The organism is Bacillus sp. 103mf, from assembly GCF_900116295.1.
Lineage (GTDB): Bacteria > Bacillota > Bacilli > Bacillales > Bacillaceae_G > Bacillus_A > Bacillus_A bruguierae.
Genome location: NZ_FPAF01000001.1, coordinates 1,108,884 through 1,224,226, shown reverse-complemented (window position 1 = coordinate 1,224,226; position 115,343 = coordinate 1,108,884). Strand labels below are relative to the sequence as shown.

Below are 115,343 nucleotides of genomic sequence, written 5' to 3'. Positions count from 1 at the left end.
ACAAGGTTACAAACGAGCATTAGAAGAAGCAGGTATTGCTTACGATGAAGAACTTGTTGTGGATGGTGACTACACGTACGATTCTGGTATGGAAGCATTAGACAAACTATGGGAACTTGCTGAAAAACCAACAGCTGTATTCGTATCTTCTGATGAAATGGCACTAGGCGTAATTCATGCAGTACAAGATAAAGGTTTAAACGTACCAAATGATTTAGAAGTACTTGGTTTTGACAATACACGCCTTGCCATTATGGTACGCCCGCAGCTTTCAACAGTTGTACAACCAATGTATGACATCGGAGCGGTTGCAATGCGTTTATTAACAAAATATATGAACAAAGAAACGGTGGAAGATCATACAGTTATTTTACCGCACCGCATTCAGTTTAGAAATTCAACGAAGTAATAAGAAGAAAACTCGTGGGAATATAACCGCGAGTTTTTTATTTTGAAACGAGTATAGTTGCTTTGAAATGGAAGCTTCGCTTTAACATTATTTCTAATGTATAATGATACTAAAGGCTATGTGAGGGGGAGATGAAATGATCATTCTTTGGGGAATTACACTTTGCGCGACGGCTCTATTTGCTTATATGACATTAAAACAGAGTGGTATAAGACGATTTATTCCTGGCAGTACTTTGGCAGGAATAGCCCTAATCACATATGTTGCTTCCATTTTTTTAGAAAGCGCTGGAGAACAAGTACATGAGAAGTTTATATTTTTTTCTACTACATTATTTGTAGGCGCTATCATTATTTTACTTGTTGCAGGAATTATTTTGTTTATTCATACAAACTCAGAAACGTTATAGAAAAGAGAGCAGGCATACAGTACCTGCTCTCTTTATCTATTTGCTTATGCATTATCTCTTGATGCGTTTTGTTGTTTTAATAAATCGCGAATTTCTGTAAGAAGTACTTCTTCTTTTGTTGGTGCTGGTACTTCTTCTTTCTTTTCTGCTTCTTTTTTGAATGTTAGCTTATTAAATAACTTAATAAATAAGAAGATAGAGAACGCGATGATGAAGAAGTCAACAATAGTTTGAATGAATGCACCGTATTTTAATGTAGCTTTACCTACTGGATAAGCAAGATCTGTCAAATCAATACCACCTAGTAAAATTCCGATCAATGGCATAATAACATCATTTACTAATGAAGAAACAATTTTACCAAATGCGCCGCCAATTACAACCCCGACGGCTAAATCCATAACGTTCCCTTTTAAAGCGAATTTTTTAAACTCGTTCCACATTTATAATTCCACCCTTTCCACGATTCACTATGAATTTTATTATTCCTATCAACACATTCTAAATAAAGTTAAGATAGAAATAAAGAGTAGAGGAGAATAAAAATAAATTCAGAAAACTGAACGAGTTTTCCTTTTTTTGTTGCAAATTTCTAGTAAGGTATGAAGCAATTGATAATAAGTCTATCCAAGTTACTTTAGATAAAGATCCAAAAACAGAGTTATTTGCCGGACGTAAAGTAGAGCTACAAGCTGCAGACGGAAGCAAAATAGGAGCGCAGTACCGTTTTACATCTCGAAAAGGTGAAGTAGGCATTTTTGACTTGCAAAATGGTGCAACGTTACAACCGAATGTAACATATACAGTCGTACCTATGAATGGATGGGCAACTGCCAATCATATTACGTTTGCAGCAAAATAATGAGAAAAAGGGTGTGCTTTTAAAGAGCACATCCTTTTTGTATTTGTTAACGATACGACAAAGCTTGTTTTCCTAACGCATCCCAAGATTGAATAAATGTTTCTTTGTTTACTTTCAGTGCTTTTTTCTCAGTTAAAGGATCATTCATATAAATATAACCGTTCTCAAAACCTACGAGCACAATGGCGTGTAAATCTAGAGGAGCTGTAATTTTTTCGTTTCCGTGTTGCCAAGATGCCCATCTGTCAGGAATTTTGTAATCTCCTGTCGTCCAAACCACTACAGGTTTATTCATTTTGACTTGAGCTAGTACATCATCAAAAGATTTTCCAGTTAAATTTACTGTGCGATTTGGAAGATAACGCTCCATTAATTGTTGCAGTGGTTCAACGTAGACGGCATATCCCATCTTTTCTCCTGTTATATCTCCAACGAAACCTTCTTTAGGATCTCCCCATTGAAGAATATCTCCATTTTTACTCACAGACGGAGGATCATTGTCTTTTTTGATATTGTTGGCTAATTCCATTTTATCGACTTTTACGCCAGCGTGCTGCAGTACCATTGCTAAGCTCGTGACTTCACAGCCGAATTTCAGCTCGGGTTTTTGAGGTATGAGCGGCACATCTAAAATAACTTTTTCTTGTTTTGGAGGAGGTGAAGGTTGCAGGGGGGCGAGTTGTGACGGTGAATATTGCACATTTTTCGTTAATTCGGCTTCTTCATGTTTGGAATGAGATGTATGTTTTTCAGTGGAAGTCTGTTTAGTGGAATAGCCTGTTATAACTGCGAATAGGGCATACAAAATTAGAAATCTTTTCATAGCGTTCACCTTCTTTCTGTGGTGCCATACATGGTGTAGTGATAGCGTTTTTTATTAAGTTCTTTCATTTCTCATGAAAATATTCAAAAGATAATGGATTCAGTTTAATCAGAAGGAATACAATTTTTTCTTCTTTTCATATTAATGTTTTTAAAGAAAAACGATTTCTTATTTTTCAAAAGGGATTGATTCGCTTATATGGAGTGTTAAGAGGATACACATATAATATATAAACACAAATAAAAACGATATAGATTCATTCTTTTGAGAGAAGCGAGAGCGGGCCTCTTTTTTCTACATAGCAGTAATCTATACGTTGAAAAATAAAAATGCCCCCATATAGAAAAAGGAGGCTACAAATTTAGTTTTTCAAGATCATCGACTAGAATAGGGATCGAGTAATCTTCTTCGTTTTCGGGAGTATCAGAACGTCCGCACCCGCGTTGTTCATAGTAAATGACAGTCGTAAATTCCTCTAGTTTTGGACCAATTGTTCATTCAAATGCATAATGGTTTCCGCCTGGCCCGCCGTGAACAACGACAATGGGTATTGTCTGATGTTCTGCACCGGCAATTTTGCACCAATGGCGAACGTTGTTAATTGTTATATAAGTAATTCCATTTTGAAGCATTATAGATGTTCACTGCCTTCCTTCCAAGAATGATAGAATGCTGTAATCACAGATGAAAATTTCTCTTCCTCTTCTAAAAATGGATAATGATTGCTGTCTTCAAAAGGAGTAAAGGAGGAATTTCGTATTCCTTCATGTATTTGTAAAGAAGATGCAATCGGGCATTGCACATCATGTTTTCCGCAAATGATTAACGTTTTTGTTGTTATGCTAGCAAGCTGTTCTCGTAAATCAAAGCTGCGAAATTCTTTTGAAAAATAGTTCATACGGCTTACGGCCATCGTTTTATAAATTGGTTTTGAGAAATATGATTCGTATTGTTCTGGCTTGTATAAGGATAACTTTGTACGCTCGGTTGATAAAGTAGTTCTTTCTTCTTTCGTAAGATGCGGCAATTTCAAATCTTCAATGAGCTGCTGCGTATATGCAAACTGCGGGTGTTCTGGATGATAAATGCAGTCTTTCAATTTTGAATAGTCACTAGCAGCAGCGCCAACGACTACTAACGATTGTAAAGATCGTGGATAGTTTATAGCATACAAAAGTCCAAGCATGCCGCCGGTAGAATGCCCTGCAAAATGCCATGATGAAATGTGCAGTGCTTCTCGAATGGCTTCTAAATCTTCAATTGTTTCTTTCATACTTAATTCGTCTTCTTGAGAAGCAGTTACTGAATTGCCTGCATCTTTTAAGTTAATTAATATAACTTGATATAATGATGCGAAGCTATCAGCAAAATAGTCGCCCGTTTCATTGAATTGTGAGTAAAGGTGTGTAATACAGAGCGGCTCTCCGTGTCCTTTTGTAAATAGTTCAAAAGTTCCTCGGTCTGTATGGATAAGTTGTTGTTTCCACATAAGCGTATCTCCTTTTTATGTAAATCTATTTTAAATTTTCAATATATATATATATCCATTTTAATTTTTCGACATATAAGTCGCTGCTATGCAGAATACAACATGACTGCTACTTGCTTTCTCCTTTTGTTTTAAACCTTACATGTGGCAGAAAAAGGACCTGACCGCTTCTATGCATGGACAGATGCTCTCGCCCACCTAAAAAGAAAGACGGTTTTTATGTCGATTTTTTAATTTGTATTTATATAAGTTGCAACTATGCAGACAAAACATGCCCGCTACTTGCTCTCTCTCTTTGTTTAAAACTTCGCATGTGGCAGAAAAAAGCCCTGACCGCTACTATACGCGGCCAGATGCTCTCGTCCCCCCTTAAAAAGAAAAGGGTTTTTATATCGTTTTTTTAATACAATATCTTTTTCATATTATTCCGAATTATCTCAAGGCACTTTGCTACAGTTAATTCGTTTTTCTCTTCAATTTCTTGTTTGCGTGGAATCGGTTTATACATGTTGTCTGGGTCTTCCCAGGTGAGCGGGAGGTCTGTCTTAGCTTGTCCTTTCCAAGTTTCAATCCATTCTGGTGGGAGATGTCCTGAGATGTTTTGGATGTTGTTCATTTCGAGCCAAATGAGCGCCCAAGCTCTCGGAACGACGCGCCATATATCATAACCGCCGCCGCCGACTGCAATCCAGCGGCCATTGCAGTATTCGTGAGCAATTTCATGAGCAATCTTTGGGATTTCACGGTAAACTTGTATCGTTGAACAAAGATGTGTAAGAGGATCGTAATAATGAGCATCAGCTCCGTTTTGCGTTAAAATAATATCTGGTTTGAAATAGTCAGCGACTTCTCGAATAACAGTGCGATATGCATGAATAAATGAATCATCTTCTGTAAAAGCATCAAGAGGAACGTTAAAAGAATAGCTATATCCATTCCCTTGACCACGCTCATTTACAGCTCCTGTTCCTGGAAATAAGTAACGCCCTGTTTCATGCAATGAAATTGTGCATACGTTAGGATCGTCATAAAAGGACCACTGCACACCATCACCATGATGAGCGTCTGTATCGATGTATAAAACACGAAGACCATATTTTTGTTGTATATATTTAATGGCAATCGAGCTGTCATTATAAATACAAAATCCAGATGCTTTTCCGCGGAAGCCATGATGTAATCCACCGCCGAGATTTAGAGCATGCTCTGCCTTTCCCTCAAGAATTGCATCGACTGCAGTTAAGGTGCCGCCAACAAGAAGGGCGCTCGCTTCATGCATGTTTTGAAACATGGGTGTATCTTCTGTTCCAAGACCATAGGACATTGCAAGTGATTGTTCTATTGTTCCTTCTCCAGCACGTTTTACCGCATTTATGTACTCTTCTGTATGAATTAAAGCAATTTCTTCATCTGTTGCCATTCGTGGAGGAATGATCTGTGAAGGATGTATGAATCCACCTTTTTGCAGTAAATCATACGTTAGCTTTACCCGAAGCTGATTAAAAGGGTGATCAGGACTAAAGGAATAGCCCTGATAATTTTCTGAGTAAATGAATACATTTTTCATGTTCCCATCCCCGCAATATTTGGCCATAAAACATGGTAGCCTTTTTGTTCTAGCTCTTCAATTGCTTTAAGAGGATTCATTGTTTGAATGCGGAATACAAGAACTTTGTCGCGCTCTTCTTTTGCTGGATAGACGAGAACGCTCACTATGTTAATTTTCAGTTCACTGAAAACAGCAACGACCTTTCCGAGAATACCAGGTTCATTTTTTACTTGAATTTCAATTTGTGAACTTGGTTGATGAGCACCTGTTAATTTGACGAGTGTATGTAATACTGTTGATTCCGAAATAATGCCGACAAGTTTACCGCTCTTTGTAACAGGAAGACAGCCAATTTTATTTTCAAAAAATAACGTGGCAATTTCTTCAACAAAATCAAGAGGATGACATGTCATAACAGGATGCTTCATAATACGTTCAATCGGCTCTTTAAGAGAATCCTTTAAAACGTGTTCATCAAGAATGGACGGACTCGCATCGCGAACGTCACGGTCGGAAATAATGCCGACAACTTCATATTTTTCATTTACAACTGGAATGTGCCGAATACTATGTGCTGCTAATGTTCTCAAGGCTGTTTCAATCGTGTCAGTTGGGCGCAGCGTTGTTACATTTTGATTCATGATTTCTTCAACGATCATGATGTAATCCCCCTTTTAGTACATGAAACGATTTTTGAAGCGTAAGCGGTCAAATTGTTGAATGGATGCTGTATCAACGCGTTTTCCAATGCGAACCATTAAGCAGTTTGCTGGATGTGAACAAATTTCAGGATCATCTGTTGCCATCCATTCCAGTCCACCAGCATTCATCATCTTCTCCATTACTTTTCGATATTCCCAGACATTGAGTCCAGTTTGTTTTAAATCCCAGTGCCAATAATATTCAGTTGTTAAAATAATATAGTCTTCCATATGGTCATCCATCATAGAAACTTCTAATAAGTTCTTTCCAACAGCGCAGCCGCGAAAATCAGGAGCAACTTCAATTGCACCAAGCTCAATTAAATTTTTCATTTTTCCTTCAGACCATCGTTCAAGAGGGTCTGGGTATAAATATGTTACATAGCCAACAATTGTATGTTCATGACGAGCAATAATAATTCGAGCTTCTGGTAACTTAGAAATCTCGACAATTGCTTTATACTGCTGAGCCGCAGGTCGAAAGGCAATTAAATCAGGATGAAATTCATATGTTTCTAAATTATGTGTCTGGACAGGACCTTCAATAATTAAAGTTCCTTTTGGTGTTTTTAAATTTCTTGCATTGTAAACTTTGCTATGAATCAATTTTAGGCTCACCACCTTCAGGGCTTTGTGAATCTACTATCTATTTTCATACTACTGTACTCAGTATGCGATGTGAATCGAAATTTGTCAGTAAAAAAATGTCTAAAATTCTTAAAAAATACTGAAAATTATAAAATATATATTTATAATACACTTATACGGTACATAGAAGGGGGATGTAAAGAATGAAAGTAGAAACACTTCCAGTTATTCAAGGGGAAAACAATTTGTTAAATTATGATGAAGCATATCAAAACTTTAATTGGGAAGAAGTTAATCAAAATTTTTCTTGGCATGAAACTGGGCGAGTAAACATGGCTTATGAGGCCATTGATCGACATGCCAAATCCCACCGAAAAAATAAAGTAGCATTGTATTATCAAGATGGTGTGAGAAAAGAGAAATATACATTTAAAGAAATGAAGAAATTGTCGAATAAAGCAGGAAATGTTTTAAAAAATTATGGGGATGTTGAAAAAGGCGACCGTGTCTTTATTTTTATGCCTCGCTCGCCGGAATTGTATTTTACTTTACTTGGTGCAACAAAGCTTGGAGCAATCGTTGGCCCACTATTTGAAGCTTTCATGGAAGCGGCTGTATGTGACCGCCTGGTGGATAGTGAAGCAAAGGTGCTTGTAACAACACCAGAATTGTTAGAACGTATACCATTTAATGATTTACCAGCGTTAAAAACGGTATTCGTTGTTGGAGAAGGTGTAGAAGAAGGCGGTAAAATTGTAGCATTTAATCCGCTTTTTGAACAAGCTTCTAATAAGCTGAAAATTGAATGGCTTGGAAGAGAAGATGGGCTCATTTTACATTATACATCTGGCTCAACAGGGAAACCAAAAGGAGTGCTGCATGTTCAAAATGCAATGGTGCAGCATTATCAAACAGCAAAATGGGTGCTGGACTTAAAAGAAGATGATGTGTATTGGTGCACGGCAGATCCAGGCTGGGTAACAGGAACAGCCTATGGTATTTTTGCGCCTTGGCTAGTCGGAGCTTCTAACGTAGTTTTAGGGGGACGCTTTAGCCCGGACGCTTGGTATGAAACGCTTCAAGATTACGGTGTAACAGTTTGGTATAGCGCTCCGACAGCATTTCGCATGTTAATGGGTGCTGGTGACGATACGCTGAAGAAGTATGATTTATCAGATCTTCGTCATATTTTAAGTGTTGGGGAACCGTTAAACCCAGAAGTAATTCGCTGGGCGATGAAAGTGTTCCATCTTCGCATTCATGATACATGGTGGATGACGGAAACAGGAGGACAAGTTATTTGTAACTATCCATGCATGGAAATTCGCCCGGGTTCTATGGGAAAACCAGTTCCAGGCGTAAAGGCAGCAATTGTTGATAATGAAGGAAACGAATTGCCGCCATACACAATGGGGAACTTAGCGATTGGAAAAGGCTGGCCATCGATGATGCGTGCTGTTTGGAATAACCCGCAAAAATATGAGTCTTATTTTATGCCAGGAGACTGGTATGTGTCAGGTGACTCTGCGTATATGGATGAAGATGGCTACTTCTGGTTCCAAGGGCGTATTGATGATGTTATTATGACGTCAGGTGAGCGCGTTGGTCCATTTGAAGTAGAAAGTAAATTAATCGAGCACCCTGCTGTAGCTGAAGCTGGTGTAATTGGTATTCCGGATCCAGTTCGCGGAGAAATTATTAAAGCGTTTATCGCACTGCGCGCAGGTTACGAACCATCTGAAGAATTAAAAGAAGAAATTCGCCAATTTGTGAAAAAAGGTCTTGCAGCTCATGCGGCACCGAGACAAATTGAATTCCGAGATAAATTACCGAAAACGAGAAGCGGTAAAATTATGCGCCGTGTATTAAAGGCATGGGAGTTAAACTTACCAACAGGTGACTTGTCTACGATGGAAGATTAAACAAGAAAGGTCTGAACTACATCTGGTTCAGACCTTTCTTGTTTAGAGTATAGTAAAATTGTGTTCAAATTGTTCAGCGTTACATATAACTTATACGTAATATGTAAAATGCAACAGAGGATGCAAGAAGGTTAATACAATGGTATAAAGAAAAGGTTTAATTGTTTGGAGGGATGTTAGTGACGCAATATTATCTTTTTGTTGCTATGTCAATTTTTCTTATTATTTTGCCAGGACCTGATACGGGATTAGTAACTCAGAATACGATACTGCAGGGGAAACAAGGCGGAATGCAAACTGTTTTTGGTATTCTATGCGGTTTAAGTATTCATACGTTAGCAGCTGTACTTGGGATTTCTGCAATTCTTGTTAAATCGGCATTTTTATTTTCTATTTTTAAGTATATTGGTGCTATTTATCTTATTTATTTAGGATGCGTATCATTATGGTCTTTACAGAAGAAAGGAAAACAAACAGAGGATATTACAGTTAAAAATAAGTATCAAGGTGCTTCTTGCTTCCGACAAGGTTTTCTTACAAATTTGTTAAATCCAAAAGTAGCTATTTTCTTTCTAACGTTTTTACCGCAATTTATACAGCATGATGGAAATACATTTTTTCAACTTTTTATTATGGGAATGACATATACAGTTTTAACCTTTCTATGGTTTATACTCTATACTTATTTAATCAATGCAATTCGTACATGGATGAAAAAGCCGTCTACAGAGCGGGCTATTCAAGGGATAAGTGGTTTTGTACTTTTGGCATTTGGGATTAAATTAGCGCTGGAAAAACGACCATAGTCACTTTTAGTAACTACTCAGTCATTCTATGAAAAAAGGCAGAAAAGCATTTTTTTAAATGGGCGAGAGGTACTGGCTGTGCATAGGAGCGATCAGGGACTATTTCTGCCACGTGCAATGTTTAAAACAAAGAAAGGTAGCAAGGGGCATGGCCATTTGTTTCTCTATGGCAGCAATCTATATGCTGAAAAGTGAATTGTATGGCTGAGTAGTTACAAAAATGATATAACGAAATTACAACCGAGAAATTTTGGGCTGCATTTGACAGGCATATACAAATGATGTTATAAAAAGAAGTATATAAATAATCGAGCGTGGAAAGGGAACAGTAGTGATCATTTCCCTGTTTTAGAGAGCTGATGGCCGGTGAAAATCAGCACATAAATGATCGCGAATTACGACCCTGGAGCATCTTTCTTCGATTGGATTTCATCCGAAAGGGGAAAGACGGTGATGAGCCGTTATGTGAATGAAGTGGCAGGTTTTTTATCTGCAACTAGGGTGGTAACGCGATGATTAAAATCGTCCCTTATTGAAGGGGCGATTTTTTTATGTTTTTAAATTCCGCGCACAAATTATTTTTAAAGGAGTGAATATGATGAACATTTTACAAGATCTTGAGTTTCGTGGCCTAATTAACCAACAAACGGATGCAGAAGGTTTGCAAGAACTATTAGAGAAAGAAAGTGTGAAATTATACTGCGGTTTTGACCCAACAGCTGATAGCTTACATATTGGTCATATGCTACCAATTTTAATATTACGTCGTTTCCAACAAGCAGGGCATCAGCCAATCGCACTTGTTGGCGGAGCTACAGGTTTAATTGGTGACCCAAGTGGTAAGAAAGCAGAGCGTACATTAAATGAAAAAGAAACAGTTGCCTTTTTCAGTGAGCGTATTAAAGAGCAGCTTTCTAACTTCCTAGACTTCAATAAAGAAGGTAATCCAGCAACAATCGCAAACAACTACGATTGGATTGGTTCTTTAGATTTAATTACATTCTTACGCGATATCGGTAAAAACTTTGGCTTAAACTACATGTTAGCAAAAGATACAGTTGCATCTCGTTTAGAAACAGGTATCTCATTCACTGAGTTTAGTTACATGATTTTACAATCATACGATTTCTTAAACTTATACCAAACGCACGGTTGTAGATTACAAATTGGTGGTAGTGACCAATGGGGGAACATTACAGCTGGTTTAGAATTAATCCGTAAATCAGAAGAAGATGCGAAAGCATTCGGCTTAACTGTACCGCTTGTAACGAAATCTGATGGTACGAAGTTTGGAAAAACAGAAGGCGGCGCGGTTTGGTTAGACCCAGAAAAAACAACGCCGTACGAATTCTACCAATTCTGGATTAACACAGATGATCGTGATGTTGTGAAATACTTAAAATACTTTACATTCTTATCTCATGAAGAGATTCTTGAATTAGAAAAACAAGTTGCAGAAGCACCTGAAAAGCGTGAAGCACAAAAAGCATTAGCTTCTGAAATGACAAAACTTGTTCACGGCGCTCCAGCATTAGAGCAAGCAATTAAAATTTCAGCAGCATTATTTAGCGGTTCTGTTGCAGAATTAACAGCAGCGGAAATTGAGCAAGGATTTAAGGATGTACCATCTGTAGAGCGTAGTGTAGAAGATGCATTGTTAGTGGATGTACTTGTGGAAAGTAAAATTTCACCGTCAAAACGTCAAGCACGCGAAGATATTACAAATGGTGCGGTTTATGTAAATGGTGAACGTACACAAGAGTTAGACTACATGATAACAGAAAAAGACCGCATTGAAGGTAAATTTACAATCATTCGCCGCGGGAAGAAAAAATATTTCTTAATTCGTTACTAAAATGCAAAAAGCGTAAGAATTCTTACGCTTTTTGCATTTTAAAGGAGAGGAGTTAACATTTTGGATATTCAGAAAATTGTAGATGAGTATATTTTAAATCCGGACAAATTAATTAGCTTTGGGGAAACCATCCTGAAAATTATTGTTATTTTTATTGCGGCAAAAGTGATTATTCGCGTAGCTTCTGTAGGAATTGAACAAATATTTAAGATGAGCAGCAAAGCGCCTGTGCGTACAAATGAAAGACGTGAAGCGACATTAACGAAGCTTTGTCAAAATATTGTTCATTATGTTGTGTATTTCATGGTCATTATGACGGTTTTAGAAACAGTAGGAATCGATATTAAAGCGCTTCTTGCTGGGGTGAGTGTTGCCGGTTTAGCAATTGGGTTTGGAGCACAAAACTTAGTAAAAGACGTTGTAACAGGATTCTTTATTATTTTCGAAGATCAATTTTCAGTTGGCGATAAAGTGAAAATTAATGATATTGACGGTATCATCGAAGAAGTAGGGCTTCGTACGACGCAGCTCGTTGCAGAAACCGGCGAGATTTATTTCGTTGCGAACAGTTCAATTACAAAAGTTGCGAACTACTCTTTAGGTGAAAAACGTAAAGAAATAGCGTAAGGGAATATGATTGAAGAAGGACTTCGGTGATGCCGGAGTCTTACAAAATGTGTATGAGGACTTTCTTATACTAGAAGATACGGAAGAAATATTTTGTAAAAAAATATAGTGGAAAAACAAGACAAAATTGTCTTGTTTTTTTGTTTTTAGGTACTTAAAAAGGATGCATTTTAATTTATCAAAACAATTCTTATTTTTCTGTCACTTATAACGTATTCAAAATTTCTAAAAAACCCCCTTTTATTTATCTGGTGTCAATTACAAATTTAGGAATAAAAAATAAAAAAAGTAAAAAAAAATTCATTTTAATAATATTAGTGTCGATTTTTGTCTTGTTTTTAATATTTAAAATAAAATTTAATGCGTATAAACTTCTAACTGTAATATTTATGAAAAAAAGGTAAAAAATATTTCCGGATTAATATTGATGTTTTTCTGTGATTACATGATGCCAGTAAAGAGAAGGTGATTGTGAAAGAAGCTAATCATTTCTTTTATCATGAACAAAGGAGGAGATTTATTGTTTAGCACTTCAATATTTACAAATTTAGAGAAAACGACAGATTTTATCCCGAGGAAAGATAAACAAATAAAGCAATTAGGACAACTAAATAAAATTGTATCTTTTGCTAACGAACAATCGCGATTTTACCAGGAGTTATATCAAAATGTAAATGTGAATGTAAGCAATCTTAGAGAGTATGAAGAAATTCCTATGATTAGTTCTCGGGATATTATGAAAGAAATTCCGCCAAAGCATATGCTGACCAGTTCTCCTCACAATTCTTACGTATTTACAAGTGGGGGAACAACAGGAGAACCTAAACTGATTTATTTAACAGCAGATGAGCTAAAAGAAAATATATTTTTTCATGGTAAAGGTTATGCAATGGCCGGAATTAATAAAAGTGATACAGTTGCCACATTTGGAGTACCAGGATTTTTAACATCTGAGTTTACTGTTTATCTAGGACTTGAAAGAACTGGATGTACAATTGTTCCTATAGGGATGAGTTCGGATCTTGAAAGGTTATCTAGGTATATAAAAATGTTCAATGTTACAACCCTGTTAGTCATGCCTTCGGATGTCGTACCCTTAGCACAATATATAGAAAAAAACAAAAGTCAACTTTCAATAAATCGAATTGTTTATGGCGGAGAAAAAATGTATTCTTCTACCCAGAATTATTTAGAATCTGCTTTAGGAGTGAAAGATTTCAAATCAGTGTTTCAAAGTATGGATGTTGGGACTATTGGTTTTCAATGTGATTACTGTGAAGCAGGTACGTACCATATACATGATCAATTGCAGTATGTTGAGATCTTGAATGAACAAGGCCAACCTGTACAAGATGGAGAAGTTGGTGAACTTGTCATTACGAATTTAAAAAGAAAGTTGATGCCAGTTATTCGATACCAAACAAATGATTTGGTATTAAAAATAGATTCTTTATGCCCGTGTGGGAGAACGAATCAAAGGATTAAATTAATCGGAAGAAAAGGAGAAATCATTAAATTAGGTGGTGAACAAATCTTTCCGCAAATTTTCGCTCAGGCATGCAGTCATTTAGACGAGTTGACTGGAGAATTTCAATTAGTAGTAAAAAAACAGGCAAATAGAGATATGATTCATGTTTTTTTTGAAGTATCAGGAAAAGCTATGGATAAAGAAATTGAAGCAAATTTAATAAACAGAATTAGGGAGCGGATTTTAACTTATACACCGAAGCTTAAACAAATGATTCAATTACAGGTAATCGCCCCCTTAGTAATCAGTTTAGTAAGCAGAGAGAATCTTAAGGTTTCTGAAAGTTCAGGAAAAATCGTTCGAGTTATAGATCAAAGAAAATAAACGGAGGGATTTTATATGTTATTTAAACAAACTGGAGAAGAATTTCATAATTTAGCAGAAAAAAATGAAAGAGGCTTTAAAGAGACTTTAAAAGAAGTAGATCAAATCATTCAACAAGAAGGATTAATATTTAAAGAAAAGGCACTCCCTTTTTCTGTTCAGCCTTTAGCTATTACAGAAGAAGAAAACAAGTATTTTCAGAGAGCTTCTGAAACACTTTCTGATGCATTAGAAATAGTGTTAGAAGCATATGAGAAAGATGAAGAGATTAAGGAGTTTTTTTCATACTACAATAAATATACAAGATTAATTAACATTAATCCAAGGTATAAGCGCAAAATTAGAATCTCAAGATTTGATTGTATATGGAATGGAGGAGAAGGATTTAAAGTCGTTGAACCAAATGCATGCTGCCCAGGAGGGGTTGTTGTATTAGGTAAATTGAAAGAGCAATGGGCTAATCTATCATTTATTAAAGAAATTACAAGCTCTTATGAACAGGAACAATTTTTGTGTGATACACCTAATGGATTTATTAGTGAATTATTAAATGCTTATAAAGAAATGGGAGGTAATATTGATAGGCCTCAAATTGCTCTTGTAAATTATGCTGGTAACTATTCATACGAATTGGAGCACATAAAAAAATATGGTCGTGAAATGGGACATAACATTGTTATTTGTGATTTGCGAGATCTAAAATTAGATTCACAAAGGCAGCAACTTATGTATAACGAATGTCCGATCGATATTATTTATAATAAAGTTGATCAATTAGAACTAGGTAATAAAGATATGGAGGATGTAATTGAAGCATGTGAGAAAGGGCTAGTTTGTAATGTTAACTCATATCCTTCTATGTTTATCGGAGAGAGTAAAATGACATTAGCTTTACTTACGGATCCGAGATTTCAAGAAAAATATTTATCTTACGAACAAATCGAGATGGTTAATAAACATATTTTATGGACAAGAAAGTTAGAAGAAACTATAACTTCTTTTAAAGGGGAAATAATAAATTTAATTGAATATGTTATTGATAATAAAGATCGCTTTGTTTTAAAAGTTGATAATTCTACACGAGGGGAAAATGTATTTTTAGGTAAAGATACAGATGAAGAGGTATGGGCTAAAATCGTAAATGATAATAAAAATACAAATTGGATTATTCAGGAATATAACGAAATTCCAAGTGTAAGTATATTAGAATCCGAAGGTGAAAATATTGTGAAAAAAAGCAAGAAATTCGGAATTGATATATTTATGTTTGGTGGAAAATATGCTGGAGTCGTATCACGTATTTCGGATAAAGCTGTTATTAATCTTGGACAAGGTGGATATGAGCAACCTGTAATTGTATTAAAAGATGTGAAAGAAAAGGTAATGAGTGTATGAAGACACAGGTTGATGAATTTAATGTGAGTGTACGAGAGAATTCCCAATTAGCAATCAGCTCATTTAAACAATTACAAAATAAATTGGTTAAAGAGAGAGTTCTTCAGTATTATTCTGATAAAGAAACTATGATAATTCCAAAGCCTGGATTGTTAAGCGGAGAAAAATTGGACATCCTTAGTAGAGATACCAAGGCGTTATTAGATATTATTGTATCTTTACCAGAACGTATATTTTCAGGGGATATCCTAAAAATGTGTACAACTTTAGGTTTTTCAGAAAAACAATATCAATTAATGATGTCAACGTATCAAAATAAGAATTTGATAGCTCGCAGTGATATATATTTTACAAAATCTGGATATAAATTTTTGGAATTTAATGTAGATAGCAGTGTTGGAGGACTAGATATAGGATATTTAAATAAAAGCATGCGTTCTTTTGAGTTTTATAAAATGCTAAAGGATTCTGAAAAATGGGATTATGTTGATCCTATGGATATATTAATAGAAAATATAAATGAACTAGCTATAAAGATTGGGAGAAACTATAGTGACATAACTATAGCTGTTATGGATTGGGATGAATATCTTGATAGTTACTATGGTACCTTAAATTATATTAAATTAAGACTAAAAGAAGCTGGATATAATGCGATTATATGCTCTCAAAAAGAAGCGGAACTTAAGGATAATATGCTTACGGTAAATGGCCGGAAAATTGATATTTTGTATCGTGCATTTTTATGTGATGATGCGCTATATAATCCAGAAGAAGTACAAGCGATTGTCCAAGCTTCCCAAGCTGGTAATCTGGAGTTGTTAACAGGATTTCATACCGAACTTTATGGAAATAAAGGAAATCTTGTGTTCCTTTCAGATCCTTATTATAGTCATTTCTTTACAAATGAAGAATTAGATTTAGTAAAAAGATGCATTCCTTGGACTCGATTTTTAAAAGACATGGTAACGTCAGAAGATAATCTAGAGGTTGAGGGAATGGAGTATATTTTAAAAAATAAAGATAAACTTGTGATTAAGGCAACGATTGGTTATGGAGGAAATGAGGTATTTTTAGGCTGGAAGTACAATGAGAATGATTGGGAAAAAGCGGTTTTAAATTTATTAAATTCTGATATTGTGTATATTGTCCAGGAAAGGGTATATCCACTTGAAGAAGAAATTCCTTTTGTAATAGAGGAAACTATTGACTTAAAGAAAGCCATCATGTGTTGGGGGCTATACATTATTAATGGAGAATTCGCAGGAGCGATGTTAAGGGGATTACCTTGTGAGCAAAGTGATGTAGTGAATCTTAAAAATGGTGCAGCTGTAACATGTCTTTTTTATAGGAGTTAAACATGAATAGATATAAGAAAATTTTGAAAATGACTATTCCAACTATTATTGAGATGAGTTCCACTAACTTAATGGGAGTGGTAAATCTTATCATTATTGGACACTTAGGTTATGAAGCAATTGCTGCAGTGGGTATTACAAACGTAGTTATATTAAATTTGTTTGCTCTATTTAGTGGCATTGGCTTCGCTGTAAACTTTTTAGTATCACAATCTTATGGAGCTAGAGATTTAAAAAAATGTGTTACATACACGTATACAGGAATATATTCTGTTATAGCTCTAGTTCCTTTTTTCTTATTATTCGCATTATTTGCGCCTTCATGGTTTTTTGGAATTATGGGGGTTTCAAAAAGTATTGCATTGATTGGAGTAGGTTATTTAGGATTAAGAATTATTTCATTTACACTGAACATGTTTCGGGTAGTATTAAATGGATTTTTTAGAGGGATAGGAAATACAAAGACTCCAATGTATTTTTCAATTTTAGGTAATACTTTAAATGTAATATTAGCACTATTGTTGGTAAATGGATTTTTATTCTTTCCTAAATTAGGTGTATTAGGTGCAGGTTGGGCGTTTATTGTTTCAGAAATTGTTCAAGTTACAGGTTTGCTAGTTTGCTATTTTAGGGAAAATAATGTATTTCCAACAAGAAAGCTTATAAGTTTTAAAGAAGGAGAGTTTAAACTAGTTAATATAGAGGGATTAAAGATCGGCTTAGAAGAACTAGGAATGAGTGGTGCAATGCTTGTTTTTACCATATTCATTTCTAGAGTTGGTGATATAGAATTAGCTGCTACAGAAATTGTTTTAAATGTAATATCACTCGCATATTTGCCAGGGATTGGATTTGGAATTACAGCGACAATTTTACTTGGACAACAACTTGGAAAAAGGAGACCTCTCATTGCTAAAGAAATTGGATTTGATGTAATGAAAGTAGGACTTTACTTCATTGTTCCATTTACAATCATTTATTTTTTTGGTGCGGAATATGTAGCAAAATTATTTACTACAGAAGAAGTAGTACTTTCACTAACTGCTGAAGTTTTACGTTTTGCTTCATTGTTCGTTATTTTTGATGGACTTCAATTAATTTTAGCTGGTGGTTTAAGAGGTATTGGTGATAATTCTTATACAATGAAAGTAGCCTTATTATTAGGATGGTTCATGTTTATTCCAATATCTTTTATTTTCACCTTTGTGTGGAAATTAGGGGTTTATGGTCCATGGATTGGGTTTTACATTTATATTTTAGGATTATTTGCTGCATTTGGATATAGGTATTTGAAGCTAGATTGGTCTAGTGTAGAAATGAAAGATGTGGCAGCGAGTGAAGAGTGTGTTTAAATTAGAAAACATTTAAATTGAAATATCATATAAGTATGAATGAGCATGATACAATTTTTTTTGCTTATCACTTTTTCTGAAACAAATGAGAAAGGTGAAATAACAAATTTCATTATTATGTCATGTTGAATTTTTGTTCAAAACTTTTCCGTATGTTCACTCCAAGTTCATAACAAACATGTATGCTGTAAATATCAAAAGTGATAGAAAAGAGGGAGTTATCTATATGTCACTAGAAGCATTAATTATTTTTTCACTGCTAAATGCAGGACAGCTAGCAGAAAACGAAACAAGTCAATTGCAAAAAAAATGTAGTGAACAACATGTTTATGTGGAGAAACAAGCAGAGAATAAAACGATGAATATAAAACTGAAATAAAGTGAAACTTCGAGATAAATGTTTTTATACAACGAAAAAAGCCAATCCAAAAGGATTGGCTTTTCGTCATTAACGAGAGTAGAACTCTACGATTAACGCTTCGTTGATTTCAGCAGCTAACTCAGCGCGCTCTGGTAAGCGAGTGAAAGTAGCTTCTAATTTGTCAGCATCGAAAGTTAAGTACTCAGGTACGAAGTTGTTAACTTCGATAGCTTCTTTAACTACAGCTAGGTTTAGAGATTTTTCGCGAACGCTGATAGTTTGGCCTGGTTTAACGCGGTAAGATGGGATATCTACGCGAGCGCCATCTACCATGATGTGACCGTGGTTTACTAATTGACGAGCAGCGCGACGAGTGCGAGCTAAGCCCATGCGGTAAACTAGGTTGTCAAGGCGAGCTTCAAGAAGGATCATGAAGTTTTCACCGTGTTTACCCATCATTTTACCAGCTTGGTCAAATGTGCGACGGAATTGACGCTCAGTCATGCCGTACATGTGACGAAGTTTTTGTTTTTCTTGTAATTGTAAACCGTATTCAGAAAGTTTCTTACGTTGGTTAGGACCGTGTGGACCTGGTGCGTAAGGGCGTTTTTCTAATTCTTTACCTGTGCCGCTTAGAGAGATTCCAAGACGACGAGAAAGTTTCCAAGATGGACCTGTATAACGAGCCATGAATGACTCCTCCTTTAAAATGTTTTTATTTTTGTAAAATAAAAACAGACGTAATTGACATTTATGCGTATTTCATTTTCATGTATCCTCGCTCCAGCAGCAGGGAGTTACACGATACACCTCATTGTGAGGAACAAAATACAAACAATAAACTCACATTACAAGGCTGCCTTTTTATTTTACACAAAGGCTATTATATCTGCTTATTAGGAGGGAGTCAAGAACATCAAATTTCATTTTATACATTTAAATTTTGGAAAAGTGCAAGAAGGAATTTTATAAACACTCATGGAATGGATAGCAACAGAAAGAAAACGCTTTCAAAAGATGAGATATAAGGGGGATGTTTGTATGAAAAAGAAACATATCGAAACGACGTTAATTCATCATGGGTATGATGCAGCACAGCATAAAGGAAGTTTAACACCGCCGCTATTCCAAACATCTACGTATACATTTGAAACAGCGCAGCAAGGAGAAGAAAGCTTTGCTGGATATGATTCAGCTTATATTTATTCTAGACTTGGCAATCCGACAGTTGAGTTATTTGAGGAAAGAATGGCAGCATTAGAAGAAGGAGAAGCGGCACTTGCGTTTGGCTCCGGTATGGCAGCTATTTCAGGAACACTTTTGGCCTTTTTAAAAGCGGGAGATCATATTATTTGTTCGAATGGCTTATATGGTTGTACGTATGGCTTTTTAGAAGTGTTAGAAGAGAAATTTGCAATTACGCATACATTATGCGAAATGGAAACAGAAGAGGAGATTAAAAGTAGTATTGGGCCGAATACAAAAATCATTTTTGTAGAAACACCGATTAATCCAACGATGAAATTAATTGATTTAGAACTTGTCGTTAAAGTAGCAAAGCAGCATGGACTGCTCGTTATTGTTGATAATACATTTTGTTCACCGTACTTGCAAAGACCACTTACAGTAGGTTGTGATATCGTCTTGCACAGTGCGACAAAATATATTGGCGGTCATGGTGATGTTGTGGCCGGTGTTACAATTTGTAAAACGAAGGAGCTTGCCGAAAAAATTCGTCCTATTCGTAAAGATGTTGGCGGGATTATGGCACCGTTTGATGCATGGTTACTTTTACGAGGTTTAAAAACATTAGCAGTTCGAATGGATCGCCATTCTGACAATGCCGAAAAAATTGCTGCCTTTCTTCGAAATCATGAACTAGTAGAAGATGTTTGGTATCCAGAAGGAATGCTTGCAAATAAACAAATGAAGCGCGGAGGTGGTGTGCTGTCGTTTACAGTAAAGGGTGGAAAAATGGAAGCGCAAGCTGTAATGGACAACTTAAAATTAATTGCAATTGCAGTGAGTCTTGGTGATACAGAAACGTTAATTCAGCATCCAGCAACGATGACACATGCGGTGATTCCAAAACATGTTCGTGAGCAGATGGGGATTTCCGATAATTTATTACGCTTATCTGCAGGGCTTGAGTCCTGGGAAGATATTGTAAGGGACTTAGCGCACGCACTGCAAAAAGAAAAAACAGCTTTATCGTAAGAAAAATGCCGTCTATCCAATATATCGGCGATTCGACACGATATAAAGACCCTTCGACGATGTTCGACGCTCCAAACGCACTAAAAAGAGCTGACCCTAAGTCAGCTCCTTTGCATTATATATGTTTCAATAAAGTTGCGACAAATTTCTCTAAATATGTTTGATCTATTTCATCGAAGCGCCCTTTAGTTGGACTATCGATGTCTAGTACGCCGATGACTTCATCGTTTTTGATAAGCGGTATAACAATTTCTGAATTAGAGGCTGCATCGCAGGCGATATGTCCAGGGAACTTGTGAACATCAGCGACAAGTTGTGTTGTTTTCGTTTCTGCTGCTGTGCCGCATACACCGCGGCCAAATGGAATGCGAACACAAGCTGGTAATCCTTGAAATGGACCAAGTACAAGCTGATTTCCTTCTGTTACATAAAAACCTACCCAGTTAATATCTTGTAAAAACACATTGAGTAAAGCAGATGCATTTGCTAAGTTAGCTACTACATTTGATTCACCTGTTAATAAAGCATCGAGTTGTTTAATTACTGCCCTGTATTGCTCTTCACGTGTACCTGTATATCCTTCTGCTGTAAACATGGAAACGCCGCCCTTTCTGTAGGTAAATGTAAAGTTATTGCAAAATAAGCTATAATTCGCAAGACTTTGTCGATAGAAAATTAAAGGAATTTGTCTTAAAAGTCAAGAAATTTACATCAAGTTCAATTAATTGTGCCTTTTCTGCTTGTTAAAAGGGAGCTGTTCGATAAAGTAAAACTTCTATCAGTGGGGGTCTTACTGCCCGCGAATAGCAGGATGAAAGGGAGTGAGTGTGTGACACAGGCGAGACAGAAGATTATTGATGCGGCAATTTCACTGTTTTATGCGAAAGGCTATAATGGTACATCAGTGCGTGATATAGCGAAACAAGCAGATGTCAATGTTGCAAATATCTCGTATTATTTTGCCGGGAAACAAGGCTTACTGGAACAGTTGGTGTCAGACTTTTTAGAGGGCTACTTACGCACTATTGAAATGACATTTGAACAGCGGAATTTTTTGTCTTCAAAAGAAGTATTATTTCAGATGGTGAGAAATATTTTACAATATCAATTTGAGCGAAGAGAACTTACTCGTTTTTTCTACAGAGAACTTTCGTTAGATAGCACGCTAATCCGCGAAATTATGACGATTTACTTTTCAAAAGAGAGATACTATATAGAGCAACTCATTAGACAAGGGCAGGAAAACAAAGAATTTCAAAATGTATCATTCGCGATGTTTATGACGCAGTTAAAGGGAATGATTAGTATGCCGTATTTATATCCGCAATATATATCAGAAGTGCTACATTCCTTTCCGTCAGAAATCTTTTTTATCGAAATGTATATGAGGGAAGTAGAGAAGTGGATGGAGCAAGCACTTTGTACAGAGCATTTACAATATCCTCTGCCGAGGGCGGCGTATGTATGAAGAAAACAAAAAAACGTAAAACAGCTTGTTGCCAATATGTATGGGAATAAGCTGTTTTTATTTGCTTTTTATGAATGAGTATCTCATTTTTAAATCCTTATATAGTGGTTATTGTTTTTGAAAAAATACAGACTTTTCGTAATTATAATTTTGGGTTGGAGGTGTGTACGGGATCGACTTGGAAGTAGTAAATTCTTTCATGAAATTTTTCGAAAAACTAGGCCAAAAACATATAATTACATGGTATGATTAATACATTGCTAGTTGTTAAATATGGGGGATTTCCCTTTTCTTACATAACGCCTTCCATTTTAAAAAACGGAACGGACAAAAAACAGATAAATAGGAGGCTTTTGAATGGATTCAATCTTAACGATCGTTATCATCATCGTGAGTGCTATCTTGCTCTTCCTTATCGTAGAGCTTGTGATGAGAAATCGTTTATATAAAGATATCGAAGCACTAGAGCAATGGAAGAAAGAAATTAAGGATAAACCTGTAGCGGATGAACTGAAACGGGTGAAAGAGTTAAAGATGACCGGACAAACAGAAGAGCTGTTTGGAAAATGGCGCAACGAATGGGATGAAATTGTTGCTAATATTCTTCCGAAAGCAGAAAAAGAATTAGAAAGCGCTCAAAAATTTGCCGCGCAATTTTCCTTCCGAAAAGCAAAACATACAATTAATGAATCCAGAAGCAGTTTAGATGAAGCAGATTATCGGATTATGGATATTTTAAATGAACTACAAGAATTGTTGGAAAGTTATGAAAAAAACAATTTGGAAATTGAGCAGTTGCGTGATACATATCGCAATTTGAAAAAAAGTGTGCTTGCTCATCGCCATATGTTCGGTTCAGCCGAGAAGAAGATTGAAGGGCTGCTTGATGTAGAGTCAAAGAAATTTCAAACGTTTGAAGAAGCAACACAAAATGGAGATTACTTAAAAGCACGTGAAATTGTGGCGAGTTTAGAAGAAGGACTAACACATTTGGAAGTAATTGTGCATGAAGTACCAGAGCTATTAGTAGAATGTCAAGCGACATTACCAGTGCAATTAGAAGATTTATCACAAGGTCACGACGATATGAAAAAACAAGGCTATGTATTAAATCATTTAGAAATCCCCAAAGAAGTAAGAGAGATGAACAAACAACTGCAAACATGCCTTGCCGATTTAGAATCTTTACACGTAGTGGAAGCACAAGAAAAAGTGGAAGTCTTAAAAGGACATCTTGATACATTATATGAACAATTAGAATTAGAAGTAAGAGCCAAACATTATGTTGAACAGCAGACGGTAACTGTGTACGAAGATTTAGAAACAATTCGAGAGCAAGCGCTGGAAACGAAAGCAGAAACACAATTTGTGAAGCAAAGCTATCAATTACAGGAAAAAGATATTGAATCTCAAAAAGTGATTGAGAAACAGATGCACATCTTAATGAAGCGTTTTGAAGTGTTGCAACTTCGTATTGCAGAGCAAGATATCGCATTTTCTGTGATTAGAGAAGAGTTAGAAGAAATTTATGAGCAATGTGAAACATTAAAAGTACTTCATGCTGAGTACAAAGACATGTTGCAAACGATGCGTAAAGATGAGTTTGAAGCGCGTGAGGCGTTAAAGGAAATGCGTCATACGATGATGGAAGCAAAGCGCATGATGCAAAAGTCGAATTTACCTGGGTTGCCAAATCATGTTGTGGCTGACTTGCAAAATGGACAACATGCGATACAAAGTGTGTATGAGCACCTAGAATTAAAGCCGCTTGATATGGGTGCGGTGAATCGTACACTAGAAGAAACGGTAGCTATTGTAAATGGTGTTTACGAAGCAACACAAGAGTTAATTGAACAAGCATATTTAGTAGAAAAATTAATTCAGTATGGTAATCGTTACCGCAGCGATGATGAAATGTTGGCGAAAAGCTTAGATAACGCAGAGCAATTATTCCGTGAATATGAATATGATGCTGCTTTAGAACAAGCAGCTTCTGTATTAGAGCAAATTGAACCAGGTATTGTCCAAAAGATTGCTGAATTTGTTGACTTAGAACAAACTCCTTAATTGCTTAAGGGGTTTGTTTTTGTTCAAATAACTTTTATATGCATTATCATGTAATATTGCTATAATGAATAGCGGAATATGGGACGTTTTTTCGTTAAAAGTAGACATACTTCCGCTTTAATAACGGAAACTATGAGCAAGCTTAGCGGAAATACATGAATTTATGATATGATTATCCCGCTACGAGGATCTTTCTCGTAAAGCAAGGAAGTTTCACTTTATGGGATTTCGATATCGGTGAAAGGGGAATAACGATGATTTACTTTGATAATAGTGCGACGACAAAGCCGTACCCGGAAGCCTTGCAATCCTATGTGACAGTTGCAGGAAAATATTTTGGAAATCCTTCTTCTATTCATTCCCTTGGAGGAGAATCAGAGCATTTATTAACGCAATCACGTATGATTGCAGCTCAGCTTCTTCGTGTAAAGCCTTCAGAAATTGTCTTTACGTCTGGAGGAACAGAAGGAAATAACCTTGCAATTAAGGGGATTGCGATGAAAAATCGCTCCCGTGGTAAGCATATGATTACAACAAACATTGAACACGCTTCTGTGTTTGAAGCATATAAACAACTGGAAAATCTTGGTTTTGACGTTACATATTTGCCGGTAAATGAAAATGGTGTTGTATCAGTAGAAGATGTAAAACGTGCTCTTCGAGATGATACCATTCTTGTTTCCATGATTCACGTCAATAACGAAACAGGAGCGATTCAGCCTGTTGGTGAAGTTGGGAAGTTGTTAGCGAACTATCCGAAAGTACGATTTCATGTCGATCATGTGCAAGGAATTGGAAAGGTACCGCTTGATTTGTATGAAAATCATATTGACCTTTGCACGATTTCGGGACATAAGTTCCATAGTGTAAAAGGAACAGGACTTCTATATGTTCGTGATGGTGTAAGGCTCGACCCGGTTTTATCAGGTGGTGGACAAGAATTGCGTTACCGTTCTGGTACAGAAAACTTGCCAGGAATTGTTGCGATGATAAAAGCTTTGCGAATGACTTTAGAAAAACAGTCAGAAAATATGAGGCATCTTCGAACGTTAAAAGAAGAACTCATTCGTATGTTTAAGGGCATGAAGGATGTTACAATTAATACACCGAAAGAACATACGGCACCACATATTTTAAACGTATCATTTGTGGGATTAAAGCCAGAAGTTGTTGTGCATGCTTTGGAAGAACGTGGTGTGTATGTGTCAACAAAGTCTGCTTGTTCGTCAAGAGCAAACGAAGTAAGCCGCGTTTTACTAGCGATGGGTTTGCCGCATACAGTAGCAGAAAGTGCGATTCGTATCAGTTTAACTGCGGAAAATACGCTGGAAGAAGTAAAACAATTTGAAGGAATTATAAAAGAAACATTGCCAAAATTATATGAAGTGATGAGGTAAGGAAAGATGATGACATACGAATATATTTTAGTTCGCTACGGCGAAATGACAACAAAAGGAAAGAATCGTTCTAAGTTTGTGAGCACGTTAAAAGATAATGTGAAACATAAGTTGAAGAAATTTACAAACTTAAAAATTGATGCGACGCATGACCGCATGTATATTCAATTAAATGGTGAAGATCATGAAGCGGTTGCTGAAAAATTACAAGATGTGTTTGGGATTCACAAGTTTAACTTAGCAATGAAAGTACCAACAGATTTAGAAGAAATTAAAAAAGGTGCACTTGCTGCTTTTCTACAAGTAAAGCGTGATGTAAAAACATTTAAAATTACAGTTCACCGTTCTTACAAACACTTCCCGATGCAAACGATGGAGCTTCTTCCAGAAATCGGCGGGTATATTTTACAAAATACAGAGGATATTACAGTAGATGTTCATAATCCAGATGTAAATATCCGCGTTGAAATTCGAAGCGGTTATAGCTATATTATGTGTGATGAGCGCATGGGAGCTGGCGGTCTTCCAGTTGGTGTTGGCGGAAAAGTAATGCTTCTTCTTTCTGGTGGTATTGATAGCCCAGTTGCAGCTTACTTAACAATGAAGCGCGGCGTAGCTGTGGAAGCGATTCATTTTCATAGCCCTCCATTTACAAGTGAGCGTGCAAAGCAGAAAGTAATTGACTTAACACAGGAGCTAACGAAGTATTGTAAACGTGTGACACTTCATCTTGTACCGTTTACAGAAGTTCAAAAAACAATTAATAAAGAAATTCCATCTAGCTATTCAATGACAATTATGCGCCGTATGATGATGCGTATTGCAGAGCGTATTGCAGAAGAGCGTAACGCGCTTGCTCTTGCAACAGGTGAAAGTCTTGGCCAAGTAGCGAGTCAAACGTTAGATAGTATGCATACGATTAACGAAGTGACAAATTATCCAATTATCCGTCCGCTTATTGCGATGGATAAGCTAGAAATTATTAAAATTGCAAACGAAATCGGTACGTATGACATTTCAATTCGTCCGTATGAAGATTGCTGTACAGTCTTTACGCCAGCAAGTCCGACAACAAAACCGAAGCGTGAAAAAGCGAATAAATTTGAATCATACTATGATTTTACACCGCTTATTGAATCCGCTGTTGCAAATACAGAAAAGATGGTATTGCAAACAGTAGAAGTAGCAGAAGAAGAAAAATTCGAAGATTTATTTTAAAACCATAAATTACCATTAAAAGATATGTATGAAGCTGTATGGTTTATCACACTCTATACTCACAAGGAGGTGATACCATATGGCAAACACAAATAAATTAGCAGTTGCTGGTGCGCAAGCTGCTTTAGATCAAATGAAATACGAAATCGCTCAAGAGTTTGGTGTACAACTTGGACCAGATTCAACATCTCGTGCTAACGGATCTGTTGGTGGTGAAATCACAAAACGTTTAGTTGCAATGGCTGAACAACAATTAGGCGGTTTCCAACGATAACAACTATATACAATGGCTTAGAGAGAGTGGGATTCCCCACTCTTTCTTTTTGTTGTTTTATGTCAAAAAATAAGAGAAAACATCTACTATTGTAGCCAACTGGTCAAAATATAAAACAATTTGTCAAAAGAAGATAGTTTTAAATTTACAGAAAATTCTTTATTATTAAAAGGAGGATGGACATAATAAAGGGGGAAGAGTATGAACCGGGAAGAGCTATTAGCGCCGCCGATGTATAATTTAGTCGAAGAGATGGAGCGTTATGCATGTGAGCCAAATAGGCTTGCGCTTATTTGGCAAGATGATCAAGGGAATAAAAGGGAAGTTACATATGGGGAATTGTTAGAAGGAGCGAATAAAATTGGAAGCGCTTTTATAAAAAGTGGCCTGCAAAAAGGGGACAAGCTTCTTATTATGATGCCGCGTCTCATTGAAACATATATGACGTATATTGCTGCAATTAAAGTGGGATTTGTTGTCATTCCAAGTTCAGAAATGCTGCGAAAAAAAGATATTGAATACCGAATCGAGCACGGAGAGGTAAAAGCGATTGTGAGTTATGAACCGTATGTAGGACAATTCGACGGAATCGAAGCAGTGCATTCCCTTCATAAATTTGTATTAAGCGAAAAACCGTTAGAAGGCTGGAACAATATAGGGGAAGCGCTTAAAGCAGAGAGTGCTGTATTAGAAATGGCAGAGACAAAGTGTGATGATATGGTTTTCTTATCGTATACATCTGGAACGACGGGTAATCCAAAGGGCGTTGTACATACCCATGCTTGGGCATATGCTCATCTTCGTACGAGCGCTGCAAATTGGTTAGCAATTGAAGAGAATGACGTTGTATGGGCAACAGCAAGTCCAGGATGGCAAAAGTGGGTGTGGAGTCCATTTCTTGCAACGCTCGGTTCAGGTGCAACAGGATTTGTGTATCACGGGAAATTTGATCCAGAAACATATTTAGAATTATTAAGTGATAATAAAGTAAATGTACTGTGCTGCACACCGACCGAATATCGTTTAATGGCGAAAGTGGAGAACTTACAGCGATATGACCTCTCTTCCTTGCATAGTGCGGTTTCAGCAGGAGAGCCATTGAACAGAGAGGTTATTGATACATTTCGAAATTATTTTCATGTAACGGTTCGTGATGGATATGGTCAAACAGAAAATACATTACTTGTTGGCGTATTAAAAGGAATGGAAATAAAACCTGGTTCCATGGGGAAACCGACGCCAGGCAATCAAGTTGATATTGTGGATGAAGATGGTCAGCCAGTTCTTCCAGGAGAAGTAGGAGATATTGCAGTGCACGTGAAAACACCAGCATTATTTAAACAGTACTATAAAGACTCGGAGCGCACGGCTATGCAATTTCGCGGTGAGTATTACATTACAGGTGATCAAGCGAAAAAAGATGAAGATGGCTACTTCTGGTTTGAAGGGCGAGGCGACGATATTATTATTAGCTCGGGCTACACAATTGGACCGTTTGAGGTGGAGGACGCACTTGTTAAACATCCATACGTCAGAGAATGTGCGGTTGTGGCAAGTCCAGATGAAATACGAGGAAGCATCGTAAAAGCCTTTATCGTGTTAAAAGAAAATATCGATGAGCAAGACAGTACGTTAATTCTGCTCTTGCAAGAGCATGTGAAAGAATTAACGGCGCCTTATAAATACCCGCGTAAAATTGAATTTGTAAAAGAACTGCCAAAAACGATTTCCGGTAAAATTCGCCGCGTGGAGCTGCGAAAACGTGAAATGGAATTGGCTTCAAAGTAATGTTGTAAATTTCACTCTGCCCAATTCTATCCGGATAGAATTGGGTTTTTTTTGTTTAATGGGAGGGGTTGTTTTATAATAGTGTTATAAGAAAATTAAGATAATTAGGTTGTTATAAGGTTAAAGTTTAGGGGGAAAGAAAATGGGAGAACTTTGGCACGGCGGAAAAATTTATACGATGGAAGAAGAAGGAGGAGTCGTAGAAGCGGTTTATGTAGAAAACGGTACAATTGTTGAGGTTGGAGCGAAAGAAGAGTTAGAAGCTCGTTATCATCCGAAGCAGTTCGTTGATTTAGAAGAAAAAACAATGCTTCCTGGTTTTGTCGATAGCCATATGCATCTTATTGGACACGGAGAGCGATTACTTCGCTTAGATTTATCAGCATGCACATCTTATCAGGAAGTATTAAGCCTTGTTGCTGAGCGAGTGAAAACAACGAAGCAAGGAGAATGGATTATTGGCGAGGGCTGGAATGAAAATAATTTTACAGACCGAAAAGATGTACATAAACGGGATCTAGATGATTTGTCACGCCATCATCCTATTTTATTAAAACGCGTTTGCCGTCATGTAACGTTGGTGAACTCTTATATTTTTGAGAAAGCTGAAATTATGCAAGGTAGAAAAGACCCAAAAGGCGGAAAAATTGGACGCGATCAACATGGTGAATTCACAGGCTTATTGTATGAACAAGCGCAAGATTTAATCGCCCCTATTCTACCGGAAATCGATGCAGCTTATTTAACGAAGGCGCTGCAAACAGCAATTCAAGATTGTTGGGAATATGGACTAATTGGCGGTCATACAGAAGACTTAAACTACTATGGTGGTTTTCAAAAAACGTACAATGCCTTTACGGAAGTGATTCGAAATTTGCCGTTTAAAGCACATCTTCTTGTTCATCATGAAGTAGCGCACGAACGTGAGCAATATGAGAATACACATTATATTGAGTTTGGGGCAATGAAAATTTTTTCAGACGGTTCCTTTGGCGGACGAACAGCGCTGCTTAGTGAACCATATGAAGATGCAACGGAAACGAATGGCGTTGCTATTTTTTCTCATGAAGAACTTGCGGAACTCGTAAAACGAGCAAGAGAATTCCATATGCCCGTCGCAATTCATACAATTGGTGATTTATCGCTTGAATATGTAATTGATGCGCTTGAAATGCATCCGCCAAAAGCAGGGCAGCGTGATCGGATTATTCACTGTCAGCTTGTGCGTGAGGAATTAATCCGGCGCATGAAGAAGCTCCCGGCAATTTTAGATATTCAACCTGTCTTCGTTTCTTCTGACTTTCCATCTGTTATTGAAAAGCTAGGGGAGCGAAGGCTTCGATATGCATATGCATGGAAAACACTTCTTTCTGCTGATTTGCACTGCGCAGGTGGTTCGGATGCACCAATCGAGCAGGTTAACCCGCTTTTAGGTATATACAGCGCCGTAACAAGAAAGAGCTTTGTGGATGAAAACTGTTACGTGCCGGAAGAAAGGTTAACAGTATTTGAAGCTGTTTCACTGTTCACAACAGGAAGTGCATATGCGATTGGAAAAGAAGAGAGCTGCGGGAAAATTGCAGCGGGGTATGAGGCGGATTTTACTATATTAGATAGAGATATATTTCATGTGCAGGAAGAGGAAATAAAAGAGATAAACGTTATGATGACAGTTGTGGATGGTGAAGTTGTATACAAGAAATAAAGGCGGCACATGCCGCCTTTATTTCTTATCCCGCTATTTGTGGGCAGTAAAGGCTGGAGAAGAGCAGGGAAGAAAACTGTCCGTAAAAGCCCAATTGGTTCAACTAACCTTTTGGAGAAGAACACTCCAAAAGGAAGTTTCACTTTATAAAAATGTTCTTTGTACTTTTTCCCAGAACGAATTGTTTTTTAGTTTCACTGTTTTGATTTGCTTATCGCTTAAACGTACAACTGCTTTTTCCACTTGTTTAATGCTAAGTGCTTCGTTATCCATACCCATGACAGGATAATCTTTGTCATTATGAGTTAATTTTAATGTTAGCGTACGATCGTTGCTTAAGATGAATGGAGAACCAAGGGTCCGGTACGTATTGTTATTTAAAGAAGCAAGCTCACTTACTTGGAAACATGGAATTAATGGATCCACGACAGCTCCGCTTAGTGATTTATTATATGCAGTGCTTCCTGTTGGGGTAGAAACGACTAAGCCATCCCCTCTGAATGTTTCAAAATATAAATCATCGATGTACACATCTAACACAAATGTTTTAATCACGCTAGAGCGCAGTGAGAATTCATTTAGGCAATGAAAAGATGTGTCATGATCGACAGTTACTTGAATTGTTGGATATCTTCTTACTTCAATTTCATTTTTTGTGATTTCTTGAAGGGCGCTATCCACGTGGTCGATGTGGAAGTCACAGTAAAAGGAAATATCATCTGTTGCCGAAACCCCTGCGTATAAACAATCCTCACGAAATCCTGTTTTGTTAACAGCCTGTAAAAATGTACCATCGTCGCCAACACTAACAATAGCATTTGCGTGCTGTGGATGGTCTAATATTGTAAATCCGTTTTCTTTTAAAATGTCGTATACTGGTTTCATTTTTTCGATAAGTGTTGCTTTATCATCACCGTAAAAGAAAAATAAATTGCGACGATTTTCCATTTTGTATTCCTCCATGCAGTAAATAATATGTTCAAATAGTATATTTCGATAAAAATATGAAAAATCCTCCTGTTTTTAGAAAAATCTATATTTTCAATTTTGTTTATTTTTTTTTTGCCGTGTCGATAATGAATACGGAATGAAAGGATGGTACGATGAAGTGGCTTGTGATTGGAATTGGAATACTTATTTTGTTGGTCTTACTTATTTTATTATCGAAATTATCGCTAAAAATTAGTTTGTTATATACAGAAACAGAAAAACAATGTTTGCTTGAAGTGAAAATATGGATAATTCATTATACGTTTGATGTGCTAGAACGGATTGAAAAGCAGCAAAGGAAAACAGAGCAAAAAATTGAAAAAGCAGAAGAGGAAGGCGGAACTGAGGATAAATTTGTGGCATGGCTTGACAGTATAGCTGAGATTATAAAAAGGCTGCAAGAAATCCATACTATGTTTAAAGATTTTCTTCAAAAAGTGAAAATCAATAATTGGAGATGGTATTCGCAAATTGGAACAGGTGATGCAGCGAGTACTGGGGTTATTACAGGTTATGTATGGTCGGTAAAAGGAATCATTGTTGGCGCTGCCGGTCAATATGTAGAAATTATTGGTGCGCCGCAGCTTGAAATTACTCCAATTTTTCAAGGGAAAACTGTGGCATCCCATTGTGAATTAACGGCTTCATTTCGCATATATCGTGCAGTTAAGGCAGTAATTCGGTTGTTTATATTTTTGAAGAAGCAAGGAGTTATTCCGACAGATCATGCGATGCAGCAAAAAATATAGGGGGGATTATATGGAACATCCAATTCAAGGATTAATGACAACAGCGATGCAGCATTTAAATCATATGATTGATGTGAATACAATCATTGGTGATCCCATTCAGTCACCTGATGGAAGTGTTATCTTAACAGTTTCTAAAGTAAGCTTTGGCTTTGCGGCAGGTGGTAGTGAATTTGGGAAACTTGAAAATAATAATCATCATCCATTTGGCGGTGGTAGCGGCGGCGGTGTTTCCATTAACCCGGTTGCGTTTCTTATTGTAAATAGTGAAGGTGTGAAAGTACTTCATTTAGATAAACAGACGCATATACTTGATAAAATAATGGAATTAGCACCGCAGGCAGTTGATAAAGTGAAAGAAATGATAAACAAACAAAAGGATGAACAGCCAGAGTATGAAATATAGAAAATGAAATGTACCTTTTGTAAAGGGCGTTAAAAAATGATGCCACATGAAGAAGATGATTTCTGTATTAACAGAAATCATCTTCTTTAGATTTATCCCGCTATTTGCGGGCAGTAAGACCCCTTATAGAATAGAACAGAACTTTTTTTAAATTCAGAAAATTAATTCTTTTCAATTTTATATTTATGTATAATGTAAAATATGGATTATTGTGGAAGGGGAGGTCCGGTGTATGAATGAAGTTACAGTTTCAAAATCCTTTTTTTCAAGGTATAAAACAATTGCGGATGCCGTAAAGGGTGCTTCACCAGGTACAACAATAGTAGTAAAGCCTGGTGTGTATCGAGAAAATATCCATATTGATAAAGATATTAACATAATTAGTGAAGGTGATAAGAGTGATACTGTAATTGAAACGTTTCAAACAGCTTTTTTAATTGAGAATGGGAGCAAAACATTTATAAAAGGAATTCAAATTCGTCAGCTTGGACAAGATGATACAGCTTTAATAAAATGTTCTTCTGGAACAATACAAATACAAGAATGCGATATTTATCCCCAAAATGGTTCAGGTGTATGGGTGCACCAACAAGGGATATTGTATATGCAATTCTGTCAAATAACTGGTGGGTATACAAATGCAATCAACTTTGGAGAGGGAAGTCAAGGGACAATAGAAGATTGTGAAATACATGGAATGAAGGGAGAAAAGTATCCATCCTTATTTATCAGTAATAGTAATCCGATTATAAAAAATTGCCGCATTTATAATAGTGCGAGCGATGCTGTTTTTATGAAAAATAATGGTAACCCATTTATAGAAAACTGTGACTTGTTTGATATACAAGGTGTCATTCTGTATATATCTAATAGTGCTCCTACCATAAAGAAGTGTAAAATACATGATGGACAAAATCATGCTATCTACATAGAAAAGGGAAGTAAACCGATAATAGAAAATTGTGAGATATTCAAGTTTAAAAATACAATGATATATATTCGTGAGAGTCAGCCAGCTATGAAGGGTTGCAAAATGTTTGATGGGAACACAAATGCAGTAACTTTTAAAGAGCAGAGTGCAGGATTAATTGAGGAATGTGAAATATTTAATTTATTAGGTGAAGAATATCCAGCGATTTGGATAGAAACGAGTCAACCTACATGGAAGAAATGTAAAATTAGTTATACTGCAAATAATGCTTATTATATAAGTGAAGGAAGTAAAGCGGTAATAGAAAATTGTGAAATTTATAAAACAGAAGGCCACGCCTTTCAAATTGTGAGGTCAGATCCTAGCATTAGATTTTGTAAAATGTATGATGGAGAATCATCTGCTTTTTATATTCAAGAAGAAAGTCGACCTTTTATTGAAGAGTGTGAAGCGTTTAATTTTAAAAAGCAAATTGTAGCGGTAGTTACTGGTAGACCAATGTTTAGAAGGTGTAAATTTCATGATGGCGAAGCGAACGGAATATCATTTTATCAAAATGGCGGCGGCCTTTTTGAAGAATGTGAAATATATCAATTTTTAAATGAAAAATATTCTACTATATATGTTAACCAAGGTATTCCGGAGTTTAAAAAATGTAAAATTTATAAGGGTACTAGAGATGCAATCTATTTAGAAAATAACAGTGGTTGCATTATGGAAGAATGTGAAGTCTGTCAATTTCAAAATGAATCCTATGCAATGATTCAAGGGGTACAAAGTAATCTTAAATTGATAAATTGTAAATTATATGAAGGGAATAATAATGCTTTTTATTTTATAGAAAACAGTCAGTTGACAATAGAGGGATGTGAAATATTTAATTTTTCTAGTGATAACTATTCAATGATTGGGATAGAGGAGAGTTATCTAACACTTACAAAGAGTGAATTGTATAAAGGACAATATACGGCTGTAAATATTAATAAGAATAGCGTTGTTTCCATTGAAGATTGTAATATATCAGATTTCAATGAAGATTGCGTAGAAATTTATGAGGAAAGCGAAGTGTTGCTCCAACGAAATAAAATGTATAACTCTTTAAGAGGGGTTGGAGTCGTAGGTGGTAGCAACTCAAAAATAATAGAGTGTGATATATATGATTGTCGAGAAACAGCTGTCTGGCTAAATCAGGGACAAGCTGCAATCGAGAAAATTCAAATTAAAAATTGTGGTGGGAATGCACTTAATATTAAAAATAATAGTAATGTTGTTTTTATAAATGGGAGTATTTCTCAATTTGAATATCCAATGATATATAGTGAAGAAAGTCAATTTGATGTAAAGAAAAGTAGTTTTGATCATTGTAAGAATCCAATATTTTTAGTGGGAAAAGAAAGTGAATTTTGGATAGAACAATGTGAAATGTCTCAAGTAGATGAATCACCAGCAATTGAAATCAATTCACATGTAAAAGGTACTGTTCAAAAGTGTAACATTTATGATGCTTTTATGGGCGTTAAGATTGCTTCTGAAAGTCAAATTACTTTAAAGGATATCAAGTGTTTTGATATAGAAAAAACGGCTTATCAAATTACCGATGATCGTTCAGCTACATTAGAAAGTTGTAAAACGTATGTAGAGGTAACGCGTCAGAAAGTACAATCCACTGAAGAATCAAAAGAAGAAAAACAGGATGTAGAAGAGGTACAAGAACAGCAGGAAATTATAGAATCGAACGATATAATGACGGAGTTAGAACGTTTTGTTGGAATGAATAGTATTAAGGAACAAATTAAACACTTAATTAACCTTGTAGAAATTACTCGTTATCGAAAAGAAGCAGGTCTTGACTCCGGGGGAGATATTAAACCAAAACATACCGTTTTTTATGGGAATCCAGGGACAGGAAAAACAACGATTGCTCGTTTGCTAGGGAAAGTATATAAATCACTTGGATTGCTTGAAAAAGGGCATGTTGTTGAAGTAAAGCGTGAAGACTTGGTCGGAGCGTATATTGGTCATTCAGAAGAGAAAACAAAACAGCGTATTGATGAAGCGATGGGCGGGGTTTTGTTTATTGATGAAGCATATTCGTTGAGTATTGAAGATGGTGCACGTGATTTTGGGAGACAAGTTATTGAAGTTTTATTGGCAGCTCTTGAAAATCATCGCGGAGAATTTTTATGTATCGTTGCTGGTTATGAGAAAGAAATGGACCGATTTATTGCTTCTAATCCAGGTTTGAAAAGCCGTTTTGTATCTTATATGAAATTCGAAGATTATACACCAGATGAATTGATGGAAATTGGAAATCGCTTGTTAGATGATAAGAAGTACCGCTTAACAGAGGAAGCGGAAAATTATGTATATGAACAATTTGTATGGCTGTATAGAAAGCGGGATGAACATTTTGGAAACGCACGTATGGTTCGGGAACAAGTAGATAAATGGATTACATTGCAAGCAAACCGAATTAGTACATTACCAAGAAGTGAATGGAAGAACAAAGAAGTATTGACGACAATTCGTTTGGAGGATGTTGAAAAAGCATTCCAACAAAGAGGCGCAAGAAAAGTGGCTGTTCCAATTAATGAGAAATTACTACAAGAACAAATGGACCGTTTGAATAGTTTAATCGGTTTAACAAAGGTGAAAAAAGAAATTGAAAGATTAATCCAGCTTGTTTCTTATTATCGAGAAGAAGGTAAGGATATAAGAGAACTTTCCATGCATATTTCATTAATTGGTAATCCAGGAACAGGAAAAACAGAGGTTGCGCGAATTATTGCAAAGGTGTATGAGGCATTAGGAATTTTAGAGCGCGGAGATTGTGTGGAAGTAGATCGAAAAGAATTGGTTGATAAATACCAAGGGGGAACGGAAGAGAAAACAGCGAGTGTATTACAAAAAGCAATGGGAGGCACACTGTTTATTGATGAGGCATATACACTGACGAATAAGGGGAGCAATGATTCTGGACATATAGCTGTGGAATTATTGCTAAAACAAATGGAAGATAAACGCGGAGAGTTTATCGTATTAGTTGCTGGATATGAAGATGAGATGGAAGAGTTTCTTGATAGCAATAAAGGCCTTCGTCGTCGCTTTGATCGCCGCCTTGTATTTGAAGATTATACACCAGAAGAAATGATTCAAATTGCAAATTATTATATGGCTAAAAAGCTGTATAGTATGTCAGCCGAAGCAAGACACATGCTTGTTGAATATTTTACTTATCTGTATGAAAATCGCGATAAAACATATGGGAATGCAGGTTTGGCTCGTAAGATTATTGAACAGGCAATGAAAAATTTAGATTATCGTATCGCTACCTTGCCAATAGAAGAGCGAATGGAAGAACGGAAATATACAATTAGTGTGGAAGATATACAGGCGCTTTTACAACAACAGGAGCAATAATAAAGCCAGGACAGGGAATATGGGTAAATTAAAATAGGCTTTTTTGTTGAAAAAATTATATAAATTGAGTTAGTTTCATTTGTATTTTAAGGGCATTATGACTATCATTAACACTGTACATATTTTGTTTTTTAGAAAAGGGAGGATTTTCAAATGGCAAACGTAACGTTTAAAGGAAACCCAATCACTTTAGTTGGCACAGAAGTTAAAGTAGGCGACCAAGCACCAAACTTCCAAGTGTTAGCGAATGATTTATCTCCGGTAACTTTAGAAACATATAAAGGCGCAGTAAAATTGATTAGTGTTGTACCATCTATTGATACAGGTGTATGTGATGCACAAACTCGTCGTTTCAACGAAGATGCAGCTAGCATTGAAAACGCAAAAGTATTAACAATTAGCGTTGATTTACCATTTGCTCAAAAGCGCTGGTGTGCAGCTAACGGTTTAGAAAACGTTGTAACGCTTTCTGATCACCGCGACCTTTCTTTTGGTGAGGCATACGGTGTTGTAATGAAAGAACTTCGTTTACTTGCACGTGCAGTATTCGTAGTAGATAGCAATGACAAAGTTGTTTACGTAGAATACGTAAGCGAAGGAACAAGCCATCCAAATTACGAAGCAGCATTAGAAGCAGCAAAAGCTGCAAAATAATGTAGGTAACACAAGGCGACCTCTTATCAAGGGGTCGTTTTTTTTGACAGTAAATTCTCTACATTTCATGCCGTATATTGTAGAAACGTCGACATATAAATCCATTTTGATTTTTTTACATATAATTCACTGCTATGCAAAATAAAAAGTGATCGGCACTCGTTTTCTACCTTTGTTTTCATATTGCACGTGGCAGGAAAGGGGTCTAACCGCTTCTATGCATGACCAGATGCTCTCATCCACCTAAAAAAAGTGATTTTTTATTTGTATTTATATATTGTCGATTCAATAAGAATGAAAAGAATTAAGAATATGGTATGATATAAGTTATGTGTATTTTAGTTTGAAGGAGGAATTTTCGTGAGTTCAACAGTAGAAACATTATTTTCTATTTTTGATTCTTCTGCCGTAATTTTACGTAAAGAATTAGATATAACGTATTTAGAAGCACTTGTAGAAACAGGTGATAATTTATTTGAAGGAACAATTTTACAAGAAGGCTTAGAACAACCAACAATTGAACGATTAGAGCGTGAATATAGCAAGTTTAATGAAGAAAACTATAAAGGCGAAGAAATTCGCAAAGCGTTTCAACTTGCCATCTTAAAAGGGATGAAAGAAGGCGTACAAGCAAATCATGAAATGACGCCTGATGCAGTTGGGATGTTTATGAGTTATTTATTCCATAAATTTATGAAGGATCAAGAGGAAATAACCGTACTAGATCCTGCAGTTGGAACGGGAAATTTATTAACGACAATCTTCAATGGTTGCCTAGAAGGTACAACGATGAGTGGCTTTGGAGTAGATGTGGATGACTTGCTTGTTAAACTTGCATTAGTCAATGCAAATTTACAAAAACAGGCGGTCGAGTTCTTTAATCAAGATGGACTAGCGTCTCTTTATATTGATCCAGTTGATGCAGTTGTGTGTGATTTACCAATCGGCTATTATCCAAATGAAATCGGTGCAAGTGAATATACCTTAAAAGCAGACGAAGGTATGTCTTATGCACATCATCTTTTTATCGAACAAAGTGTCAAACATATAAAAGAAGGCGGTTATTTATTTTTCTTAGTGCCAAACTTTATTTTTGAAAGCGACCAAGCACCAAAGCTTCATGCATTTATTAAAGAAACATGTTTTGTGCAAGGATTACTACAGTTACCTGTTTCCATGTTTAAGAATGAAAAAAATGCAAAAAGTATATTTGTTCTCCAAAAGAAAGGGCAAAACGTAAACATGCCAAAACAAGCGCTATTAGTAGAATTACCGAAATTCTCTAATATGCAAGCGATGGAGAACATTATGCAGCAAATTAATGGTTGGTTTGCTGAGAAAAACTAAAAAGGGTGCATGTATAACAGATATACACGTATATATAGTACAGTTTTATATTGTTTACAAAATTCAGTAATATATATAGGTGACGAAATTAAAAACTTTCAATCTGTAATATAAAAAAATCTGTTGTGTTACAATTTTTTCACTTGAAATATATGTCGTACGATGTTTAAATTAAAATCGTGAGTATTAAATTTTTATCAGTGAAACGGTTCTGTTATCTGAGAAAAATTGAAGACATAAAATTGAGCGGTTTGTGGAGGGATTCCACACAGCTAGAGAAAAAGGGGCGAAAGACTAGATGTCAAAAATCATCGCGATTAATGCAGGAAGCTCTTCCTTAAAGTTTCAATTATTCGAAATGCCAAGTGAAACAGTATTAACAAAAGGTTTAGTAGAACGTATCGGATTAGAAGATAGCATATTTACAATTACTGTAAACGGCGAAAAACAAACAGAAGTAACAAATATCACAGACCATGGCGTTGCGGTTAATATGCTTTTAAACAAATTAACTGAAACAGGTATTATTAAATCTCTTGATGAGATTAGCGGTATTGGTCATCGTGTTGTACACGGCGGTGAAAAATTCGCAGATTCTGCTCTAATTGACGATAAAGTATTAGCAGAAATCGATGCTTTAAGTGAGTTAGCACCACTTCATAATCCAGCACACGTTATTGGTATTAAAGCGTTCCAAGAAGTTCTTCCGAACGTACCTTCAGTAGCGGTGTTCGATACAGCATTCCATCAAACAATGCCAGAAGAATCTTTCTTATATAGCTTACCTTATGAATACTATGAAAAATACGGCATCCGTAAATACGGATTCCACGGTACTTCTCATAAGTATGTAACGCAGCGTGCAGCTGAATTATTAGGCCGTCCACTTGAAAGCTTACGTTTACTTTCTTGTCACTTAGGTAACGGTGCAAGTATCGCAGCTGTTGAAGGCGGAAAATCAATTGATACGTCTATGGGCTTCACTCCACTTGCTGGTGTAACAATGGGTACACGTTCTGGTAACCTTGATCCTGCGTTAATTCCATATATTATGAAGAAAACAGGACAAAATGTAGATGAAGTTCTTAACGTATTAAATAAGAAAAGTGGTATGTTAGGTCTTTCTGGATTCTCAAGTGACTTACGTGATATTGAGCAAGCTGAAGAAGAAGGAAATCACCGTGCAGAAGTAGCATTAGAAATATTTATAGGCCGCATTCATAAATACATCGGTTCTTATGCAGCTCGTATGAAAGGTGTAGACGCAATCATCTTTACAGCTGGTATTGGTGAGAACAGTGCATTAATTCGTGAGCGTGTATTAGAAGGTCTTGAGTTTATGGGCGTATACTTCGATCCAAAACGCAACAATATCCGCGGTGAAGAAGCATTCATTAGCTTCCCTCACTCTCCAGTAAAAGTAATCGTAATTCCAACAGACGAAGAAGTTATGATTGCTCGTGACGTAGTACGTCTTGGAAATATTGGTTAATATATGATAAAAAGACGGGATGATTCCCGTCTTTTTTCTGTTATTTTTTTGAAAGTAGTTCCGTTAATCCGTTTGGGTATAATGTTTTTTCACCTTTTAAAAATGTTTCAATCGGGATCCATACACCATAAGAGATGTGATCTCCTTCTGTTATGGTGAATCGATTCTGTTTATAAAGTTCTTTGTTTGAAAAATGGGCAGAATACAATTGGACTATTTCATGGCCAATTGTATTGTCTATTTGAAAAATGTTTTCTAAACAGCCTAAGTATGTACTGATTTCTACAGTGACGCTAAGTTCTTCTTCAAATTCTCGGATAACAGTTTGCGCTCCGTATTCCCCAAGTTCAATTGTTCCCCCAAGTGGTCGATAATAATATCCCTCACCAGTTTCATGTTTTTCTTTATATTCTTCAACAAGGATGCAATCATTGTGTTTAATAATGCCTAATGCTTTTGCACGCGGATACATAACATACCTCCCTTTTTCATTGCGACTTATTTGAAAATAACATATTTTTCAGAAAAAAACAGGGCGTACGGCCTCTCGCAGCAAATATATTACAGTGTAGAAAAATAATTCAAGGGGATGTTTGTATGCTGTCAAAGAGCGAGGAACGAATTTTACATGATCTAAAAGGCTGGGAGCAGCAACTAGTGCAACACGAATCAACGGATTTTCAGCAAATGTTTGATAAATGGGTAAATCGTACATTTTCGAAGTTGCCAGAGAAGAAACGAAATGAATTTTTTTCAAAAGCAGATGGATGGCTCTTTCATTTACATGCGTTCATGCAAAGCTCGCAGTCGCAGCTCGATGCACGCGGGAGAATTTTGGGGGCGGCGCGTGTGTTTGATGATTCTATTGAACATATTGAAGAAATGAGAGAACTATCCATTCATCAATTAACATACATAGCAGAACAACAAACAGCTCGTCATCGTTTATATTCTTTCGTGCAAGGAGGAGTAACTGGAATTGGCGGCTTTTTATTATTAAGTGCAGATTTCCCAGTATTGATTGCTTTAAATGTGAAAGCCGTACAGCTGATTGCTACATCATTTGGTCATGATGTGAATAAACCGTATGAAATGATGTTAGCGTTAAAAGTGTTTCATGCAGCTATATTGCCAGCGCATTTGCAGCAGTATGCTTGGTACAATTTGCTGCAAGAGTTAGAACAGGAAGAACCGGCTCCATTTTTTTATGAGGGAGAAGAAGAAGTTTTAAATCCAGCATCTGTCCAAGTAATGCTAAAACAAATTTTGAAAACGTTCATTATTTATTCACTGCGCCGCAAGTTGTTTCAAGGTGTACCAGTACTTGGGATTGTGGTTGGATCAACGGCGAATTACCGGTTAACGCGGAGCGTAACAGAATTTGCGAATCGATTTTATCAAATGCGCTATTTACGCCAAAAAATATAAAAAGCGAAAGGCAGCTGCCTTTCGCTTCTAATTTGTTGCATGTTGTTTTGATAATGGAATTGCCACGGTTTTCTTTTCCTCTGCTGGATAATAGATTAAATCTAGTGCTTTCGCCTGCACAGCAAGGGAAAGAATCGTAAAGGCAATCTCAGTCCATGTTAAATAATATAGTGAAAGTGCAATGACAATTGCGTCAAAAACGAAGAAAATTTGCCCAACCGTAAAGCGTGTTTTTTTGCTTAATACAATTGTTAAAATATCATCTCCGCCTGTTGCACCGCCGAATCGTAAAATAAAACCAAGTCCAACTCCAGCTAAAGCTCCGCCTACTACTGCAGCTACAAATAAATGATTAGATAAATCAACCGTGAACGGAGAATAATTTTCCATTAAAGAATAAAATACTCCGAATGAAATCGAACCGATAAATGAATAGCCGACCATTTTTTTACCTAAAAATGTAGCACATAGTAAAATGACTGGAATATCCATTAAAACCGTTGAAATGGACGGTGAAATATCAACAAAGTTTTGTAAAAACAGTGCGATTCCGACAAAGCCACCTTCAGTTAAGTGGTTTTGAAAATGAATGTGATATAGCGCGGTAGCTAAAATAAATGAACCAAGTAAAACCATAAAAATTTCTTTAATAATTCGTCGACTTTGGATGTTCTCCATCGTTATTCCTTCTCTCCGTAGTTAGTAGTTTTCTATTTTTCATAAACTAACTACGCTATATATCACTGAAGAAATAACGAATAATCCTCTCGTCCATCAATTCTCCCTACTTTCGTTTTAGTTTAGGCCTAAAATAGACTAAACAAAACTTAGAGTAGGATTTTTTATTTAGCAATCCTATTCTCTTCCAGGTTTTGTTTAGTAAGTGTCACACAACCTAAACAAAACGCTATGTGTAAGAAGAGTCTTTTTGTTGCCAAATTATCCTTCGGGCAATCATAATTTCCCCACTTTCGTATTTTTTTCGTTAGATAAAGTATCTAAGCAAAAAATACGCTACGTGTAAGATTCGTCTTTTCGATGCCACATGCTCCTTCGAGCGATCATGATATCTAAATCCTTTCTGTAAAAGATTTTATACTATTATATCATACTTTTGGGAAATGTATGTTGTTGGAAACTGAGAATGGGCAAAGAAAAACCTACACACTTCGTAAATATGAGGGGAAATGGTGTAATAAACTAATATTTGCTGTCGAAAGTTTTTGGTTATGAAAAATGTGCTTTAATTAATTACATAATATTCATTTTAGAGAGAATATTCCCTATAATTCAAGTCATATTAGCGATGACTGGAGAGATTTGTATGAAAATAGTAGATATACAAGTAAGCATAGAGGAAAAAAGAGAGGAACTAATTGGACTTGTAAGAATGTACGGATTTAATCATGAGAAGGTAGTTGTATGTAGCCAAGAGTTAGATGATTTAGTCTATCGTTTGATGGAAAGTATTACTTACCAAGAAAGTATATTTTCTATTTCTGCAAAGAAAAATACGAATAACAATATACATTCACCTTAGTTGGAACAAGCTTTCTTTTTTATTACCTATGATTGAAAACGCTTGCGAATTATTGTGATAGAAAAGAGAAGTCCATAATAGTTTGATTGTTGGGGAATTTTCATCGGTAGGGGTCCACTGATGAAAATTTTTTATTTGGAGAGTTTGTGAATGCGTCTAGAGAAGCGTTTAAAATAAAGTTTATCCCGCTATTCGTGGGCAGTAAGACCCCCACCTCAAGATTCAGAGAGAAGCATTGTCCAGCTCCAGTGGCTAGAATGTTCGGTGGCTTCGCTTCTTCCTACGAGGTAAAAAACTCCCTCTACGTCAGAAGCCCCATCCCCCTCACATTCTGAACGAGCCACTTCCGCTTTTCTTAAGAAGTTAGGTGGGAGATAAACTGCCCGTAAAAGCCCGATTGGTGAGGGCTTTCCGTCAGTGGGGGATGAAGAAAACCCTCACTGACAGAAGTTTCACTTTATGAAGTAACAAGATTATATGAATCTGCCAGCGCAAGTGGAGTAAGCAGTTATGAAGAAGGTGCACTAAAACTGGAAATCATTCTTTGCTTCCATGAAAGTATATCAGATACATCCTCCCACTTTTACTGGCAGCCCTTGTATTCCAAAGTATATGAAATCTCCTATGAAAGAAATTGTATTCAAGAATTAAGCATGTAAACTCCAAATAAGAAAAAAAACCAATTCTTCTTTACTGATGCGCCTTTCCTTCAGAGACATTTTGAGTGAGACGATACCAAAGCCAAAGGTCGTTAATGATGGAAGCAAGATCGGCAATTTCTGTATTCAGTTTACAGGAAAGCTCAAAGTTTTCTTCGTTATTTAATTTATGTTGTTTCGTATTAATGATATGTTCAAGTTCTTGAATCCGGTCAGGTATTTTTCCGCGAATTTGTTCCCACTTTAATAAAATGGCATGCTGTACAGTTGTAGGAATCTCTTTCCATTCTTCTTGTAAATCAGGTATTTCAATTCCTAGATGTTCATTATATATGAAATATTGTTTCATGCCTCTTCCCTCCATTTTCTGTTTCTATTGTATCGAAAAAGAGAACGAACTTCGATGAAATTGTTTGAAAAATATTTGTGAATATCCCTTGCGCCATTTTTTAAAAGATGATAAATTATGAATTAATATTAATAATAATGAATAAATATTCTTTTTAGGGGGATATAAAATGGAGAACAAGAAAGTTGTATTAGCATATTCCGGAGGTCTTGATACTTCCGTTGCGATTAAGTGGTTACAAGAAAAAGGATACAATGTTATTGCACTTTGTTTAGATTTAGGAGAAGGGAAAGATTTAGAATTTGTGAAAGAAAAGGCATTATCCGTTGGCGCTATTCAATCTTATATGATTGACGTGCAAGAAGAATTTGCGAATGAATATGCATTAAAAGCACTGCAAGCTCACACGTTATATGAAGGGAAATATCCACTTGTATCCGCATTATCTCGTCCGTTAATTGCGAAGAAGTTGGTAGAAATCGCAGAGATGGAAGGGGCAAGTGCAGTTGCACATGGATGTACTGGAAAAGGAAACGACCAAGTACGCTTTGAAGTTTCTATTCAAGCGTTAAATCCGTATTTAGAAGTGATTGCACCGGTACGTGAATGGAAATGGTCACGTGAAGAGGAAATTGCGTATGCAAAAGAAAATGATGTGCCAATTCCGATTAACTTAGACAGCCCGTTTTCAATTGATCAAAATTTATGGGGACGAAGCAATGAGTGTGGAGTTTTGGAAGATCCATGGGCAGCGCCGCCAGAAGAGGCATATGAAATGACGTTAGCACTGGAGAATACACCAAACAAACCTGAATTTGTAGAAATTGGGTTTGAAGCAGGGGTGCCAACAACATTAAATGGTGTATCGTATTCCCTAGCTGAGTTAATTAAAACGCTAAATTCTCTTGCAGGTAAGCATGGGATTGGCCGCATTGATCATGTAGAAAATCGTCTTGTCGGTATTAAGTCACGTGAAGTGTATGAGTGCCCAGCAGCGATGACGTTAATTACTGCGCATAAGGAATTAGAAGATTTAACACTTGTAAAAGAAGTAGCGCATTTTAAACCGATGATTGAACAAAAATTAACAGAGTTAATTTATAACGGCTTATGGTTCTCGCCTTTAAAAGATGCCCTTGCTGCCTTTTTACAAGAAACGCAAAAACATGTGACAGGTACAGTACGTGTAAAACTATTTAAAGGACATGCAATTGTGGAAGGACGTAAATCGGATTATTCTCTATACGATGAAAAATTAGCAACATATACAGTAGAAGATGAATTTAATCACGATGCAGCTGTCGGCTTCATTTCATTATTTGGTTTACCAACAAAAGTATATAGCCAAGTGAATCAAAAGAAGGTGGAGGCATGAGTAAACTTTGGGGCGGTCGTTTTACAGAGCAGGCTGAACAGTGGGTTGAGGAGTTTGGAGCTTCCATCTCCTTCGACCAACAATTAGCAGTAGAAGATATAGAAGGAAGCATTGCGCATGTTACGATGCTTGTGAAATGTGGCATCGTGACAGTGGAAGAAGGAGAAAAAATTAAAAACGGTCTTCAATATTTACTTGAAAAAGCAAAGAAGCAGGAACTTACGTTTTCTGTTGAAGCAGAGGATATTCATTTGAACATTGAAAAAATGTTAATTCAGCATATTGGTGAAGTTGGCGGTAAGCTGCATACAGGAAGAAGCCGTAATGATCAAGTAGCAACCGACATGCATTTGTATTTGCGAAATGAAGTGCAGCATATTATCAAGGCAGTTAAGCAAGTGCAGACTGTACTTACAGCGCAAGCAGAAAAACATATTGAAACAATTATGCCAGGATATACGCATTTACAGCGTGCACAACCGATTTCTTTTGCACATCATCTTCTTGCATATTTTTGGATGTTAGAACGCGATGGAAATCGTTTTATAGATTCACTAGGGCGCATTAACATTTCTCCGCTCGGAGCCGGGGCACTTGCTGGGACAACATTTCCGATTGATCGTGAATATAGTGCACAGCTACTTGGGTTTGATGGGATATATGAGAACAGTTTAGACGCAGTAAGCGACCGTGATTTTATTCTTGAATTTTTAAGTAATGCTTCTATATTAATGATGCATTTATCACGTTTTTGTGAAGAACTGATTTTATGGAGCAGTCAGGAATTTCAATTTATTGAAATGAGCGATAGTTATGCAACGGGCAGCAGCATTATGCCGCAAAAGAAAAATCCGGATATGGCAGAGCTCATTCGCGGGAAAACAGGAAGAGTATATGGCAACTTGTTTAGCTTATTAACAGTTATGAAAGGATTGCCGCTTGCTTACAATAAAGATCTGCAAGAGGATAAAGAAGGCATGTTTGATACAGTCAATACAGTAAAAGGGTGTTTACATGTAATGGCCGGTATGCTTGAGACGATGACGGTGAAAAAAGATAATATGGCGAAAGCTGTCACGCAAGATTTTTCAAATGCGACTGAGATAGCGGATTATTTAGCGAGTAAAGGTTTACCGTTTCGTCAGGCACATGAAATTGTAGGAAAGCTTGTCCTTCTTTGCATTAACGAAGGTGTATATTTACTTGATCTACCGTTAGCAACTTATCAAGAGATGAGCCCATTATTTGAGAAGGATTTATACGAAGTACTTTCGCCGTCCGCCGCAGTAAAAAGAAGAAACAGTGCAGGCGGTACAGGATTCGAACAAATTAGGCAAGCACTTCAAATAGCGAAGGAGCGAGTAGAAACCCCCGTGAACATGTAATATTTCACGGGGGTCTTCATAATTGTTACATATATTTAATTAATGTACTTTCTAATGCTTTCGTTCTTTGTAGAGATGTTGTCTTCCATTTACGGGTTGTGGCAGTTCCAAACATAATATTTTTAGAATCTAGACTATGCGTTCGATAAGAGTTTGCATCTGGATTTTTTCCTTGTAGTTTTCGATGAGAGTAGAATAAAATATGTCCGAGTTCATGCGCAAGTGTATTTTCTAATGAAGATTTTGTGAGGATAATATGATTAAAACGGCTTTTTGTCATAAGGGAAGAGAACGATCGTCCCGTTGTATTATTTGAGAGGTGTCTTGCACTTGTATAAAAGATTGAAATACTATTTGGATTTGGAAAGAGATATTTCCTTTCGTTAAATAATCGTTTTATATTTTTACTTTGCTTTGTTCGAAATGAGGTATCATTCGTTCGAACAGAAAAATCTTTCAGCATTGTGATGCTAGTAATAACAAATTGTATCTTCCATATTTTTGTTGCTAAATCAACTTGCTGCTTAATTTCTTTTTCTGTTACATTACAGCCGGGAAGAGTAAAGATACATAAGTTTATAAACGGAGTAGTGCGTTTGTTTTTGACTTTGGTTTTGCTGTTTTTTTTCTTTTCATTATTCAAAAAAATCACACCTTCATGCTTGGACATATATATAATGTATGCATAAAGAGAAAGGTTGCTTGTATAATGCAAGCAACCTTTTCGCTATATTTTTTCTTGCTCGTATTTATGCTTTCCTTCTGTAATGCGAATATATTCTATGTCCATTAAATCGCGAAACAGTGCACCGTGGCTTAACTCTACACCATGTTTTTCTTTGAAGTGGGCACAAATTGTTTCTACCATGTCGATTTCTTGTCCGTTTAAATCAAGTATAATACGTTCATTACTTTCCATGCAGTCGCCCTCATTTCTTTTTTCTTAGCATAACCTTAGAGAATAATTTTATTTAGAAGGAAATAAAAAACACCAAGCCCATTAAATAAAGACTTGGTGCTGCTTTATTAAATTTCCCCTTGCTCTTCATCACCGCGAACAACAAGGACATCGCACTTCGCATAGCGAATAATATGTTCAGAGACGCTGCCGATTAAGAAACGTTCTACTGCGTTTAAACCAGTTGCACCGCACATAATTAAATCTACTTTATGCTTTGGAGCAATATCTTTTGAGATTTTTGATTTTGGATTCCCAAACTCTAATACAGTTTCTACTTTTGTAACACCTGCTTCTAGTGCAGTCTTTTTGTAGTCTTCTAATAAATCTTCTGCAAATAAATTTGCGCGTTCTGCGATTGCGCGGCTATATGCTTCTACCGCAGAATAAGCTTTAACGTCAACGATATGAGCGATTGTTAATGTAGCATTGTTACGTTTTGCTACTTGAATTGCTTTTTTAAATGCTTTTTCAGCTTCCTTAGAGCCGTCGACTGCAATTAAAATATTTGTATATGTAGTATTCATGAACAATTCCTCCTCATTCTATAAGCGTTATAACTCTTTACATCTTTATTATAAAGGAAATTATGGAAAATAGTTTGACAGAAACGTTACAGAATTTCGAAAACTCTGTTTCAAACATTTTAGTTGTAATTGTATGAAGAAGTTGTTACATATGAATTATAGCAAGAAAAAAGGAGGCTTATGTTTGTGAGACATGCGCTCATTACAGCCGGTACAAAAGGTTTAGGGAAGAAGGTAACAGAGAGTTTATTACATAAAGGATATTCGGTAACGGTAACATATCGCAGTGATGTACAAGCGATGGAAATGTTAAAGCGGCAATATAAACATCTTGCACATCGTATGCAATTTGTGCAAGCAGATGTAACGAAACAAGAGGATTTACATACAGTAGTAACAAAAGCGATGGATCGTTTTGGCCGCATTGACTTTCTTATTAATAATGCAGGTCCATACGTATTCGAGCGTAAAAAGTTAGTTGAATATAAAGATGATGAATGGAATGAAATGATTCATGGTAATTTAACGGCCGTATTTCATTTATTAAAGCTTGTTGTTCCTATTATGCGTCAGCAAAAATTTGGTCGTATTGTGAATTATGGATTTCAAGGAGCGGATAACGCGCCGGGATGGGTATATCGTTCTGCTTTTGCAGCTGCAAAAGTCGGACTAGTTTCACTTACGAAAACAATTGCTTATGAAGAAGCTGAATATGGGATTACATCAAATATGATATGTCCCGGTGATATTATTGGTGATATGAAAGAAGCAACAATTGCTAAGGCGCGTACATTATCTGATTCTCGTACACCAATTGGACGTTCTGGTACAGGGGAAGATATCGCTCGTACAATTTCCTTTTTATGTGAGGAAGATTCGGATATGATTACGGGAACCATTATAGAAGTAACTGGAGCGGTTGATGTTATTCATCGATATCGTCAAAATTAGACAAATTCTATCGGGTAACTCGTATTATTTTTGTCGAAAAATGAGAATTTATGATAAAATATAAGAGAACAGAAAGCGTTTTCTAAAAGTATAAATGTAATAATTATTTAGGGGTAATTTTTATGATTTCAAGGGGGGATTTTCAATGCGTATCGGTGTACCGACAGAAATTAAAAACAATGAAAATCGTGTAGCAATGACGCCAGCGGGTGTTGTTCATTTAGTTCAAAACGGTCATGAAGTTTTTGTTCAAAAAGGTGCTGGTTTAGGGTCTGGATTTACAGATGAAGCGTATGTCGAGGCAGGTGCAACAATTGTAGAAACAGCACAAGAAGCTTGGAATCAAGAGATGGTTATGAAAGTAAAAGAGCCAATCCCAAGTGAATACGGCTATTTCCGCGAAGGTTTAATTTTATTCACATACTTACACTTAGCTCCAGAACCAGAATTAACAAAAGCATTAATTGACAACAAAGTGGTTGGTATCGCTTATGAAACAGTTCAATTAGACAACCGTTCTTTACCATTACTTGCACCTATGAGCGAAGTAGCAGGCCGTATGGCTGCGCAAATTGGTGCACAGTTCCTTGAAAAAAATAAAGGCGGTAAAGGTATTTTACTTGCAGGCGTTCCAGGAGTAAAACGCGGCAAAGTAACAATTATCGGTGGTGGCCAAGCTGGTACGAATGCAGCGAAGATTGCCGTTGGTCTAGGCGCGGATGTAACAATTATCGATTTAAGTCCAGATCGTCTTCGTCAATTAGACGATATCTTCGGCAATCAAGTAGCAACATTAATGTCTAACCCATATAACATTGCAGAAGCTGTAAAAGAATCTGACCTTGTTATCGGTGCAGTATTAATTCCAGGTGCAAAAGCGCCAAAACTTGTAACAGAAGAAATGATTAAATCTATGGAGCCAGGTTCTGTTGTAGTAGACATTGCAATTGATCAAGGTGGTATTTTTGAAACAACTGACCGGATTACAACACATGACAACCCAACTTACGAAAAACATGGCGTTGTTCATTACGCAGTTGCAAACATGCCTGGTGCGGTTCCACGTACATCAACACTTGCGTTAACTAACGTAACAGTACCATATGCAGTACAAATCGCAAACAAAGGCTACAAAAAAGCTTGCTTAGATAACAATGCCTTATTAAAAGGTATTAATACATTAGATGGCTACGTAACATTTGAAGCAGTTGCAGAAGCACATGGTTTACAATATGCAGATGCAAAAGAACTTCTTAAAAAAGCACCTGCTTTATCATAAGAAAGACTGTAAAGCGACTACCTGTTGGGTAGTCGCTTTTATTATGGTTTCATACGTGCTCGTGCAGTTTCGTGTTTCCTGTTTACAGGAATAGATTCCCCTGCTTTTGCTAACCCAAAACGCGGCATATTTACATATACACTTTCATATTGGCCTTTCTCAATCACATATGTTTCATGAAAAATACCAACTGTTTTAGTTTTGGAAGCTTTTAGATTGAAATTTTTCCATGCTTCTACATGTAAGGATGCATGGCGTGCATAATGTTCAAGGGCTTCAAATGACTTCCAATATTGAATTTGTAAAATGGTGCGACCGTTGAAGAAAGACTCTGTACCGAGAAAACCGAATTCTTTATTTTTATATAACTCTTTCAGCATTCCACTCATTGCCCCGGCCACTGGGAACCATTTCGAAACAGCGAATAGTTTATTAATGCGCATACCGATTACAAATACTACAAAGGAATCGTCCATCTGTGCAGTATAACGTCCATGTATTACAGGTTTCATCATTTATCCCTCTTTTATTATGGATTTAATATACTTAAATGAAGATCGTACATGTCCATTACATGTTGAGTTTGAAAGACATGAGCTGTTAAATAGGCGCCGTAAAAAATAGAGTGTAATAGTCTCACAATCTGTGAGGTGTCCATATTAAGCGTAATTTCTCCTGCGATTTTTCCTTCTTCTACGCAGTTTGCAAATAATTCATTTAAATTTGGAATGAGCTTTCGCACTTGTTCTTCTTTTTCTGGATATAATAGGTGAATTTCTGCATCGGTTAAATGAGGCATACAGGGATGCATTTTTTCTTCTGAGAGAAAGGCAATTAAGCTCAGCATCAGTCCAGGTTTTTCTTTTGCATACTCTGAAACTGCTTCAAACATATGGCGAAGTGCTGCCATTCCTTTTTTGTTCGTTTCTTGTAGTTCCAACATACAATTTGTTAACCATAACCTCATAAAATAAATAAGAATATCTTCTTTTCGAGAGAACATTTTAAAAAATGTAACCTTCGAAATTTCTACTCGGTCGCATAATTCTTCTACGTATACTTCTCGAAATGATTTCTCTCCAATGGTGTCTAATGCCGTGTGAAATAGCTTAATTTTTGTTCGGGCTTTTTTGATTTCCCGTAGTGGAATTTTTTTGTTCATAATATACCCCTTGTCGCTAAAAGTTAACTTATATTAATAAATTAACACGAGTTAACTTTTGGGTCAATTCATTAGTTTGATTTTTTAGAATTTTACCTCGCTAAATTAGAAAAAGATTTGATATGATGAAATTAGAAGAAATTGTAATATACTACTTGAATAATGGAGTGATAAATATGAAGAATAAACTAACAAAAGAAATAAACCTGGAAAAAATTAATTTATTAGAGATTACAAAAAATATCACAGAAAATCATAAAAATTTCGTTGTTTCGAATGTAAATAACCATTGTTTACGTATTGCAGTATTTACAGGTGAATACGATTGGCACTTCCATTCAAATTCTGATGAACTATTTATGGTATTAGAAGGAGAGCTATTGATTGATTTTCAAGATCGAGAAACGATTACTTTGAAGCCAAATGATACGTTACTAATTCCAGCTGGTACAATTCATAGAACGAGAGCATTAAAGCGCACGGTAAATCTTTGTTTTGAAAATTTAGAGGCCGATACAGTTATCGTGGAATAGGTATAAAGAATTGAGTATGAAAAGAATTCTTCCAAGCTAGCTTACAAGAAAATATATAGGTCTCACCTTTCGTATACTCGATATGTAATTAAGTGGTATAAATACAAGTTAAAAAAACGACATAAGAACCTCCTTTCTTTTAGGGGGGAACGAGAGCATCTAGCTGTGCATAGAAGCGGTCAGTGCCTTTTTCTGCCACATGCAAGATTCAAAATAAAAGGAGAAAGCGAGTAGAGGTCGTGTTGTATTCTTCATAGCAGCGACTTATATGTCAGGAAATTTTAAAAATGGATTCGTATAAATACTAATTTAGGGAGAACTTTAGGGGAATTATTAATTAAGGAAAAACCTTTGTGGTATAATATGGAATTGATGTTACTAATTTCAATAAATAATATTCATAATTAAGGATGACATATAAAATGAGAGAAAAGAGAATGGGTAGGACGTTTTTTAAATTCGTATTTACTGTTGCATGCACGGCTATGTTAAGTGCGTGTGGAATGAATGGGGTAGATGGGACGTGGGAATTGTCTCAAAATAAACAAAATCAATGTCCGGTATATTATAAATTTGAAACGGTTACAAAAAAGGAAGAGAAAAAGGAAGTTATTCATCATTTGGTAGAGATGTATACAAATAACCAGAAAGAACAAGATAAATATAAAGGGACATATAAACAAGAGAATAAAGGAGATTCATATATTCTTGATTATGGGAATTCCTTTACTTCAAAACAGCAAATGAAAAGAGACGGAGACAAGTTAGAAGTGTTTTTCAGTGATGTAGATAAACGATGTACATATAAGAAAGCATAAAAAAGAAGGTACTTTCTAAAGTACCTTCTTTTGGCATTTGTATTATGTTTAGCCCGCTTTAACGGGCAGTAAGACCCCGATTGGTTCAACTACCCATCAGTGGGGGATGAAGAAAGCCCTCACTGATGGAAGGTTCACTTTATTTTACAAACTGCAATTCTTTCGGGAACTTCGTTAAAATTTCTACGCCATCTTTCGTTACGTAAACATCATCTTCAATACGAACACCGCCTACATTTGGCACGTAAATACCTGGTTCAATTGTAAAGACCATTCCTTCTCGCAACGGCGAATTGTTATCTTCTTTTACGTCTGGATATTCGTGAACGCTAATGCCAAGTCCATGACCAAGGCGGTGCGGGAAGAAGTCGCCGTAGCCAGCATCTGCGATAATAGAACGGGCAGCACGGTCGATTTCACTAAATGTTGCGCCTGGTTTACATGATTCAATAGCATTTAATTGACCTTTTAATACAGTTTCATAAATGCGTTTTTGTTCATCTGAAATTTCGCCAAATGCAACTGTACGTGTAATATCAGAGCAATAACCGTCGATAATGACACCTAAATCAAATAGGACGAAATCACCGCGCTGCATTTTATTTGCACCTGGTACACCGTGTGGAAGCGCAGAGTTTGCACCTGTTAGTACCATTGTGTCAAAGGACATTTTATGAATACCTTTTTTCTTTAATTCATGCTCAATTGTTGCGAGTACTTCAAGTTCACTGCGATTCTCTTGAATGGCATTTACCCCAATTTCAACTGCATAATCAGCCATAGCAGCAGCTTCGCGTAAAATCGCAAGCTCTTTTTCGTCTTTAATTAAGCGAAGTTCACGTACTTTTTCTTCAGCTGATCTGAAAGTTGCTTTTGGGAATAATTGTGATAAGTGCTCGTAGCGTTCTACATTTAAGTGTTCTTTTTCAATTGCTACTGCACCTGCATCAATGCCACGTGCTTCAATTGCTTTTGCAATCATATCCCATGGGTTGTCTGTATCTGTATATCCAATAATTTCATGATTCCAGCCAGCGCTTTTCGCGTGCCCTTCTTCCATTTTTGGACAAATTAACATTGGTTCTTTTTCTTGGAATACAAATAGACCAAGTAGTCTTTCGTGCGGTTCACAGTGGAAGTTCGTCATATAGAAGACGCTCGGTGTAGAAGTTAAGAATGCAGCTTCGGTATTTTGTTCTTGGAGCCACTCTGTTAATTTTTCTAATCTAGTATTCATAGATTTGCACCTCCGAAATTTTGATTACATGTATAACTTTACATCGAGTGAAAGTGTTATGACAAGCGAATCGATGTTTGAAAAGACAGGAAATTGTGAAATCGTGTAGAATAAGAGGAGGAATATAAACAAAGGAGGAGTAAATAGATGGAAGTATCTTATCACGGTCATTCAGTTGTAAAGATTGAAACGAATGGAAAGGTTATTTTAATTGATCCATTTATTACAGGAAATCCGAAAACAAATTTAAAAGTAGAAGATATAACAGTGGATGCGATTATTCTTTCTCATGGTCATGGCGATCATGTTGGAGATACAGTAGCACTAGCGAAGAAACATAATGCAGTTGTTGTAGCACCATTTGAACTAGCAACATTTTTAGGATGGCAAGGAGTGAATACACATCCGATGCATATCGGTGGTTCGCATGTGTTTGATTTTGGAAAAGTGAAATTTACACAAGCATTCCATGGGTCTAGTTATATTGATGAAGAAAATCAGACAATTACATATACAGGAATGCCAGCCGGGATTTTATTTACCGCAGAAGAAAAAACAGTGTATCATGCGGGAGATACAGCTTTATTTTCTGATATGAAGTTAATCGGTTCTCTTAATAATATCGATTTAGCATTTTTACCAATTGGGGATAACTTTACAATGGGACCAGAAGATGCCGCGCTCGCAGCTGAATGGATTGGAGCGAAAGTTGTTGTGCCGATGCACTATAATACATTCCCAGTAATTGAACAAGATCCGCATCAATTTATAGGGAAACTAACGAGCGGTGTAGGAAAAGTATTAGAACCTGGGGAAGGCATTGAATTGTAAAAAAAGAAACCTTCATTTTGCGTCGCAAAGTGAAGGTTTTTATATGTGAGAAGGGTATAATGTAAAGGTTGTATTTGTTATATCATTGTTAGAGTGTGATGTACCTGTTTCTATTTCCTCTGTCTCGTTTAATGCTAGCGCTACTTTCTTTCCATCCACAAATGTTACCAATACCGCACCGATGATGTTTAAAACTTTTTTCATATCATATCGCTCCTTTTCTCTTATTTCTTGTTTTTATTGTACGATACGGAAATGAAACGAACCATCGAATGAGGTGACAAGGAAATTACATTATTGTAAGAAACTTGTCTAGATTTGTTATAAAAAAAATAGTACAGATATAGGAACAAAAAGTGTAACAGTTTTGAAAATATAGTATACTAAAAATACAACACACGAAGAATTTAGGGAAAAGAAAGTATGGTGAAATTAGTTGGCTACGAAACACAACCAAATTTTGGAGTATATCAACAGTTTGCCAATTGGGCATAAAATTTCTGTGCGCCAAATTGCAAAAGAGTTGAGCGTAAGTGAAGGAACGGCGTATCGTGCAATTAAAGATGCGGAAAATAAAGGATATGTAAGTACAATTGAACGGGTTGGGACAATTCGTATTGAACAAAAAAAGAAAGAAAATATTGAAAAGCTAACATTTGCGGAAGTTGTTAATATTGTTGATGGTCAAGTACTTGGCGGAAGAGAAGGTTTACATAAAACGTTAAATAAATTCGTAATTGGGGCAATGAAGCTAGAAGCGATGATGCGTTATACAGAAGCCGGAAACTTACTTATTATCGGAAACCGTACACAAGCACATCAATTAGCACTTGAAGAAGGAGCAGCTGTACTTATTACAGGTGGATTTGATACAGAAGAGCATGTGAAGAAATTAGCAGATGAGTTAAAGCTTCCAATTATTTCGAGCGGCTATGATACATTTACAGTAGCTACGCTTATTAACCGGGCTATTTATGATCAGCTTATTAAAAAAGAAATTGTTCTTGTTGAAGATATTTTAACACCAATTGAAAAGACGGTATGTTTACAGCCAAATGATACAGCGGAAAGATGGCATAAGTATAATGTAGAAACGATGCATGGCCGTTATCCGATTGTAGATGAAACAAATAAAGTGCTAGGTATTGTAACATCTAAAGATATGATTGGTGTAGCAAAAGATACACCAATTGAAAAAGTAATGACAAAACAGCCGATTACTGTAAACGGAAAAATGTCTGTTGCAGCAGCGGCACGTATGATGGTGTGGGAAGGGATTGAGCTTCTTCCTGTTGTCGACGATAGCAATACATTGCAAGGGATCATTAGTCGTCAAGATGTGCTCCAAGCACTCCAAATGATTCAGCGTCAGCCGCAAGTCGGAGAAACGATTGATGATATTGTAACAAATCAATTTATGAATCAGAAAGAAGCAAAACAAGATCATGCGTATCACTTTTCTGTTACGCCGCAAATGACAAATTCGATTGGAACTTTGTCGTACGGTGTATTTACAACAATCGTGACAGAAGCGACAAATCGTGTACTGCGCGCGCTGAAAAAAGGTGATGTAATTGTTGAAAGCTTAACCATTTATTTTGTAAAACCAGTTCAAATTGACAACGTTGTATCCGTCCATCCGAAAGTATTAGAAATTGGACGTAAATTTGGTAAGGTCGAAGTAGAAGTGCGTTATGAAGGTAGTGTTGTTGGAAAAGCATTACTTATGGTTCAATTGATTGATCGTTAAGAAGGGAGAGCTGTCAGTAATGGCAGTTTTTTATATAAATAAATATTCGAATTTCCTGTTATGTGGTATAATGGAAGAAAAAGGGAGGTTGTGTATGTGTTATTTGCTAGTATCTTTTTCGGAAGCATTGCACTTTTTTACTTTCTCATTATGATTCCAATTCAATACTCCTACATATCTGGTTTGAAAGAACGAATGAAAAGAACGGGCCTCACGCAAAATGAGTTATATGAAAAGATGTCATTTGAAGAAGAACAAGCGCATTTCAATTTGCAAGGAAGTTTGTTTAACTTGCCGTCTGCGCTTGTTGCGAGTTGTATATATAAATTGCGCCATCGTTAATCATAAAAGAAAAGCGTTCATCCTTTCAGTGAATATTGCTGAAAGGGTGAACGCTTTTTATTGAACTATAATGCCAAACTCACGCAAAGCAAGTGCTTGAAAAGTTTGCCTATCAATCGTTTGTTTAGATTTCTGTTTTTCTTTTGTTACCGTATACGTTTTGTCTGTTAGCGTAATGTGACCATCGTCTGTTCGTTTTGCAAGGAGTGGAGATTTATTAAATGGTGATTGTTCATGGTGGGTAATGATTTGTTGTGCGTTCTGTAAAGCTGTTTCATCAATTGGCGATGTGAAGAAGTCGTAGCCAATTTCTAACTTCCCGTCTTGATATTTTTCAAATGCGTATTCTCCGAAAGTTGTTTCTTTCTTTTGAATGCGGTATTCACCTGTTGAAGAAGTTACTGTTTCCCCAGTAAACGGAAGAGGTTGCAGAGCATGATGAGAACCGAAACCAACATCGATTAAGTACCGCTGCCCGTTATGATGCAGGATCGTTGCAAAGTGTGTTTGGATGAGCCGATTTTCTTCATTGCTAAAAACAGTTCCTCCAATTAAATGAACGTCAAATCCTAGTTCTTTTAAGGCGTAGTAAAATAAAGGATTCAGTTCATAGCAAACACCGCCGCGCCGGTTGTCTATAATCTTTCTTTTTAAATCTTCAAAGGTAAGATCAATGTTTTCTTTTTTGATAATGCTCATATTTTCAAATGGTATATGCTTCGCAAATTGAGATTGCAACGCACAAATATCTTCAAAAGTTACATCTTGCTTTTCATATTGAATACGGTTGAAAAAATCGTTTAGAAAGGTGTTCATTTCATCTCACCTCATTATTTTTGTAACTGCTCTGCCTCTTCAATCGCAAGTGGTAAGAAATGTTTATATTGGCGAATGCCATTATAAATACTAGCTCCGCCAACGATTATAAATAAAACACCAACGATAATACGAGCCGTTGAAACATCTAAAAAAAATTGATTCACGCCAAATAATGCAACAAATAATCCGAGTGCAATGGCTGATTTTCCAGCAAGCCATCCTTTCTCCATAGAACGGTTTGTGCGAAAATACTTTGTTTTGTAGAAGAGATACAACATAAATGTAACGATAATACAAAAGACTAATACTGGCATGACCTTAATCCCCCATCTATTTGTATGTTCTTTCTCTATTGTAATTCAATTCTCCACCTGTATGAAGTGTTTTGAGCTATAATAGGAATAAATTGGCCGAAAAGGAGATTTTACATATGCATGAGAAAATTTTAGGAGCAATTAAGCAATTTGATACAATTATTATCCATCGCCACGTTCGTCCAGATCCAGATGCATTAGGTTCACAGTGCGGACTTGGTACGATGCTGCAAGAGTCATTCCCAGAGAAAAAGATTTGCATGGTAGGGTATAATGAACCGTCTTTAGCATACTTACGCGTAATGGATGAAATTGATGATGCTACGTATGAAGAGGCACTTGTCATTGTTTGTGATACAGCAAACCAAGAGCGTGTTTGCGATCAGCGTTATACAAAAGGAAAGCAGTTAATTAAAATTGACCATCATCCGAATGAAGATCCATACGGTGATATTGTTTGGGTAGATACAACATCTAGTTCTACAAGTGAACTGATTTATGAATTTTATTTATATGGTAAGGATAAAGGATTAACGTTATCAAAAGAAGCGGCGCGTCTTATTTTAGCTGGTATAGTTGGTGATACAGGACGTTTCTTATTCCCAAGCACATCTGCAAAAACACTTCGTTATGCATCTGAGCTTGTAGGAATGGGCGTTGAATTCCCAGCATTATATGATGAAATGTATAAAACGAATGAGCGTATTGCACGTTTAAATGGTTACATCTTACAAAACTTTACGATGACTGAAGAAGGCGCAGCATACGTTAAGCTAACAAAAGAAGTATTAGAGCAATTTGGTGTGCTTCCGAATCAGGCTTCAGGAGTTGTTGGAGCTCTTGGAAATATTGAAGGATTAAAAGCGTGGGTTTTATTCTTAGAGGAAGAAGATGTGATTCGTGTTCGCCTTCGTTCAAAAGGTCCGGTTATTAATACGTTAGCAATGCGATATAACGGCGGCGGGCATCCGATGGCGTCCGGAGCAAAAGCTTTTTCTTGGGAAGAAGCAGATCGCATTTTTGCAGACTTACGTGAATTATGTAAATAAGAAGAAAGGTAGAGGGAGCTCTACCTTTCTTGTTTTATTTTGACGCTAATTTCCAGTATGGTATCAAATGAAACAGTTTCGATTTCAAATCGATAGACACGGTCGTAATATTTATATACTTTATTTTCAATAACCTTCTTTAGTAGTTCTTTATTGTTTGCGACGCTTTGAATGTTTTGGGTAAGCAAGTGACGGAGATCATCGCGAATGGAAGTTTGTAATGTTTCCACTGTTAGCGTGTCTAAATTGTATTTTTTGTAATTTGCAATCTCAATTTCAATTTCTTGAATGGTTAACAGTTTTTTGTTTTTTTCATTTTCTTTTTTTTGATCTTCCGTGAGTACACGTAAATCTTCGGTTAGTTTTTCTATTTGTGCTTCTTGTGTTTCAAGTGTTTTAGTTTGCTCTTCTTGAAACACGCCATATATGTACAAAAAAATAATCCAACTTAAAATACCACCAACCGCCGCACCGCCTAAAAATAATTTCCAGCGATTAGAGAGTGAACTTGGGACTTTCATACGTGATCCTGTGTAATCCATTTAATAATCGTGAATCCAGTTTGCATACCGCCCGTGGCAAAGAAAATAAGGAGAATTTGTTTCACAATATCTTTTGTATCTCCTCCAAAAAAGCTGCGTTCAAAGCTATAAAATGTATCGAAAGTTCCGCCAATGGCAGCGACGAGAGCCCAAATTCGTAAATTCTCTGCAAATTGTGTAATCATTGTGAGCGGTGGTTTTCCTACTAAAAAAGCACCAATTCCGCCAATTAATGAACCGCCAATCATAACACCAAGAGCAATAAAATAGCTTGTAATGAGAAGAGAGAAAAAGCTTTGGTTCACTTCCATCATCATTCTCCTTTCTTTTTCATGTATATGGACAAAGAAGGAGAAGTATGTTTTGATTTCACGTATAATAGGAAGTAGTCAAATAGGTAAAGAGAGGGTATAAAAGTGAAGTTTGTGCATTTACAATGTCAAACCGTTTATAGTTTATTGAAAAGTGCTTGTAAAATAGATGAGCTTGTTCATCAAGCGAAAGAACTTGGATTTTCGGCATTAGCAATTACAGATGAAAATGTGATGTATGGTGTTATTCCGTTTTATAAAGCTTGTAAAAAAGCGGGGATTCAGCCGGTTATCGGTTTAACAGCTTCCATATGGAATGAAGAAGAGGATCAGTCGTATCCGCTTGTTTTACTGGCTGAAAACGAAACTGGTTATCGGAATTTACTTAAAATTTCTAGCAGCATTATGACAAAGTCAAAAGATGGTATTCCTAAAAAATGGCTTGCGCATTATGCAGAAGGATTAATTGCGATTTCTCCAGGAAAAGATGGGGAAATTGAAAAGCTTTTATGGCAAGGAAAACATGAGGCTGCTGAGGAAGTAGCAAAGATGTATAAAAATATATTTGTTAGCTTTTATATAAGCGTGCAGCACCATGCCATTCAAGAGGAATTGTTGATTCAAGAAGAGCTTCTACCATTTGCGAAGCAGCTTGAGATTCCACTTGTGGCGACAAATGATATTCGTTATGTAAAACAAAGCGATGCAATTGTACAGGAATGTTTATTATCGGTTCATAGCGGGACGAAAATGACCGATTCGGAAAGGCCGCGTTTGCAGACTGATCAATATTATATGAAATCAGCTTCTGAAATGGAGGCGTTATTTGCTTCTATACCAGAAGCGATTCAAAATACATTCCGTATTGCTGAGCGCTGTCACGTAGAAATTCCGTTTCATACAAATCAATTGCCGAAGTTCCCGGTCCCAACAAATGAATCATCCGATCAATTTTTACGTCGCCTTTGTGAAGAAGGGTTGAAGATGCGATATGAAACAGTGACCGATGTGCATAAAGTGCGTTTAAATCATGAGCTGCATACTATTTCTCGGATGGGATTTAGTGATTATTTTCTTATTGTATGGGACTTTATGAAATACGCTCACGAGCAGCGCATTTTAACAGGACCAGGCCGTGGTTCGGCAGCTGGGTCACTTGTATCTTATGTGCTCGAAATTACAGACATTGACCCAATTCAATACAATTTACTATTTGAACGTTTCTTAAATCCAGAGCGCGTTACACTTCCTGATATTGATATTGATTTTCCAGATATTCGCCGCGATGAAATGATTCGTTATGTGAAAAATAAGTACGGAGAACTGCGCGTGGCTCAAATTGTAACGTTTGGAACACTTGCAGCAAAAGCGGCAATTCGTGATATTGCAAGAGTAATGGGACTGCCGCCAAATGAAATTGATATTTTTTCAAAACATATTCCGTCTAAAGTTGGGATTACATTAGAAGAAGCTTACACAGAATCGCCATCATTACAAAGTTATTTACAAAGTAATCTAATTTTTCAAAGGGTATTTGATATTGCAAAGCGTGTAGAAGGTTTGCCGCGTCATACGTCTATTCATGCAGCCGGAGTGATTATGAGCGAAGAGCCGCTTACAAATAGTGTTGCCATTCAAGGCGGCCATGATGATGTATATGTCACACAATACCCAGCAGAAGTATTAGAAGAACTGGGTCTATTAAAAATGGACTTTCTTGGTCTGCGTAATTTAACATTGCTTGAAAATATTCGCATATTTATTGTAAAGACAACAGGGAAAAGTTTAGATATACGGAAATTGCCTCTTCAAGATGCCAACACATTTGCACTGCTTGGACGAGGAGATACGACAGGGATTTTTCAGCTTGAATCAAGCGGAATGCGGAATGTTCTGCGTTCGTTAAAGCCGAATGAATTTGAAGATATCGTTGCAGTTAACGCATTATATCGACCAGGACCGATGGAGCAAATCCCAGTTTTTATTGATTCCAAACATGGGAAACGTACCATTCATTATTTGCATCCTGATTTGAAACCAATTTTAGAAAATACGTATGGAGTTATCGTTTATCAAGAACAAATTATGCAAATTGCCTCTCGTTTAGCAGGATTTTCTCTTGGTGAGGCTGACTTATTACGCCGCGCCGTAAGTAAGAAAAATCGTGATATTTTAGACGAAGAGCGTACGCACTTTGTGAAAGGGTGCTTGCAAAATGGATATGATGAAGAAACTGCCCAGCAAATTTATGATTTAATTGTTCGATTTGCCAATTATGGCTTCAACAGAAGTCATGCAGTTGCTTATAGTATGATTGGATATCAGCTTGCTTATTTAAAAGCGAATTATCCGCTTCAGTTTATGACAGCATTATTATCAAGTGCAATTGGAAATGAAGAGAAGATTGTACAATATGTTCGGGAAACGAAGCGGAAAGGGTTCCGCGTTTTACCGCCGTCTCTTCATAAGAGCAGTTATGAGTTTCAAGTAGAAGGAAATACAATTCGATATAGTTTACTTGCGATTCGCAATGTAGGGATGGCGACAGTAAATGCTTTAATTGAAGAAAGAAATAAAAAACCATTTCAAGATTTATTTGAGTTTTGTTTGCGCATGCCAGCGAAATTTGTGACAGAGCGTAATTTAGAAACGATGATTTGGGCCGGTTGTTTTGATGATTTTAACGTTTCGCGTTCAGCCTTATTTAACAGTATTAAAGGTGCGTTAGAATATGCGAGCTTAGCGCGGGAAATTGGTGAGGAGCTTGTACCGAAATCAGAGTATGCACAAGAGGCAGAGCTATCTTTTACCCAGCAATTAAATAAAGAAAAAGAAGCGCTAGGCTTTTACTTAACAAGTTACCCAACCGCACAGTACGCAAAGCTTGGTAAGGAATTGGAAATCCCAACACTTGCAGGTGCGATGAAGCAGCAAAGAAAAGTACAACGGGTAATTGTATATTTGACAAATATAAAAGTAATTCGAACGAAAAAATTACAGAAGATGGCGTTTATCACGTTTTGTGATCAAAATCACGAAATGGAAGGAGTTGTATTTCCAGAAACATATATCCATTTTAAAGAGCGGTTACAAGAAGGAGAAATTGTTTTAATAGAAGGAACAATTGAACAGCGAAACAATAAGTTGCAATGGATTGTAAATGGCTTGTACCCATTAGAGAAAATGGATACTTATGAAGAAATGAAAGACGCTTCTATTTACGTGAAAATACCATCACAGTATGAAAAAAGGCTGTTAAACAATGTCACAAAAATATTGTTTAACTATTCAGGTTTTGCGAAAGTACTAATTTATTATGAAAAAGAGCATAAGATGGTACAATTATCTCGTAGCTTATCCATTCATCCAAGTGAAGAATGTTTACAAGCGCTTTATGAGATAGTCGGAAAGGAAAATGTCGTTGTAAAAATATAATGGACAATTTCCTACTATTTCGATTATAGTAGTAATAGCGTTCGTGGTCAGACCACCTTGGAGAATGAATAACATTATGCAGCAAGAAAATATGAGGAGAGTGGATCGTTTGTCAACACTTCGTGAAGAAGCACTTCACATGCATAGAGTGCATCAAGGAAAACTAGAAACAGTATCAAAAGTAAAGGTAGAAAATGCAAAAGATTTAAGTCTTGCGTATTCTCCAGGGGTTGCAGAACCATGTAAGGTTATTTATGACGATAAGAGCAAGGTATACGAATATACAATGAAGGGCAATATGGTAGCAGTTGTAACAGATGGAACGGCTGTATTAGGTCTTGGAAATATTGGACCGGAGGCATCACTTCCTGTTATGGAAGGTAAAGCTGTATTATTTAAGAGTTTTGCTGGTGTAGATGCATTTCCAATTGCTTTAAATACAAATGATGTAGATAAAATTGTTGAAACTGTAAAATTAATGGAGCCAACTTTTGGCGGCGTAAACTTAGAAGATATTGCAGCACCAAATTGCTTTATTATTGAAGAGCGTTTGAAAAAAGAAACAAATATTCCTGTATTCCACGATGACCAACACGGAACAGCAATTGTAACAGTAGCGGGTCTTGTGAATGCGTTAAAGCTAGTTGGAAAGAAAATGTCTGATATTAAAGTTGTTGCAAATGGTGCTGGGGCAGCAGGTATTGCAATTATTAAACTTTTATATCGCTACGGTGTACGCGATATTATTATGTGCGATACGAAAGGCGCGATTTTTGAAGGGCGCTCTGTCGGTATGAACGCTGTGAAAAATGAAGTGGCAAAATACACGAATAAAAATCGTGTAGAAGGTTCATTAGCAGAAGTGATTCAAGGTGCAGATGTGTTCATCGGTGTATCTGTAGAAGGCGCATTAACGGAAGAAATGGTTCGTACTATGAACCAAGATGCAATTATCTTTGCGATGGCGAATCCAAATCCAGAAATTATGCCAGATATGGCAAAAGCAGCTGGAGCAGCAGTTGTAGGTACGGGACGCTCAGATTTCCCAAACCAAGTAAACAACGTATTAGCTTTCCCTGGTATTTTCCGTGGTGCTCTTGATGTACATGCAACGCAAATTAACGAAGAGATGAAAGTGGCAGCAGTACAAGCTATTGCTGAACTTGTATCAGAAGAAGAGTTAAGTGCTGATTATATTATTCCAGCTCCATTCGATGTACGCGTAGCACCACAAGTAGCAGCGTATGTTGCAAAAGCTGCAATGGAAACAGGTGTTGCTCGCCGTCAAGTTGATCCGAAGGAAGTAGCTGAAAGAACGAGAAATCTAGCGATTATCGGCAAAGAATAAGCGAGGAATGTTCATTGACATCATCACAAACAAAAGTATATCTAGAAATAGTGAAAAAAATTCGTTTTATCATACAAGAGGATGGATTGAAGGCGGGCGACCGCCTACCGTCTGAACGTGAGCTAAGTGCACGTTTAAATGTTGGACGCTCATCTGTTCGCGAAGCGCTCAGGTCGTTAGAACTGGTAGGTCTAATTGAAACGCGGCGCGGTGAAGGGACGTTCATTCGAAATTTTTATGAAAACGGTCTGGTGCAATTAATTGCACCGTTCTTATTACAAGATGAAAAGACGCGGCGGGATTTGTTGCAAATGAAAGAATTGCTTGAAAAAGATGCGATTCGTGTTTTATGTCAAACACAGACAGGGAACTGTTTGGAAGCATTTCATGAAATTTTTTCCGATGAACAATCATCTATCGCAGTATTTCATCAAACCTTTTTAAAAACGCTTGTAGAACAAGTTGATAATTATTTAATGTATCGTGTTTGGATGATTGTACATGACTACGCTTCAACGCTTTCTTGTGATGTTCATTTAAACGCGCGCGAGTTACATGAAAAGCTATATATAGCATTACAGAATAAACAAGAACAAACAGCATTAGAGCTTTATGATGCAATAATGGGAAATATACAGTTTCATTTGTAATTTTATACAAAATTTGTCGAAATAACCATGACACGTTCCGACACAAATTCTACAAGATAACGTTTAAAGTTAAACGTAAAGAGACGAGTTATAAGGCAAATTGAGAAAATAAGGCTAACACCAATTGATTTAGGTGTTAGCCCCATTTTCTTACTCGTTAACCTTAGCTCTTTTATCACCTAAAGGAGGGTCAAACTTTGCTACGAGATTTATTCCTAAAGAAGAAAAAGTATGCTGCAATTCCTTCAGAGCAGGTACGAAAAGATGTACCGGACGGTGTCATGACAAAATGTCCGAAATGCAAAAAAATCATGTATACGAAAGAACTTCTGAAAAATTTAAAAGTATGTGTTAACTGTGGCTATCATCACCCGATGAATGCATGGGAACGTCTTGAAAGTTTGTTAGATGAAAATTCATTTCGTGAATATGACAAAGAAATGATTTCGGCAAACCCGCTTCAATTCCCTGGCTACGAGGAGAAACTTGAGAGTGATCGTAAAAAAACCGGATTAAATGAAGCGGTTGTGACAGGAGAAGGAACGATCGAGGATATGCTTGTTGTTGTTGCGGTTATGGATTCAAGGTTTCGAATGGGAAGCATGGGCTCTGTTGTAGGTGAAAAAATTGCGCGTGCTGTTGAAAAAGCATATGAAATGAAAGCGCCGTTTCTTATTTTTACTGCATCAGGCGGAGCGCGTATGCAAGAGGGTATTTTAAGCTTAATGCAAATGGCGAAGACAAGTATAGCTTTAAAAAAACATAGCAATGCAGGTGGTTTATTCATTTCAATTATGACACACCCAACGACAGGCGGAGTTTCTGCGAGCTTTGCTTCACTTGGTGATTACAATCTAGCAGAACCTGGTGCATTAATTGGGTTTGCCGGTCGTCGTGTAATTGAACAGACGGTTCGTGAGAAATTGCCAGAGGATTTCCAAACGGCAGAGTTTTTATTAGAACACGGACAATTAGATGCAGTTGTGCATCGCAATGATATGAGAGACACGCTCCGTAAGATTTTAGAAGTTCATCAAGGGGAGGAAGTGGTGTCATGGCAGAATTAGAATTCGAAAAACCAGTTGTTGAGCTAAGAAATAAAATTAGCGAGTTAAAAGAGTATACGAAAAACAGTCAGATGGACTTCAGTGAAGAGATTCGTATCTTGGAAGGCAAATTAGAGCATTTAGAAGAAGAAATATACGGTAACATGAAAGTGTGGGACCGTGTTCAAATTGCGCGTCATGCGGAAAGACCGGCAACGCTGGATTACATCCAGCACTTATTTACTGATTTTTTTGAGTGTCACGGAGATCGATTATTTGGCGATGATGCAGCAATTGTCGGCGGGATTGCGAAATATAACGGGATGCCTGTTACAGTAATTGGTCATCAGCGCGGGAAAGATACGAAAGAAAATATTCGCCGTAATTTCGGAATGCCTCATCCAGAAGGGTATCGCAAAGCGCTGCGCCTTATGAAGCAAGCTGAAAAATTTAATCGCCCAATCATCTGTTTTGTTGATACAAAAGGTGCATATCCAGGAAAGGCAGCTGAAGAGCGTGGACAAAGTGAAGCAATTGCGCGCAATTTATTTGAAATGGCTGGACTGACTGTACCTGTTATTTGTATTGTAATTGGTGAAGGTGGAAGTGGCGGTGCGTTAGGACTTGGTGTAGGTAATTATGTATACATGCTAGAAAACTCCACATATTCGGTTATTTCGCCTGAAGGAGCAGCGGCAATTCTTTGGAAAGATGCTACGAAATCAAAAGAAGCTGCAGAAACGATGAAAATCACAGCGGCTAATTTGAAAGAATTAGGTGTCATTGATGAAATTATTCCAGAAGCTCGCGGCGGTGCACATCGCGACGTAGTGAAGCAAGCGGAATATATAAATCGTACTCTGCAAAAAACGTTCCAACAATTGGAAGGTGTTTCGAAAGAGCAGCTAATCGAAAATCGCTATAAAAAATATATGAAAATTGGGCAAGTTTCGTTTTCAAACGCTTCCATTGGGGTAAAATAGAAAAAGCGTGCGTTCCATCTCGCGAATGCACGTTTTTCTTATGAAAAGACACATCTTCTCCATTGTAATTTTATATTTCTTCATGTTATTTTATTATAAGGCAAATAATCTTTATGAGGTGAGTACTAATGAAACGTATTGGTGTTTTGACAAGTGGTGGAGATTCACCTGGAATGAACGCTGCTATTCGTGCAGTTGTTCGTAAAGCAATATATCATGATTTAGAAGTGTATGGTATCTATCATGGATACGCAGGATTAATTTCTGGTCATATTGAAAAATTAGAATTAGGTTCTGTAGGCGATATTATTCATCGCGGTGGAACAAAATTATATACAGCAAGATGTCCTGAGTTTAAAGAGCTAGAAGGGCAATTAAAAGGGATTGAACAATTAAAGAAATTTGGTATTGAAGGACTTGTTGTTATTGGTGGGGATGGTTCTTACCAAGGTGCGAAGAAATTAACAGAGCATGGTTTCCCATGTGTTGGTGTACCTGGCACAATCGATAATGATATTCCTGGTACAGATTTCACAATTGGTTTTGATACAGCTTTAAATACTGTTATCGATGCAATTGATAAAATTCGTGATACAGCTACATCCCATGAACGTACATATGTAATTGAAGTAATGGGTCGCCATGCAGGTGATATCGCATTATGGGCTGGTTTAGCAGACGGTGCAGAAACAATCTTAATTCCAGAAGCAGAGTATGATATGGGAGATGTAATCGCTCGTCTAAAACGCGGTAGTGAACGCGGTAAGAAACATAGTATTATCGTTGTAGCTGAAGGTGTTGGCAGCGCGATTGAAATCGGTAAACAAATCGAAGAAGCGACTAATTTTGATACGCGTGTTACAGTATTAGGTCACGTACAACGCGGAGGATCTCCGAGTGCGATGGATCGTGTGTTAGCGAGTCGTCTTGGTGCAAGAGCAGTCGAGCTTTTATTAGAAGGAAAAGGTGGCCGTTGCGTAGGTATTCAAGATAACCAACTTGTTGATCATGATATTATTGAAGCATTAGCGAAAAAACATGAAATTGATGCAGAGATGTATCAATTATCAAAAGAATTATCTATCTAATTGTTGTAATGTTAAGTTAATGGTAACGTTTTCATAAATATTCGGAGGTGCGGTATGCGCAAAACTAAAATTGTATGTACAATCGGTCCCGCTAGTGAAAGTATTGAGAAATTAGAACAATTAATCGAAGCAGGTATGAACGTTTGTCGTTTAAACTTCTCTCATGGTAGTCATGAGGAGCATGGATTACGCATTAAAACGATCCGTGAGGCTGCAAAGAAAACAGGTAAAACGGTAGCAATCTTACTTGATACAAAAGGTCCAGAAATTCGTACACATGACTTTGTAGACGGACAAGCTGAACTAAAAACAGGTGCAGAAGTTGTTATTTCTACAGAGCAAGTGTTAGGAACTGCTGAAAAATTCTCTGTAACTTATGCAGGACTTTATGACGATGTAGACCCAGGTTCTCGCATTCTAATTGATGACGGTCTTATTGAGTTAGAAGTAATCGAAAAAGCAAACGGTGATATCCGCACAAAAGTATTAAACAGCGGTATGGTAAAAAATAAAAAAGGTGTAAACGTACCAAACGTAAGTATTAAACTTCCTGGTATTACAGAAAAAGATATTCAAGATATCGTCTTCGGTATCGAGCAAAGCGTTGACTTCATTGCAGCTTCTTTCGTACGTAAAGCATCTGACGTATTAGAAATTCGTGAGCTATTAGAAGCGCACGGCGCAGGACACATTCAAATTATTCCGAAAATCGAGAACCAAGAAGGTATCGATAATATCGATTCTATCCTAGAAGTTTCTGATGGTTTAATGGTAGCGCGCGGTGACATGGGTGTAGAAATTCCACCAGAAGAAGTACCGTTAGTACAAAAACGTCTAATCAAAAAATGTAACGTATTAGGAAAGCCAGTTATCACTGCAACGCAAATGTTAGATTCTATGCAACGTAATCCTCGTCCGACACGTGCGGAAGCAAGTGACGTAGCGAACGCTATTTTCGATGGTACAGATGCAATCATGCTTTCTGGTGAAACGGCAGCAGGTTTATATCCAGTTGAAGCAGTGAAAATGATGGCGAATATTGCATTACGTGTTGAAAAATCACTGCAATATGAAGATATGTTCCAAAAACGTCTACAAGAGCAATCTTGCACAATTACAGATGCAATTAGCCAATCTGTTGCACATACAGCAATCGCACTTGACGTAGCGGCAATCGTAGCTCCTACAGAAAGCGGTTATACTGCAAAAATGATTTCTAAATATCGTCCGAAATCTCCAATTGTAGCTGTAACATCTAATGAGCAAGTATGTCGTCGTCTTGCACTATCTTGGGGTGTGCAAGCGTATATGGCGGAAGAAAAAGCGAAATCTACAGATGAAATGTTAGAAACTGCAATTCAAACAGCTATGGATGCAGAGATGATCGGTCTTGGTGATACAGTTGTAATCACTGCTGGTGTACCACTTGCTGAAACTGGTACAACAAACTTAATGAAAATTCATGTTGTTGGCGAACAAATCGCTAAAGGACAAGGAATTGGCCGTAAAACAGCAAAAGGTAAAGTTGTTGTAGCTAAAACAGCTGAGGAAGCATTAGCGAACGTAACAGAAGGTTCTATTCTTGTTACAGTAAGCACTGATAAAGATATGATTCCTGCGATTGAAAAAGCAGCAGCACTTGTTGTAGAAGAAGGCGGATTAACAAGCCATGCAGCAGTTGTTGGTGTATCAATTGGCATTCCAGTTATCGTTGGTGTAACAACTGCAACTGCTACGCTAAAAAGCGGCCAAGAAGTAACAGTTGATGCGGCGCGTGGAATTGTATATAATGGACATGCGGAAGTGCTATAAGTAATAATATGTGGGGAAGGATGTAAATCCTTCTCTTTTTTTTACAAAATTTGAAAATAAGAAGATTTAGAAAAAGAGGTGAGAGGAATGAAAGTGTTTCTCTTCTTGTTTATTTTAATTCCAGCGTTAGAAATTACAATGTTAATCGGATCGAGTCAATGGATTGGGTTATGGCCGACATTTTGTGTTATTATACTAACGAGTATAATTGGAGCATATATAGCAAAGCGACAAGGGTTAGCAGTATGGAGAGATATTCAATATCGGTTCAGTAGAGGTGAACTTCCAGGTGATGCTGTATTGGATGCGATTTGTATTTTTGCAGGTGGTATACTTCTAATGATACCTGGCTATATAACAGATTGTGTAGGAATAATTTTATTGATTCCAGCAGCGAGAAAACCAGTGAAATATATGGTAATCAAATGGATGGAACGAAAAATAAATCGAAACAATACAATTATTGTGCAAAAATAACGCTTGAGAGAGAAAAACTCTTCAAGCGTTATTTTTTGTCGGAAAAACAGGTGAATATTTATTCATTTGTAGAAAAATGAAGGAAAATATAGTATTTTTATTCATTTTTATAAATAAAAAAACAAGGAGGGACTTCTCCTTGTTTTAGGTGGTGTAGCTATTACCCTTTTATAAACTTCCAAAGATCTTTAAATACATTTGCTTTATGCAATGTATTTAATAAAACGAGTGTTACAGGACCAATAATTAATCCTAAAAAACCAAATAGTTTAAATCCGATAAATAAAGAAAATAATGTTGGCAGTGGATCAAGTCCAATGTTAGATGATAATACCTTTGGCTCCATTAATTGACGCTGCACGATGACAACGATATATAAAATAAGTAAACCAAGTGCGAAGGCGGTATCTCCTGTAAAGAATATATAAATAATCCATGGAACGAAAACAGCTCCTGTTCCTAAGTATGGAAGTAAATCCACAAATCCTGTAACAAGGGCGATTGTAATTGCGTACGGTACACGCAAAATTAATAGTCCAATTAGAACGATAATGGTCGTCATGGATATGAGTGTAAATTGTGCTTTCACAAATCCAAATAAAGCTTTTCGTAAATCCACAAAAATTGTTTTTCCATAACCGTGTAATCGATTAGGTAATAACTTTTCGATTTTACAGGCAAGGCGGTGCCAGTCAAAGCTAATAAAGAAAGTGGCTAACAAGACGAATACGAGAACAGTTAAGGTGGTTGGAAGAGCGCTAATGAAATTTGTTAATCCGCTTATAATGGCTGTCAAAATAGATTTCATTTGCTGTGTTGCTTCTGTACCGAGATTTTGAATGTTTGTTGTAATCGTGCTTTGTTGTGTTGCACCGAGATGCTTAAACTTAGAAATCAAATCGTTGTAGAGTGGCATAATATTGGTAAGTGCAAATTCCTGTAAATACTGAACTAGAGCCGGGAATTTTTCTGGTACGATTTGTAACAAATATGTTGTTGCGGAAATTGCTTCTGTTACAAGATACGTAACGAGCCCGACGATGGCGCCAAAAACAAGAACGAGGCTAATAAATACAGACAAAGCACGAGGGAATCGTAGTTTTTGATCAAGAAAGTTTACAACTGGATTGATTAAATATGCAATTGCAAAAGCGATAATAAATGGATAGACAAGACTTGATATATACAACAGCGCGTATACTCCTAATATAGTTGCTGCAATAACAAAGAGAAGTCGAAGTGCTATGTAGAGTGAATTTCGACTCAAAGGTGTTTTCCCTCCTCTGCAAAAAATGTTACGTATGAGCGAAGCTTGTGTAATGATTAACTTGAAAATATACATCAAATAATGAGGTGCTTCATGCCTCTTCTGTAAATGGTATGGTATGATGTAATATAGATTTTTTCTTTTTTATTTTACCTTTTTCTTATAAGAAAGAAAAGGAAAGTAATCACTTTTGGTATAAGTGGAAACGATTCTCTATTTGAAGAGCGAATTCCTCTTTTTATTTCAGAAAGGGGACATATTTGAGAGCTCTTCATTATTTTCAGAAAGGATGCGACATCATGATTAGTCAGTCGACTTTATTTTTATTCATACTTCTTGTCATCGGACTTATCGCGAAAAATCAATCTTTAACAGTAGCGGTTAGTGTTCTATTTTTACTAAAGTGGACGTTTTTAGGAGACAAAATTTTCCCTTATTTGCAAACGAAAGGAATTAACCTTGGGGTTACCGTTATAACAATTGCGGTCCTTGTCCCAATTGCAACAGGAGAAATTGGATTTAAGCAGCTTGTAGAGGCGACAAAATCTTATTATGCTTGGATTGCTCTCGCTTCAGGAATTGCTGTGGCGCTTATTGCCAAAGGTGGTGTACAACTTTTAGCGCACGATCCGCACATTACAACTGCTCTTGTGTTTGGAACAATTCTTGCGGTAGCACTATTTAATGGAGTGGCGGTAGGACCGTTAATTGGAGCAGGAATTGCATACGCTGTGATGAACATTATACAGCTGTTTAAATAAAAAAATTTATTTTAATATAAAATTTTCGAATTCTTTCCATTCACAAAAGTCAGATAATTGTTTATAATGTATGTAAGGCACTTCTTCGAGTTACATAACAGCATAGACCTACACCAGATAAAATAAAAATAACATGAAATAATTTTGTTAATATTGTTTTATGCTGTTTTTATAGGAAAGCTCTCCGAAATTATATTTCCTCACTATGTGTCGTTTTAGGCGTGGGGGTTCGGGGAGAAGCTCACGCCCATGCTACATAGTGTGGGACGATAGATAGATGTAAAAATGGTAATGATTGTGCCATTGTGTATTTCACTTGTTTAAGAGGTGAACGGGTGCTCATTCACTTTCTTGAACAGTGGAACACACATTTAATTGAGAAAAAGTATTAGGTTGGGGAGAAATTTCGAGGAAAAGGAGAGATTATAATGACTGTTATTCGAGGTTTAGAAGGGGTAGTAGCAACAACATCATCTGTAAGCTCTATTATTGATGATACATTAACTTATGTGGGATATAATATTGATGATTTAGCTGAAAATGCTACATTTGAAGAAGTTGTATATTTATTATGGCATCGCAAACTTCCAAATGAAGTAGAATTAGAGGAATTAAAAACACAGTTAGCCGAGCATGCGGCAGTGCCAAAAGATATTTTGGAATATTTACAACACACAAATTTAACAGTTGCGCATCCAATGTCAGTTTTACGTACAGCAATTTCCATGCTATCATTGTATGATGAAAGTGCTGAATTAATGGATGAGGCATCTAATTATTTGAAAGCGGTTAAACTACAGGCGCAAGTTGCAACTCTTGTTGCAGCATATGCGAGAATTCGCAAGGGGTTACCTGTTATCGAGCCTCGTAAAGATTTATCATTAGCTGCAAACTTTATATATATGTTAAATGATCGTGAGCCAAATGAAGTTGAAATTGAAGCGTTTGATAAAGCGCTTGTACTTCATGCGGATCATGAATTAAATGCATCTACTTTCACAGCACGTGTTTGTGTGGCTACACTTTCTGATGTATATTCCGGTATTACAGCAGCAATTGGTGCTTTAAAGGGACCACTTCATGGCGGAGCAAACGAAAACGTAATGAAGATGCTAATGGAAATTGGCGAAGAAGAAAATGTAGAATCATATATTCATAATGCACTTGACAATAAAGTAAAAATTATGGGCTTTGGTCATCGTGTATACCGCAATGGTGATCCACGTGCAAAACATTTACGTGAAATGTCTAAGCGATTATGCGTGCTAACAGGACAAGAGAAGTGGTATAATATGTCTATTAAAATTGAAGAGCTTGTAACTTCAGCAAAACATCTTCCACCAAATGTAGATTTTTATTCTGCATCTGTGTACCACTGCTTAGGAATTGATCATGATCTATTTACACCAATCTTTGCAGTCAGCCGTATGTCTGGTTGGTTAGCTCATATTCTAGAACAATATGAAAATAACCGCCTAATCCGTCCGCGTGCAGACTATACTGGTCCGATTAACCAACGCTATATACCAATCGGACAAAGAATATAATGCGCTTTCATTAATCTGACTTTTTCGCAAAGATATAATGATTGAAATATTTAGACTTGAATTATGATTTGAACTGAGGGATTTATCCCTCAGTTTCATATATATGAAATTTCAAACATGGGGGTAATCACATTGACTACAGGAGAAAAAATTACCGTAACGAATGGTGTTATGAATGTACCTAACAATCCAATCATTCCTTTTATTGAAGGAGACGGAATTGGACCAGATATTTGGGCAGCAGCATCTCGTGTGTTAGAAGCAGCTGTTGAAAAAGCATATAATGGCGAGAAGAAAATTGTTTGGAAAGAAGTGCTTGCAGGGGAAAAAGCATTTAATCAAACAGGTGAGTGGTTACCAGAAGAAACGTTAGAATTGATTCGCGAATATTTAATCGCAATTAAAGGACCGTTAACAACTCCTGTTGGTGGCGGAATTCGTTCTTTAAACGTAGCACTTCGTCAAGAATTAGACTTATACGTATGTTTACGTCCTGTTCGCTATTTTGATGGGGTTCCTTCTCCTATTAAGCGTCCGGAAGATACTGATATGGTGATTTTCCGTGAAAATACGGAGGATATCTACGCTGGTATTGAATATGCGCAAGGTTCTGAAGAGGTTCAAAAGCTTCTTGCGTTTTTACAAAATGAAATGGGTGTAAAGAAAATCCGTTTCCCAGAAACTTCTGGACTTGGTATTAAACCAATTTCTGAAGAAGGTACAAAGCGTCTTGTTCGCGCTGCGATTCAATATGCAATTAATGAAAAACGTTCTTCTGTTACATTAGTTCATAAAGGTAACATTATGAAATTTACAGAAGGAGCTTTCAAAAACTGGGGTTATGAAGTAGCAGAACAAGAATTTGGCGACAAAGTATTCACTTGGGCTGAATATGATCGAATTGTTGAGAAAGAAGGAAAAGATGCTGCGAATAAAGCGATGGCAGATGCAGAAGCGGCTGGAAAAATCATCGTAAAAGATTCAATTGCAGATATTTTCTTACAACAAATCTTAACACGTCCACGCGAGTTCGATGTTGTAGCAACAATGAACTTAAATGGCGATTATATTTCTGATGCACTTGCAGCACAAGTTGGAGGCATCGGTATTGCACCGGGTGCTAACATTAACTATGTTACTGGGCATGCTATTTTTGAAGCGACACATGGTACAGCTCCAAAATATGCAGGTTTAGATAAAGTAAATCCATCTTCAGTTCTTCTTTCAGGAGTATTGATGTTAGAACATTTAGGATGGAATGAAGCGGCGAATTTAATTACTAATTCTGTAGAAAAAACGATTGCTTCAAAAGTGGTAACATATGACTTCGCACGCCTTATGGAAGGTGCAACTGAAGTGAAATGTTCCGAATTTGCTGATGCCCTTATTAACAATATGGACGCAGCAATTATTAAAAACGCATAATTCAAAGTGGGGGAGAAATTATGACAATCAAACGCAAAAAAGTTTCAGTCATCGGTGCAGGATTTACAGGGGCAACAGCAGCATTCTTATTAGCACAAAAAGAATTAGCAGACGTTGTATTAGTGGACATTCCGCAACTTGAAAATCCAACAAAAGGGAAAGCGTTAGATATGTTAGAAGCAAGCCCTGTACAAGGTTTCGATGCTAATATTATTGGCACATCTGATTACGCAGATACAGCTGATTCTGACGTAGTAATTATTACGGCAGGTATCGCTCGTAAGCCAGGGATGAGCCGTGATGATTTAGTAGCAACAAACTCTAAAATTATGAAAAGTGTAACGCAGGAAATTGCGAAATATTCTCCGAATACAATTATTATTGTATTAACAAATCCAGTTGATGCAATGACATATTCTGTATTTAAAGAAGCTGGATTCCCGAAAGAGCGCGTTATCGGTCAATCTGGTGTATTAGATACAGCTCGTTTCCGTACATTTATTGCACAAGAATTAAATCTATCTGTGAAAGATATTACAGGATTTGTTCTTGGTGGACACGGTGATGAGATGGTGCCGCTTGTTCGTTATTCTTATGCAGGTGGTATTCCGCTTGAAACATTGATTTCGAAAGAACGCCTAGATACGATTGTTGAACGCACTCGTAAAGGCGGCGGTGAAATTGTAAATCTATTAGGAAACGGTAGTGCATACTATGCACCAGCTGCTTCTTTAGTAGAGATGGCTGAGGCGATCTTAAAAGACCAACGCCGCGTTTTACCGGCTATTGCATACCTTGAAGGTGAATATGGCTATAGCGATCTTTACTTAGGTGTTCCAGTTATCCTTGGTGGTAACGGAATCGAAAAGATTATTGAATTAGATCTTCTTCCGGAAGAAAAAGAAGGATTAGATCGTTCTGTAGAATCTATACGCAGTGTAATGAAAGTTCTTGCATAAAAAAGAAGGAAAAAGATTCGGGGTTCCCGAATCTTTTTCCACTATTAGAAGGATGTTTTTGTAAAATAATTTGAAAGCGTTAACAAAGAGGTATCCTACAATATAACACGTAGACTTGTAGCGAATGTTCTCTCGTCTTTATAAAGATTCGTATAATATATCACTTCGAGTAGGATAATGAAAATATCGATCGGAGGGATTGTATCATGTTAAAGAAAAGAAGCAAATTAGGTCGTAAAATGGATGAAATTACATTAGGGGAAAAGTTATCCGTTACAGAGAAAATAGAAGACAAAGATTTGTTATTATATTTAGGATTAACGAATGATTCGAATCCGTTATATATTCAGCATGATTACGCATCCCAAACTCCGTATGAAAAACCAATTGTACCAACTATTATGTTAACGGGGATTGTTACAACTGCAGTTACAAAGTACTTACCTGGTCCAGGAAGTCACGTTGTAAGACAAGAACTCGAATTTGTAAAGCCTGTATATCACTACACAACGCTCCAAATTCATTTTGAAGTTGTTTCCGTTTACCCAGAAGATCATTTCATTGAAATGCAAATGGTTGCGTACAATGAACAGGAAGAAGAAGTAATAAAAGGGTTACTAACAGTAGCACCGCCGCATCATTTAACGACGATATTTGAAAGATCTCTTGATAATTTTTAATGAAAGAAGCTGTCCTAAAAATAGTGTTTTTGGGACAGCTTTCGTTTTTTACCCACGCGGCCACAACATAATAAATACGCCAACGATACAAACAGAAGCTCCAGCCCAGTCGAATAAGTCGGGAGTTTTCTTATCAACCCACCAGCCCCACAGCAAACTCATGACAATAAACACGCCGCCGTAAGCTGCATACACTCTTCCGAAACTTGAGAATACTTGAAACGTAGCGATAACACCATATAAAAATAAAATAACTGCTCCGATGATTCCAATTCCAATAGAACCGCCTTGGCGCAGCCATTTCCAAATAAGGTAACCGCCGCTAATTTCAGCTAAGCCTGCAAGAAAAAAGATAATAAATGCTTTTAACATAAAAGCTCCTTTCTATTCTATATACATCCAAATTAAAAAAACGAAATAAAGTGAAACTTCCATCAATGGGGGTTTTCTTCATCCCCCACTGATGGTTAGTTGAACCAATCGGGCTTTTACGAGCAGTTATCTCCCACCTATCTTCTTTGCTTCTCTCTCAATCTTGAGGTGGGAGTATTACTGCCCGTTAATGCGGGATAAAATCATTCTTTTTCGGAGGGTGAGAGCATTTGGCTATGCGTAGAAACGGTCAGTGCCCTTTCCTGCCACATGCAAGGTAACACAAAGAGAGAAAGCAAGTGCGGGCTCTTCTGCATGGCCGCAATCTATATGTCGAAAAAGAATCAAGATTACTCCACTAGATGCTCTTTACTCTTGAAAAGAAGAGTGGTTTATCCTGCTATTTATGGTCTGTCGCCCCAATGTAAGCTAAGAATATCATCATCAATATATAACCAATAAATATAAGTAGAATATCGTTACCAGTTTTAGACTTACGGTATCTAAATACCCCTTTCTGGAAACAAAGCCTACACTGCTTAATAATATAGGAAAATGTATTTTATCGTTTTCTTGTATAAGGGTAGCATAAAGTGAAACAGCAGTCAGTAGGAGACTGCTTGTAAAGTAGGAAATAAAGTCACATTTTTCAAAGCACAATTGTATTGAGAGGGATTTTGTTTTCTAGTATGATGGAAATATCGGGGAAGGGTATTAGGATGAGGAAGGTTTAGAACCTATAACTTGGAGGAATAGAATGAGCAATCGAATTTTGGTCGTAGACGATGAGGAGTTTATTTTAACTTTAATCGAATTTAATCTGCAGCAAGCAGGGTTTGAGGTTATAACAGCGATGGATGGGGAAACAGCGCTGCATAAGGCACAGACAGAGCGTCCTGATCTCATTATATTAGATTTAATGCTTCCAAAGATGGATGGCATGGAAGTTTGTAAAGAACTGCGTCTAGGGCGGATAATGACTCCTATTTTAATGTTAACTGCAAAAGACGATGAATTTGATAAAGTATTAGGGCTTGAGCTTGGAGCAGATGATTACATGACAAAGCCGTTTAGTCCAAGAGAAGTAGTTGCGCGTGTAAAAGCTATTTTGCGCCGTACGAAAATTCATGATGAACAAGCTCCGGAAGCAGAAGATGAAAATAGTATTATACTTGCTGGGTTGAAAATTTTACCGGATTTTTATGAAGCATACTTTAAAGGAGATAAGTTAGAACTTACACCAAAAGAATTTGAATTACTCGTATATTTAGCGAAACATAAAGGCCGCGTGTTAACTCGCGATCAGCTGCTAAGTGCAGTGTGGAATTATGACTTTGCTGGTGATACACGTATTGTTGATGTTCATATTAGTCACTTGCGAGATAAAATCGAAAAAAACACAAAAAAACCAACTTATATTAAAACAATCCGCGGATTAGGTTATAAATTGGAGGAGCCAAAAGGAGATGAATAAATTTCGCTCAAGGCTTCTCCTTACGTTTATTTCTCTCATTGTACTTATTGTTGTAGGAACAGGGATGTTGATTGAAAAAGTATTTGAAGGATTTTATGTTGATCATGTCCATGAGAGAATCGAGAAAGAAACAAAGTATATTGCTTCTGTCGTTGAGGCGGAAGGAATTGATCATGTTCTAAAGAATCCAAATGTATTTTCGAAATTAGAAGAGCACTTCAGTTTATACGTAACGTTTCTAGATGAACAAAAACAAGTTCAATATGATACTGTAAAAGAGCAGACGGTGTTACATAAAGAAGTGATAGAAGAACTTCTTTCTGAAGCAAGAAACCAACCGCATACAGTGGTAATGAAGGAAACGAAGGATAAATACCCTTATTATTATGCGACTTTTATTCAAGATGCACAGGGGAAGAAAGGGTATCTCATTATTAACGCTTCTATGGAATCTTTGAAAACTGTACATCCCAAAATGTGGGGCTTGTTAATTGTTGGCTTTATTAGTTCTTGTCTCGTTGTTATATTTCTTGGGATGAAAATTACAGCACAATATATTCGGCCGATTGAGTCTGTTACAAAAGTAGCTATTGAATTGGCAAAAGGGAACTATAAAGCGCGTGCTTATGAAAAACATTCAGATGAGACGGGAATGCTCAGTAAGGCAATGAACATTTTAGCACGTAATTTACAAGAGATGACATTAGAGCAAGAAATGCAGCAAGATCGGTTGCATACACTTATTGAAAATATGGGGAGCGGTATGATTTTAATTGATAGCCGTGGTTATATTAGTCTTGTTAACCGCTCTTATAAAGAGATTTTCCATGTAACAGATGAAGAGTATTTGCATCGGTTATATTATCAGGCATTTATACATAAAGAAATTGTCGAACTCGTGGAAGAAATTTTTATGACAGAGGTTAAAGTGCGAAAGCAAATGTTGTTGCCTCTTGAAATTGAAAGAAAACATTTTGAAGTGTACGGTGCTCCTATTATTGGAACGAACCATGAATGGAAAGGAATTGTCCTTGTTTTCCATGATATTACAGAGCTTAAGAAGCTTGAGCAAATGCGTAAAGATTTCTTGGCAAATGTTTCGCATGAACTGAAAACACCAATTACTTCTATTAAAGGATTTTCAGAAACATTACTTGACGGAGCGATGGAAAACCAGCAGTTTCGTGAGCACTTCTTACATATTATTTTGAAAGAAAGCGACCGAATGCAAGCGTTAATTGAAGACTTACTTGATTTATCGAAAATTGAGCAACAAGGGTTTCAATTAAATATGGGTGTTGTCGACTTAAAAGAGCTGCTAGAAGAAGTTGGTATGATATTAAATAATAAAGCAACAGATAAAGACATTCGTTTGCATGTTGATGTGAATGATCATGTTTCTGTCATAGGAGATGCAGTGCGGTTAAAACAAGTTTTTATTAACTTGATGAATAACGCAATTCTATATACGCCGGCCGGGGGAGCTGTTTCTGTTACGTTTTCTCATGATAGCCAAAACGTATATATAAAGGTGTCAGATACAGGTATTGGAATAGAAAAAGGGGAGATTCCTCGTATTTTTGAACGTTTTTACCGTGTTGATAAAGCGCGCAGTCGTAATACGGGTGGTACAGGACTTGGATTATCTATTGTGAAACATTTAGTTGAAGCACATCATGGGATGATTACTGTAGAAAGTAAGATTGGGGTTGGAACGACATTTATTGTTACTCTTCAAAAGTATACGAAATAGATGTTTACATTATATTAACAATAGCTTCATTTTATATTAATAAAGGTCTGTTACTATAATACATGAAAACCCCTTCATCCAAGGAGTAGTTTGGGACGAGGATAAGGAAGCTTATTCTCGTCACTTCCCTTTTGCATGACAAAATAGTTTTCACTTATTATGTTGAATATAGTTATAAAGAAAGCCATTGTTTTTCTTCTCTCTTTCAGTCGTGGTAATATAGAGAGAAGAAAAACAACGGCTTTTTCTATTGTATTGAGAAATCGTTTTAATTTTTTACGGGGAGGTTGTTCCATTTGGAAAAGAAAGTTGTTTTAGTTGATGGAAATAATATTGCGTATCGCGCGTTCTTTGCATTGCCGCTTTTAAATAACGATAAAGGTATACATACAAATGCCATTTATGGTTTTACGATGATGCTAATGAGAATTTTAGAAGAAGAAAAACCAACGCATATGCTTGTTGCTTTTGATGCGGGGAAAACGACGTTTCGTCATAAAACATTTAGTGAATATAAAGGCGGCCGCCAAAAAACGCCACCAGAATTATCAGAGCAGTTTCCATTCATTCGTGAATTGTTAGATGCGTTTCATGTGCCTCGCTACGAATTAGAGAACTACGAAGCGGATGACATTATGGGAACATTGGCGAAAGAAGCGAGTGAGCAAGGGATTGAAGTAAAAGTGATTTCAGGAGATAAAGATTTGCTTCAACTTGTTTCAGACAATACGCGCGTTTGTATTCCGCGTAAAGGAATTACAGAAGTAGATGAGTATACGAAAGAAACGTTATTTGAAAAATACAGCTTATCACCAAAGCAAATTATTGATATGAAAGGACTAATGGGAGATCAATCAGATAATATCCCAGGTGTCCCTGGTGTTGGCGAGAAGACAGCTATTAAATTGTTAACACAATTTGAAACAGTAGAGGCTGTATATGAAAACTTAGACAAAGTGAGCGGTAAGAAATTAAAAGAGAAGCTTGAAGAAAATAAAGAACAAGCATTGATGAGTAAAGAGTTAGCGACAATTATTACCGATGCACCAGTTACAATTCATTTAGAAGATATTGCTTTTAACGGATATGAACATAGCGATGTAATTCCGGTGTTCGAGAACTTAGGGTTCCATTCTCTCTTAACGAAGCTCGGCGCACCGGTTGTAGAAACACCTGCAGCTGAGCTCGATGATATTTCATTTGAAATTGTAGAAGAAGTAACGGAAGAAATGTTGCAGCAGGATAGTGCAATCATTGTAGAAGTGCAAGAGGATAATTATCACGGAGCGGATATTCAAGGGTTTGGTATTCAAAACGAAAATGGATGTTATTTTGTTAAGGCTGATATTGCTCTTTCATCACAGGCTTTTACGGACTGGTTAGCGAATCCGGAAATGAAGAAGTATACATTTGATGCAAAGCGTGCAATTGTTTCGTTAAAGTGGAAAGGCTATGAAATAAAGGGAATTGACTTTGATTTATTAATTGCAGCATATTTACTTGATCCAGCAGAGACAGATAAAGATTTCCGTGCTGTTGCGAAAATGAAAGATATGCATGCTGTGCAGTCAGATGAAGAAGTATACGGAAAAGGTGCAAAACGTGCTGTACCAGAGCAGGAAGTTGTTGCAGAACACGTAGCACGAAAAGTACATGTGTTATATGATGTACAGCAATCGTTTGCTGAAGAGCTGAAAAAAAATGAGCAGTACGAATTATTTACTGAGCTGGAAATGCCGCTTTGCCGCGTATTAGCAGATATGGAATGTAAGGGCGTTGCAGTTGATACGAATCGTCTCCGCGCGATGGGTGATGAATTGGCTACGCAGCTAAAGAAAATGGAAGAAGAAATTTATGAGCTGGCAGGAACAGAATTTAATATTAACTCACCGAAGCAGCTTGGTGTCATCTTATTTGAAACCTTAAACTTACCGGTTATTAAGAAGACAAAAACAGGTTATTCTACATCGGCTGATGTTTTGGAAAAATTAATGGAGCATCATGAAATTATTCCGAAAATCTTACATTATCGCCAGTTAGGGAAATTAAATTCTACGTATATCGAAGGGTTACTAAAGGTTGTATATACAGATTCGTCTAAAATTCATACGCGCTTTAACCAAGTATTAACACAAACAGGGCGTTTAAGCTCAACGGAACCTAACTTACAAAACATTCCGATTCGTTTAGAGGAAGGAAGAAAAATCCGCCAAGCGTTTATTCCGTCAGAAAAAGATTGGGTTATGTTTGCTGCAGATTATTCTCAAATCGAATTACGTGTATTAGCCCATATTTCGAAAGATCACGGTTTAATTGAAGCATTCCAACATGATATGGATATTCACACAAAAACAGCGATGGATGTGTTTGGCGTTGAAAAGGATGATGTAACCTCTAATATGAGACGCCAAGCGAAAGCGGTAAACTTCGGGATTGTATATGGAATTAGTGACTACGGTTTATCGCAAAACCTAGGTATTACGCGAAAAGCAGCAGCTGATTTCATTCAAAAGTATTTAGAGAGTTTTCCAGGAGTCAAAGAGTACATGAGTGATATTGTGCAAGAGGCGAAACAAAAAGGCTATGTATCTACATTGCTAAATCGCCGTCGTTACATCCCAGAAATTACGAGTCGTAATTTTAATGTACGCGGCTTTGCAGAGCGGACTGCAATGAATACACCTATTCAAGGAAGTGCTGCTGATATTATCAAAAAAGCAATGATTATTATGGCGGATCGATTAGAAGAAGAAGGATTACAAGCACGTCTTCTACTGCAAGTGCACGATGAACTTATTTTTGAAGTGCCGCAAGAAGAGGTAGAAAAGTTAGAGAAACTTGTACCTGAAGTGATGGAGCATGCGATTGAGCTTTCCGTTCCATTAAAGGTTGATTATTCATACGGTCCAACGTGGTATGACGCAAAGTAAGGAAGTGATAGTATGCCAGAATTACCAGAGGTTGAAAATGTAAGGCGAACGCTAGAAGGGCTCGTCAAAGGAAAGACAATTGAAGAAGTGATTGTAACATATCCAAATTTAGTGAAAGAACCAGATGACGCTGAACTTTTCAAAGAGATGCTGCGCGGCGAAACGATCGAAGAGGTCAGACGCCGCGGCAAGTTTCTTCTTATATATGTAACCCGTTACGTTATTGTGTCTCATTTACGAATGGAAGGGAAATATATGCTTCACGATAGTGAGGATACAGTGGATAAGCATACACATGTCCGTTTTCGTTTTACAGATGGTACAGAACTTCGTTACAAAGATGTACGGAAATTTGGTACGATGCATCTGTTTGAAAAAGGTACAGAGTTTATAGTTATGCCGCTTGCGGATTTAGGGCCGGAACCTTTTTCAACTGAGTTAACACCTATGTATTTACAAGAAAAATTACAAAAAACTGCTCGGAAAGTAAAGGTTGCCTTACTGGATCAACGTATTTTAGTGGGTCTTGGTAATATATATGTAGATGAAGTGTTATTTCGTTCACGTATTCACCCAGAGCGAGAGGCGTCTTCTTTAACAAATGAAGAATTTGAAACGTTGTACAAAGAAATCGTCGCAACGTTATCGGAAGCAGTAGAGCGCGGTGGAAGTACGATTCGTACGTATGTGAATTCACAAGGAAAGGTTGGTTCATTTCAAGAGCGGCTTTATGTATACGGAAGAAAAGGCGAGCCATGTGAAACGTGCGGCACTTTGCTTGAAAAAACAGTTGTTGGCGGGCGTGGTACACATTATTGTCCGGCTTGTCAGCCGAAAAGTTAAATAAACGAAACAGCGGTAAACAGATTTACTGACAGCAATATCATTTTATCCCGCTATTCGTGGACAGTAAGCCTCCACCTCAAGATTCAAAGAGAAACGTTGTCTAGCTCCAGTGGCTAGAATCTCCGGTCGTTTCGCCCCCTCGGACGAGGCGAAAAACGCCTCTCTGTCAGGGACGTGGGCGTCCTGCGATTCTAAGCGAGCCGCTTCCGCTTTTCTAAAGAAGATAGGTGGGGGCTAACTGTCCGTAAAAGCCCGATTGGGCGGGCTTTCCATCAGTGGTGGATGAAAAAAACACTGATGGAAGTTTCACTTTATTTTTCACAATAACATCGGATAGGCTTTTGTCATATATATAAGCAAAGCTATGTATAGGGAAGGAGCTTATCGATGTATCATTATTTTTCTCTTATTTTATTAGCTTTTACGTTAAGTTTGGATAGCTGCAGTGTAGGGCTTACGTACGGACTCCGTAATGTTCGGATTCCGCTGAAATCAATTGTTGTAATCGGGGTTTGTTCAGCCGTTGTGATGATACTCTCAATGGGAATCGGGCATATGATTGCTCAAATTTTTTCACCGGTGCTGGCGAAAAGAATTGGAGGATTCGTTCTGATAGCAATCGGTGCATGGGTGTTGTATCAATTTTTTCAAAGTGATAAAAAAGAGGATGCGCTGCAAGAAGAAAAAGTATGGAACTTAGAAATTGCGTCTCTCGGTCTTGTCATTCAAATTTTACGAAAACCAACTGTTGCTGATTTTGATAAGTCTGGAACCATTTCTGGAATAGAAGCGCTTCTTCTTGGTGTAGCACTTTCATTAGATTCATTTGGAGCTGGGATTGGGGCATCTTTACTTGGATATTCCCCATTACTGATGGCAGGATTAGTTGCGGTAATGAGCTCGCTATTTTTGTTCAGTGGAATGAAAGTAGGGACAGTATTATCAAATATGCGATGGCTACAAAAATTCACGTTTTTACCAGGTGTATTACTTATTATTATTGGAATTTGGAAAATGTAAGAGACGTGAAACGATTGTTTCACGTCTTTTATTATAAGGAGGATTATGATGACAGTTGTAATTGGATTAACGGGCGGCATTGCCAGTGGAAAAAGTACAGTATCAAAAATGTTTCAAGGTTTTCACATTCCAGTCATTGATGCAGATATTATTGCAAGGGAAGTTGTGGAGCCTGGTAAGGAAGCGTATAACGAAATTGTAAAAGCATTTGGAAAAGAAGTGCTAGGGGACAATGAAGAGTTAAATCGCCCGAAACTTGGTAGCATTGTATTCCACAATGAAGAAAAACGGTTGCTGTTAAATGGTATTGTGCATCCCGCTGTACGAAACGAAATGAATGCGCAAAAGGATAGATACATAAGAGAAAATGCGCAAGCGGTTGTGCTCGATATTCCGCTTTTATTCGAGAGCAAATTAACAAGTATTGTAGATCGAATTTTACTCGTTTATGTGGACAATGAAACGCAAATTACAAGGCTAATGGAACGCAACAATTTTACACAAGAAGAGGCGAAAGCACGAATTGCTGCCCAAATGCCGCTGCAAGAGAAAATAGTATTAGCAGATAAAGTGATTAATAATAATGGCACAATAGAAGAAACGAAAGCACAATTAAGTAGCCTTTTAAAGGAATGGAATATTATTAAATAAAAAATTTTGAAAATGATGAAATTGTTTAGTGACATATCCTCTTTTTGTGTTATACTATTATTGGGATTTGAGATAAATAGTATAACGCAATCAAGGGGGATAACATATTATGATTCGTGTGGCAATTAATGGGTTTGGACGTATTGGGAGAATGGTGTTTCGTCAGGCAGTAAAAGAAAGCGCATTCGAAATTGTAGCAATTAATGCGAGCTACCCATCTGAAACGTTAGCACATTTAATTAAATATGATACAATTCACGGTAAATTTGATGGTACAGTAGAAGCGTTTGAAGATCATCTATTAGTAGATGGTAAAATGATTCGCCTTTTAAACAACCGCGATCCAAAAGAATTGCCTTGGAAAGAATTAGGAGTAGACGTTGTGATTGAAGCAACAGGTAAGTTTAACTCCAAAGAAAAAGCAAGTCTTCACGTAGAAGCTGGTGCGAAAAACGTTATTTTAACTGCGCCAGGAAAAGATGAAGATGTAACAATTGTTGTTGGTGTAAACGACGAACAACTTGATATTACAAAACATATCGTTATTTCAAATGCATCTTGCACAACAAACTGTTTAGCACCTGTTGTAAAGGTGTTAGATGAGCAGTTTGGAATTGAAAACGGTTTAATGACAACAGTTCATGCATACACAAATGACCAAAAAAATATTGATAATCCACATAAAGATTTACGCAGAGCACGTGCATGCGGCCAATCTATCATTCCAACAACGACAGGTGCTGCGAAAGCGTTAGCAAAAGTTCTTCCGCATTTAAATGGAAAACTTCATGGTATGGCACTTCGCGTTCCGACACCCAATGTATCTCTTGTTGACTTAGTTGTAGATGTAAAACGCGATGTAACAGTGGAAGAGATTAATGAAGCATTTATGAATGTTGCGAGCGGTGCATTAAAAGGAATTGTCGCATTTAGCGATGAGCCGCTTGTTTCTATAGATTTTAATACAAATACGCATTCTGCAATCATTGATGGTTTATCTACAATGGTAATGGGTGAGCGAAAAGTAAAAGTACTTGCTTGGTACGATAACGAATGGGGTTATTCTCGTCGTGTTGTAGACCTTGTAAATCTTGTTGTAGGTCAATTTGCGAAACAAGAAAACGTACAACATATTTAATAGATGAGAAAAGGGCAGGCGTTAGCCTGTCTTTTTTTTCTTTTTGTAATAGAAAAAAATTACATATATTTTCTATGTAAATCACCTAGAATAGCTATGAATACTGTGATTTTGAATCTTTTCCTTTTTTTTAGAAAAGTAAAAGGGAAAATGTCGTTGGAAAAATAAAAAAACTGTTGTTGCAAAATGAAAATAAACAAAGTATACTAACATTCGTAAACTTAAGAGCTGAGGTGGTAGTCACTACTTAAAGGGTTAGGACCTCTCTGGACTAACTTTCCCCCGTGGTAGTGGAGCAAGCCAAATTGCAAATTAGTTTTCAATTCGAACAGTTAAATTAAATTAACAAGGGGGAACTGTAGAATGGATACTATGGACACTATGGGTCGTCACGTAATCGCGGAACTTTGGGATTGCGATTTCGACAAGCTTAATGATATGCCTTATATTGAAAAATTATTTGTGGATGCAGCACTTCGAGCAGGCGCTGAAGTACGTGAGGTTGCTTTCCATAAGTTTGCACCACAAGGTGTAAGTGGAGTTGTAATTATTTCTGAATCTCACTTAACAATTCACAGTTTTCCGGAGCATGGTTATGCAAGTATTGATGTATATACTTGTGGTGATCGCATTGATCCAAATGTTGCTGCGGAGTATATCGCTGAAGGATTAGGAGCAAAGACGAGAGAAAGTATTGAACTTCCTCGCGGTACAGGTAGCTTCGAAATTAAGCAAAGAGAGACAAAAGCTCTTTAAAAAAGAAGATAATTGATTTAAAATGTAAAGAGGTGTATAATACACCTCTTTTTAGTTTATCCCGCTATTCGTGGGCAGTAAGCCCCCCACCTCAAGATTCAGAGAGAAGCGAAGGAGATAGGTGAGGGATAACTGCCCGTAAAAGCCCGATTGGTTCAACTAACCATCCGAGGGGGATGAAGACCCCCCCTCGGATGGAAGTTTCACTTTATATTGTATTACTTATATATCTATTATATAAGAAGGAATTTGTTTATACATAAGTGTATTTGATCAAATGCTTATAATATAGAAGAGAAAATTCTTGTTTAAAATGTTTTAGTTTTGTTAAGATAAAATTAAATTGTAAAGGAGTGAACGGATTGCGTTGTCCATCCTGTTTTCACAATGGTACGAGAGTATTGGATTCACGTCCGGTTGACGAAGGACGATCCATTCGCAGAAGAAGAGAGTGCGAAAGTTGTCTCAATCGCTTTACAACATTTGAACGTGTCGAAGAGCCGCCGCTCATTGTTGTAAAAAAAGAAGGGACGCGAGAAGAATTTAACAAAGAGAAAATTTTGCGTGGTTTAATTAAAGCGTGTGAAAAGCGACCTGTAACGTTAAAACAATTAGAGGAAATCACGCAACATGTAGAACGGGAATTGCGTAACTTAGGAATGTCAGAAGTAAAAAGCGATATGATTGGTGAAATGGTCATGGAAGCGCTTCGTGATATTGATGATGTTGCATATGTGCGTTTTGCATCTGTTTATCGACAATTTAAAGATTTGAACGTATTTATTGAAGAGCTGAAAGATATTCTTCAAAAAGAACGAAAATAAAAGAGCTAGAAGCGTAAGCTATTAGCTCTTTTTTCACTAATATATAAATACAAATTGAAAAAACGACATAAAACCTCTTTCTTTTAGAGGAGGACGAGAGCATCTGGCCGTGCATAGAAGCGGTTGGGTCCTTTTCCTGCCACATGCGAGGTTTACAAACAAATGGAGCAAGCAAGTAGCGGGCATGTTGTATTCTGCATAGCCGCGACTTATATGTTGAAAAATCAAAATGGATTTATCCCGCTATTCGCGGGCAGTTAGGCCTCCACCTCGAGATTCAAAGAGAAACGAAGAAGATAAGTGGAACTAACCATGAAAACGAATGACAGAAAGGATTTGCAAGGATGGAAAGACAGTCATGGATGGAGCTGTTGCCAATTGACCGTTACAAAGTAAGTGCAAGAGGGCTGCTCAGCAATTATGATCGTAAAGTGCTGACAATGTTATATCAACCGCTAATTGGCAGTAAAGCTTTTAGTCTATATATGACATTGTGGGGCGAGTTAGAGCAGGACCGTTTATTTGGAAAAGAAAATACACATCATTCTATTATGGTAACAATGCAAATGCAGCTCCCGGATATTTATGAAGAACGTATAAAGTTAGAGGCGATTGGACTTTTAAATGTGTATGTGAAAAAAGAAAAAGATATTCGCATGTTTATTTATGAGTTACAGCCACCACTTATGCCAAAACAATTTTTTGATGATATTGTATTAAGTATTTTTTTATATAACCGCTTAAGTAAGGCGAAATATAATCAAGTGAAACAATATTTCTTAGAAGAAGAATTTGACTTTGCTTCTTATGAAAATGCAACACGATCCTTTAATGATGTGTTTGGTTCTTTTAATCCAGGTCAAGTGGAGCATGCCAAGGAAGAACTGCTTATACCAAACGCGACTGTGATGCCGAGCAGAGCTGAGGGGACTGCACCTCAAATTTGGAATGATTTCTTTGATTTTTCATTATTTGTAGAAGGATTATCAGCGCTTGTGCCGCGTAAAGCAATCACGGATCAGATGCGTGATTGTGTGATAATATTAGCTTACGTATATGGTATTGATCCGTTATCCATGCAAAATATTGTTCTTGGTGCTGTTACGGAGCATAATACAATTGATATGGAACGATTGCGAAAAGGTGCGCGTGATTGGTACCAATTTGAGAATGGACAGGCACTTCCTATATTGAGTGAGCGGACGCAGCCGTTGCATGCTCGGACGATGAAGGAGAAAGAACCGACAACACAAGAAGAGATGCTCATTAAACAGCTAGAAGAAATTTCACCAAGAGAGTTATTAAAAGAAATTTCGGGCGGGGCTGAGCCGACGAAGGCTGATTTGCAAATTATTGAAGATGTTATGTTGCATCAGAAGCTAACGCCAGGTGTTGTAAATGTACTTATTTATTATGTAATGCTTCGTTCTGATATGAAGTTAGCGAAATCGTATGTAGAGAAAATTGCCGGACACTGGGCCCGTAAAAAAATTACAACAGTAACGGAAGCGATGGGGCTTGCGAAAGAGGAAAATCGTCAATATCAAGAATGGGCGGAAACAAAGAAAAAAGGGAAGACGACGAAGAAAACGGTTCGTAAAGAACTTGTACCAGACTGGTTAAAGGAACAAACAGAAGATAGCGAGCCATCCCATCGCAGTGAAGAGCAGGGGAAATTAGAAGAAGAGCGTAAAAAGTTAGAGGAAGAGCTGAAAAAATATAAGCGAAACTAATAGAGGCGAGCTCTCTTTGAGGTGAAGAAATGGAACCAATTCAAAATACATTTGCGAAGTTAATGCAAAATGAAAATTTTAAGAATAGATATGAAGTATTAAAAGAAGAGGTAATGGCGCATCCACGTGTGAAATCGTTTATAGAAGAACATAAAGGCGAAGTAACAACGTCGATGGTTGAACGCAGCCTTGTGAAGTTATATGAGTACATTGGACAAAGCGTTGGATGTAAAGATTGTCCGAACTTAGAGTCATGCAAAAACATGATTCAAGGATACGAACCAAAGCTTATTATTCAAGGGAAGATGATTGATATTCAATACGATTGCTGCGTGAGAAAAGTGGCTTATGATGAACGAAAGAAACAAGAAAAACTCATTCAGAGCATTTATATGCCAAAAGATATTCTGCAGGCGTCTATGTCTTCTCTTGATTTGTCAGATGGAGAGCGGTTTGAGGCAATTCGAGCTGCAAATGAATTTTTAAGTGAGTACGAGCAAGGAAAAAAGGTGCAAGCTTTATATTTTTATGGTCCGTTTGGTGTTGGGAAAACATTTATTTTAGGAGCGATTGCAAATGAACTAGCGCAGCGTAAAATTAGCTCCATGATCGTATATTTGCCGGAATTTTTACGAGAAATTAAAAGCTCATTGCAAAATAATACGATTAGTGAAAAAATTGATGCCGTCAAACATGTGCCAGTACTCATGTTAGATGATATTGGGGCGGAAGCGATGTCGAGCTTTGTGCGTGATGATGTACTTGGAGCGATTTTACAATTCCGTATGCTTGAGAACTTACCGACGTTTTTCACATCTAACTTTGATTTTAAACAGCTTGAGCATCATTTAACGTATACACAGCGCGGAGAAGCAGAAGAAATGAAAGCAGCTCGCATTATGGAGCGTATTAAATATTTAGCAAAGCCGATTTCTATTGGCGGAAAAAACCGTAGGTATACGTAAAGAGCAAGCAGTGAGCTTGCTCTTTTTTATTATATCGTTTGTGTTCGTTCAAAAATAAGTTCAAAATATGCAGCTGATCCATATCCTACCGTACTAGGAGCAAAAATTTGTACGAAGCGCCACCCTTCTTTTGCATGTTCTGTAATGATCGTTTGATAATCTTCTTTTGGCTGGGATTTCATTAGACTAGATTTTAGTTCTATTTTTACAAATTTGTATTCGTACATAGTGTATCTCTCTCTTTAAAATCTTTATAGTAAAATTATACAATAAAAATAGCTTATGAATATGAAAAATTCATGCTAGCTTGTATCATTTTTTGTACATCTCCCTAATATATATGGAAATAGCAAGAATTATAAAAGGGGGGACAAAAGTGATTGAAATCTGCTTCGAAGAAAAAAATGATGCTATTGTTGTATATAAAGAGCTTAAAAAAAGGACAGATCATATATATGAAGAAATAAGCATTTACTTGTACGAACAAATGGTAATTGTTCATATACCAATACAAGAGTCACACTACATTGATCAAGTGGTTATTCCCGTATTTGTGCAATATATTATCAATACGAAACAAGATGAATGGATAAGTGCGATTTTAAAAGATAAATTTTATTATGAAGAGCGAGAAGAACAAAATCAAATTTTACATATGGCCCATTCTATTTTAAAAGGGAAACGAAAAGGATTAATAGATGCACCTTCGAAGGAAAGAGGGACGGAATTGGTGCTGTCTTCTTTACAAGGATGGATGTGTGATACAATGTCTTTTTCGTTTGGAGCATATATTCGTTTTCGCTTGAGAAAGTACAATGAATTTTTATATCGAACGGCGGAAATGGCGATAGATGAATATAAGTTAGAACAAGAGTATCAAATGTTCGTAGAAACACTTCGCCAACAAGTAAGCAGCCGGAAATCACGTTTATCTTGCTTGCATCTCGTGTTTAATGATAGTTGTATCTTTTATGATGAAAAGGGGCGACGTTTAAAAGAAGAAAAACTTGTTCAGTATATAGAAGAAGAATTACTCTCTCAAAAAGATCTGTACATTGATCCGAATATTATGGCCCCGCTTCTGTCAATCGCGCCTAAAAGAATTCATCTGTATGCGAAAGAACAAGATCATAATATGATTGTAACGATTCAAAATGTATTTCAAGAGAGGGTGCAGTTATATGCGCTTCATGAATTTGAAAAGAATGTGACAAAATTCAAAAATAAAGGGAACGCCCTTGATTTTCTAAATTTTTGAGCATATAATTACGTACATACACGAAAATACATTAAAATGTTACGATGAGGACATGAGTAGTTATCTACGATTCTCAGAGAGAGAAGCCTTAGGCTGTGAGCTTCTTAATACGAGATTATTACTTACCACCTCTGAACTTCAGCAGTGAACGAATGTCTAGTAATTGCTGACGGCAAGTGCCGTTATCATGAACTTGAGCAGTTAACAATGTGTTAGCTGGAACAAGGGTGGAACCACGAATTCAACACTCGTCCCTTTTTATAGGGATGGGTGTTTTTTATTTTGACTATGAAAAAGGAGTGACTAAAGATGGCAGATGTAGTAAAAATTACATTTCCAGACGGAGCTGTGAAGGAGTTTCCAAAAGGAACAACAACTGAAGACATTGCTGCTTCTATTAGCCCTGGCTTAAAGAAAAAAGCGATTGCAGGGAAATTAAATGAAGAAATGGTAGACTTACGTACACCGATTGAGCAAGATGGTGCCATTTCTATCGTGACATTAGATTCTGAAGATGGGCTATACATTTTACGCCACTCAACAGCTCACTTATTAGCGCAAGCATTAAAGCGTTTATATAAAGATGTGAAGCTTGGAATTGGGCCTGTAATTGAAAATGGCTTCTATTACGATATCGATATGGAAGAAGCAATCACAGTTGAACATTTCTCGAAAATCGAAAAAGAAATGCAAAAAATCGTAAATGAAAATCTTGAAATTGCTCGCCATGAAGTACCACGTGCTGAAGCGCTTCGTCGTTATGAAGAAATTGGCGACGAGCTAAAATTAGAATTGATTAACGATCTTCCAGAAGATGCGGTTATTTCAATTTATGAACAAGGCGAATTCTTCGACCTTTGCCGCGGAGTTCACCTTCCATCTACAGGGAAAATTAAAGTATTTAAATTGTTAAGCGTTGCTGGTGCTTACTGGCGCGGCGATAGCAATAATAAAATGCTGCAACGTATTTACGGTACTGCATTTGTGAAAAAAGCAGAGTTAGATGAGCACTTACGTATGCTTGAAGAAGCGAAAGAGCGTGATCATCGTAAATTAGGTAAAGAGTTAAAACTATTTACAAATAGCCAAAAAGTAGGACAAGGTTTACCGCTTTGGTTACCAAAAGGTGCAACAGTCCGCCGTATTATCGAGCGTTACATTGTTGATAAAGAAGTAAGCTTAGGATACGATCACGTATATACTCCAGTACTAGGAAGCCGAGAGCTTTATGAGACTTCTGGTCACTGGAATCACTACCGAGATGGCATGTTCCCATCAATGGAAATGGATAATGAGGAATTGGTACTTCGTCCAATGAACTGTCCTCACCATATGATGGTGTACAAAAACGATATCCACAGTTATCGTGAATTACCAATCCGTATTGCGGAGCTTGGAACAATGCATCGTTATGAAATGTCTGGTGCGCTATCTGGATTACAACGTGTACGCGGGATGACTTTAAATGATGCGCACATTTTCGTTCGTCCAGATCAAATTAAAGAAGAATTCAAACGCGTTGTAAACTTAACTTTAGAAGTATACAAAGACTTCGATTTAGAAGATTATTCATTCCGTTTATCTTATCGTGATCCAGCGGATACTAAAAAGTATTTTGATGACGATGAAATGTGGGAAAAAGCTCAATCAATGTTAAAAGAAGCTATGGATGAAATGGGTCTTGAGTACTATGAAGCAGAAGGTGAAGCGGCATTCTACGGTCCGAAACTTGACGTGCAAGTTCGCACTGCGCTTGGAAAAGACGAAACACTTTCAACTATACAATTAGACTTCTTACTTCCAGAACGCTTTGAATTAACTTACATCGGTGAAGACGGTAAACAGCATCGTCCAGTTGTTATTCACCGCGGTGTTGTATCAACTATGGAACGTTTTGTTTCCTTCTTAATCGAAGAATATAAAGGTGCATTCCCAACTTGGTTAGCGCCGGTTCAAGTACAAGTAATTCCAGTTTCTCCGCAAGTACATTTAGACTATGCGAAGAAAGTACAAGAAGAATTACAACGTGCTGGCATTCGTGTTGAAGTGGATACTCGTGACGAGAAAATTGGTTACAAAATCCGTGAGGCACAAATGCAAAAAATTCCGTATATGCTTGTAGTAGGTGACAATGAAGTTGCTGAAACTGGTGTAAATGTACGTAAATACGGTGAACAAAAATCAGAAACAATCTCATTAGATGCTTTCGTTGACTTAATTAAAGTTGAAGGAAAACGATAAGAAAAAGTCGCGGCTTGTCCGCGGCTTTTTTGTGATTTTTTGATTGGTAATAAGAACCAAAGTTCGCTTTATATAAAAAAATGTTGCATGTATTCATTTTGTTTGTTACAATATTTTTTGTTGTTACTTAAGAAGTAGAGCTTCTTGACATACATTACGTCCTATGGTAAAATCATCAAGGATAATAGAATACGGATTTGTGGAACAAGTAGAAGCACCCGCTTCTCACCTGATTGACGCGAAAGCAGTTGGCAGGTAAGTATTTCTTACTAGAGATATTATAAGTGTGGGTGTCGTATGCCCGCACTTTTTTGTTTGGGTTCTTCCTTCCCGAAACGTATTCCCATAAAACCTTGGAGGTGGCTTACTATTAGCAAGGACATGATGATTAACGAGCAAATTCGTGCACGTGAAGTACGTTTAGTTGGTGCAAATGGTGATCAACTTGGAATTAAGTCTCGTCAAGAAGCATTAGATATGGCTGCAAACGTAAATCTTGATCTAGTATTAGTTGCTCCAAATGCGAAACCACCAGTATGCCGTATTATGGACTACGGAAAATTCCGCTTTGAGCAACAAAAGAAAGAAAAAGAGCAGCGTAAAAATCAAAAAATCATTAGTATGAAAGAAGTTCGTTTAAGTCCAACAATTGATGAACATGACTTTAACACAAAACTTCGCAATGCTATTAAATTCTTGGAGAAAGGCGACAAAGTTAAAGCGTCTATTCGCTTTAAAGGTCGTGCTATTACTCATAAAGAAATCGGTCAACGTGTTTTAGATCGCTTCTCTGAAGCTTGTGCTGAAGTTAGTACAATTGAATCTAAGCCAAAAATGGAAGGACGCAGTATGTTCTTAGTTTTAGCACCGAAAAATGATAAGTAATAAATAGAGGAGGAAATCACTATGCCTAAACAGAAAACTCACCGCGGCGCTGCAAAGCGTTTCAAAAAAACAGGATCTGGTAAACTAAAGCGTTCTCACGCTTACACAAGCCACTTATTCGCTAACAAATCTACAAAAGCTAAACGTAAATTACGTAAAGCTGGTGTAGTAAGCGCTGGTGACTTCAAACGTATTCGTCAAATGCTTGACAACATGTAATTTATATTTTGTTCAGATAGATATCTAGGAGGGAAATAATATGCCAAGAGTAAAAGGTGGTACGGTTACTCGTAAACGTCGTAAAAAAATTATTAAATTAGCAAAAGGTTACTACGGTTCTAAACATACATTATACAAAGTTGCTAACCAACAAGTAATGAAATCTTTAATGTATGCGTTCCGTGACCGTCGTCAAAAGAAACGTGACTTCCGTAAATTATGGATCACTCGTATTAACGCAGCTGCTCGTATGAACGGTCTTTCTTACAGCCGTTTAATGAACGGTCTTAAGCTTGCTGGTATCGAAGTAAACCGCAAAATGCTTGCTGACCTAGCTGTTCATGACGCAAAAGCTTTCGCTGAATTAGCAACTGCTGCTAAAACTGCTTTAAACAAGTAATTGATAATAAATCCTTAGGACATTGTTCCTAAGGATTTTTTTATTGAAACGCGTCACCTTCATGAAATTAACGATGTATTTGCTGAAATGGAAGAAGGAAAGATTAATGGACGTGTTGTGTTAGATATGACAAAGTGAGAATAAAAGTTACAATAATATAGAAGAATAAACATAAAAAGTCGGAGAGGTTCTCTGGCTTTTTATGTTTATTTGCATGAAATATGCTGTAACATGGGAACTTGACTTTGGCCAATCTTGTCTTTCCACACGAAACTGACACTGTTATAATGTAAGAATATAACTTGGTTATTTGCTTATATTTACCATTAGAATGGAGCAATATCGAGTAAATTTATTCGATATTGAAGGAGGAGTACGTTTTGGATTTACTACAACTATTTAAATTACAAAAAGAATTAGATGATCGTATTACGAAAGAACATAATCTAGAGCCGAAAAAGTTATTAAAAGAAAAAATGTTAGCGCTTCTTGTGGAAATTGGTGAACTTGCAAATGAAACACGCTGCTTTAAATATTGGAGTAATAAGCCAGCTTCTGAGCGTCAGGTTGTGCTAGAAGAATACGTAGATGGGCTGCATTTTATTTTATCTATTGGAATCGATTTAGGAATTGATAAAAATTTCTTGTTTTATAAATGTGCACTAACAAATAAAACACAAGTAGAAATTTTCTTAGATGTATATGCGAAAGCAATTCGTTTTAATGAGCAGCCATCTATTACAAATTACATTGAATTGTTTACGAGCTATCTTCGTTTAGGACAAGCACTTGATTTTGGACAAGAAGAGATTGAAAAAGCATACTTAGATAAAAATGAAGTGAATCATCAGCGTCAAACAGAAGGATATTGATGAAATTTTTTGAACATTATTTTCCGCTCTTGTATAATTGAAGAGATGAAGAAAAAGGAGGACTTTGTCCAATGACAAAACTAGATGCGACATTGACGATGCTAAAAGAATTAACAGATGCACGCGGGATTGCTGGAAATGAACGTGAGCCACGCGAAGTAATGAAGAAATATATCGCACCGTTTGCTGATGAAGTATCAACAGATAACTTAGGAAGCTTAGTTGCGAAAAAAATTGGTGACGGCAATGGACCAAAAATTATGGTAGCCGGTCATCTAGATGAAGTCGGTTTCATGATTACGCAAATTGATGATAAAGGTTTCTTGCGTTTTCAAACGGTTGGTGGCTGGTGGTCACAAGTTATGTTAGCGCAGCGCGTAACAATTGTTACGAGCAAAGGCGATGTAACGGGTGTCATTGGTTCAAAACCACCGCACATTTTACCAGTTGAAGTTCGTAAAAAGCCAGTTGATATTAAAGATATGTTTATTGATATTGGTGCTTCTAGTAAAGAAGAAGCGCTGGAGTGGGGCGTACGCCCAGGAGATCAAGTTGTACCATATTTCGAATTCCAAGTAATGAAAAACGAAAAAATGTTACTTGCGAAAGCATGGGACAACCGGATTGGCTGCGCAATTGCAATCGATGTTTTAAAACAATTAAAAGATGAAAAACATCCAAACATTGTATACGGTGTTGGAACTGTACAAGAAGAGGTAGGTCTTCGCGGAGCGAAAACATCTGCACATTATATTCAACCTGATATCGCATTTGCAGTAGATGTTGGAATTGCTGGTGATACACCAGGAGTAAGCGAAAAAGAAGCACAAGGAAAAATGGGTGATGGCCCGCAAATTATTTTATACGATGCATCTATCGTTGGACATAAAGGTCTTCGTGACTTCGTTGTTGGCGTAGCAGATGAATTAAATATTCCGTATCAATACGATGCACTTCCTGGCGGCGGAACGGATGCAGGAGCAATCCATATTTCTGTGGACGGTATTCCAGCGATGGCAATTACAATTGCAACTCGCTATATTCATTCCCATGCGGCAATGTTGCATCGTGATGACTATGAAAATACAGTGAAGTTAATTGTAGAAGTTGTGAAACGTCTTGATACTAAAGCTGTACATAACATTACATTTGATTAATATAAGAAAAAGCGAAGGAGGAGCCCTCTTTCGCTTTTTCTTGTTCCTATTAAAAAGGTCTTTCTAACCCGGCAGCGGTATGAGATCCTAAAATGATTAAACGTGTTAACTGCAAAGCCATAAAATGTGGCGTGTATACCATTCCTCTTCTTAACCACGAAATAATCATACCGACATGCGCACCGGTTACGTAACTAATAAGAATATCACGTGGAACCATCAGTTCGTCATCATTTGGCTGTGAAATAGAAAGGCTTAATGCGAAATGTGCCTGAATGGTTTTCATCATTTTGTAAGAAAAATTTCCAGCTGCTTTTTCACCGAGCATTACGTTATAAAAAGTAGCATTTTCAGCGATATGTTCAAACAAGGCAAAAAAGATTGGATGAGGAGAATCGAATGTAAGCTGAAAATCTTCTTTTTGAAATTTTTTTGGTTTAATTACTTCTGTTAAGGTATTCAACATCTCTTCAATACTTGTATCTAATAAATCATATTTATCATGATAGTGACTATAAAAAGTAGCACGATTGACAGGAGCCCGTTCAGCGATAAGTTGTACTGTTATATTTTCAAATCCTTTTTCGTCAACTAAAGCGACAAAAGCATTTTGGATTAATTGTCTCGTTCGTTTTACGCGTGGATCATTTAAATTTTTAATAGACATTTTTGTTCTCCTTGCTTGGTTTTTCATACTTTTTCAACATATATACGGTGAAATGTTGGAAAAACAACATTTCAAAATAAATTGTCGGTTGTCGCTCGAAATGAATTATTTATAATTATAAACGATATTCTTTTTCTTAGCACAAAATAAGGAGAGGATTTTGCGCGCAGAAAAAGGCTCTTTTTTTAATTAGTCCTTAATAATGTGAATGGTCAACCTTGTTAATTAAAAAGAGAGCAGGACTTATTAGAAAATAAATCGATATTGAAAATAAGGAGAGGGAAACAATGAGTCAATTTCGGAGAATGATTATCATCAATATTGTTACATTGATTGTGTTAGTTGGCGGCGGATTTGCCGGCTATTATTATTACAATCAATCAACAAATTATTTGAAAACGGACAATGCAAAAATTGATGGGAGAGTAGTACCTATTGCATCTCCAGTTGCAGGGAAATTAACAGATTGGAAAGCGGAAGTAGGAAAAAATTATAATGCTGGTGACAAAGTAGGTTCTGTAATGAGTAACGCTGGGGGTACTGCACAAGAAGTAGATATTACAGTTCCAGCAAATGCAACGCTTGTTCAATCAAATGCAACGCGAGATTCTTATATTGCGCCAGGAACACCGCTTGCATATGCCTATAATATGAGTGATCTATGGGTAACGGCAAATATTAAAGAAACAGACGTAGATGAGATTCAAAAAGGGCAAGACGTGGATGTATATGTTGATGCATATCCTGATACAACGTTAACAGGAAAAGTAGAACAAATTGGTTTAACAACAGCAAATACATTCTCTATGCTACCATCTAGCAACGCAACAGCGAACTATACGAAAGTAACACAAGTTATTCCTGTTAAGATTTCATTAGATCATAGTAAATCATTAAATATTGTCCCAGGCATGAATGTCACAGTTCGGATTCATAAGTAAGGGGGAATGAAATATGTCCTCGATCTTTATTGTAGGATACGCTCTTTTATGTATTGTCGTGTTCATTATTGTAAATCGTGTTTTTAGAAAAAAAGGAAAAGGGATAGAAGAACCAGTTCGAGCACAAGGGGTTTCAGATAATAAAAAAGAGGCAGTAAGAAAACAAGAAATACCAGAAGTTAAGGAAGAAGAAACAATTGAAAAACAAGAACAACAAGAACGACCAAAACAGGAACAACCAAAACAAGAACAAAAAGCGGAAGATACGAAACCGAAAACGTCTCGTTCTCAAACGGTGCTTCCTGAATTTAACGTAAAAGTTGTCTTAGCTGTTCTTATTTTCGGAATGTTCGTTTCGATTTTAAATCAAACGTTAATTAACGTTGCTTTGCCAGCATTAATGAATGAATTTAATGTATCAACATCTACAGCACAGTGGCTTACAACAGGATTTATGCTGGTGAACGGGGTATTAGTGCCAATTAGTGCATTTTTAGTCTCGCGGTTTACGTACCGAAGCTTATTTCTAGCGGCTATGCTGTTCTTTACAGCAGGTTCAATGATTTGTGCGGTATCTGGAAGCTTTACGATGATGATGACAGGACGTGTTGTTCAAGCGGTTGGTGCTGGTATTTTAATGCCGGTCGGAATGAATATTTTCATGACAATCTTCCCGCCTCATAAACGCGGGGCTGCGATGGGACTGCTTGGTATTGCGATGATTTTAGGACCTGCTATTGGGCCAACACTTACAGGCTGGGTTATTCAAAACTACACATGGAATGTGATGTTCTATGCGATGTTTATTATTGGTTTACTTATTATCGTATTAGCACTAAAATATTTTACGCTCAAACAGCCTGTGGCTAAGGCGACGCTAGATATTTTTGGTGTGATTGCTTCTAGTATCGGACTTGGAAGCTTACTATATGGCTTTAGTGAGGCAGGGAATAATGGCTGGAGCAGTATGGAGGTTATCATTGCGATTGTAATTGGTATCATCGGAATAAGTCTATTCATCTGGAGACAGTTAACGGCTGACAACAAAATGTTAGACCTTCGTGTATTCAGCTATTCTGCATTTACCTCGACGCTTTTAATCAATGCAATTGTTACGATGGCATTGTATGGCGGGATGATATTGCTTCCTGTATATTTACAAAACATTCGTGGATTTACACCGATTGATTCAGGATTACTCCTTCTGCCAGGATCTTTGATCATGGGAATGATGGGGCCATTTGCCGGGAAATTATTTGATAGATACGGCATTCGACCACTTGCTATTTTTGGATTAATCCTTACAACATATGCAACATATCAATTTACACATTTAACATTAGACACACCTTATAGTGAAATTATGAGGGACTATATTATTCGTTCGTTTGGGATGTCCTTTATCATGATGCCAATCATGACGGCCGGGATGAATGCTCTGCCAATGAAACTTATTTCTCATGGAACAGCAACGCAAAATACATCAAGACAAGTTGCGGGCTCCATTGGAACTGCGCTTTTAATCACAATTATGACGCAGCAAACGACAAATCATATGGCAGATTACGCAAATGCAATTACAACAACAAATCCGATTATCGTAAACAAACTATCGCAAATGGGACAAAGCGTTGCTGCCATGACAGGATCAGCTCAGGCAGGAAATGCATTAAGTTCACAAATGCTATTTGGGCAAGTTTCCAAGTTATCCGTCATTAACGGCATTAATGATGCATTTTGGATTGCAACAACCTTAACGGCCATTGCATTAGTCTTATCATTTTTCTTACAACCAGGAAATAAGGTAAACAGAAAAGCAGAGAGATGATCTCTGCTTTTTTTATGTGAACGGCTTTAAATGAATGATACTGTTTACTTTCTTTTTCTGCCATAGTTGAATGCGCATATTCCGCCCACTAACACGAAGAATAGAACACCTATTCCTTAAAGGTTTGCTTGCAATGCAAATATCTAGGGATAGAAAAAAATGTTAAAGGGGTTCAAAAATTCTTTGTAATCGCTTACATATTGTAATACTATTAAATTACGATAATAAATTATCATCGCAATGTAATACAGGCGGTATAGGAGTAATGAAGAATGAAACATTATTACAACAATACTATCCGTTCGTCACATTTTTTTCGAAGGTAGATGAAAACAATTAAATTTTTGCGAAAACTTGTTCATCATTTCACATGATGGGTAGTTGAAAGACAGGGGGACAATTTGTGAACAAGAATAGTATGTTACGTGTGTTAGAGAAAGAATTAGTCGTTGCTTTAGGGTGTACAGAACCAGTGTCGATTGCGTTAGCCGCAGCTACTGCAAGAGATTATATGAAGGGCGACATACAGTCAATTGAAGTACTTGCAAGTACAAATGTTATTAAAAATGCAATGGCGGTTGGTATACCAGGAATGAAGGCTACTGGAATTGACTTTGTTGCTGCTTTAGGGGTGTTAGCAGGAGACAGCAAAAAAGATTTAGAAGTGTTAGCCGGAATCTCAGAAGAAGATGAAGAACAAGCAATCTCTTTAGTAGAAGCGGGGAAAGTGTCTGTAGAATTAGCAGATACGTCTAAAAAGCTATACATTGAAGTGAAATTTACGACAGACGAGGGATATGCAAGGGTTATTATTCATGATAATCACACATTTATCGCATTAGTAGAAGTGAATGGGGAGCTTGTTTATAAGAATGGATGTGGAAATACACACTTTGCCACTTCTGAAGAAGAACGTGATGAACTAACGATTCCAGAAATATATGAATTTGTTACGACTGTAGATGTAAAGGAATTGGCACTTGTAAAAAAGAGTATTGAACTGAATCGTAATGTGGCACTAGATGGTTTGTCGAATGAATATGGCTTACAAGTTGGAAAAACATTAAAGGCAAATGTATTGAAAGGAATTCTATCAGATGATTTAACAACTCATGCGATGGCATTAGCAGCTGCTGGTTCAGATGCACGTATGGCCGGTTCGACAATGCCAGTAATGGCTAACTCAGGAAGTGGTAATCAAGGGATTGCCGTAACGATGCCTGTAGTAGCTGCAGGTGAGAAATTAAATGCTTCGGAAGAAGAGCTAATTCGTGCTGTTACATTAAGTCATTTATTAGCGATTTACATTAAAAGTAAGTTTGGACGTTTGTCTGCACTTTGCGGTGTAACAGTTGCTGGTGCAAGTGCATCGGCTGCTATTACGTATTTATTAGGCGGAGATATTGAAAAGATAAAGTATGCAATCCAAAATACACTTGGAAATGTGACAGGGATGATTTGTGACGGAGCAAAGGCAGGATGTGCGATGAAAGTAGCAACTTGTTCAAGCGCAGCTGTACAATCTGCACTGTTAGCCTCACAAGGAATGTGTATCTCTGCTACAGATGGATTTATCGAAGCAGATGTTGATAAAACAATTGAGAATTTTTGCCGATTAGGAAATGAAGGTTCATCGAATATGGATAAGATTATGCTAGAGATGATGATTAATAAAAGAAAATAGTAGTGATGTATCACCGTGAATGCTATTAATAATCAGTAGAGTCCATGTACATCCTACTGAATAATTCAACATATGAAAGTGAAATAGACTGTTCCAAAAGCTCTTTTAGATGAGGAAACGTTTGAGGTAATAATCAGATAAAAATTGACACGCCATTATACGACTATAATGGCGTGTTTGCAAAGTTATGTTCCTTTTTAATAGTAATAACTGGTTTATTCAGTTTTTAAGATAAAAACGCAAGCGTATTATTCATCATATGAAATAACATAGCTGGAATAATAGAATTCGTTTTTTTACATAATACGGCCATAAACATTCCCATCATAAAAGCACCAACCATAACACCTAGAGAGTATATATGGGCGATTCCGAAGATGAAGCTTGAGCCAATTGCTGCTATCCAAAATGGAAAACGTTGCTGGAAAAATTGAAGAATGATTCCGCGGAAAATTAGCTCTTCAAAAATGGGGATGAAAATCGCACTTCCTAAAATTAATAGAATTTTATATTGGTTTAAATTTTCTAAGTTTAAAGCTAAATCTTGTTCTTGCGTTGCATGAGGAAATAGCTTAGAAATTATAAATATATGAATAGCAATACTAAGTCCGAAGAAAAGAAATAAGTATATATATGTACGAACTTTTTGGAGTGCTTGAAAATTTAAAACAGGTAATAATAGTTTCTTTATAGGTTCGTATTTAAAAATAAACAATAATAAAATGAGCAGTTGTAATAAAGTACCTCCAGTATTTCCAAGTGAGCTGTATAGGGCGATTGTTTTTTGTCGGAAAGGCTTGCAGTGTAAATCATAAACGGAAGACCTATAAATAAACCGCTTATGATCTGTGCCCCAAAAAAAGCAAATAAAACAGAACCAACAAATTTTCCCCATGATAAAGAATGATTTTGATCATATGTAAGTTGTACAGAATGTTGCATATATCGAATCCTCTCTATTGTTTATATATAAAATTATACATATTTGGATAAAATGTACCATAACTTTATCCCGCATTAACGGGCAGTAATACTCCCACCTCAAAATTCGGCGAAAGCAAGGAAGTTAGGTGGGAGAAAAACTGCCCGTAAAAGCCCGATTGGTTCAACTAATAATCAGTGGGGGATGAAGAAAACCCCCACTGATTAAAGTTTCACTTTATATTACATAATAGTTAGAAATTTTCTAATCAAAGTAAAAATCACCTTAGCATTTACTAAGGTGATTTTTTTCCTGTTATGGATCAACAAATTTGCTCTGTTCTTTCATTGGGAGAAAGATGAGCACAGGATGTCGATTGTGGGACTTGTAATTCATGATCTACCATCTGATCTAATCGCTTGATTGCTTGTAGTGCTTTTTCATAAGAGATTGTTCGGTAGTGATGTGCCCCGCTCGGTTCTTCATCTGCTTCGTCTGCCCATTTAATAATATTTTGGAGAGGTGTTCTCTCAAGTGTTTGTTCTAGTAGAAAAGAATCAGTGTGTAAGAGAATGGCAACGGAAATTTCCTTTGCTTGTTTTGGGTGTTCTCCTAATCGGATTAATAATTTATGAGCTCTTTCTGCTCCTTTAATAGCGTGTATATCATTCTTTTTATACAATTCATAGTCCCATTCCCCATTACGATACCATGTGTAATGTCCTACATCATGAAGAAAACCAGCTTTTGTTGCTGCATCGACTGAAACGTGATATTTTTTTGCTAAGTGAAACGCATGGTAAGCAACAGCAATTGCGTGAACCATTCCAGAACGGTTTATATATTTTTGTGTAATAGGATGTTTGAAAATTTGTTCAAGTGTGACACGGCGCATAAAACATTCACTCCTTTTATTCATTGATGTGTATGATGGAAACGAATAGATAGACATAAGTATATTTTGAACATTTTACTTCATCATCTTGTGTTAGTAAAGTAGAAATATTTAAGAGAAGAGAAGTTTGATATCTTTTTTATAACAGAAAAGTCACCCTAGCTTTCTCATGCTAAGGTGACTTTCTGTTGCTTATTTCTTTAATCCTTGCTCCAATGTAGCTAACATCTCATGTTTTTCATTTTCATCAGCATTTTTCCAAATGACTTCAAATAAAACGCCAAGGCCTGGAAGCATTTTTTCTTCTCCGCTTTGAATTGCATCGACAATTGTTTCTTGTAATTGGTCTTGCGTGTTTCCTGATACGTTTGCCAATACAGCACCGCGTAAATTAAAGTTCATCATGTTCACCTCTTTTTAGGAATGGAAACTGAGGTTAGTTTTTGTTCTTTTTTATGTAAATATGTATGAAAAATAGGCTATAATGAGAAGACAAGAAGAGAGGGAATGCATAGAATGAAAAACATTGATTCAGTACAAAATCCGCGTGTGAAGCAGTGGAAGAAGCTGCAAACGAAAAAAGAGCGCGATAAAAAAGGGTTATTTTTTGTAGAAGGATTCCATTTAGTAGAGGAAGCTTTAAAAGCAGGAGTTGCAACAGAACTGATCGTCTCAGAGCAGACAGACCTTCCGAAAGATTGGGTGGTTGCTGATGTGGAAATGTATATTGTGTCTGAAGCGGTTGTAAAATTGTTACGTGAAACAGAAACGACGCAAGGTGTATTTGCGGTTTGTGAGAAACATGAGAAAGAAATCGCTCTTACAGATGGAAAGTTTCTACTATTAGACGGCCTGCAGGACCCAGGTAACTTAGGAACAATCATTCGTACAGCAGATGCAGCTGGACTTGATGCGATTGTTCTTGGAGAAGGATGCGTCGATGTATATAACAGTAAAGTATTACGTTCTACACAAGGGTCTGTATTCCATTTACCGATTGTAAAAGGAAACTTAGAAGAATGGGTAGACGAGTTAACAGAAAAGAACGTTCCTGTATACGGAACAGCTCTTGAAAACGGGGTTCCATACGGTGAAGTAGCACCGACGGGAAGTTTTGCATTAATTGTAGGTAACGAAGGAAATGGCGTTCGCCAAGAGCTTCTTGCGAAATGTAATCAAAACTTATACATTCCGATTTACGGAGGAGCAGAATCATTAAATGTTGCGGTTGCAGCAGGCATTTTAACGTATTATTTACAAACTCCGGTTGCGAATCGCTAAAAAACTTCTTATAATAGGTGGAAGTACGTGTTCAAAAAAGAGGATAAAGAGAGCCGAATAGTTCGAGGCACGGAGTGTAGCGGGGCTACATGAGTACAAGAGTGGCGACGTAACGAAGAAATACGAGAGCTATCTTTACCGGACGTTTTGAACATCCAATAAAAGTGAAATAGTTTAAAAAACGATGATAGAGAAGAGTAGCTTGCAAAATCGCCATTTAGGGAGAGAATGTCATGGACTGAAAGCATTCTTATGGTAGACGGAAGTGAATTCACCTCTGGAGTTGACGCCAGGACCATGTAAATGTAAAGGCGTTCCGGTCTAACAAGCCGTTATAACGAATTAAGTGGGCAGACTCGTTCTGTCAATTTAGGGTGGTACCGCGAATTTACCTCGTCCCTTTTTAGGGAGCGAGGTTTTTTTATTTTTAACATTAGGAGGGTTCCAAATGGAAGCACGTTTAAAAGAGCTAAAGCAAGAAGCTTTAGAGCTGATTGAAGAAGCGAAAGAGCTAAAAGGCTTAAACGATGTACGCGTTGCGTATTTAGGAAAAAAAGGCCCAATTACAGAAGTATTACGCGGCATGGGGAAATTATCTCCAGAAGAGCGTCCACGTATGGGAGCGTTAGTAAATGAAGTACGCGCGGCAATTCAAACGCGCCTAGAAGACAAAATTAACCACTTAGAAAAAGCAGTAATTGAAGCGAAGTTAGCATCTGAAACTATTGATGTTACATTACCAGGTCGCCCTGTAGAAACAGGTTGTCACCATCCGTTAACAGCGGTTGTTGAACAGATTGAAGATGTGTTTATCGGTATGGGATATGAAGTTGCAGAAGGAACAGAAGTAGAGAAAGACTACTATAACTTCGAAGCATTAAACTTACCGAAAGATCACCCAGCGCGTGATATGCAAGACACTTTCTACATTACAGAAGAAACATTACTACGTACACATACATCTTCTGTGCAAGCAAGAACAATGGAAAATAATAAAGAAAAAGGCCCGATTAAAATTATTTGCCCTGGTAAAGTGTATCGCCGTGATGATGACGATGCAACGCATTCGCATCAGTTCATGCAAATTGAAGGTCTTGTAATTGATAAAAACATTCGTATGAGTGACTTAAAAGGTACACTGCAAGTATTTGTGAAAAAGATGTTTGGTGAAGATCGTGAAATCCGTCTTCGTCCAAGTTTCTTCCCATTCACAGAACCATCTGTTGAGATGGATATTTCTTGTATGATGTGTCACGGAAATGGTTGCGGCACATGTAAAGGAACTGGCTGGATTGAAATTTTAGGTGCTGGTATGGTTCATCCGAACGTACTTGAAATGGCAGGCTATGATTCAAAAGAATATCAAGGTTTCGCATTCGGTATGGGTGCAGAGCGTATCGCAATGTTAAAATACGGCGTTGATGACATTCGTCATTTCTATACAAATGATGTACGTTTCTTACAACAATTCAAACGAGCGTAAGGGAAGGAGAGGATAAATATGTTCGTATCATATCGTTGGTTACAAGAGTATGTAGATATTCAAGATGTAACGGCACAAGAATTAGCAGATAAAATCACGAAAAGTGGTATTGAAGTAGAAGGCGTTGAAGTATTAAATAAAGGTGTAAAAGGTGTTGTAGTTGGTCACGTATTAGAATGTGAAAAACATCCAGAAGCTGATAAATTAAGCAAATGCCTAATCGACATCGGCGAAGAAGAGCCAGTTCAAATCATTTGCGGTGCTCCTAACATTGCGAAAGGTTTAAAAGTACCAGTTGCAAAAGTTGGTGCTGTTCTTCCTGGCAACTTCAAAATTAAAAAAGCAAAGCTACGCGGTGAGGCTTCTCACGGTATGGTTTGTTCTTTACAGGAGCTTGGCGTTGACGGCAAATTAGTTGCGAAAGACTATGCAGAAGGTATTTTTATTTTCCCAAGTGACGTGGAAGTTGGTGCAGATGCACTTGAAATCTTAAATTTACATGATGAAGTACTTGAATTAGGTTTAACACCGAATCGTGCTGACTGCTTAAACATGTTAGGTGTTGCGTATGAAGTAGCAGCAATTTACGGCCGTGAAGTGAAACTTCCAGCAGCAGACTTACAAGAAGTGGCAGAAAAAACATCTGATTATATTTCTGTAAGTGTAGAAGCAACAGAACAAAACCCATTATATATTGCAAAAATGGTGAAAAACGTAAAGGTTGGTCCATCACCAATCTGGATGCAAACACGCCTAATGGCAGCTGGCATTCGCCCGATTAGCAACGTAGTTGATATTACAAACTACATTTTAATTGAATACGGTCAACCATTACATGCGTTTGACTACGATAAATTAGGTTCAAAAGAAATCGTTGTTCGTCTTGCAAAAGAAGGCGAAAAGATTCAAACATTAGATGATCAAGAACGTACATTACAAGCGCATCACCTTGCGATTACAAACGGCACAAAAGCATTAGCTGTTGCTGGTGTAATGGGCGGAGCTGAATCTGAAGTTGATAACGATACAGTAAACGTTCTAATCGAGTCTGCATACTTCGAAGGTCAAACGGTGCGCCGCGCATCAAAAGACTTAGGTCTTCGCAGTGAATCAAGTGCACGTTTCGAAAAAGGAATCGATCCAACACGTACATTCGAAGCAATTCAACATGCAGCTGCATTAATGGCAAAATATGCTGGTGGCGAAGCGCTTGAAGGTGTAGTAGAAGTTGATAACTTACAAGTACAAGAACGTACAGTATCAGTTACAACTGAAAAAGTAAATCGTGTATTAGGTACAGAAATCTCTGCAAGTGAAATGGGTACAATTTTTACAAACTTGAAGTTCCCATTCACAGAAGTAGAAGGAACATTCCATGTAAACGTACCAGCACGTCGACCTGACATTACAATTGCAGAAGACTTAGTTGAAGAGGTAGGTCGTCTATACGGATACGATCATATCCCAGTTACATTACCAACTGGAACAATGACGCGTGGTAAATTAACAGTAGCGCAAGCAAAACGTCGTAAAGTACGTCGCTACCTAGAAGGTGCTGGTTTATATGAAGCAATTACGTATTCATTAACAAGCGCTGATAAAGCGAAACAATATATGGTTGAGCCAAACGAAAAGGCTCCTGTAAATCTTGCACTTCCAATGAGTGAGGAACGCAGCCAGCTTCGTTTAAGCTTAATACCACAATTGCTAGAAGCAGTTTCATATAACAACGCTCGTAAAAACGACAGTGTTGCATTATATGAAGTAGGTTCTATCTTTTTACCAACAGCAAAAGGTGAGCTTCCAAAAGAAGAACAACATCTTGCTGGCGTTATGACAGGTCTTGCTCTTCACCATGCATGGCAAGGTGAGAAGAAAGTTGTAGACTTCTTCGTTGTAAAAGGTATATTAGAAGGATTATTCGATGTACTTGGCGTTGCAAGCAGCATCACATATGCTCCTGCAAAACGTGAAGGCATGCACCCAGGACGTACAGCTGATATCTTACTAGACGGAGAAGTAATTGGCTTCATCGGTCAATTACACCCAGAAGCGCAAAAACAATTAGATGTAAAAGATACATTCGTATTCGAATTATCTCTAGTAAAAGTATTTGCTGCTGATACAGAAGATACTTACTACTCAGCAATTCCGCGTTTCCCATCTATGACACGTGATATGGCAGTTGTAGTAGCCAAGGAAGTAAAAGCTGGTGAAATGAAGCAAGCGATTAGCGAAGCAGGCGGAGAACTTCTAAAAGAAGTAACACTATTCGACTTATACGAAGGCGAAAAAATGGAAGAAGGCAAGAAATCACTTGCATTCTCTATGAACTACTTCGATCCAGAACGTACATTAACAGATGAAGAAGTAACAGAAGCACATAGCCGTGTATTAGCAGCGGTAGAAGAGAAATTTGGTGCGGAGTTGCGTAAATAATTTTTATATGTAAAAGAGAGGATTGTCACTCATCGAAAGAGTGATGATCCTCTTTTTTTATGAAAAGAAAAAATGAATGCAACCAAATACTGGATTTTTGTATCTAATAGAATGTAAAGAACATGAAAACAGGCGTATATTGAAATTAGTTAGCAAGGGGGTTCTGAAATGGGGAAGTTAGAAGCCTTAGTGAAAAAGGCAAAAAAGGGAGATGGAGAAGCATTTGTTTCTCTTGTGCAGCGCTATGAAGATGTGCTGTACAAAGTCGCAAGTAAACTGTTGCAGAAAGATGAGGATGTGGCCGATGCGATGCAAGAAGCAATCACAGTGGCGTACGAGAAAATACATACACTTAAAAACGAAGAGTACTTTAATACATGGATTTGTAAAATATTAATCAATACATGTAACGGTATATTAAACAAAAAGCAAAAAATTACGTTAGTAGATGGGCACATTGAACAAAAACAAAACAAAAATGAATTTTTGAAGATAGAACTAGAGGATGCGTTAAATAGTTTAAATAAGGATTATAAAATCGCGATCGTTTTATACTACATTGTTGGGCTTAGTATAAAAGAAATGAGTGTGTTTTTAAAAGAACCGGAAGGAACAATTAAATCGAGACTTTCCAGAGCCAAGTCAATATTACGTAATCATTATTACAGTGGTGAAGGAGTGAGTGTAAATGAAAAGTAACTTCGAAAAAGAATTTCAGCATGTGTTACATGAGGAAAAAGAAATACCTAGTATTGTTAGAAAGTCTGTAGATCATTCCTATGATGTAATACGTATGAAAGCAAAGAAAAAGAAAAGAAATGTGATGTGGCGAAAATTAGCAGTAGCGGCTTGTTGTTTTGTGATAGCTGGTGGTGTTTTTACAAATGAGCATGTGCGGGCTAACATAAATAAATTATTTCATTTTAATGATAAAGGGATTGAGCGAGCGGTTGATGAAGGATTTACACAAAAAAGCAATAGTACGGCTACTGATAAAGGAATCACAGTGATACTTGACCGTTATTTTGCTGACGCGAATAAACTAGGGTTTAGCTTTCAATTAGTATTTGGGGATACAAGCATATTCAAGAAACAGGTAAAAGAAGTGTCTTTTGACTATCGATTAAAAAATGGTGATGGCGAATATATTATGGAGTCTATTCCAGATACAAAGCCTTTGAAAGGTAACAAATTATATGTATCTGGAGGAGAAGATAATAATCCATATATAGATACGAAAACTGGAAAAGTTTTATACGAAGCGATATGGGAGTCAAATCAGGGCTTGATTCCGAAATTAAAAGATGCTGTGTTAGAAATAGAGAGCGTTAAGGTTTTTTATGAGAATGATGAACGGAAAGAAATTGATGGTATATGGAATTTACCGATTAGCGACAAAACGAAAGAAGAAGCAACTTCAACGGTTGAGTATAGATCAGCAGAAACAACATCTAACATCCATATTGTATCCGCAAAGGCAAATCCAACATCTCTCAACCTAACATTTTCAGTTAATGAAGTAGTAGAAGATGAAAATACTTTTATGGATATGAAGATTATAGATGAAACAGGAAAAGAATATAAATCAAAAGGGTATAGTATGAATGCTGGGAATGCTAAAACGAATGTCCAGGTTAATTTTCCGATTACTTCTTATGACAAAGCGAATACATTGAAGCTCCAAATAAAGAAGTTTGGAGAAATAGAGTTAGTTAGAAAATAAAGTGCAATCAAAATTATCTGCACTTAATTTTTTCTTTGTTTTAACCCTTGCATGTGGCAGGAAAAAGCCCTGACCGCTTCTATGCATGGCCAGATGCTCTCGCTTATCAAAAAAAGAGTGGTTTTATGAAGGGTTTTCAATTTGTATTTATATAGAACGACAACTTGCATCTTTCAAAGGAATGTAGTACATTAATTTTAGTTTAACAAAAGAAAGACGATGATAAGGAAAAGTAGTATATACTATAATCCAAAGCGAGTCAGGGACGGTGCGAGCCTGATGAGGCGGTATATGTGAAGAACACCTTGGAGTTGCTAACCGAAATTGAATTGTGTATTCAAGAGTAGACTTAGACGGGTATCCGGCCTGTTACAAACCGGAAAGTATGTATCATACATACGAGTTAGAGCTGGTCTTTATGACAAATTGGGTGGTACCGCGAAGTTTAACCTTTCGTCCCTTTATGGATGGAAGGTTTTTTTGTATTTAAATATATGTAAAGGAGAATTTCAATATGGAAAACACATTAGTAAAAAGTCTGTATAGAGAAACTGATAAGTATGTAGACCAAAAAGTACAAGTATCAGGTTGGATCCGTAACTTACGTGATTCAAAAGTATTTGGTTTTATCGAATTAAACGATGGTAGTTTCTTTAAAAGCGTTCAAATCGTTTTCGATACAGAATTAGATAACTTTACTGAAATTACGAAGCTGCCATTAAGCTCATCTATTAAAGTAGAGGGAACACTAATTGCAACGCCAACTGCAAAGCAGCCGTTTGAAATTAAAGCGGACAAAATCGAAATTGAGGGATTATCAGATTCTGATTACCCATTACAAAAGAAACGTCACACGTTTGAGTACTTACGTACAATCGCTCATTTACGTCCAAGAACGAATGCATTCTCGGCAACGTTCCGTGTGCGTTCAATTGCAGCTTATGCGCTTCATAAATTCTTCCAAGAGCGCGGCTTTGTACATGTTCATACACCGATTATTACAGGTAGTGATACTGAAGGTGCAGGTGAAATGTTCCGCGTAACAACGCATGATATGAACAACGTGCCAAAAGGTGAAGATGGAAATGTAGACGATTCAAAAGACTTCTTCGGCAAAGAAACAAACTTAACAGTAAGTGGGCAATTGAATGCTGAAGCATATGCATTAGCGTTCCGCGATGTATACACATTTGGTCCAACGTTCCGCGCTGAAAACTCAAACACAACTCGCCACGCTGCTGAGTTTTGGATGGTTGAACCTGAGATTGCATTCGCTGAATTAGAAGATGTAATGGATCTTACAGAAGATATGCTGAAGTATGCAATGAAATACGTATTAGAGCATGCACCAGAAGAAATGGAATTCTTCAACAGCTTTGTTGATAAAACAGTTCTAGAGCGCATGAATAACGTAATTAACTCTGATTTTGGACGCATCACATACACAGAAGCAATTGAAGTGCTTCAAAAATCAGGTGCAGAATTCAAATACCCAGTAGAATGGGGAATTGATTTACAAACAGAGCACGAAAGATACTTATCAGAAGAAGTATTCAAACGTCCTGTATTCGTAACAGACTATCCAAAAGATATTAAAGCATTCTATATGCGCTTAAATGATGATGGCAAAACAGTAGCCGCAACAGACTTACTTGTTCCTGGCATCGGCGAATTAATCGGCGGAAGTCAACGTGAAGAAAGAATGGATGTTTTAGTAGATAGAATTAAAGAACTAGGCATGAACGAAGAAGACTACTGGTGGTACTTAGAACTTAGAAAATACGGCGGTACAAAACATGCTGGATTTGGTCTAGGTTTCGAACGCTTCTTAATGTACATTACTGGTATGGGGAATATTCGTGACGTAA

The 115,343-nt window shown here is 36.9% G+C and carries 105 protein-coding genes, 3 pseudogenes and 5 other annotated features (2 of these 113 cut by a window edge); of the genes and pseudogenes, 77 read left to right on the top strand and 31 right to left on the bottom strand.

Features of this window, described 5'->3' with window-relative positions; all coding sequences use genetic code 11:
• Both ccpA and BM350_RS06200 read left to right on the top strand, forming a co-directional pair.
• A protein-coding gene (gene ccpA / locus BM350_RS06205; protein WP_090918265.1) for a catabolite control protein A crosses the window boundary here: on the top strand, positions 1-409 show its end. Its footprint begins 590 nt before the window's first position; the window shows 409 of its 999 coding nt (coding positions 591-999); the start codon falls outside the window, past its left edge; it ends in the stop codon at positions 407-409.
• A gap of 136 nt (positions 410-545) precedes the next feature.
• Positions 546-818: a DUF3917 domain-containing protein gene (locus BM350_RS06200; protein ID WP_090918251.1), complete on the top strand. Its 273-nt coding sequence runs from the start codon at positions 546-548 to the stop codon at positions 816-818.
• Positions 819-862: 44 nt separating this feature from the next.
• Here the strand turns inward: BM350_RS06200 and mscL are convergent, their stop codons facing one another.
• From mscL to BM350_RS06160, 7 genes and pseudogenes are all read right to left on the bottom strand, one after another.
• Complete coding sequence (mscL, locus tag BM350_RS06195; RefSeq protein ID WP_090918248.1) at positions 863-1,261, bottom strand: large conductance mechanosensitive channel protein MscL; 399 nt, start codon at positions 1,259-1,261, stop codon at positions 863-865.
• 465 nt (positions 1,262-1,726) lie between these two features.
• A complete protein-coding gene (locus BM350_RS06185) occupies positions 1,727-2,503 on the bottom strand; it encodes a C39 family peptidase (RefSeq protein ID WP_090918246.1) in 777 nt (258 codons plus the stop codon).
• A 362-nt stretch (positions 2,504-2,865) separates the two neighbouring features.
• A pseudogene (locus BM350_RS06180) lies at positions 2,866-3,135 on the bottom strand (alpha/beta fold hydrolase); the annotation flags it as partial.
• Positions 3,135-3,992, bottom strand: coding sequence for an alpha/beta fold hydrolase (locus BM350_RS06175; protein ID WP_090918244.1), 858 nt, complete (start codon positions 3,990-3,992; stop codon positions 3,135-3,137). The gene BM350_RS06175 and the pseudogene BM350_RS06180, both read right to left, overlap by 1 nt.
• Before the next feature lie 400 nt (positions 3,993-4,392).
• Positions 4,393-5,559 (bottom strand): acetoin utilization protein AcuC, encoded by a 1,167-nt coding sequence (locus BM350_RS06170; protein ID WP_090918242.1) that lies wholly within the window; start codon positions 5,557-5,559, stop codon positions 4,393-4,395.
• Positions 5,556-6,200 carry an acetoin utilization AcuB family protein gene (locus tag BM350_RS06165; RefSeq protein WP_090918240.1) on the bottom strand — a complete coding sequence of 215 codons (645 nt, stop codon included), beginning with the start codon at positions 6,198-6,200 and terminating at the stop codon, positions 5,556-5,558. The genes BM350_RS06170 and BM350_RS06165 overlap by 4 nt, the downstream gene beginning before the upstream one ends.
• 15 nt (positions 6,201-6,215) lie before the next feature.
• Positions 6,216-6,848: a GNAT family N-acetyltransferase gene (locus BM350_RS06160; RefSeq protein WP_090918239.1), complete on the bottom strand. Its 633-nt coding sequence runs from the start codon at positions 6,846-6,848 to the stop codon at positions 6,216-6,218.
• A gap of 185 nt (positions 6,849-7,033) precedes the next feature.
• On the opposite strand from BM350_RS06160, the gene acsA reads away from it, so the two are divergent.
• The 9 genes from acsA (at position 7,034) to BM350_RS06115 (ending at position 18,376) form a co-directional block, all read left to right on the top strand.
• Positions 7,034-8,752 carry an acetate--CoA ligase gene (gene acsA, locus BM350_RS06155; protein WP_090918237.1) on the top strand — a complete coding sequence of 573 codons (1,719 nt, stop codon included), beginning with the start codon at positions 7,034-7,036 and terminating at the stop codon, positions 8,750-8,752.
• Positions 8,753-8,931: 179 nt separating this feature from the next.
• Positions 8,932-9,558 (top strand): LysE family translocator, encoded by a 627-nt coding sequence (locus BM350_RS06150; RefSeq protein WP_090918235.1) that lies wholly within the window; start codon positions 8,932-8,934, stop codon positions 9,556-9,558.
• A gap of 306 nt (positions 9,559-9,864) precedes the next feature.
• Positions 9,865-10,091: a binding site (T-box leader), on the top strand.
• A gap of 65 nt (positions 10,092-10,156) precedes the next feature.
• Positions 10,157-11,413: a tyrosine--tRNA ligase gene (tyrS, locus tag BM350_RS06145; protein ID WP_090918233.1), complete on the top strand. Its 1,257-nt coding sequence runs from the start codon at positions 10,157-10,159 to the stop codon at positions 11,411-11,413.
• A gap of 60 nt (positions 11,414-11,473) precedes the next feature.
• Positions 11,474-12,040, top strand: coding sequence for a mechanosensitive ion channel family protein (locus tag BM350_RS06140; protein WP_090918231.1), 567 nt, complete (start codon positions 11,474-11,476; stop codon positions 12,038-12,040).
• Between the two features lie 499 nt (positions 12,041-12,539).
• On the top strand, positions 12,540-13,892 hold the full coding sequence (locus BM350_RS06135) for a phenylacetate--CoA ligase family protein (protein WP_244547938.1): 1,353 nt from the start codon (positions 12,540-12,542) through the stop codon (positions 13,890-13,892).
• A 15-nt stretch (positions 13,893-13,907) separates the two neighbouring features.
• On the top strand, positions 13,908-15,287 hold the full coding sequence (locus tag BM350_RS06130) for an ATP-grasp domain-containing protein (protein ID WP_090918227.1): 1,380 nt from the start codon (positions 13,908-13,910) through the stop codon (positions 15,285-15,287).
• Positions 15,284-16,645 carry a hypothetical protein gene (locus BM350_RS06125; RefSeq protein ID WP_090918225.1) on the top strand — a complete coding sequence of 454 codons (1,362 nt, stop codon included), beginning with the start codon at positions 15,284-15,286 and terminating at the stop codon, positions 16,643-16,645. The genes BM350_RS06130 and BM350_RS06125 overlap by 4 nt, the downstream gene beginning before the upstream one ends.
• 2 nt (positions 16,646-16,647) lie before the next feature.
• Positions 16,648-17,997 (top strand): MATE family efflux transporter, encoded by a 1,350-nt coding sequence (locus BM350_RS06120; protein WP_090918223.1) that lies wholly within the window; start codon positions 16,648-16,650, stop codon positions 17,995-17,997.
• 226 nt (positions 17,998-18,223) lie between these two features.
• Positions 18,224-18,376, top strand: a complete 153-nt coding sequence (locus tag BM350_RS06115) for a transporter (RefSeq protein WP_090918221.1) — start codon at positions 18,224-18,226, stop codon at positions 18,374-18,376.
• Positions 18,377-18,445: 69 nt separating this feature from the next.
• Here the strand turns inward: BM350_RS06115 and rpsD are convergent, their stop codons facing one another.
• Positions 18,446-19,048 (bottom strand): 30S ribosomal protein S4, encoded by a 603-nt coding sequence (gene rpsD / locus BM350_RS06110; protein ID WP_090918220.1) that lies wholly within the window; start codon positions 19,046-19,048, stop codon positions 18,446-18,448.
• A gap of 351 nt (positions 19,049-19,399) precedes the next feature.
• Here rpsD and megL point away from each other — a divergent pair, with 351 nt between their 5' ends.
• On the top strand, positions 19,400-20,575 hold the full coding sequence (megL, locus tag BM350_RS06100; RefSeq protein WP_090918218.1) for a methionine gamma-lyase: 1,176 nt from the start codon (positions 19,400-19,402) through the stop codon (positions 20,573-20,575).
• A 115-nt stretch (positions 20,576-20,690) separates the two neighbouring features.
• On the opposite strand, the gene BM350_RS06095 is transcribed toward megL, so the two are convergent.
• A complete protein-coding gene (locus tag BM350_RS06095; protein WP_090918216.1) occupies positions 20,691-21,170 on the bottom strand; it encodes a GAF domain-containing protein in 480 nt (159 codons plus the stop codon).
• A 234-nt stretch (positions 21,171-21,404) separates the two neighbouring features.
• Here BM350_RS06095 and refZ point away from each other — a divergent pair, with 234 nt between their 5' ends.
• The 7 genes from refZ (at position 21,405) to BM350_RS06060 (ending at position 30,492) form a co-directional block, all read left to right on the top strand.
• Complete coding sequence (gene refZ, locus BM350_RS06090) at positions 21,405-22,043, top strand: forespore capture DNA-binding protein RefZ (protein WP_090918214.1); 639 nt, start codon at positions 21,405-21,407, stop codon at positions 22,041-22,043.
• Positions 22,044-22,400: 357 nt separating this feature from the next.
• Positions 22,401-24,110, top strand: a complete 1,710-nt coding sequence (gene ezrA, locus BM350_RS06085) for a septation ring formation regulator EzrA (protein WP_090918212.1) — start codon at positions 22,401-22,403, stop codon at positions 24,108-24,110.
• A gap of 254 nt (positions 24,111-24,364) precedes the next feature.
• Complete coding sequence (locus BM350_RS06080) at positions 24,365-25,507, top strand: cysteine desulfurase family protein (RefSeq protein ID WP_090918210.1); 1,143 nt, start codon at positions 24,365-24,367, stop codon at positions 25,505-25,507.
• Between the two features lie 6 nt (positions 25,508-25,513).
• Positions 25,514-26,725 carry a tRNA uracil 4-sulfurtransferase ThiI gene (thiI, locus tag BM350_RS06075; protein ID WP_090918208.1) on the top strand — a complete coding sequence of 404 codons (1,212 nt, stop codon included), beginning with the start codon at positions 25,514-25,516 and terminating at the stop codon, positions 26,723-26,725.
• Positions 26,726-26,804: 79 nt separating this feature from the next.
• Entirely contained in the window at positions 26,805-26,999 is a 195-nt protein-coding gene (locus BM350_RS06070; RefSeq protein WP_090918206.1) for an alpha/beta-type small acid-soluble spore protein, read from the top strand.
• 201 nt (positions 27,000-27,200) lie between these two features.
• Positions 27,201-28,787, top strand: a complete 1,587-nt coding sequence (locus tag BM350_RS06065; protein WP_090918204.1) for an acyl-CoA synthetase MbcS — start codon at positions 27,201-27,203, stop codon at positions 28,785-28,787.
• Positions 28,788-28,929: 142 nt separating this feature from the next.
• Positions 28,930-30,492: an amidohydrolase gene (locus BM350_RS06060; RefSeq protein ID WP_090918202.1), complete on the top strand. Its 1,563-nt coding sequence runs from the start codon at positions 28,930-28,932 to the stop codon at positions 30,490-30,492.
• Positions 30,493-30,636: 144 nt separating this feature from the next.
• Here BM350_RS06060 and BM350_RS06055 read toward each other — a convergent pair whose 3' ends face one another.
• Positions 30,637-31,440, bottom strand: coding sequence for an NAD kinase (locus BM350_RS06055; protein ID WP_090918200.1), 804 nt, complete (start codon positions 31,438-31,440; stop codon positions 30,637-30,639).
• A gap of 155 nt (positions 31,441-31,595) precedes the next feature.
• Between BM350_RS06055 and BM350_RS06050 the strand changes: the two genes are divergently transcribed.
• The 6 genes from BM350_RS06050 to BM350_RS06025 all read left to right on the top strand — a co-directional run bounded on the left by BM350_RS06050 (position 31,596) and on the right by BM350_RS06025 (position 40,481).
• Positions 31,596-32,231, top strand: a complete 636-nt coding sequence (locus BM350_RS06050) for a DUF2953 domain-containing protein (protein WP_090918198.1) — start codon at positions 31,596-31,598, stop codon at positions 32,229-32,231.
• A gap of 10 nt (positions 32,232-32,241) precedes the next feature.
• On the top strand, positions 32,242-32,637 hold the full coding sequence (gene ytfJ / locus BM350_RS06045; protein WP_090918196.1) for a GerW family sporulation protein: 396 nt from the start codon (positions 32,242-32,244) through the stop codon (positions 32,635-32,637).
• A gap of 232 nt (positions 32,638-32,869) precedes the next feature.
• Positions 32,870-36,988, top strand: a complete 4,119-nt coding sequence (locus BM350_RS06040) for a right-handed parallel beta-helix repeat-containing protein (protein WP_090918194.1) — start codon at positions 32,870-32,872, stop codon at positions 36,986-36,988.
• 153 nt (positions 36,989-37,141) lie between these two features.
• Positions 37,142-37,642, top strand: coding sequence for a thiol peroxidase (tpx, locus tag BM350_RS06035; RefSeq protein ID WP_035435695.1), 501 nt, complete (start codon positions 37,142-37,144; stop codon positions 37,640-37,642).
• A 360-nt stretch (positions 37,643-38,002) separates the two neighbouring features.
• Positions 38,003-38,989 (top strand): class I SAM-dependent methyltransferase, encoded by a 987-nt coding sequence (locus tag BM350_RS06030; RefSeq protein WP_139207727.1) that lies wholly within the window; start codon positions 38,003-38,005, stop codon positions 38,987-38,989.
• Positions 38,990-39,287: 298 nt separating this feature from the next.
• Positions 39,288-40,481: an acetate kinase gene (locus tag BM350_RS06025; protein ID WP_090918189.1), complete on the top strand. Its 1,194-nt coding sequence runs from the start codon at positions 39,288-39,290 to the stop codon at positions 40,479-40,481.
• 40 nt (positions 40,482-40,521) lie between these two features.
• Here BM350_RS06025 and BM350_RS06020 read toward each other — a convergent pair whose 3' ends face one another.
• Positions 40,522-40,953 carry an NUDIX hydrolase gene (locus tag BM350_RS06020; protein ID WP_090918187.1) on the bottom strand — a complete coding sequence of 144 codons (432 nt, stop codon included), beginning with the start codon at positions 40,951-40,953 and terminating at the stop codon, positions 40,522-40,524.
• A 125-nt stretch (positions 40,954-41,078) separates the two neighbouring features.
• Here BM350_RS06020 and BM350_RS06015 point away from each other — a divergent pair, with 125 nt between their 5' ends.
• Positions 41,079-41,909, top strand: coding sequence for an EcsC family protein (locus BM350_RS06015; RefSeq protein WP_090918185.1), 831 nt, complete (start codon positions 41,079-41,081; stop codon positions 41,907-41,909).
• Between the two features lie 27 nt (positions 41,910-41,936).
• Here BM350_RS06015 and BM350_RS06010 read toward each other — a convergent pair whose 3' ends face one another.
• Positions 41,937-42,587 carry a YitT family protein gene (locus BM350_RS06010; RefSeq protein WP_090918183.1) on the bottom strand — a complete coding sequence of 217 codons (651 nt, stop codon included), beginning with the start codon at positions 42,585-42,587 and terminating at the stop codon, positions 41,937-41,939.
• 646 nt (positions 42,588-43,233) lie between these two features.
• Here BM350_RS06010 and BM350_RS06005 point away from each other — a divergent pair.
• Positions 43,234-43,449, top strand: a complete 216-nt coding sequence (locus BM350_RS06005) for an aspartyl-phosphate phosphatase Spo0E family protein (RefSeq protein ID WP_090918181.1) — start codon at positions 43,234-43,236, stop codon at positions 43,447-43,449.
• A gap of 690 nt (positions 43,450-44,139) precedes the next feature.
• Here BM350_RS06005 and BM350_RS06000 read toward each other — a convergent pair.
• A complete protein-coding gene (locus tag BM350_RS06000) occupies positions 44,140-44,457 on the bottom strand; it encodes a radical SAM protein (protein ID WP_090916338.1) in 318 nt (105 codons plus the stop codon).
• Positions 44,458-44,626: 169 nt separating this feature from the next.
• Here BM350_RS06000 and BM350_RS05995 point away from each other — a divergent pair, with 169 nt between their 5' ends.
• Positions 44,627-45,832, top strand: coding sequence for an argininosuccinate synthase (locus BM350_RS05995; RefSeq protein WP_090916340.1), 1,206 nt, complete (start codon positions 44,627-44,629; stop codon positions 45,830-45,832).
• Positions 45,829-47,217, top strand: coding sequence for an argininosuccinate lyase (argH, locus tag BM350_RS05990; RefSeq protein ID WP_090916342.1), 1,389 nt, complete (start codon positions 45,829-45,831; stop codon positions 47,215-47,217). The genes BM350_RS05995 and argH overlap by 4 nt, the downstream gene beginning before the upstream one ends.
• 25 nt (positions 47,218-47,242) lie before the next feature.
• Here argH and BM350_RS05985 read toward each other — a convergent pair whose 3' ends face one another.
• The 3 genes from BM350_RS05985 to BM350_RS05975 all read right to left on the bottom strand — a co-directional run bounded on the left by BM350_RS05985 (position 47,243) and on the right by BM350_RS05975 (position 48,702).
• Positions 47,243-47,860, bottom strand: a complete 618-nt coding sequence (locus tag BM350_RS05985; protein ID WP_090916344.1) for a hypothetical protein — start codon at positions 47,858-47,860, stop codon at positions 47,243-47,245.
• Positions 47,861-47,944: 84 nt separating this feature from the next.
• The gene (locus BM350_RS05980) at positions 47,945-48,136 is read right to left on the bottom strand and encodes a ProA domain protein (protein WP_090916346.1); all 192 of its coding nucleotides are present in this window, start codon (positions 48,134-48,136) and stop codon (positions 47,945-47,947) included.
• Between the two features lie 107 nt (positions 48,137-48,243).
• A complete protein-coding gene (locus tag BM350_RS05975) occupies positions 48,244-48,702 on the bottom strand; it encodes a universal stress protein (RefSeq protein WP_090916348.1) in 459 nt (152 codons plus the stop codon).
• 151 nt (positions 48,703-48,853) lie between these two features.
• Here BM350_RS05975 and BM350_RS05970 point away from each other — a divergent pair.
• Together BM350_RS05970 and ald are read left to right on the top strand one after the other, a co-directional pair.
• Positions 48,854-49,653 (top strand): annotated as a pseudogene (locus BM350_RS05970) (SDR family oxidoreductase).
• Between the two features lie 145 nt (positions 49,654-49,798).
• Entirely contained in the window at positions 49,799-50,932 is a 1,134-nt protein-coding gene (gene ald, locus BM350_RS05965; RefSeq protein ID WP_090916352.1) for an alanine dehydrogenase, read from the top strand.
• A gap of 41 nt (positions 50,933-50,973) precedes the next feature.
• Here ald and BM350_RS05960 read toward each other — a convergent pair whose 3' ends face one another.
• Together BM350_RS05960 and BM350_RS05955 are read right to left on the bottom strand one after the other, a co-directional pair.
• Positions 50,974-51,444 (bottom strand): DUF4188 domain-containing protein, encoded by a 471-nt coding sequence (locus BM350_RS05960; protein ID WP_090916354.1) that lies wholly within the window; start codon positions 51,442-51,444, stop codon positions 50,974-50,976.
• 17 nt (positions 51,445-51,461) lie between these two features.
• Complete coding sequence (locus tag BM350_RS05955) at positions 51,462-52,094, bottom strand: TetR/AcrR family transcriptional regulator (RefSeq protein WP_090916356.1); 633 nt, start codon at positions 52,092-52,094, stop codon at positions 51,462-51,464.
• A 206-nt stretch (positions 52,095-52,300) separates the two neighbouring features.
• Between BM350_RS05955 and BM350_RS05950 the strand changes: the two genes are divergently transcribed.
• Together BM350_RS05950 and BM350_RS05945 are read left to right on the top strand one after the other, a co-directional pair.
• Positions 52,301-52,627 (top strand): cupin domain-containing protein, encoded by a 327-nt coding sequence (locus BM350_RS05950; RefSeq protein WP_090916514.1) that lies wholly within the window; start codon positions 52,301-52,303, stop codon positions 52,625-52,627.
• Between the two features lie 485 nt (positions 52,628-53,112).
• Positions 53,113-53,445, top strand: coding sequence for a hypothetical protein (locus tag BM350_RS05945; RefSeq protein WP_090916516.1), 333 nt, complete (start codon positions 53,113-53,115; stop codon positions 53,443-53,445).
• Between the two features lie 139 nt (positions 53,446-53,584).
• On the opposite strand, the gene pepQ is transcribed toward BM350_RS05945, so the two are convergent.
• A complete protein-coding gene (gene pepQ, locus BM350_RS05940) occupies positions 53,585-54,682 on the bottom strand; it encodes a Xaa-Pro dipeptidase (protein WP_090916358.1) in 1,098 nt (365 codons plus the stop codon).
• Between the two features lie 147 nt (positions 54,683-54,829).
• Between pepQ and BM350_RS05935 the strand changes: the two genes are divergently transcribed.
• Positions 54,830-55,513 carry a metal-dependent hydrolase gene (locus tag BM350_RS05935; protein WP_090916360.1) on the top strand — a complete coding sequence of 228 codons (684 nt, stop codon included), beginning with the start codon at positions 54,830-54,832 and terminating at the stop codon, positions 55,511-55,513.
• A 39-nt stretch (positions 55,514-55,552) separates the two neighbouring features.
• Here the strand turns inward: BM350_RS05935 and BM350_RS26805 are convergent, their stop codons facing one another.
• Entirely contained in the window at positions 55,553-55,717 is a 165-nt protein-coding gene (locus BM350_RS26805) for a hypothetical protein (protein ID WP_170857618.1), read from the bottom strand.
• 232 nt (positions 55,718-55,949) lie between these two features.
• Here BM350_RS26805 and BM350_RS05930 point away from each other — a divergent pair, with 232 nt between their 5' ends.
• On the top strand, positions 55,950-57,263 hold the full coding sequence (locus BM350_RS05930; RefSeq protein WP_090916362.1) for a DRTGG domain-containing protein: 1,314 nt from the start codon (positions 55,950-55,952) through the stop codon (positions 57,261-57,263).
• Positions 57,264-57,323: 60 nt separating this feature from the next.
• Positions 57,324-57,605, top strand: a complete 282-nt coding sequence (locus BM350_RS05925) for a DUF3949 domain-containing protein (protein ID WP_090916364.1) — start codon at positions 57,324-57,326, stop codon at positions 57,603-57,605.
• 57 nt (positions 57,606-57,662) lie between these two features.
• Here BM350_RS05925 and BM350_RS05920 read toward each other — a convergent pair whose 3' ends face one another.
• Positions 57,663-58,421 carry an arylamine N-acetyltransferase family protein gene (locus BM350_RS05920; protein WP_090916366.1) on the bottom strand — a complete coding sequence of 253 codons (759 nt, stop codon included), beginning with the start codon at positions 58,419-58,421 and terminating at the stop codon, positions 57,663-57,665.
• A 14-nt stretch (positions 58,422-58,435) separates the two neighbouring features.
• On the bottom strand, positions 58,436-58,738 hold the full coding sequence (locus BM350_RS05915) for a YtpI family protein (protein ID WP_090916368.1): 303 nt from the start codon (positions 58,736-58,738) through the stop codon (positions 58,436-58,438).
• A 116-nt stretch (positions 58,739-58,854) separates the two neighbouring features.
• Between BM350_RS05915 and BM350_RS05910 the strand changes: the two genes are divergently transcribed.
• Positions 58,855-59,787 (top strand): DHH family phosphoesterase, encoded by a 933-nt coding sequence (locus BM350_RS05910; RefSeq protein WP_090916370.1) that lies wholly within the window; start codon positions 58,855-58,857, stop codon positions 59,785-59,787.
• 20 nt (positions 59,788-59,807) lie between these two features.
• On the opposite strand, the gene ytrI is transcribed toward BM350_RS05910, so the two are convergent.
• Positions 59,808-60,308, bottom strand: coding sequence for a sporulation membrane protein YtrI (ytrI, locus tag BM350_RS05905; RefSeq protein WP_090916372.1), 501 nt, complete (start codon positions 60,306-60,308; stop codon positions 59,808-59,810).
• Entirely contained in the window at positions 60,305-60,709 is a 405-nt protein-coding gene (locus BM350_RS05900) for a sporulation membrane protein YtrH (RefSeq protein WP_139207678.1), read from the bottom strand. The genes ytrI and BM350_RS05900 overlap by 4 nt, the downstream gene beginning before the upstream one ends.
• Before the next feature lie 36 nt (positions 60,710-60,745).
• On the opposite strand from BM350_RS05900, the gene dnaE reads away from it, so the two are divergent.
• The 8 genes from dnaE to BM350_RS05860 all read left to right on the top strand — a co-directional run bounded on the left by dnaE (position 60,746) and on the right by BM350_RS05860 (position 71,479).
• A complete protein-coding gene (dnaE, locus tag BM350_RS05895) occupies positions 60,746-64,075 on the top strand; it encodes a DNA polymerase III subunit alpha (protein ID WP_090916373.1) in 3,330 nt (1,109 codons plus the stop codon).
• A gap of 91 nt (positions 64,076-64,166) precedes the next feature.
• A complete protein-coding gene (locus tag BM350_RS05890; RefSeq protein WP_170857661.1) occupies positions 64,167-65,423 on the top strand; it encodes an NADP-dependent malic enzyme in 1,257 nt (418 codons plus the stop codon).
• Positions 65,424-65,437: 14 nt separating this feature from the next.
• On the top strand, positions 65,438-66,073 hold the full coding sequence (locus tag BM350_RS05885; protein ID WP_090916376.1) for a FadR/GntR family transcriptional regulator: 636 nt from the start codon (positions 65,438-65,440) through the stop codon (positions 66,071-66,073).
• Positions 66,074-66,270: 197 nt separating this feature from the next.
• Complete coding sequence (gene accD / locus BM350_RS05880) at positions 66,271-67,140, top strand: acetyl-CoA carboxylase, carboxyltransferase subunit beta (protein WP_090916378.1); 870 nt, start codon at positions 66,271-66,273, stop codon at positions 67,138-67,140.
• On the top strand, positions 67,128-68,102 hold the full coding sequence (gene accA / locus BM350_RS05875; protein WP_090916380.1) for an acetyl-CoA carboxylase carboxyl transferase subunit alpha: 975 nt from the start codon (positions 67,128-67,130) through the stop codon (positions 68,100-68,102). Before accD ends, accA begins: the two co-directional genes overlap by 13 nt.
• Positions 68,103-68,230: 128 nt before the next feature.
• Complete coding sequence (gene pfkA, locus BM350_RS05870) at positions 68,231-69,190, top strand: 6-phosphofructokinase (protein WP_090916382.1); 960 nt, start codon at positions 68,231-68,233, stop codon at positions 69,188-69,190.
• Positions 69,191-69,244: 54 nt separating this feature from the next.
• Positions 69,245-71,002, top strand: coding sequence for a pyruvate kinase (gene pyk / locus BM350_RS05865; protein ID WP_090916384.1), 1,758 nt, complete (start codon positions 69,245-69,247; stop codon positions 71,000-71,002).
• Between the two features lie 87 nt (positions 71,003-71,089).
• A complete protein-coding gene (locus tag BM350_RS05860; protein WP_090916386.1) occupies positions 71,090-71,479 on the top strand; it encodes an FxsA family protein in 390 nt (129 codons plus the stop codon).
• A gap of 160 nt (positions 71,480-71,639) precedes the next feature.
• Here the strand turns inward: BM350_RS05860 and ytvI are convergent, their stop codons facing one another.
• Positions 71,640-72,746: a sporulation integral membrane protein YtvI gene (gene ytvI / locus BM350_RS05855; RefSeq protein WP_090916388.1), complete on the bottom strand. Its 1,107-nt coding sequence runs from the start codon at positions 72,744-72,746 to the stop codon at positions 71,640-71,642.
• Positions 72,747-73,045: 299 nt separating this feature from the next.
• On the opposite strand from ytvI, the gene BM350_RS05850 reads away from it, so the two are divergent.
• The 5 genes from BM350_RS05850 to BM350_RS05830 all read left to right on the top strand — a co-directional run bounded on the left by BM350_RS05850 (position 73,046) and on the right by BM350_RS05830 (position 78,118).
• On the top strand, positions 73,046-73,507 hold the full coding sequence (locus BM350_RS05850; RefSeq protein WP_090916390.1) for a DUF441 domain-containing protein: 462 nt from the start codon (positions 73,046-73,048) through the stop codon (positions 73,505-73,507).
• Positions 73,508-73,935: 428 nt separating this feature from the next.
• Positions 73,936-75,054, top strand: coding sequence for a citrate synthase (citZ, locus tag BM350_RS05845; RefSeq protein ID WP_090916392.1), 1,119 nt, complete (start codon positions 73,936-73,938; stop codon positions 75,052-75,054).
• Between the two features lie 132 nt (positions 75,055-75,186).
• The gene (gene icd, locus BM350_RS05840) at positions 75,187-76,479 is read left to right on the top strand and encodes an NADP-dependent isocitrate dehydrogenase (RefSeq protein ID WP_139207679.1); all 1,293 of its coding nucleotides are present in this window, start codon (positions 75,187-75,189) and stop codon (positions 76,477-76,479) included.
• 20 nt (positions 76,480-76,499) lie between these two features.
• Positions 76,500-77,438: a malate dehydrogenase gene (mdh, locus tag BM350_RS05835; RefSeq protein WP_090916396.1), complete on the top strand. Its 939-nt coding sequence runs from the start codon at positions 76,500-76,502 to the stop codon at positions 77,436-77,438.
• Positions 77,439-77,644: 206 nt separating this feature from the next.
• Positions 77,645-78,118, top strand: a complete 474-nt coding sequence (locus BM350_RS05830; RefSeq protein ID WP_090916398.1) for a MaoC family dehydratase — start codon at positions 77,645-77,647, stop codon at positions 78,116-78,118.
• Between the two features lie 48 nt (positions 78,119-78,166).
• Here the strand turns inward: BM350_RS05830 and BM350_RS05825 are convergent, their stop codons facing one another.
• On the bottom strand, positions 78,167-78,490 hold the full coding sequence (locus BM350_RS05825; protein WP_090916400.1) for a YnfA family protein: 324 nt from the start codon (positions 78,488-78,490) through the stop codon (positions 78,167-78,169).
• A 757-nt stretch (positions 78,491-79,247) separates the two neighbouring features.
• On the opposite strand from BM350_RS05825, the gene BM350_RS05820 reads away from it, so the two are divergent.
• From BM350_RS05820 to dnaI, 11 genes are all read left to right on the top strand, one after another.
• Positions 79,248-79,964: a response regulator transcription factor gene (locus BM350_RS05820; protein WP_090916402.1), complete on the top strand. Its 717-nt coding sequence runs from the start codon at positions 79,248-79,250 to the stop codon at positions 79,962-79,964.
• On the top strand, positions 79,957-81,717 hold the full coding sequence (locus BM350_RS05815) for a two-component system histidine kinase PnpS (protein WP_090916404.1): 1,761 nt from the start codon (positions 79,957-79,959) through the stop codon (positions 81,715-81,717). Before BM350_RS05820 ends, BM350_RS05815 begins: the two co-directional genes overlap by 8 nt.
• 296 nt (positions 81,718-82,013) lie before the next feature.
• Positions 82,014-84,647: a DNA polymerase I gene (gene polA / locus BM350_RS05810; RefSeq protein ID WP_090916406.1), complete on the top strand. Its 2,634-nt coding sequence runs from the start codon at positions 82,014-82,016 to the stop codon at positions 84,645-84,647.
• A gap of 12 nt (positions 84,648-84,659) precedes the next feature.
• Positions 84,660-85,490: a DNA-formamidopyrimidine glycosylase gene (gene mutM, locus BM350_RS05805; protein WP_090916408.1), complete on the top strand. Its 831-nt coding sequence runs from the start codon at positions 84,660-84,662 to the stop codon at positions 85,488-85,490.
• A 390-nt stretch (positions 85,491-85,880) separates the two neighbouring features.
• Complete coding sequence (gene ytaF, locus BM350_RS05795) at positions 85,881-86,513, top strand: sporulation membrane protein YtaF (protein ID WP_090916409.1); 633 nt, start codon at positions 85,881-85,883, stop codon at positions 86,511-86,513.
• A 48-nt stretch (positions 86,514-86,561) separates the two neighbouring features.
• The gene (gene coaE, locus BM350_RS05790; RefSeq protein WP_090916410.1) at positions 86,562-87,164 is read left to right on the top strand and encodes a dephospho-CoA kinase; all 603 of its coding nucleotides are present in this window, start codon (positions 86,562-86,564) and stop codon (positions 87,162-87,164) included.
• Between the two features lie 109 nt (positions 87,165-87,273).
• Complete coding sequence (locus tag BM350_RS05785) at positions 87,274-88,302, top strand: glyceraldehyde-3-phosphate dehydrogenase (protein WP_090916412.1); 1,029 nt, start codon at positions 87,274-87,276, stop codon at positions 88,300-88,302.
• A 372-nt stretch (positions 88,303-88,674) separates the two neighbouring features.
• Positions 88,675-89,058, top strand: a complete 384-nt coding sequence (speD, locus tag BM350_RS05780; RefSeq protein ID WP_170857660.1) for an adenosylmethionine decarboxylase — start codon at positions 88,675-88,677, stop codon at positions 89,056-89,058.
• A 362-nt stretch (positions 89,059-89,420) separates the two neighbouring features.
• Entirely contained in the window at positions 89,421-89,882 is a 462-nt protein-coding gene (nrdR, locus tag BM350_RS05775) for a transcriptional regulator NrdR (RefSeq protein WP_090916416.1), read from the top strand.
• 344 nt (positions 89,883-90,226) lie between these two features.
• Positions 90,227-91,615 carry a replication initiation and membrane attachment family protein gene (locus BM350_RS05770; protein ID WP_090916417.1) on the top strand — a complete coding sequence of 463 codons (1,389 nt, stop codon included), beginning with the start codon at positions 90,227-90,229 and terminating at the stop codon, positions 91,613-91,615.
• A gap of 29 nt (positions 91,616-91,644) precedes the next feature.
• Positions 91,645-92,580 (top strand): primosomal protein DnaI, encoded by a 936-nt coding sequence (gene dnaI, locus BM350_RS05765; protein WP_090916419.1) that lies wholly within the window; start codon positions 91,645-91,647, stop codon positions 92,578-92,580.
• A gap of 29 nt (positions 92,581-92,609) precedes the next feature.
• On the opposite strand, the gene BM350_RS05760 is transcribed toward dnaI, so the two are convergent.
• Positions 92,610-92,807 (bottom strand): DUF4177 domain-containing protein, encoded by a 198-nt coding sequence (locus tag BM350_RS05760; RefSeq protein ID WP_090916421.1) that lies wholly within the window; start codon positions 92,805-92,807, stop codon positions 92,610-92,612.
• Between the two features lie 149 nt (positions 92,808-92,956).
• Here BM350_RS05760 and ytxC point away from each other — a divergent pair, with 149 nt between their 5' ends.
• The 7 genes from ytxC (at position 92,957) to BM350_RS05725 (ending at position 99,612) form a co-directional block, all read left to right on the top strand.
• Positions 92,957-93,838, top strand: coding sequence for a putative sporulation protein YtxC (ytxC, locus tag BM350_RS05755; protein WP_090916422.1), 882 nt, complete (start codon positions 92,957-92,959; stop codon positions 93,836-93,838).
• Positions 93,839-93,870: 32 nt separating this feature from the next.
• Positions 93,871-94,097, top strand: a binding site (T-box leader).
• Positions 94,098-94,147: 50 nt separating this feature from the next.
• Positions 94,148-96,079, top strand: a complete 1,932-nt coding sequence (gene thrS, locus BM350_RS05750) for a threonine--tRNA ligase (protein ID WP_090916424.1) — start codon at positions 94,148-94,150, stop codon at positions 96,077-96,079.
• A 200-nt stretch (positions 96,080-96,279) separates the two neighbouring features.
• Positions 96,280-96,398 (top strand) — a sequence feature (ribosomal protein L20 leader region).
• A 62-nt stretch (positions 96,399-96,460) separates the two neighbouring features.
• On the top strand, positions 96,461-96,964 hold the full coding sequence (gene infC, locus BM350_RS05745) for a translation initiation factor IF-3 (RefSeq protein ID WP_020060081.1): 504 nt from the start codon (positions 96,461-96,463) through the stop codon (positions 96,962-96,964).
• A 21-nt stretch (positions 96,965-96,985) separates the two neighbouring features.
• Positions 96,986-97,183, top strand: coding sequence for a 50S ribosomal protein L35 (rpmI, locus tag BM350_RS05740; protein ID WP_020060080.1), 198 nt, complete (start codon positions 96,986-96,988; stop codon positions 97,181-97,183).
• A gap of 40 nt (positions 97,184-97,223) precedes the next feature.
• Positions 97,224-97,583 carry a 50S ribosomal protein L20 gene (gene rplT, locus BM350_RS05735; RefSeq protein ID WP_090916428.1) on the top strand — a complete coding sequence of 120 codons (360 nt, stop codon included), beginning with the start codon at positions 97,224-97,226 and terminating at the stop codon, positions 97,581-97,583.
• 380 nt (positions 97,584-97,963) lie between these two features.
• A complete protein-coding gene (locus BM350_RS05730; protein ID WP_090916430.1) occupies positions 97,964-98,455 on the top strand; it encodes a dUTP diphosphatase in 492 nt (163 codons plus the stop codon).
• A 71-nt stretch (positions 98,456-98,526) separates the two neighbouring features.
• A complete protein-coding gene (locus tag BM350_RS05725; protein ID WP_090916432.1) occupies positions 98,527-99,612 on the top strand; it encodes a M42 family metallopeptidase in 1,086 nt (361 codons plus the stop codon).
• Positions 99,613-99,661: 49 nt separating this feature from the next.
• Here the strand turns inward: BM350_RS05725 and BM350_RS05720 are convergent, their stop codons facing one another.
• Positions 99,662-100,279 carry a TetR/AcrR family transcriptional regulator gene (locus tag BM350_RS05720; protein WP_090916434.1) on the bottom strand — a complete coding sequence of 206 codons (618 nt, stop codon included), beginning with the start codon at positions 100,277-100,279 and terminating at the stop codon, positions 99,662-99,664.
• A gap of 287 nt (positions 100,280-100,566) precedes the next feature.
• On the opposite strand from BM350_RS05720, the gene BM350_RS05715 reads away from it, so the two are divergent.
• From BM350_RS05715 to BM350_RS05705, 3 genes are all read left to right on the top strand, one after another.
• Positions 100,567-101,220: an HlyD family secretion protein gene (locus tag BM350_RS05715; RefSeq protein WP_090916436.1), complete on the top strand. Its 654-nt coding sequence runs from the start codon at positions 100,567-100,569 to the stop codon at positions 101,218-101,220.
• A 13-nt stretch (positions 101,221-101,233) separates the two neighbouring features.
• Positions 101,234-103,048: a DHA2 family efflux MFS transporter permease subunit gene (locus BM350_RS05710; protein ID WP_090916438.1), complete on the top strand. Its 1,815-nt coding sequence runs from the start codon at positions 101,234-101,236 to the stop codon at positions 103,046-103,048.
• A gap of 403 nt (positions 103,049-103,451) precedes the next feature.
• Complete coding sequence (locus BM350_RS05705) at positions 103,452-104,732, top strand: L-cysteine desulfidase family protein (protein ID WP_090916440.1); 1,281 nt, start codon at positions 103,452-103,454, stop codon at positions 104,730-104,732.
• Between the two features lie 226 nt (positions 104,733-104,958).
• Here the strand turns inward: BM350_RS05705 and BM350_RS05700 are convergent.
• The 3 genes and pseudogenes from BM350_RS05700 to sspI form a co-directional block, all read right to left on the bottom strand.
• Positions 104,959-105,674: pseudogene (locus BM350_RS05700) on the bottom strand (CPBP family intramembrane glutamic endopeptidase).
• Positions 105,675-105,976: 302 nt separating this feature from the next.
• Entirely contained in the window at positions 105,977-106,549 is a 573-nt protein-coding gene (locus tag BM350_RS05695) for an HD domain-containing protein (protein ID WP_090916442.1), read from the bottom strand.
• A gap of 192 nt (positions 106,550-106,741) precedes the next feature.
• The gene (sspI, locus tag BM350_RS05690; protein ID WP_090916444.1) at positions 106,742-106,951 is read right to left on the bottom strand and encodes a small acid-soluble spore protein SspI; all 210 of its coding nucleotides are present in this window, start codon (positions 106,949-106,951) and stop codon (positions 106,742-106,744) included.
• A gap of 114 nt (positions 106,952-107,065) precedes the next feature.
• On the opposite strand from sspI, the gene BM350_RS05685 reads away from it, so the two are divergent.
• The 6 genes from BM350_RS05685 to asnS form a co-directional block, all read left to right on the top strand.
• On the top strand, positions 107,066-107,830 hold the full coding sequence (locus BM350_RS05685) for a TrmH family RNA methyltransferase (protein WP_090916446.1): 765 nt from the start codon (positions 107,066-107,068) through the stop codon (positions 107,828-107,830).
• Between the two features lie 175 nt (positions 107,831-108,005).
• Positions 108,006-108,234, top strand: a binding site (T-box leader).
• Positions 108,235-108,278: 44 nt separating this feature from the next.
• Entirely contained in the window at positions 108,279-109,313 is a 1,035-nt protein-coding gene (gene pheS / locus BM350_RS05680) for a phenylalanine--tRNA ligase subunit alpha (RefSeq protein ID WP_090916448.1), read from the top strand.
• Between the two features lie 18 nt (positions 109,314-109,331).
• Entirely contained in the window at positions 109,332-111,752 is a 2,421-nt protein-coding gene (gene pheT / locus BM350_RS05675; RefSeq protein ID WP_090916450.1) for a phenylalanine--tRNA ligase subunit beta, read from the top strand.
• A 168-nt stretch (positions 111,753-111,920) separates the two neighbouring features.
• Positions 111,921-112,451 (top strand): sigma-70 family RNA polymerase sigma factor, encoded by a 531-nt coding sequence (locus tag BM350_RS05670; protein ID WP_090916452.1) that lies wholly within the window; start codon positions 111,921-111,923, stop codon positions 112,449-112,451.
• Complete coding sequence (locus tag BM350_RS05665) at positions 112,441-113,475, top strand: DUF4179 domain-containing protein (protein WP_244547937.1); 1,035 nt, start codon at positions 112,441-112,443, stop codon at positions 113,473-113,475. The genes BM350_RS05670 and BM350_RS05665 overlap by 11 nt, the downstream gene beginning before the upstream one ends.
• Before the next feature lie 210 nt (positions 113,476-113,685).
• Positions 113,686-113,939 (top strand) — a binding site (T-box leader).
• 50 nt (positions 113,940-113,989) lie between these two features.
• Positions 113,990-115,343, top strand: the 5' portion of a protein-coding gene (gene asnS / locus BM350_RS05660) for an asparagine--tRNA ligase (protein ID WP_090916453.1). The gene runs 38 nt beyond the window's last position; 1,354 of the gene's 1,392 nt are visible here — the first part of the coding sequence; the start codon lies at positions 113,990-113,992; its stop codon lies beyond the right edge, outside the window.

What these genes read in the sequence shown, in the direction of transcription:
- BM350_RS06200 (WP_090918251.1), top strand. Translation starts at nt 546, where the DNA reads ATGATCATTCTTTGGGGAATTACACTTTGCGCGACGGCTCTATTTGCT.
- mscL (WP_090918248.1), bottom strand. Translation starts at nt 1,261, where the DNA reads ATGTGGAACGAGTTTAAAAAATTCGCTTTAAAAGGGAACGTTATGGAT.
- BM350_RS06185 (WP_090918246.1), bottom strand. Translation starts at nt 2,503, where the DNA reads ATGAAAAGATTTCTAATTTTGTATGCCCTATTCGCAGTTATAACAGGC.
- BM350_RS06175 (WP_090918244.1), bottom strand. Translation starts at nt 3,992, where the DNA reads ATGTGGAAACAACAACTTATCCATACAGACCGAGGAACTTTTGAACTA.
- BM350_RS06170 (WP_090918242.1), bottom strand. Translation starts at nt 5,559, where the DNA reads ATGAAAAATGTATTCATTTACTCAGAAAATTATCAGGGCTATTCCTTT.
- BM350_RS06165 (WP_090918240.1), bottom strand. Translation starts at nt 6,200, where the DNA reads ATGATCGTTGAAGAAATCATGAATCAAAATGTAACAACGCTGCGCCCA.
- acsA (WP_090918237.1), top strand. Translation starts at nt 7,034, where the DNA reads ATGAAAGTAGAAACACTTCCAGTTATTCAAGGGGAAAACAATTTGTTA.
- tyrS (WP_090918233.1), top strand. Translation starts at nt 10,157, where the DNA reads ATGAACATTTTACAAGATCTTGAGTTTCGTGGCCTAATTAACCAACAA.
- BM350_RS06135 (WP_244547938.1), top strand. Translation starts at nt 12,540, where the DNA reads ATGAACAAAGGAGGAGATTTATTGTTTAGCACTTCAATATTTACAAAT.
- BM350_RS06130 (WP_090918227.1), top strand. Translation starts at nt 13,908, where the DNA reads ATGTTATTTAAACAAACTGGAGAAGAATTTCATAATTTAGCAGAAAAA.
- BM350_RS06125 (WP_090918225.1), top strand. Translation starts at nt 15,284, where the DNA reads ATGAAGACACAGGTTGATGAATTTAATGTGAGTGTACGAGAGAATTCC.
- BM350_RS06120 (WP_090918223.1), top strand. Translation starts at nt 16,648, where the DNA reads ATGAATAGATATAAGAAAATTTTGAAAATGACTATTCCAACTATTATT.
- BM350_RS06115 (WP_090918221.1), top strand. Translation starts at nt 18,224, where the DNA reads ATGTCACTAGAAGCATTAATTATTTTTTCACTGCTAAATGCAGGACAG.
- rpsD (WP_090918220.1), bottom strand. Translation starts at nt 19,048, where the DNA reads ATGGCTCGTTATACAGGTCCATCTTGGAAACTTTCTCGTCGTCTTGGA.
- megL (WP_090918218.1), top strand. Translation starts at nt 19,400, where the DNA reads ATGAAAAAGAAACATATCGAAACGACGTTAATTCATCATGGGTATGAT.
- BM350_RS06095 (WP_090918216.1), bottom strand. Translation starts at nt 21,170, where the DNA reads ATGTTTACAGCAGAAGGATATACAGGTACACGTGAAGAGCAATACAGG.
- ezrA (WP_090918212.1), top strand. Translation starts at nt 22,401, where the DNA reads ATGGATTCAATCTTAACGATCGTTATCATCATCGTGAGTGCTATCTTG.
- BM350_RS06080 (WP_090918210.1), top strand. Translation starts at nt 24,365, where the DNA reads ATGATTTACTTTGATAATAGTGCGACGACAAAGCCGTACCCGGAAGCC.
- thiI (WP_090918208.1), top strand. Translation starts at nt 25,514, where the DNA reads ATGATGACATACGAATATATTTTAGTTCGCTACGGCGAAATGACAACA.
- BM350_RS06070 (WP_090918206.1), top strand. Translation starts at nt 26,805, where the DNA reads ATGGCAAACACAAATAAATTAGCAGTTGCTGGTGCGCAAGCTGCTTTA.
- BM350_RS06065 (WP_090918204.1), top strand. Translation starts at nt 27,201, where the DNA reads ATGAACCGGGAAGAGCTATTAGCGCCGCCGATGTATAATTTAGTCGAA.
- BM350_RS06060 (WP_090918202.1), top strand. Translation starts at nt 28,930, where the DNA reads ATGGGAGAACTTTGGCACGGCGGAAAAATTTATACGATGGAAGAAGAA.
- BM350_RS06055 (WP_090918200.1), bottom strand. Translation starts at nt 31,440, where the DNA reads ATGGAAAATCGTCGCAATTTATTTTTCTTTTACGGTGATGATAAAGCA.
- BM350_RS06050 (WP_090918198.1), top strand. Translation starts at nt 31,596, where the DNA reads ATGAAGTGGCTTGTGATTGGAATTGGAATACTTATTTTGTTGGTCTTA.
- ytfJ (WP_090918196.1), top strand. Translation starts at nt 32,242, where the DNA reads ATGGAACATCCAATTCAAGGATTAATGACAACAGCGATGCAGCATTTA.
- BM350_RS06040 (WP_090918194.1), top strand. Translation starts at nt 32,870, where the DNA reads ATGAATGAAGTTACAGTTTCAAAATCCTTTTTTTCAAGGTATAAAACA.
- tpx (WP_035435695.1), top strand. Translation starts at nt 37,142, where the DNA reads ATGGCAAACGTAACGTTTAAAGGAAACCCAATCACTTTAGTTGGCACA.
- BM350_RS06025 (WP_090918189.1), top strand. Translation starts at nt 39,288, where the DNA reads ATGTCAAAAATCATCGCGATTAATGCAGGAAGCTCTTCCTTAAAGTTT.
- BM350_RS06020 (WP_090918187.1), bottom strand. Translation starts at nt 40,953, where the DNA reads ATGTATCCGCGTGCAAAAGCATTAGGCATTATTAAACACAATGATTGC.
- BM350_RS06015 (WP_090918185.1), top strand. Translation starts at nt 41,079, where the DNA reads ATGCTGTCAAAGAGCGAGGAACGAATTTTACATGATCTAAAAGGCTGG.
- BM350_RS06010 (WP_090918183.1), bottom strand. Translation starts at nt 42,587, where the DNA reads ATGGAGAACATCCAAAGTCGACGAATTATTAAAGAAATTTTTATGGTT.
- BM350_RS06005 (WP_090918181.1), top strand. Translation starts at nt 43,234, where the DNA reads ATGAAAATAGTAGATATACAAGTAAGCATAGAGGAAAAAAGAGAGGAA.
- BM350_RS06000 (WP_090916338.1), bottom strand. Translation starts at nt 44,457, where the DNA reads ATGAAACAATATTTCATATATAATGAACATCTAGGAATTGAAATACCT.
- BM350_RS05995 (WP_090916340.1), top strand. Translation starts at nt 44,627, where the DNA reads ATGGAGAACAAGAAAGTTGTATTAGCATATTCCGGAGGTCTTGATACT.
- argH (WP_090916342.1), top strand. Translation starts at nt 45,829, where the DNA reads ATGAGTAAACTTTGGGGCGGTCGTTTTACAGAGCAGGCTGAACAGTGG.
- BM350_RS05980 (WP_090916346.1), bottom strand. Translation starts at nt 48,136, where the DNA reads ATGGAAAGTAATGAACGTATTATACTTGATTTAAACGGACAAGAAATC.
- BM350_RS05975 (WP_090916348.1), bottom strand. Translation starts at nt 48,702, where the DNA reads ATGAATACTACATATACAAATATTTTAATTGCAGTCGACGGCTCTAAG.
- ald (WP_090916352.1), top strand. Translation starts at nt 49,799, where the DNA reads ATGCGTATCGGTGTACCGACAGAAATTAAAAACAATGAAAATCGTGTA.
- BM350_RS05960 (WP_090916354.1), bottom strand. Translation starts at nt 51,444, where the DNA reads ATGAAACCTGTAATACATGGACGTTATACTGCACAGATGGACGATTCC.
- BM350_RS05955 (WP_090916356.1), bottom strand. Translation starts at nt 52,094, where the DNA reads ATGAACAAAAAAATTCCACTACGGGAAATCAAAAAAGCCCGAACAAAA.
- BM350_RS05945 (WP_090916516.1), top strand. Translation starts at nt 53,113, where the DNA reads ATGTTAAGTGCGTGTGGAATGAATGGGGTAGATGGGACGTGGGAATTG.
- pepQ (WP_090916358.1), bottom strand. Translation starts at nt 54,682, where the DNA reads ATGAATACTAGATTAGAAAAATTAACAGAGTGGCTCCAAGAACAAAAT.
- BM350_RS05935 (WP_090916360.1), top strand. Translation starts at nt 54,830, where the DNA reads ATGGAAGTATCTTATCACGGTCATTCAGTTGTAAAGATTGAAACGAAT.
- BM350_RS26805 (WP_170857618.1), bottom strand. Translation starts at nt 55,717, where the DNA reads ATGAAAAAAGTTTTAAACATCATCGGTGCGGTATTGGTAACATTTGTG.
- BM350_RS05925 (WP_090916364.1), top strand. Translation starts at nt 57,324, where the DNA reads ATGTGGTATAATGGAAGAAAAAGGGAGGTTGTGTATGTGTTATTTGCT.
- BM350_RS05920 (WP_090916366.1), bottom strand. Translation starts at nt 58,421, where the DNA reads ATGAACACCTTTCTAAACGATTTTTTCAACCGTATTCAATATGAAAAG.
- BM350_RS05915 (WP_090916368.1), bottom strand. Translation starts at nt 58,738, where the DNA reads ATGCCAGTATTAGTCTTTTGTATTATCGTTACATTTATGTTGTATCTC.
- BM350_RS05910 (WP_090916370.1), top strand. Translation starts at nt 58,855, where the DNA reads ATGCATGAGAAAATTTTAGGAGCAATTAAGCAATTTGATACAATTATT.
- ytrI (WP_090916372.1), bottom strand. Translation starts at nt 60,308, where the DNA reads ATGAAAGTCCCAAGTTCACTCTCTAATCGCTGGAAATTATTTTTAGGC.
- BM350_RS05890 (WP_170857661.1), top strand. Translation starts at nt 64,167, where the DNA reads ATGAGGAGAGTGGATCGTTTGTCAACACTTCGTGAAGAAGCACTTCAC.
- accA (WP_090916380.1), top strand. Translation starts at nt 67,128, where the DNA reads ATGGCAGAATTAGAATTCGAAAAACCAGTTGTTGAGCTAAGAAATAAA.
- pfkA (WP_090916382.1), top strand. Translation starts at nt 68,231, where the DNA reads ATGAAACGTATTGGTGTTTTGACAAGTGGTGGAGATTCACCTGGAATG.
- pyk (WP_090916384.1), top strand. Translation starts at nt 69,245, where the DNA reads ATGCGCAAAACTAAAATTGTATGTACAATCGGTCCCGCTAGTGAAAGT.
- BM350_RS05860 (WP_090916386.1), top strand. Translation starts at nt 71,090, where the DNA reads ATGAAAGTGTTTCTCTTCTTGTTTATTTTAATTCCAGCGTTAGAAATT.
- BM350_RS05850 (WP_090916390.1), top strand. Translation starts at nt 73,046, where the DNA reads ATGATTAGTCAGTCGACTTTATTTTTATTCATACTTCTTGTCATCGGA.
- citZ (WP_090916392.1), top strand. Translation starts at nt 73,936, where the DNA reads ATGACTGTTATTCGAGGTTTAGAAGGGGTAGTAGCAACAACATCATCT.
- mdh (WP_090916396.1), top strand. Translation starts at nt 76,500, where the DNA reads ATGACAATCAAACGCAAAAAAGTTTCAGTCATCGGTGCAGGATTTACA.
- BM350_RS05830 (WP_090916398.1), top strand. Translation starts at nt 77,645, where the DNA reads ATGTTAAAGAAAAGAAGCAAATTAGGTCGTAAAATGGATGAAATTACA.
- BM350_RS05825 (WP_090916400.1), bottom strand. Translation starts at nt 78,490, where the DNA reads ATGTTAAAAGCATTTATTATCTTTTTTCTTGCAGGCTTAGCTGAAATT.
- BM350_RS05820 (WP_090916402.1), top strand. Translation starts at nt 79,248, where the DNA reads ATGAGCAATCGAATTTTGGTCGTAGACGATGAGGAGTTTATTTTAACT.
- BM350_RS05815 (WP_090916404.1), top strand. Translation starts at nt 79,957, where the DNA reads ATGAATAAATTTCGCTCAAGGCTTCTCCTTACGTTTATTTCTCTCATT.
- mutM (WP_090916408.1), top strand. Translation starts at nt 84,660, where the DNA reads ATGCCAGAATTACCAGAGGTTGAAAATGTAAGGCGAACGCTAGAAGGG.
- ytaF (WP_090916409.1), top strand. Translation starts at nt 85,881, where the DNA reads ATGTATCATTATTTTTCTCTTATTTTATTAGCTTTTACGTTAAGTTTG.
- coaE (WP_090916410.1), top strand. Translation starts at nt 86,562, where the DNA reads ATGACAGTTGTAATTGGATTAACGGGCGGCATTGCCAGTGGAAAAAGT.
- BM350_RS05785 (WP_090916412.1), top strand. Translation starts at nt 87,274, where the DNA reads ATGATTCGTGTGGCAATTAATGGGTTTGGACGTATTGGGAGAATGGTG.
- speD (WP_170857660.1), top strand. Translation starts at nt 88,675, where the DNA reads ATGGACACTATGGGTCGTCACGTAATCGCGGAACTTTGGGATTGCGAT.
- BM350_RS05770 (WP_090916417.1), top strand. Translation starts at nt 90,227, where the DNA reads ATGGAAAGACAGTCATGGATGGAGCTGTTGCCAATTGACCGTTACAAA.
- dnaI (WP_090916419.1), top strand. Translation starts at nt 91,645, where the DNA reads ATGGAACCAATTCAAAATACATTTGCGAAGTTAATGCAAAATGAAAAT.
- BM350_RS05760 (WP_090916421.1), bottom strand. Translation starts at nt 92,807, where the DNA reads ATGTACGAATACAAATTTGTAAAAATAGAACTAAAATCTAGTCTAATG.
- thrS (WP_090916424.1), top strand. Translation starts at nt 94,148, where the DNA reads ATGGCAGATGTAGTAAAAATTACATTTCCAGACGGAGCTGTGAAGGAG.
- infC (WP_020060081.1), top strand. Translation starts at nt 96,461, where the DNA reads ATGATGATTAACGAGCAAATTCGTGCACGTGAAGTACGTTTAGTTGGT.
- rpmI (WP_020060080.1), top strand. Translation starts at nt 96,986, where the DNA reads ATGCCTAAACAGAAAACTCACCGCGGCGCTGCAAAGCGTTTCAAAAAA.
- rplT (WP_090916428.1), top strand. Translation starts at nt 97,224, where the DNA reads ATGCCAAGAGTAAAAGGTGGTACGGTTACTCGTAAACGTCGTAAAAAA.
- BM350_RS05725 (WP_090916432.1), top strand. Translation starts at nt 98,527, where the DNA reads ATGACAAAACTAGATGCGACATTGACGATGCTAAAAGAATTAACAGAT.
- BM350_RS05720 (WP_090916434.1), bottom strand. Translation starts at nt 100,279, where the DNA reads ATGTCTATTAAAAATTTAAATGATCCACGCGTAAAACGAACGAGACAA.
- BM350_RS05715 (WP_090916436.1), top strand. Translation starts at nt 100,567, where the DNA reads ATGAGTCAATTTCGGAGAATGATTATCATCAATATTGTTACATTGATT.
- BM350_RS05710 (WP_090916438.1), top strand. Translation starts at nt 101,234, where the DNA reads ATGTCCTCGATCTTTATTGTAGGATACGCTCTTTTATGTATTGTCGTG.
- BM350_RS05695 (WP_090916442.1), bottom strand. Translation starts at nt 106,549, where the DNA reads ATGCGCCGTGTCACACTTGAACAAATTTTCAAACATCCTATTACACAA.
- sspI (WP_090916444.1), bottom strand. Translation starts at nt 106,951, where the DNA reads ATGAACTTTAATTTACGCGGTGCTGTATTGGCAAACGTATCAGGAAAC.
- BM350_RS05685 (WP_090916446.1), top strand. Translation starts at nt 107,066, where the DNA reads ATGAAAAACATTGATTCAGTACAAAATCCGCGTGTGAAGCAGTGGAAG.
- pheS (WP_090916448.1), top strand. Translation starts at nt 108,279, where the DNA reads ATGGAAGCACGTTTAAAAGAGCTAAAGCAAGAAGCTTTAGAGCTGATT.
- pheT (WP_090916450.1), top strand. Translation starts at nt 109,332, where the DNA reads ATGTTCGTATCATATCGTTGGTTACAAGAGTATGTAGATATTCAAGAT.
- BM350_RS05670 (WP_090916452.1), top strand. Translation starts at nt 111,921, where the DNA reads ATGGGGAAGTTAGAAGCCTTAGTGAAAAAGGCAAAAAAGGGAGATGGA.
- BM350_RS05665 (WP_244547937.1), top strand. Translation starts at nt 112,441, where the DNA reads ATGAAAAGTAACTTCGAAAAAGAATTTCAGCATGTGTTACATGAGGAA.